Source organism: Massilia sp. S19_KUP03_FR1, assembly GCF_036688685.1.
Classification (GTDB): domain Bacteria; phylum Pseudomonadota; class Gammaproteobacteria; order Burkholderiales; family Burkholderiaceae_D; genus JALYUM01.
Genome location: NZ_JAQQPS010000001.1, coordinates 286809 through 368740 on the forward strand (window position 1 = coordinate 286809; position 81932 = coordinate 368740).

General features: G+C 62.2%; 75 protein-coding genes, 3 tRNA genes and 1 other RNA gene (1 of these 79 only partly in view). 37 read left to right on the forward strand and 42 right to left on the reverse strand.

From position 1 onward, the window contains the following. Both V6M87_RS01275 and V6M87_RS01280 read left to right on the forward strand, forming a co-directional pair. Positions 1 to 550, forward strand: the 3' portion of a protein-coding gene (locus V6M87_RS01275) for a hypothetical protein (RefSeq protein ID WP_332847903.1). Its footprint begins 440 nt before the window's first position; the window shows 550 of its 990 coding nt (coding positions 441–990); its start codon lies off the left edge, out of view; its stop codon occupies positions 548 to 550. A gap of 91 nt (positions 551 to 641) precedes the next feature. Continuing rightward, positions 642 to 1079 carry an FKBP-type peptidyl-prolyl cis-trans isomerase gene (locus V6M87_RS01280; protein ID WP_332847904.1) on the forward strand — a complete coding sequence of 146 codons (438 nt, stop codon included), beginning with the start codon at positions 642 to 644 and terminating at the stop codon, positions 1077 to 1079. Positions 1080 to 1131: 52 nt separating this feature from the next. On the opposite strand, the gene uvrB is transcribed toward V6M87_RS01280, so the two are convergent. Next, positions 1132 to 3222 (reverse strand): excinuclease ABC subunit UvrB, encoded by a 2091-nt coding sequence (gene uvrB / locus V6M87_RS01285; RefSeq protein ID WP_332847905.1) that lies wholly within the window; start codon positions 3220 to 3222, stop codon positions 1132 to 1134. A gap of 117 nt (positions 3223 to 3339) precedes the next feature. Between uvrB and V6M87_RS01290 the strand changes: the two genes are divergently transcribed. Together V6M87_RS01290 and V6M87_RS01295 are read left to right on the forward strand one after the other, a co-directional pair. Then, the gene (locus tag V6M87_RS01290; protein WP_332847906.1) at positions 3340 to 4551 is read left to right on the forward strand and encodes an amino acid aminotransferase; all 1212 of its coding nucleotides are present in this window, start codon (positions 3340 to 3342) and stop codon (positions 4549 to 4551) included. A 44-nt stretch (positions 4552 to 4595) separates the two neighbouring features. Continuing rightward, positions 4596 to 4671: transfer RNA gene (locus V6M87_RS01295), tRNA-Asn, on the forward strand. Positions 4672 to 4750: 79 nt separating this feature from the next. On the opposite strand, the gene V6M87_RS01300 is transcribed toward V6M87_RS01295, so the two are convergent. Next, positions 4751 to 8191: an ATP-binding protein gene (locus V6M87_RS01300; protein ID WP_332847907.1), complete on the reverse strand. Its 3441-nt coding sequence runs from the start codon at positions 8189 to 8191 to the stop codon at positions 4751 to 4753. Positions 8192 to 8434: 243 nt separating this feature from the next. Between V6M87_RS01300 and V6M87_RS01305 the strand changes: the two genes are divergently transcribed. Further along, a tRNA-Asn gene (locus V6M87_RS01305) sits at positions 8435 to 8510 on the forward strand. A 112-nt stretch (positions 8511 to 8622) separates the two neighbouring features. On the opposite strand, the gene V6M87_RS01310 is transcribed toward V6M87_RS01305, so the two are convergent. Then, positions 8623 to 10116, reverse strand: a complete 1494-nt coding sequence (locus V6M87_RS01310) for a leucyl aminopeptidase (RefSeq protein ID WP_332847908.1) — start codon at positions 10114 to 10116, stop codon at positions 8623 to 8625. A 57-nt stretch (positions 10117 to 10173) separates the two neighbouring features. Here V6M87_RS01310 and lptF point away from each other — a divergent pair, with 57 nt between their 5' ends. The 4 genes from lptF (at position 10174) to V6M87_RS01330 (ending at position 13435) form a co-directional block, all read left to right on the forward strand. Then, positions 10174 to 11319, forward strand: a complete 1146-nt coding sequence (gene lptF, locus V6M87_RS01315) for an LPS export ABC transporter permease LptF (RefSeq protein ID WP_332847909.1) — start codon at positions 10174 to 10176, stop codon at positions 11317 to 11319. A 10-nt stretch (positions 11320 to 11329) separates the two neighbouring features. Then, positions 11330 to 12514, forward strand: coding sequence for an LPS export ABC transporter permease LptG (lptG, locus tag V6M87_RS01320; protein ID WP_332847910.1), 1185 nt, complete (start codon positions 11330 to 11332; stop codon positions 12512 to 12514). Then, positions 12514 to 12900 (forward strand): sirohydrochlorin chelatase, encoded by a 387-nt coding sequence (locus V6M87_RS01325; protein WP_332847911.1) that lies wholly within the window; start codon positions 12514 to 12516, stop codon positions 12898 to 12900. Before lptG ends, V6M87_RS01325 begins: the two co-directional genes overlap by 1 nt. Positions 12901 to 13003: 103 nt before the next feature. After that, entirely contained in the window at positions 13004 to 13435 is a 432-nt protein-coding gene (locus V6M87_RS01330; RefSeq protein WP_332847912.1) for a hypothetical protein, read from the forward strand. A gap of 10 nt (positions 13436 to 13445) precedes the next feature. Here V6M87_RS01330 and cobA read toward each other — a convergent pair whose 3' ends face one another. The 6 genes from cobA to V6M87_RS01360 are packed head-to-tail and all read right to left on the reverse strand — an operon-like array spanning position 13446 to position 19484. Then, on the reverse strand, positions 13446 to 14198 hold the full coding sequence (gene cobA / locus V6M87_RS01335) for a uroporphyrinogen-III C-methyltransferase (protein WP_332847913.1): 753 nt from the start codon (positions 14196 to 14198) through the stop codon (positions 13446 to 13448). Positions 14199 to 14212: 14 nt separating this feature from the next. Beyond that, entirely contained in the window at positions 14213 to 15517 is a 1305-nt protein-coding gene (locus tag V6M87_RS01340) for a sulfate adenylyltransferase subunit 1 (RefSeq protein WP_332847914.1), read from the reverse strand. Continuing rightward, on the reverse strand, positions 15517 to 16455 hold the full coding sequence (gene cysD / locus V6M87_RS01345; RefSeq protein ID WP_332847915.1) for a sulfate adenylyltransferase subunit CysD: 939 nt from the start codon (positions 16453 to 16455) through the stop codon (positions 15517 to 15519). The genes V6M87_RS01340 and cysD overlap by 1 nt, the downstream gene beginning before the upstream one ends. A gap of 54 nt (positions 16456 to 16509) precedes the next feature. After that, the gene (locus V6M87_RS01350) at positions 16510 to 17253 is read right to left on the reverse strand and encodes a phosphoadenylyl-sulfate reductase (RefSeq protein ID WP_442920539.1); all 744 of its coding nucleotides are present in this window, start codon (positions 17251 to 17253) and stop codon (positions 16510 to 16512) included. Then, positions 17234 to 17803, reverse strand: a complete 570-nt coding sequence (locus V6M87_RS01355; RefSeq protein WP_332847916.1) for a DUF934 domain-containing protein — start codon at positions 17801 to 17803, stop codon at positions 17234 to 17236. Before V6M87_RS01355 ends, V6M87_RS01350 begins: the two co-directional genes overlap by 20 nt. Then, positions 17796 to 19484, reverse strand: a complete 1689-nt coding sequence (locus V6M87_RS01360; protein ID WP_332847917.1) for a nitrite/sulfite reductase — start codon at positions 19482 to 19484, stop codon at positions 17796 to 17798. The genes V6M87_RS01355 and V6M87_RS01360 overlap by 8 nt, the downstream gene beginning before the upstream one ends. A 176-nt stretch (positions 19485 to 19660) precedes the next feature. Here V6M87_RS01360 and V6M87_RS01365 point away from each other — a divergent pair, with 176 nt between their 5' ends. Both V6M87_RS01365 and V6M87_RS01370 read left to right on the forward strand, forming a co-directional pair. Continuing rightward, the gene (locus tag V6M87_RS01365) at positions 19661 to 20602 is read left to right on the forward strand and encodes a CysB family HTH-type transcriptional regulator (RefSeq protein WP_332847918.1); all 942 of its coding nucleotides are present in this window, start codon (positions 19661 to 19663) and stop codon (positions 20600 to 20602) included. Between the two features lie 8 nt (positions 20603 to 20610). Next, entirely contained in the window at positions 20611 to 21276 is a 666-nt protein-coding gene (locus V6M87_RS01370) for a class I SAM-dependent methyltransferase (protein WP_332847919.1), read from the forward strand. A gap of 74 nt (positions 21277 to 21350) precedes the next feature. Here the strand turns inward: V6M87_RS01370 and V6M87_RS01375 are convergent, their stop codons facing one another. The 6 genes from V6M87_RS01375 to V6M87_RS01400 all read right to left on the reverse strand — a co-directional run bounded on the left by V6M87_RS01375 (position 21351) and on the right by V6M87_RS01400 (position 28116). Next, positions 21351 to 22364, reverse strand: a complete 1014-nt coding sequence (locus tag V6M87_RS01375; RefSeq protein WP_332847920.1) for a porin — start codon at positions 22362 to 22364, stop codon at positions 21351 to 21353. A 112-nt stretch (positions 22365 to 22476) separates the two neighbouring features. Further along, positions 22477 to 23592, reverse strand: a complete 1116-nt coding sequence (locus tag V6M87_RS01380; protein WP_332847921.1) for a PAS domain-containing sensor histidine kinase — start codon at positions 23590 to 23592, stop codon at positions 22477 to 22479. 94 nt (positions 23593 to 23686) lie between these two features. Further along, entirely contained in the window at positions 23687 to 24463 is a 777-nt protein-coding gene (locus V6M87_RS01385) for a LytR/AlgR family response regulator transcription factor (RefSeq protein ID WP_332847922.1), read from the reverse strand. Positions 24464 to 24546: 83 nt separating this feature from the next. Beyond that, a complete protein-coding gene (locus V6M87_RS01390) occupies positions 24547 to 25983 on the reverse strand; it encodes a sensor histidine kinase (RefSeq protein WP_332847923.1) in 1437 nt (478 codons plus the stop codon). Between the two features lie 220 nt (positions 25984 to 26203). After that, complete coding sequence (locus V6M87_RS01395; RefSeq protein ID WP_332847924.1) at positions 26204 to 27469, reverse strand: nitronate monooxygenase; 1266 nt, start codon at positions 27467 to 27469, stop codon at positions 26204 to 26206. A gap of 161 nt (positions 27470 to 27630) precedes the next feature. Continuing rightward, positions 27631 to 28116: a YajQ family cyclic di-GMP-binding protein gene (locus V6M87_RS01400; protein ID WP_332847925.1), complete on the reverse strand. Its 486-nt coding sequence runs from the start codon at positions 28114 to 28116 to the stop codon at positions 27631 to 27633. A gap of 130 nt (positions 28117 to 28246) precedes the next feature. On the opposite strand from V6M87_RS01400, the gene murB reads away from it, so the two are divergent. Then, on the forward strand, positions 28247 to 29257 hold the full coding sequence (murB, locus tag V6M87_RS01405) for a UDP-N-acetylmuramate dehydrogenase (RefSeq protein ID WP_332847926.1): 1011 nt from the start codon (positions 28247 to 28249) through the stop codon (positions 29255 to 29257). An 11-nt stretch (positions 29258 to 29268) separates the two neighbouring features. Next, a complete protein-coding gene (locus V6M87_RS01410; protein ID WP_332847927.1) occupies positions 29269 to 29985 on the forward strand; it encodes an SDR family oxidoreductase in 717 nt (238 codons plus the stop codon). 123 nt (positions 29986 to 30108) lie between these two features. On the opposite strand, the gene V6M87_RS01415 is transcribed toward V6M87_RS01410, so the two are convergent. The 5 genes from V6M87_RS01415 to V6M87_RS01435 form a co-directional block, all read right to left on the reverse strand. After that, positions 30109 to 31341, reverse strand: a complete 1233-nt coding sequence (locus V6M87_RS01415; RefSeq protein ID WP_332847928.1) for an argininosuccinate synthase — start codon at positions 31339 to 31341, stop codon at positions 30109 to 30111. 88 nt (positions 31342 to 31429) lie between these two features. Beyond that, complete coding sequence (gene argF / locus V6M87_RS01420) at positions 31430 to 32353, reverse strand: ornithine carbamoyltransferase (protein WP_332847929.1); 924 nt, start codon at positions 32351 to 32353, stop codon at positions 31430 to 31432. Positions 32354 to 32422: 69 nt separating this feature from the next. Continuing rightward, entirely contained in the window at positions 32423 to 33316 is an 894-nt protein-coding gene (gene rsgA, locus V6M87_RS01425) for a ribosome small subunit-dependent GTPase A (protein WP_332847930.1), read from the reverse strand. After that, positions 33313 to 33648 carry a 4a-hydroxytetrahydrobiopterin dehydratase gene (locus V6M87_RS01430; RefSeq protein WP_332847931.1) on the reverse strand — a complete coding sequence of 112 codons (336 nt, stop codon included), beginning with the start codon at positions 33646 to 33648 and terminating at the stop codon, positions 33313 to 33315. The genes rsgA and V6M87_RS01430 overlap by 4 nt, the downstream gene beginning before the upstream one ends. Beyond that, positions 33645 to 34907 (reverse strand): M48 family metallopeptidase, encoded by a 1263-nt coding sequence (locus tag V6M87_RS01435; protein WP_332847932.1) that lies wholly within the window; start codon positions 34905 to 34907, stop codon positions 33645 to 33647. The genes V6M87_RS01430 and V6M87_RS01435 overlap by 4 nt, the downstream gene beginning before the upstream one ends. Positions 34908 to 34957: 50 nt before the next feature. Here V6M87_RS01435 and orn point away from each other — a divergent pair, with 50 nt between their 5' ends. Beyond that, entirely contained in the window at positions 34958 to 35542 is a 585-nt protein-coding gene (gene orn, locus V6M87_RS01440; protein ID WP_332847933.1) for an oligoribonuclease, read from the forward strand. Between the two features lie 51 nt (positions 35543 to 35593). Here the strand turns inward: orn and V6M87_RS01445 are convergent, their stop codons facing one another. Together V6M87_RS01445 and V6M87_RS01450 are read right to left on the reverse strand one after the other, a co-directional pair. Beyond that, positions 35594 to 36547 (reverse strand): MBL fold metallo-hydrolase, encoded by a 954-nt coding sequence (locus V6M87_RS01445; protein ID WP_332847934.1) that lies wholly within the window; start codon positions 36545 to 36547, stop codon positions 35594 to 35596. 126 nt (positions 36548 to 36673) lie between these two features. Further along, positions 36674 to 37369 carry a UPF0149 family protein gene (locus V6M87_RS01450; RefSeq protein WP_332847935.1) on the reverse strand — a complete coding sequence of 232 codons (696 nt, stop codon included), beginning with the start codon at positions 37367 to 37369 and terminating at the stop codon, positions 36674 to 36676. A 95-nt stretch (positions 37370 to 37464) separates the two neighbouring features. Between V6M87_RS01450 and V6M87_RS01455 the strand changes: the two genes are divergently transcribed. Together V6M87_RS01455 and V6M87_RS01460 are read left to right on the forward strand one after the other, a co-directional pair. Beyond that, a complete protein-coding gene (locus V6M87_RS01455; protein ID WP_332847936.1) occupies positions 37465 to 38466 on the forward strand; it encodes a serine/threonine protein kinase in 1002 nt (333 codons plus the stop codon). Between the two features lie 112 nt (positions 38467 to 38578). Further along, on the forward strand, positions 38579 to 40855 hold the full coding sequence (locus tag V6M87_RS01460; RefSeq protein ID WP_332847937.1) for a hypothetical protein: 2277 nt from the start codon (positions 38579 to 38581) through the stop codon (positions 40853 to 40855). A 64-nt stretch (positions 40856 to 40919) separates the two neighbouring features. Here V6M87_RS01460 and V6M87_RS01465 read toward each other — a convergent pair whose 3' ends face one another. The 3 genes from V6M87_RS01465 to V6M87_RS01475 form a co-directional block, all read right to left on the reverse strand. Next, positions 40920 to 41297 carry a hypothetical protein gene (locus V6M87_RS01465; RefSeq protein ID WP_332847938.1) on the reverse strand — a complete coding sequence of 126 codons (378 nt, stop codon included), beginning with the start codon at positions 41295 to 41297 and terminating at the stop codon, positions 40920 to 40922. Positions 41298 to 41373: 76 nt separating this feature from the next. Continuing rightward, positions 41374 to 41949: a TerD family protein gene (locus V6M87_RS01470; protein ID WP_332847939.1), complete on the reverse strand. Its 576-nt coding sequence runs from the start codon at positions 41947 to 41949 to the stop codon at positions 41374 to 41376. Between the two features lie 35 nt (positions 41950 to 41984). Next, entirely contained in the window at positions 41985 to 43043 is a 1059-nt protein-coding gene (locus V6M87_RS01475) for a DUF475 domain-containing protein (protein WP_332847940.1), read from the reverse strand. A 170-nt stretch (positions 43044 to 43213) separates the two neighbouring features. Between V6M87_RS01475 and V6M87_RS01480 the strand changes: the two genes are divergently transcribed. The 3 genes from V6M87_RS01480 (at position 43214) to V6M87_RS01490 (ending at position 48211) form a co-directional block, all read left to right on the forward strand. Then, positions 43214 to 43642 (forward strand): divergent PAP2 family protein, encoded by a 429-nt coding sequence (locus V6M87_RS01480; RefSeq protein ID WP_332847941.1) that lies wholly within the window; start codon positions 43214 to 43216, stop codon positions 43640 to 43642. Between the two features lie 180 nt (positions 43643 to 43822). Then, positions 43823 to 45007 (forward strand): efflux RND transporter periplasmic adaptor subunit, encoded by a 1185-nt coding sequence (locus tag V6M87_RS01485; protein WP_332847942.1) that lies wholly within the window; start codon positions 43823 to 43825, stop codon positions 45005 to 45007. Between the two features lie 3 nt (positions 45008 to 45010). After that, the gene (locus tag V6M87_RS01490) at positions 45011 to 48211 is read left to right on the forward strand and encodes an efflux RND transporter permease subunit (RefSeq protein ID WP_332847943.1); all 3201 of its coding nucleotides are present in this window, start codon (positions 45011 to 45013) and stop codon (positions 48209 to 48211) included. Between the two features lie 66 nt (positions 48212 to 48277). On the opposite strand, the gene V6M87_RS01495 is transcribed toward V6M87_RS01490, so the two are convergent. The 4 genes from V6M87_RS01495 to V6M87_RS01510 all read right to left on the reverse strand — a co-directional run bounded on the left by V6M87_RS01495 (position 48278) and on the right by V6M87_RS01510 (position 51971). Then, a complete protein-coding gene (locus tag V6M87_RS01495) occupies positions 48278 to 48646 on the reverse strand; it encodes a hypothetical protein (protein ID WP_332847944.1) in 369 nt (122 codons plus the stop codon). A gap of 152 nt (positions 48647 to 48798) precedes the next feature. Next, entirely contained in the window at positions 48799 to 49722 is a 924-nt protein-coding gene (locus tag V6M87_RS01500) for an NAD(P)H-hydrate dehydratase (RefSeq protein WP_332847945.1), read from the reverse strand. Between the two features lies 1 nt (position 49723). Further along, positions 49724 to 50485: a histidine phosphatase family protein gene (locus V6M87_RS01505; RefSeq protein ID WP_332847946.1), complete on the reverse strand. Its 762-nt coding sequence runs from the start codon at positions 50483 to 50485 to the stop codon at positions 49724 to 49726. An 85-nt stretch (positions 50486 to 50570) separates the two neighbouring features. Beyond that, positions 50571 to 51971, reverse strand: coding sequence for an L-cystine transporter (locus tag V6M87_RS01510; RefSeq protein ID WP_332847947.1), 1401 nt, complete (start codon positions 51969 to 51971; stop codon positions 50571 to 50573). Between the two features lie 267 nt (positions 51972 to 52238). On the opposite strand from V6M87_RS01510, the gene V6M87_RS01515 reads away from it, so the two are divergent. After that, entirely contained in the window at positions 52239 to 53420 is a 1182-nt protein-coding gene (locus tag V6M87_RS01515) for a DUF3466 family protein (RefSeq protein ID WP_332847948.1), read from the forward strand. Continuing rightward, entirely contained in the window at positions 53417 to 54589 is a 1173-nt protein-coding gene (locus V6M87_RS01520; RefSeq protein ID WP_332847949.1) for a hypothetical protein, read from the forward strand. The genes V6M87_RS01515 and V6M87_RS01520 overlap by 4 nt, the downstream gene beginning before the upstream one ends. A gap of 151 nt (positions 54590 to 54740) precedes the next feature. Here the strand turns inward: V6M87_RS01520 and V6M87_RS01525 are convergent, their stop codons facing one another. From V6M87_RS01525 to V6M87_RS01570, 10 genes are all read right to left on the reverse strand, one after another. After that, complete coding sequence (locus tag V6M87_RS01525; RefSeq protein ID WP_332847950.1) at positions 54741 to 55001, reverse strand: hypothetical protein; 261 nt, start codon at positions 54999 to 55001, stop codon at positions 54741 to 54743. A 225-nt stretch (positions 55002 to 55226) separates the two neighbouring features. Continuing rightward, positions 55227 to 55302: transfer RNA gene (locus V6M87_RS01530), tRNA-Lys, on the reverse strand. 83 nt (positions 55303 to 55385) lie between these two features. Beyond that, complete coding sequence (gene ybgF, locus V6M87_RS01535) at positions 55386 to 56147, reverse strand: tol-pal system protein YbgF (protein WP_332847951.1); 762 nt, start codon at positions 56145 to 56147, stop codon at positions 55386 to 55388. A 101-nt stretch (positions 56148 to 56248) separates the two neighbouring features. After that, complete coding sequence (gene pal, locus V6M87_RS01540; RefSeq protein ID WP_332847952.1) at positions 56249 to 56776, reverse strand: peptidoglycan-associated lipoprotein Pal; 528 nt, start codon at positions 56774 to 56776, stop codon at positions 56249 to 56251. Positions 56777 to 56804: 28 nt separating this feature from the next. Further along, a complete protein-coding gene (gene tolB, locus V6M87_RS01545; RefSeq protein WP_332847953.1) occupies positions 56805 to 58070 on the reverse strand; it encodes a Tol-Pal system beta propeller repeat protein TolB in 1266 nt (421 codons plus the stop codon). A 30-nt stretch (positions 58071 to 58100) separates the two neighbouring features. Beyond that, positions 58101 to 59114 (reverse strand): cell envelope integrity protein TolA, encoded by a 1014-nt coding sequence (gene tolA / locus V6M87_RS01550; protein WP_332847954.1) that lies wholly within the window; start codon positions 59112 to 59114, stop codon positions 58101 to 58103. Continuing rightward, positions 59111 to 59545, reverse strand: coding sequence for an ExbD/TolR family protein (locus V6M87_RS01555; protein ID WP_332847955.1), 435 nt, complete (start codon positions 59543 to 59545; stop codon positions 59111 to 59113). Before V6M87_RS01555 ends, tolA begins: the two co-directional genes overlap by 4 nt. Positions 59546 to 59557: 12 nt before the next feature. Further along, positions 59558 to 60241 (reverse strand): protein TolQ, encoded by a 684-nt coding sequence (gene tolQ, locus V6M87_RS01560; protein WP_332847956.1) that lies wholly within the window; start codon positions 60239 to 60241, stop codon positions 59558 to 59560. Positions 60242 to 60263: 22 nt separating this feature from the next. Continuing rightward, positions 60264 to 60668: a tol-pal system-associated acyl-CoA thioesterase gene (ybgC, locus tag V6M87_RS01565; protein WP_332847957.1), complete on the reverse strand. Its 405-nt coding sequence runs from the start codon at positions 60666 to 60668 to the stop codon at positions 60264 to 60266. A 178-nt stretch (positions 60669 to 60846) separates the two neighbouring features. Then, positions 60847 to 61596 (reverse strand): SDR family oxidoreductase, encoded by a 750-nt coding sequence (locus V6M87_RS01570; protein WP_332847958.1) that lies wholly within the window; start codon positions 61594 to 61596, stop codon positions 60847 to 60849. A gap of 278 nt (positions 61597 to 61874) precedes the next feature. Here V6M87_RS01570 and glyA point away from each other — a divergent pair, with 278 nt between their 5' ends. From glyA to V6M87_RS01615, 9 genes are all read left to right on the forward strand, one after another. Beyond that, positions 61875 to 63122 (forward strand): serine hydroxymethyltransferase, encoded by a 1248-nt coding sequence (gene glyA, locus V6M87_RS01575; protein WP_332847959.1) that lies wholly within the window; start codon positions 61875 to 61877, stop codon positions 63120 to 63122. A 79-nt stretch (positions 63123 to 63201) separates the two neighbouring features. After that, positions 63202 to 63666 (forward strand): transcriptional regulator NrdR, encoded by a 465-nt coding sequence (gene nrdR / locus V6M87_RS01580; RefSeq protein WP_332847960.1) that lies wholly within the window; start codon positions 63202 to 63204, stop codon positions 63664 to 63666. A 99-nt stretch (positions 63667 to 63765) separates the two neighbouring features. Then, positions 63766 to 64251 (forward strand): type IV pilus modification protein PilV, encoded by a 486-nt coding sequence (gene pilV / locus V6M87_RS01585; protein ID WP_332847961.1) that lies wholly within the window; start codon positions 63766 to 63768, stop codon positions 64249 to 64251. Further along, positions 64248 to 65159 carry a PilW family protein gene (locus V6M87_RS01590; RefSeq protein WP_332847962.1) on the forward strand — a complete coding sequence of 304 codons (912 nt, stop codon included), beginning with the start codon at positions 64248 to 64250 and terminating at the stop codon, positions 65157 to 65159. The genes pilV and V6M87_RS01590 overlap by 4 nt, the downstream gene beginning before the upstream one ends. A 14-nt stretch (positions 65160 to 65173) precedes the next feature. Then, entirely contained in the window at positions 65174 to 65842 is a 669-nt protein-coding gene (locus tag V6M87_RS01595) for a pilus assembly PilX family protein (protein WP_332847963.1), read from the forward strand. Between the two features lie 17 nt (positions 65843 to 65859). Continuing rightward, on the forward strand, positions 65860 to 66312 hold the full coding sequence (locus V6M87_RS01600) for a type IV pilin protein (RefSeq protein WP_332847964.1): 453 nt from the start codon (positions 65860 to 65862) through the stop codon (positions 66310 to 66312). Next, the gene (locus V6M87_RS01605) at positions 66309 to 66872 is read left to right on the forward strand and encodes a GspH/FimT family pseudopilin (RefSeq protein ID WP_332847965.1); all 564 of its coding nucleotides are present in this window, start codon (positions 66309 to 66311) and stop codon (positions 66870 to 66872) included. Before V6M87_RS01600 ends, V6M87_RS01605 begins: the two co-directional genes overlap by 4 nt. Before the next feature lie 18 nt (positions 66873 to 66890). Then, on the forward strand, positions 66891 to 68009 hold the full coding sequence (gene ribD, locus V6M87_RS01610) for a bifunctional diaminohydroxyphosphoribosylaminopyrimidine deaminase/5-amino-6-(5-phosphoribosylamino)uracil reductase RibD (protein ID WP_332847966.1): 1119 nt from the start codon (positions 66891 to 66893) through the stop codon (positions 68007 to 68009). An 11-nt stretch (positions 68010 to 68020) separates the two neighbouring features. Next, complete coding sequence (locus V6M87_RS01615; RefSeq protein WP_332847967.1) at positions 68021 to 68662, forward strand: riboflavin synthase; 642 nt, start codon at positions 68021 to 68023, stop codon at positions 68660 to 68662. 91 nt (positions 68663 to 68753) lie between these two features. Here the strand turns inward: V6M87_RS01615 and V6M87_RS01620 are convergent, their stop codons facing one another. Next, complete coding sequence (locus V6M87_RS01620; protein ID WP_332847968.1) at positions 68754 to 69839, reverse strand: patatin-like phospholipase family protein; 1086 nt, start codon at positions 69837 to 69839, stop codon at positions 68754 to 68756. A gap of 175 nt (positions 69840 to 70014) precedes the next feature. Here V6M87_RS01620 and V6M87_RS01625 point away from each other — a divergent pair, with 175 nt between their 5' ends. Continuing rightward, positions 70015 to 71982, forward strand: a complete 1968-nt coding sequence (locus V6M87_RS01625; protein WP_332847969.1) for a S9 family peptidase — start codon at positions 70015 to 70017, stop codon at positions 71980 to 71982. Positions 71983 to 72151: 169 nt separating this feature from the next. Here V6M87_RS01625 and V6M87_RS01630 read toward each other — a convergent pair whose 3' ends face one another. Continuing rightward, complete coding sequence (locus V6M87_RS01630) at positions 72152 to 75046, reverse strand: M16 family metallopeptidase (RefSeq protein ID WP_332847970.1); 2895 nt, start codon at positions 75044 to 75046, stop codon at positions 72152 to 72154. A gap of 245 nt (positions 75047 to 75291) precedes the next feature. On the opposite strand from V6M87_RS01630, the gene ribBA reads away from it, so the two are divergent. Genes ribBA through nusB form a run of 3 tightly spaced genes read left to right on the forward strand, consistent with a single transcriptional unit; the run spans position 75292 to position 77430 of the window. Continuing rightward, positions 75292 to 76407, forward strand: coding sequence for a bifunctional 3,4-dihydroxy-2-butanone-4-phosphate synthase/GTP cyclohydrolase II (ribBA, locus tag V6M87_RS01635; protein WP_332847971.1), 1116 nt, complete (start codon positions 75292 to 75294; stop codon positions 76405 to 76407). A gap of 55 nt (positions 76408 to 76462) precedes the next feature. Beyond that, positions 76463 to 76942: a 6,7-dimethyl-8-ribityllumazine synthase gene (gene ribH / locus V6M87_RS01640; protein WP_332847972.1), complete on the forward strand. Its 480-nt coding sequence runs from the start codon at positions 76463 to 76465 to the stop codon at positions 76940 to 76942. A gap of 14 nt (positions 76943 to 76956) precedes the next feature. Further along, positions 76957 to 77430 (forward strand): transcription antitermination factor NusB, encoded by a 474-nt coding sequence (gene nusB / locus V6M87_RS01645; RefSeq protein WP_332847973.1) that lies wholly within the window; start codon positions 76957 to 76959, stop codon positions 77428 to 77430. 112 nt (positions 77431 to 77542) lie between these two features. Here nusB and V6M87_RS01650 read toward each other — a convergent pair whose 3' ends face one another. Beyond that, positions 77543 to 78328: a lytic transglycosylase domain-containing protein gene (locus tag V6M87_RS01650; RefSeq protein ID WP_332847974.1), complete on the reverse strand. Its 786-nt coding sequence runs from the start codon at positions 78326 to 78328 to the stop codon at positions 77543 to 77545. Positions 78329 to 78920: 592 nt separating this feature from the next. Here V6M87_RS01650 and ubiD point away from each other — a divergent pair. The 3 genes from ubiD to dnaX form a co-directional block, all read left to right on the forward strand. Continuing rightward, positions 78921 to 80405, forward strand: a complete 1485-nt coding sequence (gene ubiD / locus V6M87_RS01655) for a 4-hydroxy-3-polyprenylbenzoate decarboxylase (protein WP_332847975.1) — start codon at positions 78921 to 78923, stop codon at positions 80403 to 80405. A 64-nt stretch (positions 80406 to 80469) separates the two neighbouring features. After that, positions 80470 to 80568, forward strand: an RNA gene (gene ffs / locus V6M87_RS01660) — signal recognition particle sRNA small type. 160 nt (positions 80569 to 80728) lie between these two features. Beyond that, a partial coding sequence (dnaX, locus tag V6M87_RS01665) for a DNA polymerase III subunit gamma/tau (RefSeq protein ID WP_332847976.1) occupies positions 80729 to 81932 on the forward strand: 1204 nt, incomplete at its 3' end.

Consider the following 81932-nt stretch of genomic DNA (forward strand, 5'->3'; position numbering starts at 1 on the left):
GTCGGTGGGCGACTATGCCCTGGCCAGCATCGCTGGCAACGGCGGCGCGAATGCCATGTGGGATACCGGGAAAACAGGGAAAGGCTGGGAGTCGAGCGTATCGTCCAATTCCGGCGGCATGCGCCAGGGCAGCCAGATCAAATTGACGCGCGCGGACCAACGCTTGCTTGATAGCCTGATCATCCGGGTCAGGCCCGATCTGACCACCGAATTGTTCGCCAGCGGGCGCGTGATTCTGACGATTCCCTACAGCGATCGCGGCGCGCAGTTCAATATCAGTTCGGCGGAGAATGCATCAGTGAGGCAATCCCTGGAAAAACAGTGGACGCAGGCACGTCTTGAGGACGAGACCGTGTATCTGCTGGCCCAGGATGGGATTGATTTCAGCCGTCACATTTCGGGCAATTTCGACGGTGTCGTGGGCGATATCCTGCTCGTGACTTATGCGATTGTCGGGAACAGCTTTGATGTCAAATTCATGGCTGGCCAGTGCTGCAGTGAAAGCGTATTCACCTTCAAACGCCAGCAACGGCCGCAACAAAACAAGTAGCGTCAGCACAGACGCTAGTTTGCCTTTCGCGCATCGGAAAGGCATACTCTCGCTATCCCGGCCATTGGCTGCTTACCTGAAAAGACCAACAATGAACTTTATCGCTACCGCAGTCATCCTCTCCGCTGCCTTGTTCGGCGGCGCCGCGTCGGCCGCCACCGCCGTCGCGCCACCAAAACCGCAAGTCGAGATGGGCCTGCAAAAAATCGACACCGTTGTCGGCAAGGGCAAAGTCGCCGCAGCCGGCCAGACCGTCACCGTCAACTACACCGGCTGGATCTACGCGCCAAAAGCGGCAAAGAAACACGGCATCCAGTTCGACAGCTCGATCGGCCGCGAGCCATTCTCGTTCCCGTTGGGTGGCGGCCAGGTCATTCAAGGCTGGGACCAAGGCGTGGCTGGCATGAAGGTGGGCGGCAAGCGCACCTTGATCATCCCGGCGGAACTGGCGTACGGCGCGCGTGGCGTCGGCCCGATTCCAGCCAATTCGAATCTGATCTTCGATGTTGAACTGCTGGACGTGAAGTAATGCAGTGAAATAAAAAAACGGCCGCGAGGCCGTTTTTTCATGGTGAAGCGAATTATTTTCCCAGCATCGACACCACGTTGTCCGTCCCCGGCGCACCGAAGGCTTGCTGCTTGAGAACGTGCAACTGGTCGCGCACCTGCGCCGCTTTTTCGAACTCCAGGTTTTTGGCGTGGTCGACCATGAGCTTTTCCAGGCGCTTGATCTCCTTGCCAATCTGCTTCTCGCTCATGGACTCGACTTTCGCCGTTTCCTTTGCTGTGCCATCGAGCATGTCGCGCTGTGCCTGCGGGCTGTAGACGCCGTCGATCAATTCCTTGATCGCCTTTTTTACGCCGCGCGCCGTGATGCCGTGCTCGAGGTTGAATGCGGTCTGCTTGGTGCGGCGGCGCTCGGTCTCGTCGATCGCACGGCGCATCGAATCGGTGATCTTGTCGCCATACAGAATCGCCACACCGTTCAGGTTGCGGGCCGCGCGGCCAATCGTCTGGATCAGGCTGCGTTCGGAGCGCAAAAAGCCTTCCTTGTCGGCGTCCAGCACCGCCACCAGCGACACTTCCGGCAAATCGAGACCCTCGCGCAACAGGTTGATGCCGACCAGCACATCGAAGGTCCCGAGGCGCAGATCGCGCAGGATTTCAACCCGTTCCACCGTTTCGATATCGCTGTGCAGGTAGCGCACCTTGATGCCGTGCTCCGACAAATATTCGGTCAATTGTTCGGCCATGCGCTTGGTTAGCGTGGTCACCAGCACGCGCTCGTCTTTCTTGACGCGGTCGGTAATCTCGCCCATCAGATCATCGACCTGGGAACGGGCAGGGCGCACGAAAATCAGCGGATCGACCAGGCCGGTCGGACGCACCACCTGTTCGACCACGTTATCGGAATGGGTCTTTTCGTAGTCTGCCGGGGTGGCCGAGACAAAAATCGTCTGGCGCATCTTGCCTTCGAATTCCTCGAATTTTAATGGGCGGTTATCCAGCGCAGACGGCAACCGGAAACCGTAATCAACCAGGTTGGTTTTGCGTGACCTGTCGCCGTTGTACATGGCGGACAACTGGCCGACCAGCACGTGCGACTCGTCAAGGAACATGAGCGCATCCTTGGGCAGGTAATCGACCAGCGTTGGCGGCGGTTCGCCCGGCATTGCGCCCGACAAATGGCGCGAATAGTTTTCGATGCCTTTCGTAAAACCGATTTCCGCCATCATTTCGAGGTCGAAGCGGGTGCGCTGTTCGAGGCGCTGTTCTTCGATCAGCTTGTTCTCCTTGCGGAAGAATTCGAGCCGGTCGCGCAATTCCAGTTTGATCGTTTCGATGGCGCGCAGCACGGTGGAGCGGGGCGTGACGTAATGCGAGCTCGGATACACCGTAAAGCGCGGGATTTTCTGGCGCACGCGGCCGGTCAATGGATCGAACAGTTGCAGCGACTCGATTTCATCGTCGAACATCTCGATGCGAATCGCCAGTTCGGCGTGCTCGGCCGGGAAAATGTCGATGGTGTCGCCGCGCACGCGGAAGGTGCCGCGGCCGAAATCGACTTCGTTTCTGGTGTACTGCATCTGGATCAGGCGCGCAATCACGTCGCGCTGGGCGACCTTGTCTTTCGCGCGCAAGGTGAGAATCATCTGGTGGTATTCGGTCGGGTTACCGATACCGTAAATGGCCGACACGGTGGCCACGATGATGACGTCGCGCCGCTCCATCAGCGACTTGGTGCACGACAGGCGCATCTGCTCGATGTGCTCGTTGATCGACGAGTCTTTTTCGATGAACAGGTCGCGCTGCGGCACGTAGGCTTCGGGCTGGTAGTAATCGTAGTAACTGACGAAATACTCGACCGCGTTTTGCGGGAAGAATTCGCGGAACTCCGAATACAGCTGGGCCGCCAGGGTTTTATTCGGCGCGAAGATGATCGCCGGCCGCCCGGCCTGTGCAATCACATTGGCCATGGTGTAGGTTTTGCCCGAGCCGGTGACACCCAGCAGGGTCTGGTAAAACAGGCCGTCGTTGATGCCTTCGATCAGGCCCGCGATAGCGGTCGGCTGGTCGCCGGCCGGCTCGAACGGCTGATGCAGCTTGAACGGCGAACCCGGGAAAGTAATGACGTTCGGTTCCGGCTCATTGGCGATGGATAAATCTGTCATACATTTCTACCTTTGCTAGAATGGGAGTCCGCCTGCGGCTCCTGCGCATTTGTAATTCCTGGGGCCGCTGTCTATACAACCGCAGCACCCCCGCCGACAATCGATTAGTTTAATCTCATGACTTCCACTGCACCTGCAAGCATTTTCGGCGCCATCGACATGGCCCCGCGCGACCCGATCCTGGGCATCACCGAAGCATTTGTTGCCGATACCAACCCAGGGAAAATCAACCTGGGCGTTGGCGTCTATTATGACGACAATGGCAAAGTGCCACTGCTCGCGTGCGTGCAGCAGGCCGAAGCGACGCTGATGGAAACGCAGACGCCGCGTACCTATCTGCCGATCGAGGGCCTGGCCGCGTATGACAAAGCGGTGCAAGAGCTGGTATTTGGGGCCGACAGCGCCATTATTCAAGAGAAACGCGCAATTACCGTGCAGGCCATCGGCGGCACCGGCGCGCTGAAAATCGGCGCCGATTTCCTCAAGCGCTTCGCGCCAGGGTCAAGCGTTTATATCAGCGACCCGAGCTGGGAAAACCACCGCGCGCTGTTCGAGTCGGCAGGTTTTACGGTCCACAATTACACCTATTACGATGCGGCCACGCACGGCGTCGATTTCGCCGGCATGCTGGCCTCGCTCAAGGCCATGCCAGCGGGCGCCATCGTGGTGCTGCACGCCTGCTGCCATAACCCGACCGGCGCCGACCTGACCGACGCGCAGTGGGACGACATTATCACCGTGGTGCGCGCCGGTGGCCTGGTGCCGTTCCTCGACATGGCTTACCAGGGCTTTGCCAAGGGCATCCTCGAGGACGGCGCCGTGGTGCGCCGCTTCGCCGCCACCCCGGGCGCGCTGCTGGTGTCGAACTCGTTCTCGAAGTCGTTCTCGCTGTACGGCGAGCGCGTGGGCGCCTTGTCGGTCGTGGCCGACAGCGCCGACGAAGCGGCGCGCCTGCTGTCGCAACTGAAACGCATCGTGCGCACCAACTATTCCAACCCGCCGATGCATGGTGGCAAAGTGGTGGCGACGGTGCTGTCCACGCCGGCCCTGCGCACGCTGTGGGAGCAAGAACTGGCCGGTATGCGCGTGCGCATCCGCGACATGCGCGAAGCCCTGGTCGCCAAACTGGCCGCCAAGGCGCCTGGCCGCAACTTCGATTTCGTGCGCCAGCAAGTGGGCATGTTCTCGTATTCCGGCCTGACCAAGGAGCAGGTCGGCCTGCTGCGCAGCGAGTCGATCTACGCGGTTGATACCGGTCGCATCTGCGTCGCTGCGCTGAATGCCAAAAATATTGATCGGGTCGTTGACGCCATCGCAAAAGTCCTCTAAAATCTTGCTTCTTCGTTGATGTGCAAGCGTCCTCGAAGATCAATTCCCTGATAGCTCAGTTGGTAGAGCGACGGACTGTTAATCCGCAGGTCCCTGGTTCGAGTCCAGGTCGGGGAGCCAGAATTTGTTGTACAAAAAAGCCCGCAGCGATGCGGGCTTTTTTGCGTTGAGGCCGGTCGCCGATGGGTATGGCATGCCGTTACACGGAAAAGTGATTTTCCCTGGCCACGGCGCGGGTATGGTGCTCGGCGCCGCGCCAGTCGAAGTCATCGATGCTGGCGTGGATCAGCGCCAGGGCCGCCGCGGAAAAATACGGCGCCAGTGCGGCCAGCACCCGTTTCGGCGGCTCGGGCTGGCAGGCTTTGCAGGCCTCGATCAGTTCGGCCAGCAGGGGTCCGGCGCGTTCGTCGCGCGCCGGCGCGGCGCTATCGGCGCCGGCCAACGGCGGCGCCAGCAGGTCAATTTCGGCCAGCGCGGCGGCTATCGCCGCGTCGAGCTGGGCCAGGGCGGCCGGATCGGGCGCGCTGGTGGCCAGCTGGCGTTCCAGTCCTTGCGCCAGCTCGGACAGCGGCATCAGCCGGACATTCGCGGCGGCGCCTGCCAGCTTGTGCAGTGCGGCGGCGGCGTCGCTGGCGCGCGCCTGCGCCAGCAGTGCGTGTACCGTCGCGGGCGTCGCGGCGAAGCTGGCGGCAAATTTGCGCAGGTAGTGGCGGTAGGTCTCCATCCCGCCCCAGATGTGCAGGCCGGCGGCGACATCGATGACCGGCCGCGCGCGCCGGGGGTGGTCGGCGCCAGCCTCGGTAAGGCGGCGGATCAGGTCGATTGTGCGGGGAATATCGAAGGGCTTGGCGATGAAATGGGTCATGCCGGCGCTGCGCGCGGCATCCTGGTGCGACTGGAAGGCGCCGGCGGTCAGCGCCACGATCGGCAAGTCGGCGAAGCGGGCCATGCCACGCAAAATGTGGGTCGCTTCGATGCCGTCCATGACCGGCATCTGGACATCCATCAATACCAGGTCGACCCCACCCGGGTCGTCCACCAGCCAGTCCACGGCGATGCGCCCGTTGTCGGCCAGGATCACCTCGGCGCCTTCCTCGGCCAGAATGCGGAACGCGACATCGCGGTTGATATCGCTGTCGTCGACCACCAGGATGCGCAGACCGGCCAGCTCGCAGCCGGCGCCGCTGGCAATCGATTCGCTGGCCTCGCCCAGCGCGCGTTTCTTGCTGGCGTCGAGGACGGCGTTGTACAGGGTGGAGGCGGTGATCGGTTTGGTGAGCACGGCGTCGATCAGGCCGAGCGTGCCATCGTCGTGCAATTCGACCGCCTGGTAGGTGCTGGTCAGGACGATGACCGGACACGCGTCGGCGGGCGCCGCGGCGCGGATCCGCCGGGCCGCCGCCAGCGTCGCCGCGCCGCCGTCGTGCCACGGCAGGATCACCGCGCGTGGCAGGCGCCCGGGCGCGGCGCCTGCCACCGCGGCGACCGTCGCTTCAATCGATGCCAGGGTGTCGACCTGCCAGCGCAGCTGGCGTGCGGTGGCGGTCACGATGGCGGCCTGTTCGCCGTCGCGCGCCATCAGCAGAGTCAGCCCCACCATCTCCGGCGACGAGAACAGTTCGCTGCCGGTACTGGCCTGCACCGGGACCGAGAACCAGAACGTGCTGCCGGTTCCGGGCGTGCTGCGCAGCCCGATGCGGCCTTCCATCATGTCGACGATGCGCTTGCAGATGGTGAGCCCCAGGCCGGTGCCGCCGAAGCGCCGGGTGGTGGAACTGTCGGCCTGCGTGAAGGGGGCAAACACGGCGTCTTGTTGTTCCGCTGCGATGCCAATGCCGGTATCGCGTACCTCGAACAGCAGGTCGACCTGGCCGTCGCCCCGCGCGTGCGCGGCAATCGCCAGTTCGACGCTGCCGTGTTCCGTGAATTTGATGGCGTTGCTGGCCAGGTTGACCAGCACTTGCTCGAGCCGCAGCGCGTCGCCCAGCACGTTCGCCACGGCCGCGGGCAGGGGATGGATGACCAGGTCGATATTCCGGGTGCCTACCGCCACGCCCATGGTGGCGACCACATTGTCGATGACTTCCTGCAGCGAGAACCAGCTGCGGTCGATGGTCATCGCACCCGCTTCGATTTTCGAGACGTCGAGTATGTCGTTGATGATGCCCAGCAGCGAACGGCCGGAAGCGCGGATCTTCTGCAGCATGGCGCGCGCGTCGCGGTTGCGGTTGGCGCGCTCGAGCAGGTAGGCCAGTCCGAGGATCGCATTGAGCGGGGTGCGGATTTCATGGCTCATATTGGCCAGGAATTCGGCCTTGCTGCGGTTTGCTGCCTGGGCCGCGTCGCGCGCTTCGAGCAGGCCGCTTTCGGCCAGTTTTTGCGCCGAGATATCCTGCACGAAGATCAGTGTCGCCGGCCCGTCGCTCAAATCGACGCGGGTGGTTGACTTGAAGACCGGCACGGCCGTGCCGTCCTTGCCCAGCCCGACTGCCTCGAAGCGCTGTTCGCGCGCCGAATCGCTGTCGATCAGCGCCTGCTCCTGCGGCAGCGTCGCCAGCGATGCGGTGGCGATCATGGCGTGCCATGGCAAGCCGTGCATGTCTTCGTTTGCGCTGTAGCCATGCAACAGGTTGTAGCGCCGGTTGGTGTAGATAAAATGGCCTTGCCTGAGCATGGCGACAGCGATCGGCGCCTCTTCGATCAGCGTGCGAAAGCGGGTTTCGCTGGCCGAGCGCGCCGCCGCTTCGGTGCGTTCGTAATGGCGCTCGTCTTCGATTTCGCGCAGGCGCCGGCGGCGCGACTGGCTCCATCGCAGCGTGGCAACGCTGGCGCAGAGCAGAATCAAATACAGCACCAAAAACGTGCGCACTTGCAGGTGCAGCGGCGCCAGGACGGTCGCCATCGGGCGTCGCAATTCCAGCGTCATCGTGCTGTCGGTGCGCACGCCGGGCGCGAGCACGCCGATGTGGCGCAGTTGTGGCGCTGCCGGGGCGCTGTCCGTGTCAACCAGGCCGGCGTCAATGAACACGCCGCCCGTGCTGTGCGCCAGGATGGCGCGCAAATCGGGCGCATACAGGGCCGAGCGCAGTTCATCGGCAAACGAGACCGGGTCGAGTACGGCCAGCACCACGCCCCCGAAATGTCCGGCACCGCTTTGCACCACGCGGGTGGCGGTGACGACCACATCGCCGCGGATCGACTTGAACGGCGCGGACAAGTACAGCACCGACGGGTCTCCCCCTTTCCTGGGCTCGGTGAAGTAGGGCCGCTGCGAAGAATTCATGCCGATCAGGTCGGCAGGTACGGAAGCGATAATCGTGCCCCCGTTGTCGACCACGATCATGCCGCGCACGCTGGGCATGGCTTCGACCATCGCCCGCAGACGCCGGTTCACATCGGGTGCGTTGACCGGGTCGTCAATGGACAGCCGGTCGCGGATGATCCCGGTGAGCGCGCGGTCGATGGCGCGCACATTGGTCGCGAGATCCTTGACCAGGATGCTGGACAAGGCGCGCAGGCGCCCGTTCTCGCTGTCGACCAGGCTGCGCTGCTCCAGCACGCGCCAGAGGCCCAGTCCGGCGCCGATCACGATGAGTGCAGCCAGCATGGCCAGCCACTCCCTTGCATGGCGCTGACGCATGGTGCTTGTTTTTCCCGGGGACATGCCCTACGGTAGTCTCAATGCACGAAGTTGTCGACAATAAATCTAACCTGATAATCACGGAAGCGTAAATACAACGCGAAATGCGCGGCCATCGTCGCACAATCTGGCGCAGCGCCGGCGCTTGCCGTCACCACTTTCGCGCCGCCAGGAGGCGGCAAGAAGAAATCTCCTGTTTTCCCTAGGCAAGTGCGAACTGGGCAGCTATAATATTGCCTCACTTCCCTGATAGCTCAGTTGGTAGAGCGACGGACTGTTAATCCGCAGGTCCCTGGTTCGAGTCCAGGTCGGGGAGCCAGAACAAGAAAAAAGCCACGCATTTGCGTGGCTTTTTTTGTTTCTGCAAGATTTTCATCCGTGCCTGTGCACGGCAGGGGCGCCCGCATGGCCGCCCCTGTACCGGCGAACCGTTATACGCGGTTCATCAGGAACGTCGTCAGCAAAGGCACCGGCCGGCCGGTTGCACCCTTGGCGCCGCCCGATTTCCACGCCGTACCGGCGATATCCAGGTGGGCCCAGGTGTACTTGCGCGTGAAGTTTTCCAGGAACGCCGCTGCCGTGCAGCTGGCGCCGCCCGGCGAACCGATATTCGCCAGATCGGCAAAGTTCGATTTCAATTGCTCGTTATACGCTTCCGAGATCGGCAGGCGCCAGGCCGTGTCGCCGGACTGCTTGCCGGCCGCGAGCAGGTCGTCGGCCAGTTGTTCGCAGGCGTCGTCCGCGCGCGTGAACAGACCCGAATTGTGGTGGCCCAGCGCGACCACGCAGGCGCCGGTCAGGGTCGCAATGTCGACCACGCAGGCCGGATTGAAGCGCTCGGCGTAGGTCAGGGCGTCGCACAGCACCAGGCGGCCTTCGGCGTCGGTATTGAGCACTTCGATGGTCAGGCCGTTCATCGAGCTGACGATGTCGCCCGGCTTGGTGGCGCGGCCGGACGGCATGTTTTCACACGCGGCCACGATGCCGATGACATTGAGTTTCAGACCCATTTCACCGATCGCGCGGAAGGTGCCCAGCACCGAACCGGCGCCGCACATATCGTATTTCATCTCGTCCATGCCAGGACCGGCTTTCAAGGAAATGCCGCCTGTGTCGAAGGTGATGCCCTTGCCCACCAGGACCACCGGTGCATCTTTCGCCTTGCCGCCCATGTGCTTGAGGACGATGAATTTCGGCGCTTCTTCGCTGCCGCGCGTAACCGACAGGAAGCTGCCCATTTTCAGCGCTTCGAGCTGTTTGCGCTCGAGCACTTCGATGTCGAAGCCGTAGTCCGCTGCCAGTTTTTTGGCGGTGTTGGCCAGGTAAGTCGGGGTGCAGATGTTGGCCGACAGGTTGCCCAGTTCCTTGGTCAGGCTGGCGCCGTTGGCCACCGCGATCGCTTGTGCAAGCAGGGTTTTGGTGGCGGCGCCACCATCGGCCGCGATAGTCAGCTTGCGCACGCCGGTGATGGCCGGGTCTTTCTTGAATTTCTGGCCGTCGGTGCGGAATTCCGCCTCGGTGGCAGTCATCACCACGCAGCGCATGCTCCACGCCAGGTCGCGCGCTTTCACATCGAGCATCGGTAGTGCGATAATGGCGTCCGTGCTGCCCAGTGCAGCGAAGGCTTTTAGCGCCGCGCTCACGCTCGAGGCAAAACTCTTTTCGCTGATGGCTTCGTCAGCGCCCACGCCAACGAGCAGCACGCGGGCTGCGGCCGCGCCGGAAACGCCGCGCAGCAGCAGGGTCGAACCCGGTTTGCCGGTGATGTCGCCCGACTTGAGTGCAGCGGTAATTTCACCGCCTTGATCGAGGGCTTTTGCTGCCTGCGACAGTTTTTTGTTTTCATACACCGCAACGGCGATGCAGCCTGATTTTGCCGCTGCCAGGGTGTTTTTTGTGTCGAATGCTTTTATGCTAAAGTCCATTTGATTCTCCGTTTGTTTAGTAATGCGCACTGCCTAACCTGTGATTATATCTTTCGAATGATTTTCCGACGCGCCCTCCAACGTGAATTAGCCAGTGCCGCCGGCGCCACCTTCACGGTGTTGTTTACAATCTTTGTCACCTTCACGCTGATCAAGATCCTGGGCAATGCGGCCGGCGGCAAGGTCGCATCGAGCGATGTGCTGGCGCTGATCGGTTTCACAGTCCTGAATTATCTGCCAACCATCCTGATCCTCACCAGCTTTATTTCGGTGCTGGCAGCGGTCACGCGCAGCTACCGCGACTCCGAAATGGTGGTGTGGTTTGCGTCCGGCCTGTCGCTGGCGCGCTGGATCCGGCCGGTGCTCACGTTTGGCTTGCCGGTGGTGGCGGTGGTCGCGGTCCTGAGCACGGTCGTGACGCCATGGGCCAAAATGAAAAGCAATGAATTCATCGAACGCTTTGAAAAGCGCGAGGATTTGAAGCGTGTCTCGCCCGGCCAGTTCCGCGAATCGACCGCAACCAACCGGGTGTTTTTTGTCGAAGGCAGCAGCGACGGTAGCACCGTGGTGCAAAACGTGTTCGTCAACAGCATTGAGAACGGCGTCAATTCCATCGTCGTCGCCAAGGAGGGCGTGGTGGAATCGGATGGCAAGGGCGGCCAGTTCCTGGTGCTCAAAAACGGCCGGCGCTATCAGGGCGTGCCGGGCCAGGCCGATTTCCAGTCGATGGAATTTCAGCGCTACAGCATGCGCGTGGCGACCAAGGTTGCGGTGCTGGGCACCGAGACGCAAACCGACGCCATGTCGACGCCCACGCTGCTGCTGTTAAATAACCAGTTCAGCAATGCCGAATTGTTGTTCCGCATTTCCGGTCCGATCATGTGCTTCATCCTGATGATGCTGGCCATTCCGCTGGGCTTTGTGAATCCGCGCGCCGGCAGTTCCGCCAACCTGATCCTGGCCGTGCTGATTTTCTTTACCTATTCGAATTTGACCAAGGTCGGCGAAAACAGCGTGAAACTGGGCAAAGCGTCATTCGGCATGTCCTGGTGGCCGCTGCACCTGGTGGTCATGCTGACGGTGATCGCCCTGTTTTTCTGGCGCCTGAATGTGAACCACCCTTATCATCCGCTGGTGCTGTGGAATGCGCGCAAGCGCCGTCGCCTGCTGGGGAAATGCGCCAGCCCGACGGCGCCGCAATGAAAGTCCGGAAATGAGAGTTTTACAGCGTTACTTCGCAATCAATATCATCCAGGCGGTCGCATTCGTGCTCGTTGCGCTGCTGGCCCTGTTCACCTTCATGGACCTCACCTCCGAATTACCGTCGGTAGGGAAGGGTGGCTATTTATTCCAGCATGCGGTGATCTATGTGGCCTTGCTCATTCCCGGTCATATCTACGAGCTGATGCCGATTGCGGCACTGGTCGGCACCATTTACGCGATGGCGCAATTTTCATCGAGTTCCGAATTCACCATCATGCGGGCGTCCTCGATGTCGACCCGGATGGCGGGCGGCATGTTGTTCAGGATTGGCATCCTGTTCGTCGCGATCACGTTTATTTTTGGCGAACTGGTGACGCCGCGCACGGCGCCGCTGGCAGAAAAATTGCGCCTGGCAGCCAAGGGCTCCACGATGACGCAAGCGTTCCGCTCGGGCATGTGGACCAAGGATATCGTGCATGCCGACGGCGTCACCGGGCCGGTGAACGGTTCGCGCTTTTTCAATGTGCGCCAGATCCGCACGGACGGCACACTGGTCGACGTCAAACTGTATGAGTTCGACGCCAACATGCGCATGCGCTCCCTGATCACGGCCGCAACGGCCACGTTCGGCGGCAACAATTTCTGGCGCCTGGCCGATGTCACGGAAACCCGGTTTACCAATTCCCGCACCTTGCCGGCGCCCGGCGCGCCGCTGCCACCGGGCACCACGATCCAGAGTGCCTACGGCCAGGAAACCGCTGGCGTGACGACCCGCAAGCTGGCGACCCTGGAAATTGCGTCCGAAATCACGCCGCGTATCCTGTCGGTGTCGGCCGCCGATCCGGCGCGCATGTCCGCCACTGAGCTGGCTGTGTACACGCGTCACCTGGCCGAAAACCGCCAGGAAACGGAGCGCTTTAAAATCGCGTTCTGGAAGAAATTGATCGATCCCCTGGCCATTTTCGTGCTGATGGCGATGGCCCTGCCGTTCGGTTACCTGCAGGCGCGCAGCGGCGGCGTCAGCCTGAAGATTTTTATCGGCATCATGCTTGGTGTCGGTTTCATGCTGCTCAACACGCTGTTTTCGCACCTCGGCGTGCTCAGCACCTGGCCCGCGTTCGTGACTGCGGTGGTGCCGAGCGTCCTGTTTTTAATCCTCGCATTGATTGCGATCTGGTGGGTGGAGCGACACTGATGACACTTATTGCCCCAAACCGCGCGTTGGTGCTGTTTGCCCACGGCGCCCGCGCGCCCGGCTGGGCCGCGCCATTCGAGCGCCTGCGCGACCAGGCGGCCATGCGCCTGCCCGGCGTTGCGGTCTCGCTGGCTTTTCTGGAATTGATGGAGCCGCGCCTGCCGGCCGAAGTGGCGGCCCTGGCTGCGGCGGGCGTGACGGACGTCACCATCGTGCCCGTGTTTCTCGGCGTCGGTGGTCACTTGCTGCGCGATCTGCCGGCGCTGGTGACCCAATTGCAGCTCGATCATCCCGCCATGCACGTCACTGTGGCCGGCGCAGTCGGCGAAGACCCTGGCGTGATTGCCGCCATGCTGGCGTACTGCATCGGTACCCTGGAGGCTTGACCCGGGTTTTTCCGTCACGCCCTTGTCGGGCATCATAGCCGTGCTTGTGATTGCCGAACACACTGCCCCCACGCCACTCTGGCGGACTCACGCGGGGCAGATCATGTTGACAACTATCATCAAAAGCTTGTTTTGCGGCGTGCTGCGTGTCGGCTTTCTCTTGCGCTTGCAGCGCTGGCCGGCGTCACTGCTGGTGCAATGGCGCTGCGCCAGGCGCATCGACGCGATGACGCACCGCTTGCTGTGCATGCGCGCCAAGATTCGGGCGCTGTCCGGGCATCTGATGTCGGGTGCGCTGCGCGGGGCGCTCGATCCGGATGGCACGCTGGCCCTGATGCTCGCGGACCTGAAAGAAGAGACGCGCACCTTGCGTTACCAGTTGGCGCAGTGGCATGTGAAGGAATGCAAGGGCAGGGCAGGGATGCGGCTGAAGGCGTCGATGCTGGTGCTCAATCGCATTGCCGCGGAGACGTATGCGGCGGCCGACCGGCTGGCGTGGGACATTCTCGAGCACGACGCGCGCCTGCCCGGTTGACGGCTACCTGTCAGGCCAGCCGTCTGCGCTCTTCCGGCATCGCATCGGCCAGCTGGTGCGTGCGCATCTCCAGCGCATTGCCGATCATAACCAGCACCGGCCCGTTGGGAGCCTCGAGTCCGCGCGCCAAATCCGCCAGTGTCAGGCGCAGCACGCGCTGGTCGGCGCGGCTGACGTTCTCGATCACCACCACCGGCGTGGTGCCAGCGCGTCCCTGCGCCAATAAACTGAGCGCGGTGGCGATGGCTTCGCGCCCGCCCATGTACTGCACCAGGGTGTCGGTGTTGGGCACGGTCACCAGGCCATCGAGTTCCGGCGCGGTGCTCGACGTAAAGAAGGCCACGCTGCGCGACACGCCGCGCTTGGTCAGGGGTTGGCGCGTAGCGGCGGCCGCGGCCAGTGCAGTGGTGATGCCAGGCACGACTTCGACGTCGATCCCGGCTTCTTCGAGTGCGCGCAATTCTTCATCGGCGCGGCCGAACAGCATCGGGTCGCCGCCTTTCAGGCGCACCACGATGGCGTGCTTGCGGGCATTGTCGACTAGTTGCTTGTTGATGAATTGCTGCGCTGTGGACAGCTGGCCGCAGCGTTTGCCGACCGCGATTTTTTCTGCTTGCGGGCACAGTTCCAGCATCTCGGGCGTGACCAGCGCGTCATGCAACACCACGTCGGCGCTTGCCAGCAGGCGCGCGCCGCGCAGGGTGATCAAATCCTGGGCGCCGGGGCCGGCGCCGATCAGGTAGACTTTTCCGAGAGTTGCCATTGCGTGATCCTTGTTTATCCTAAACGAATCATACCTGCCGCGACCGTCTGGTGGGTCACTTCATCGATCAGGATGAAGGCGCCGGTGGCCCGGATGTCGTCGTAGGCATCGGCTGCCAGCGGCTGCTGCACGGTCAAGGAGACGCGCGCGATATCGTTCAGCTTCAGGCCGCTCGCCGGGTGGCGCTGCTGGGTGTTGATGTCGAGCAGCGTATCGATGGCCGTGACCCTGGCCGCGGTCTGGCGCGTACCGTGCTTGAGCCAGTATTTGCGGCGCAGGTCGATTGGTTCGTCGGCCATCCAGCACAGGTCGGCGCTGACCTGCTTTAATAATGTCGCCGGTTGCGTGGCGCCAGCGAGCATGTCGCCGCGCGAGACGTCCAGGTATTCATTGAGCAGCAAGGTGATCGACTGGCCGGCGACCGCCGACGCGTGCGAGCCTTCCAGCGTCAAGATATCCTTCACGGTGGCGCTCTGGCCCGAGGGCTGCACCACCAGCGTATCGCCCACGGCTACCTTGCCCGATTCGATGCGTCCCATGTAGCCGCGGAAATCGTTGGCTTCGTGGCCATTGTGGCGCGCCACCAGTTGCACCGGGAAGCGGAACGGGGCGTCATGCGACGCGTCATACACCGACAACGATTCGAGCAGCGTGATCAGGGTCGGGCCCTGGTACCACGGCATGTTCACGGTGGGCTCGACGACATTGTCGCCAGTGAGCGCAGACAGCGGAATCGCGGTGATGTCCTTCAGCCCCAGCGAGACGGCAAATTCTTTATATGCCGCAACGATGCGGTCATAGATCGCCTGGTCATAATTGATCAGGTCCATCTTGTTGACTGCGACCACCACGTGCTGGATCTGCAGCAGGTGGGCAATGGTCGAATGGCGTTTGGTTTGAATCAGCAGATCCACGCCGCCGTCTTCGCGCAATTTTACTTTCGAGACGTCGACCAGGATGACCACGGCGTCGGCTGTGGAAGCACCCGTGACCATGTTCCGGGTGTACTGCTCGTGGCCGGGGGTGTCGGCAATGATGAACTTGCGTTTCGGCGTGGCAAAGTAACGGTAGGCCACATCGATGGTAATGCCTTGCTCGCGCTCGGCCTCCAGGCCGTCGGTCAGCAGCGACAGGTCGACCGCGTCGCCCACGGTGCGCTTGTGTTTCGAGCGCGACATGGCGTCTAACTGGTCGGCGAAGATGCCCTTGCTGTCGAACAGCAGGCGGCCAATCAGGGTGCTCTTGCCGTCATCGACGGAGCCGGCGGTAATGAAGCGCAGCAGGCCGGATTGATTGGTGTTATCGGTGAGTGCGTTCATCAGAAATAGCCTGCTTTCTTGCGTTTTTCCATCGAGGCTTCGGAGGTCTGGTCATCCATCCGGGTGGCGCCCCGTTCAGTAATTTGCGTCACGGCCGTTTCGGCAATGATGGCGTCGAGGGTGGTTGCATCGGAGGCCACCGGGCAGGTGCACGAAATATCGCCCACGGTACGGAAGCGCACCACCTGCGTTTCGACGGTTTCGCCTTCGCGCGCCGGGGTCAGGTCGGTCAGCGGCACCAGCAAGCCATTGCGCGGAATCACCTGGCGCTCGTGCGCGAAATAGATTGGCGGCAATTCCAGCTGTTCGCGGGCGATGTAGAGCCACACGTCGAGTTCGGTCCAGTTCGAGATCGGGAACACGCGCATGTTTTCACCCGGATGGACGCGGGTGTTATACAAATCCCACAGTTCGGGGCGCTGGGCTTTTGGATCCCACTGGCCGAATTCATCGCGGAACGAAAAGATGCGTTCCTTGGCGCGGGCCTTTTCTTCATCGCGGCGCGCGCCGCCGATGCAGGCGTCAAAGCCGTATTCGGCGATGGTTTCCAGCAAGGTCACGGCTTGCGCGGCGTTGCGCGAGTCGGTGGCCGGATTGCGCAGCCGCACCGTGCCCTTCTTGATGGAGTCTTCGACCGAACCGACGATCAGGCGCTCACCGAGTTCGGCGGCGCGCTTGTCGCGGAAGGTGATCACTTCCTGGAAATTGTGGCCCGTGTCGATGTGCACCAGCGGGAACGGGAATTTACCCGGCCGGAAGGCTTTTTCGGCCAGCCGCAGCAGCACCACCGAATCTTTGCCGCCCGAGAACAGCAGGGCAGGATTGGTGCATTCGGCCGCGACTTCGCGCAGGATGTGGATGGCTTCGGATTCAAGCACATCGAGGTGGCGGGCGTTGACATCGGTCAGTACGCCGGCTGCCAGGGTCTGGTTCGTCATGTGGAGCCTGTTCTTTGGATGCTGGGGATCAATCGGCCAAGGGTGTTGATTGATTCATGCCGATTTGATTCGGATAAGTTTGCCGTCGACCATGTGCAGGCCGCATTCCTTGGAGTCGGGGTTTTCCCACCACCAGCGGCCGGCACGCACGTCTTCGCCTGGTTGCACGGCGCGCGTGCACGGTGCGCAGCCAATCGACGGGAAGCCCTGGTCGTGCAGCGCGTTGTACGGGACGTTGTTGGAACGGATGTAGTTCCACACGTCCTCTTCGCGCCAGTCGGCCAGTGGATTGAACTTGGTCAGGCCGTGGGCCGTGTCGAGTTCTTGTACGGCCAGTTCGGCGCGTGTGCTCGATTGCGCGCGGCGCTGCCCGGTCACCCAGGCTTGCTTGCCGGCCAGGGCGCGGCCCAAGGGTTCGACCTTGCGGATGCGGCAGCATTCGCGTCGCATGTCCACGCTGTCGTAGAACGCATTCAAACCGTTTTGCGCGACGTACTGCTCGACCGCCGCCGGATTCGGGTGGAACAGGTCGATGGTGTAGCCATAATGCGCCTTGACCTTGGCCAGCACGTCGAGCGTCTCCGGGTTCAGGCGGCCCGTTTCCAGCGAGAAGATGCCGATTGGCAGCTTCGCCTTGAGAATCAGGTCGGTCAGGACCATGTCTTCGGCGGCCAGGCTGGAGGCGAACACGGCGGGTGAAAAATCGCGTGCGACGCGCGCCAGTGTGGCGCTGGTCATGGTCACCAGTTCATCGAGCGAGTGGCCGTGCGCAACCGGATTAAATTCCGTAGCCGACATCGCTGTCTCCCGGGGCATTGTCCGTCACTGCCGCGCGCGGGGCGCGGCGGAACAGCGGCTGTTTCTGGTCGACCGAGGCCTGGTAAACCTCCGAAAACACCGAAAAACCTTTCAAGGCGTCGTCGATGTTGCGGTCTGGGCGGGGCGCATACGCATCGAAGCCGACACGCTGCATCGAGAACAATTGATCGCGCAGCACGTCGCCGATGGCGCGCAATTCGCCTTGGTAATGCATGCGACGCCGCAGATTAAACGCGATCGACATGCCGCGGCCATCCGTAAACTTGGGGAAATTGACGGCGATGACGGCAAACCGGTCGAGGTCTGCCCGAATGTCTTCCGGCCGCTCGTCGGCGCCGAGCCAGACGCCGATCTCGGCGCGACTGGCCAATTGCTCGCGCTGGGCTTGCCACACCAGGAGCGGCACGATGATCTTGCCTTCCGGAATCACGACCGTGTCCGGGCTTTCGGTTTCATCCAGGCGCAGGACGCGCCAGTCGTCGGCGACGATGGCCTTGTTCTTGATGATCTGTGGGTGCAGTTCAAGCATAGTGGTCTTCTCCTACTGGCGCGCCAGCAACAATCGGCGTGGCGTAGACATGTTCCTTGAACGGGGCAATCCCCAGGCGCTGGGCGGTGTCGACGAAGCGCTCGCCTTCGAAGCGGGAGCGCACGTACACCTCCAGCAGGCGGGCGATGACTTCCGGCATTTGCAGCGCGGAGAACGACGGGCCAATGATCTTGCCGATGGCGGGATTGTTGCCCTGCGCACCGCCGATCGACACCTGGTACCACTCGCTGCCATCCTTGTCGACCCCCAGCACGCCAATCGAACCGACGTGGTGGTGGCCGCAGGCATTGATGCAACCGGAGATATTCAGTTCGATGTCGCCAATATCGTGCTGGAAATCGAGGTTATCGAAACGCTCGGCAATTGCGGCGGCAATCGGCAGCGACTTGGCATTGGCCAGCGAGCAGAAATCGCCGCCCGGGCAGCAGATGATGTCGGTGAGCAAACCGATATTCGGCGTGGCCAGGCCGCGCGCCTTGGCTTCTTGCCATAGCGCGAACAATTGATCCTGGCGTACGTCGGCCAGCACCAGGTTCTGCTCGTGGGTCGGGCGAATTTCGCCGAAGCTGTAGCGGTCGGCCAGATCGGCAATAAAGTCCATTTGCTCGGCGGTGGCGTCGCCCGGTGGCACGCCGGTTTTCTTCAGCGACAGCAGCACAGCCGCGTAGCCCGGCGCCTTGTGCGGCTTGACGTTGCGGTTCAGCCAATTGGCAAAGGCTTTGTTGTCCGCGTGCTCGCGCAGCGGATCGATGTTGGCCAGCGGCGCATACGCAGGCGGCGCAAAATATGCCGAGACGCGGTCCAGCTCTTCCTGCGTCAAGGTTTCCGGGCCATCTTTCAGATCAAGCCATTCGGCTTCGACCTGGCGCGTGAATTCTTCTACGCCCAGCGCCTTCAATAAAATCTTGATGCGGGCCTTGTATTTGTTGTCGCGGCGGCCGTACTGGTTGTACACGCGCATCACCGCTTCCGTGTAGGTCAGCAGGTGTTGCCACGGCAGGAAATCGCGGATCACGCTGCCGAGGATGGGCGTGCGGCCCATGCCGCCACCGGCCATGAAACGGAAGCCGATCTCGCCGGCGTCGTTGTAGACGACCGACAGGCCGATGTCGTGCACGGCAATGGCGGCGCGGTCTTCCAGGGCGCCGTTGATGGCGACCTTGAATTTGCGCGGCAGGGCAATGAATTCAGGGTGAAAAGTGCTCCACTGGCGCAGGATTTCCGCGAACGGGCGCGGATCGATGATTTCATCGGCCGCCACGCCGGCGTACTCGTCCGACGTGATGTTGCGGATACAGTTGCCGGAGGTCTGGATGGCGTGCATCTCGACCGAGGCCAGGTCGGCCAGAATGTCGGGTGTGTGCTCGAGCTCGATCCAGTTGTATTGAATGTTCTGGCGCGTCGTGAAGTGGCCATAGCCGCGGTCGTACTTGCGGGCGATATGGGCAAACATGCGCATTTGCGCGGACGACATCAGGCCGTACGGAACGGCCACGCGCAGCATATAGGCGTGGCGCTGCATGTACAGGCCGTTTTGCAGGCGCAGCGGCAGGAACTCCGATTCTTCGAGTTCGCCCGAAAGACGGCGCGCTACCTGGTCGCGGAACTGGGCAATGCGCTCGCGTACGATGAGGTGGTCATACTGGTCGTAAAGATACATGGTTCAATCCTGGTGATGGGCGCGGCGCCGCGCCAATAGTCTTCCCCTACACTAGCTAACATGATACGTTCCGGGTGCCTTATTCCAAAGGACCGAGAATTTATTTGCTTATATGCGCTGGAAGCATAAGCAATCTTATAAAATGATGGCTGCCGTACACATACGTAAAATAACCCATGAACCTCCATCAATTACGCTTCGTCCGTGAAGCGGTGCGCCAGAACTACAATCTGACCGATGCCGCCAAGGCGCTGTTCACGTCGCAGCCGGGCGTGTCGAAAGCCATCATCGAGCTGGAAGAAGAGCTGGGCGTCGATATTTTCGCGCGCCACGGCAAGCGCATCCGCGGCCTGACCGAACCAGGAAGGCTGGTGCTGGGTTCGGTTGAGCTGATCATGCAGGAAATCGACAGCCTGAAACGCATCGGCAAGGAATATGCGGCCCAGGACAGTGGCAGTTTTACCATTGCCACCACGCACACCCAGGCCCGCTACACCTTGCCGCGTGTGGTGCAGGCGTTCATGCAGAAATATCCCAAGGTACGCCTTTCCCTTCTGCAAGGCAATCCGCGTCAGATCGCCGACATGGTCAAGAGCGACCAGGCCGACCTCGCCATCGCCACCGAGTCGATTGCCGTGGTCGATGGCCTGATCACGCTGCCTTGTTATCAGTGGGAGCACGTGGTGGTGGTGCCGCACGACCATCCGCTGCTGCGCTCGCCTGCGGTATCGCTGGAAGAAATTGCCACGTACCCATTAATTACGTACGATGCGGCCTTTGCCGGGCGCAGCAAGATCGACCATGCGTTCAGCTTGCGCAGCCTGAAGCCGGATGTGTTGTTGGAAGCGATCGACGCCGATGTCATCAAGACCTACGTGGAGCTGGGCATGGGCATCGGCATCATCGCCGGCATGGCCTACGATCCGGAGCGCGACAAGAACCTGCGCGCCATTCCCGTCGGCCACCTGTTCGGCATGAATGTGTCGCGCGTGGCGATCAAGCAGGGGGCTTACCTGCGCAGTTATGTGTACACCTTTATCGAATTGCTGGCCCCCACGCTGAACCGCAAGATGGTGGAATCGGCCATGCGTGGCGACAGCGAAACTTACGACCTTTAAGACTGACTATGAATACCGTTACCACCCTCATTACCGGCCAGGTGGCCGCGTACTACGCCAAGATGGCAGAACAATACGACGCCGTCTACGACAAGCCCGAGCGTGAAGACGACCTCGATGAAATCTGCGACGAGGTTGCCGAAGCCGTGGCCGGGCACATCGTGCTGGAAATCGGCTGCGGCACTGGCTTCTGGACCGAAATCGCGTCCGAGTCGGCGTTGTCGATTGTCGCCACCGACATCAACCAGAATCTGATCGACCTGGCGCAGACGCGCGATCTGCCGGACGAAGTGTCGTTCCGCGTGGCCGATGCCTACAACTTGCCGGACGACCTGGGCGAGTTCACGGCGATCCTGGCAGGTGGGTGGTGGTCGCACGTCGCCCGCGCCGACCAGGAAAAACTGCTGGCGCACTGGCGTGACCGGTTTGGCAAGGATTTATTGGTGGTACTGGTCGACGATACCTATGTCGAAGGCAGCAGCGACACCGTGGCGCGCACCGATCTGGAAGGCAATACCTACCAGATCAAGACGGCGCCGGATGGCATGCGCTATGAAATCCCAATGAATTACCCATCGGATAGCGCCCTGCGCAAAAAACTGGCCAGTTCGGTACGCGAAATCAAGATCGTGCGACTGGAACACTTCTGGATGCTGCGTTGCCGCCTGAAATAATCGCGCCACCCAATGAAAAAACCGTCATCCCCGCAAGGGCATGACGGTTTTTTAACGCCCGCAGGCGTCAGGTATTAAAACGAGTGACGCAGACCCAGTGCCAGTGCTTTAGGATCGCCGCCCAGTGCCGTGGCAGCTGGTGCAATCGCAACGCTCGACGAGCTCAAGCCAAACACGGCCAGGTTGTTGTTGTCCATCGTGGCGTACGACGCGTACACATTGGTGCGCTTCGACAGCGAGTAGCTGTAGGCAACAGCGTAAGCCTTGCCTTTGGCGCCGGTTTCTACCTTGTTGTTCTGGTAGTTGAAGAAGAACTTGTTGGCCGCCAGGGTGTACGAAGCGCCCAGGTTGTACTGCTCGAACTTGTTGTTCGGGCCGACCTGGTCAGCCGACAGGTAGCCGCCCTTGAATTCGAAGGCGTCCAGTTTGTACGACGCGCCGAATGCCGATTCCTTGTCGTTGCCGGTGGCCAGACGTTTCAGGGTGTGGTAACCAGCCGACAGGCCCAGGTTGCCGAGCGTGTATTCCAGGGCGATGCCGTGCAGGTTGCCCGAAGGACCGGTTGCTGCTTCGCCAGCCGAGTAGGCCAGGTAAGCGCGCAGGCCATTCCATGCCGACGATTTGTAGTTGACCGAGTTCGACAGACGACGGGTCACGCGGCCCGAAGTGAACGCGCTCAAGTTACTACCGTAGAAACCCTGGCCGAAGATGTCGGACATGGCGCCGACGGCTGCGATCGGGCTGTATTCACGGCCAACCGTTACCAGACCGAAGGCACCTTCCAGACCAACCACCGAACGGCGGCCGAACAGGTTGGTGTCGGCAGCGCCGGTGTCGAGGGCGACGCCGGCTTCGATGTTGAACATGGCTTTCAGGCCGTCACCGAGGTCTTCGGTACCGCGGAAGCCCAGACGGCTGCTCGACTGGTTACCGGAGTTGACAACCCAGGTACCTTTTTGGCCAGGGGTGCCGGTGTCTTGGCGCGACACGGCCGCATCCATGATGCCGTACATCTGAACGTTGGTTTGTGCTTGCGCTGCGATTGGCAGGATGGCGAAAAGGGCGGCAGCCAGGATTTTGCGTTGCATGTGTTCTCCGTAAGATTCAATCAAGGGTCATTCGCTGAAGCACATCAAAGTGGCCTCAGAACGATCGAAATCTTATCGGGCCGATATTTCAAGAAGATGACATGTGGCAATTTCACAACAGATGCTGACGGATCGGCAACACGATATCGATGCGGGTGCCGGGCGCTTCGGCGGCCACGATGATTTCGCCCTGCATGCCCCAGACCCGCTCGCGCATGCCGATCAGCCCCAGCGAGCCGGTCTTTTCCAGGTCGGCCGGACTGATACCGCGCCCGTCGTCGCGGATGGTGACCAGCAGTTCGCCGTCGAGGCGGAAGACATTCAGCGTGACGTTGCTGGCCTCGGCATGGCGGGCGATGTTCGTCAGCGCTTCCTGGACAATGCGGAAGATGGCGGTGCTGGCGGTGTCGTCGAGCTGCAGTTCGTCCTCGTCCGCATACAGCTTGCAGGCAATGCCATAACGTCTGGAAAAGTCGTCGCGCAAGCCCTGCAGGGCGAAATACAGGCCACCGTCGTCGAGTGCGCGTGGGCGCAAATTGGTGGCAATCCGGCGCAGCGATGCAATCGCGGTGGCCAGGTTGTCCTGCATGCCGGCCATCAGCGCCAGGCTTGGCGCGCTGCTGCCATCGGCTTGCTGGAGCAGCGTCAGGTCCATGCGCAGCGACGCCAGCAATTGGCCCAGGTCGTCGTGCAGTTCGCGCGCGATATGGGTACGCTCCTGTTCGCGGATGGTTTGCAGCGCCGCCGACAGCTGGCGCAGCTCGTCGTGCGAACGCGCCAGGCGCGCCTGGACGCGCTGGCGCGCGCTGACGTCGCGCAGGATGATCGAGCGCACCGGGCGCCCGTCGCGCATGTCCTGCGACAGTGAACCGGTCAGCGCGATGCGGCGGCCGTCGGCATGCATACCTGTGACGGCGTAGTCGGTGAAGCGGCGGCCGGCGCGGGCCGGGGCGCCAGGCGCTGGTGTTTCGATGAGGAAGCGCGACAGCGCACGCCCTTGCATCTGCTCGACCGTTACGCCGAACAGCGCGGCGGCAGCGGCGTTCGCCAGCACGATGCGGTCGGCGTGGTCGGTGGCGATCAGGGCATCATTGACCAGGCTGGCGTGCTCGATGGCACCGGCGCGCTGCGCTGGTGCAGACAGACCCCGGCGCAGCAGTACCCTGGCGCCAACAAACCCCAGCAAAAAGGCGAGGGCGGCGCGCACGCGCATGGTTGGGATCGTCATGGATTCTCGCCGTCGGTGAGTGGCACGCGAAGGCGTACCCGGCGAAAGTGTAATGCGAGACTTGCCTCATCTTATTGTGATGAGGCAAGTTTTATTACATCTGTTTGAACAGGTGCAGGAAACTGCGGCTCACTTCCAGCTTGTCCGATTTGCCTTTGATCATGACCAGGTGGCGGCCCCGCAAATCGCGGGTGACGCCGTCGATGGCGTTCACATTCACCAGCGTGGCGCGGTGGATTTGCCAGAACAGGGCCGGGTCGAGTTCCTCGGCCAGGTCGCGCACCGGTTTGCGGATCAGCGCCTCGAATTTGTCGGTTTGCACGCAGGTGTATTTTTCGTCGGAGCGGAAGAACAGGATCTCTTCGACCGGAATCATGCGCAAATCCTGGCCGATGCTGGCCTGGATCCATTGCAGGTATTTCGGTTTTGGGGCCGCAATTTTCTCGGCCAGCTGCGACAGCATCAGGGTGACGCTGTCATTGACCGGCAGGCTGCCCGGCTGTTCGATGAGCGCTTTCAGGCGCGCCTTGAGCCGGTCCACGGTCAATTGCAAGCGTTCCGGCTCGGGCGGCTTGAGGACGTAATCGATGGCGCCGCGCTCAAAGGCTTCCACCGCGTACTGGTCGTAGGCGGTGACGAACACGATGGCGCTCTGGTCGCCGATGTCGCGCGCCGCTTCCATGCCGGTTTTGCCGGGCATGCGGATATCGAGGAAGGTCAAATCGGGTTTCAGCTCGGCCACCAGCTGCACGGCTTCATCGCCGTTCTTGGCTTCACCGATGATCTCCAGCTCGGGCCACACCTGGTTCAGGCGCAGGCGCAACTGGTCGCGCATCAATCTTTCGTCGTCAGCAATAATGGCAGTAGGCATGGGATTTGATTTATTGTTATCAATCTGTGGAATGATGATTATTCAACACATCGCCGGATCAGGCAAGCAGGGCAGATGGTCGGCTATTTCGATGTGGCGTATGGCACTTCGATGACCGCGATCACGCCATGCGGCACATTCGCGGTGATATGCAACTGGCCGGCCTCGCCATGGAGCAGCTTCAGGCGTTCGCGGATGGTCGGCAGGCCGAGACCGGTGCCGTCGCTCGGCATCACGCCAAAACCGACGCCATTGTCGGCCACGGTCACGCGCAGCTTGTTGTGCGAGACATTCGCGCTGATGCGCAGGGTGCCCCCTTCGGGCTTGCACTCGAGGCCGTGCTTGATCGCGTTTTCCACCATCGATTGCAGCATCATCGGCGGAAAGGCCGCGTTGCGCAGGTCGTCGGGGACGTGCAGCTCGACCGTCAAGCGCTCTTCCATGCGCATCTTGAGCAGGTGCAGGTAGGCGGTGACCATGTCGACTTCGCGGCCGAGGTTGGTCACCACGGCGTTTTCACGCATTTGCGGCAGCACCGCGCGCAGGTACTGGATCAGGCTGCGCTGCATGGCCGAGGCGCGCGGCGGGTTCGTTTCGATCAGGTATTCGACCGAGGCGAGGGTGTTGAACAGGAAGTGCGGCTCCACCTGTGCCTGCATCATCTGCATGCGCGCTTCGGATAGCTGGCGCTGCATCGATTCGCGCTCGGCGGCAGCGTTTGCGCTCTGGGTCAGCGCATCGGCGCGCTTCTTGCCGCCCACCAGCGCCTTGGTGGCGAACAGGGCCAGCACCAGCAGCAACACGAAGCTGCGGAACCAGGTCGAGGCCTGTTTGTGGTAGCGCGTGACCTTGGCTTCGGCGGCGTCGTCGACCGCCGCTTCGATCGCATCTGACAATTCTTCGCCAATTTGCGGCGGCAGGTCGATATGGACTTCGCCGTCGACGCCCGGGCGCACGATGCCGGCTTTGGCCTTGGCTGCCGCGGCCGCTCCCGCGGCGGCTGCCGCCATGGCGTGCGACTTGGCCGCTTCGATCCCCGCTTTGGCTGCTGCAGAACCAGCCGACTCGGCAGCAGCATGCGCAGCAGCGTCGATCTCGGCCTCAGCTGCCTTGCTGAGGGGCTCGGGCGGTGCCGGTGGTTCCGCTTGCTCGGGCGTTGAGGGCACCTCGGGCGTCTCCGGTACCTCGGGCGTCTCCGGTACTTCGGGCGCTTCCGGTACCTCGCCCGGTTTGCTCACCTTGTTTCTCGGATTGAAGTGAATCCCGCTGTCATCGAACACGATGCTCGGCTTGGGTTTGCGATCCTTGCTGCCCTTGTCGTTGCGTACAACGGTTTCTTCGTTCGGGCTGGAAAACAATTCGTCCTGCAAGATGTTGGCCGCAATCAGCGCCAGCGCCGCAAACAGGAAAAATTTCCACCACGACAGCTGCGTCACCCACGTCGCCACCGCGTCGAAGCCGCGGTACAGGGCCGTCAACAGGGTGGTCAATTGCTGCTGTCTGGAGGGTGTCAATGCCATGGGAGATGCAATCCGGTGTGCTGGAGAAAATGCGCGTCGTGCACTCTGGCAGCGACGAGCTTGGGATGCTGCAACTTTACCCCGTCCATCCCGCTCAGGCCAGCAGCGAGCGACAGGCTGCACAAACGGCATCCCAGAATGCACTGGGGATAAAGCAATTGCCCGAAAAAAAGGGCCGGCGCAAGCGCGCCGACCCTGGATGCCGCACTCAAGCCGGGCTTCAGGCTGTCACGGCTTCTTCCCTGACCGGCAGTGCAATCTCGTTGTTGATGCTGAACTGGTAATCTTCGAACACGTGCTGTGCCGACAGGATCTGGTAGCTGCCGTCTGCGCGCTTGTGGGTGGTGTCCTTCAGGCGCCAGGTCAACGCGCCGCAGGTCCAGCAATTGAAGTTGCGCATGTGCGTGCACAGGCAGGTCTTGTCCATCACCACGATGTTCTTGCTGCCCGGATTGGCCAGCACTTCGCGGTTGTAGGAATTGATGTAGGCGCAGTTACCGGTGGCGTCGAGCAGATAGCCATACGATTCGCAGCCCGGACGGATGCCGGAACCGATGGCCGGCGTGCTTTTCAGCATGCGCATCGGATAGCCGGTTGGCGAAACGCCGTTGACGATGATGTCGTCTTCGGTGGCGCGGATGTATTCCTGTTTCACGTCATCCGGCAAGCCGCATTCGTGGGTCATGGTGAAGCGGGTCGCCACCTGCACCCCGCCGGCGCCTTTTTCCAGGAAGCTCACCGCGTCCGAGCCGGTGAAAATGCCGCCCGCGGCAATCAGCGGAATCGACAGGTTTTCGGCGCGCATCCAGGCATGGATCTCGTCCATGATGGTGTGCAGGTCGTACTGCGCCCAGTCGGCACCAAAACCCAGGTGGCCGCCGGCCAGGGGACCTTCGACAATCACGTAATCGGGCAGGCGATTCAGTTTCGCGGCCTTGCGGATGAAAATTTGCAGCGCCCGCACCGACGAGACGATGATGCCGAGCTTGGCATCGCGGAAGCGCGCATGGTCCTTGATCAGGTCGAACGAACCGAGGTGCAAGCCGGCCGACATGGTAATGCCGTCGATGCCCGCGTCGAGTGCCGCCGACAGACGCGTGCGCAAGGTTTCCTTGGGCGCGTTCATGGTCAGCTTTTCCATGCAGTTGACGAACACCAGGCCGTCGCCGCGCTTCGCTTCCATGGTGGCGCCGACGTGCAATTTCGTCGCTTCGGCCAGGCGTTCGAGGTCGAACTGCACCACGGCCTTGTCCATATTGTTGATGTTGAACTTGTACAGCTTGGTCTTTTCCTTGACGAAGCTGGTGTCGAACTTGCGATCCGATACGTCTTGCACCATGGCGTCGGAAATGTGGCCGATACCGCCCAGGCGCGCCGTTTCCAGCGCCAGCTCGGACGTTGAAATGTCCACACCCATGCCGCCAACCATGATCGGCACATATTCCTTGTTGCCCAACTTCAGGCGGAAATCATCAACACGTTTCATTACTATCCTTAGACCAGTCACCGGGTCGCGTATTGTCGCGATCGGCGGCGTGTTTGCGCGGCCTCAATTCTACCCGAAGCAGAATCGTGGCTCACACGGGTGAGGCGGCGCGCACGGTGAACAGGCGGACAAAGCCTGTTCGGCGCCGGGGGATGCGTGGCTTAGTCGCGGAAGTTGTTAAATTCGAGCGGCATGTCGGGCACATCCTTGCGCAGCATGGCCATGGCGGCCTGCAGGTCGTCGCGCTTGGCGCCGGTAACGCGCACCGATTCGCCCTGGATGCTGCCTTGCACCTTCAGCTTGCTGTCCTTGATGGCGCGCGTGATTTTTTTCGCGTCTTCGGTTTCGATGCCGTTCTTGACCTTGATGACCTGTTTGACCTTGTCGCCGCCGATCTTCTCGACCTTGCCCTCGTCGAGGAAACGTACATCGACTTTGCGCTTCGCCATTTTCAGGACCAGCAGTTCGCGTACTTGCGACAACTGGAAATCGGCATCGCCGTAAATCGTGATCTCGGCTTCCTTCTGCTCGACCTTGGCCGAACTGCCTTTAAAATCGAAGCGCGTGATGATTTCCTTGTTCGATTGCTCGACCGCGTTTTTGACTTCGATCATGTCGGCTTCGGAGACGACGTCAAATGATGGCATGGTGGTTCCTTGTAGTTGTGTGCATGTGCTGCGATGGCGGTATTTTAACGGACAACCGGGCTGCACTCCCAGCCTGCAGGCGCTTTTGGTATCAATTTGCCCCTATAATCGTTCGAAAAAACGGGCTCCCATGCAATTCGATTACTCCCTCGAACACCTCAATACCTTCGGCATCGCCGCGCGTGCGCGCCGCTTCGTCGAGATTCACAGCGTCGACCAGCTGGCCGCCACGCTGGCCGACCCCGCACTGGCAAGCTTGCCGCGCCTGTTCCTGGGGGGCGGCAGCAACCTGCTGTTCACCCGCAACTTCGATGGCCTGGTCCTGCGCATGGCCAATCTGGGCAAGCATATCGTCGGAAAACAACACGGCGCCACGCTGGTGCGCGCCGCGGCCGGTGAGAATTGGCACGCGTTTGTCCAGTGGACCTTGCAGCAGGGTTTAGGGGGCATGGAAAACCTGTCGCTCATTCCCGGCACCGTGGGCGCTTCGCCGATCCAGAATATCGGTGCGTACGGCGCCGAAATCAAGGACAGCTTTCATTCGCTCACCGCGTTCGACCCGGCCAGCGGCACGACCCGCACGATGACGGCCGCCGACTGCCGCTTTGGCTACCGCGACAGCATTTTTAAACATCCTGACGGCGCCGGGCTGGTCATCGTCGACGTCACCTTTGCCCTGCCGGACGCCTGGCAGCCAAATACCCGCTACGCCGAACTGGCCAACGCACTGCTCGATGCCGGCCTGGCGCAGCCCACGCCGCAGCAGGTGAGCGACACGGTGGTCGCCATTCGCCGCCGCAAGCTGCCTGACCCGGCCGTCATCGGCAACGCCGGCAGCTTTTTCAAGAACCCGGTGGTCAGCGCGGCGCAATGCGCTGTGCTGCTGGAACAATTTCCCACGCTGGTACACCATGCTCAGCCGGACGGCACCGAAAAGCTGGCCGCCGGCTGGCTGATCGACCAGTGCGGCTGGAAAGGCCGCAATCTTGGCGCCGCCGGCGTGTATCCGAAACAGGCGCTGGTGCTGGTCAACAATGGTGGCGCCACCGGGGCCGAAGTCGTCGCCCTGGCCGCCGCCATCCGTGCCGATGTGATGCAGCGCTATGGCGTGTCGCTCGAGGCGGAACCCGTCTTCATTTAAAGGATCGAACGATGACCATCAAAGCCATTGTCACCGGCCACAGCAAGGGCCTGGGCGCCGGAATTGTCGCCGCACTGCTGGCGCAGGGCATTGCAGTGCTGGGCGTGTCGCGCGGATCGTCGAACGCGCCCCCGGCGTTGCTGGTCGAAGCGGAAGTGGATTTGTCGGATGGTGTCAGACTGTCGGCGTGGATCGCCGGGCCGACCTTGCGCGACTTCGTGCAAGGCGCCGATACGGTTCTGCTGGTAAATAATGCGGGGACGGTGCAGCCAGTTGGCCCGCTCGATGGCCAGGCGCCGGATGCTGTCCTGCGCGCGGTTACGCTGAACGTGGCTGCGCCGCTGGCATTGGCGGCGGCCGTGGTGCAAGTCCGGGGCGAGGCGCTGTGCAAGATACTGCATATTTCCAGTGGCGCCGGACGGTCGGCCTACCCGGGCTGGAGCGTGTACTGCGCCACCAAGGCGGCGCTGGACCGGCACGCCGAAGCCGTCGCGCTCGATGGCGACATGCGCGTGCGCTGTGTCAGCCTGGCGCCGGGCGTGATCGATACCGGGATGCAGGGTGAAATTCGTGGGTCGACCGAGGCGCAGTTTCCGATGCTGGCGCGGTTTATCGCGCTGAAGGAAGAGGGCGCGTTGCAGTCGGCGCAGGCGACCGGCGCCGATATTGTGAAGTTCCTCCTGGCCGATGGGTTTGGTAACGAAGCGGTTAAAGATATTCGCGGCTAGTTCAACGGTGAGCAATTGCTGTATCGGGTTATGGGGCCCGGCCTTCGCCGGGGTGACGGTTTTGCAGGTAGATGAACGAAAAAAAGCCGCCAAACGGCGGCTTTTCATTTAAAACGCTGACGCTTACTGTGCGCGTTTCGCCCGTGCCTTGGCCGCGATGCGCATGCGCAAGGCGTTCAGTTTGATAAAACCGCCGGCATCGGCCTGGTTGTAGGCGCCGCCATCTTCGTCGAAGGTCGCGATGTTCATGTCGAACAGCGAATCGGTTTTCGAATCGCGCGAGACCACGATCACATTGCCCTTGTACAGCTTCAGGCGCACCCAGCCGTTGACCGTGTGCTGCGTGTGGTCGATCAGCGTCTGGATTGCGACGCGTTCCGGCGCCCACCAGTAGCCGTTGTAGATCATCGATGCGTAACGCGGCATCAGGTCATCTTTCAAGTGGGCCACTTCGCGGTCCAGCGTGATCGATTCGATCGCGCGGTGGGCGCGCAACATGATGGTGCCGCCCGGGGTTTCGTAGCAGCCGCGCGACTTCATGCCGACGTAGCGGTTTTCCACCAGGTCCAGGCGGCCGATGCCGTGCTTGCCGCCCACGCGGTTCAGTTCGGTCAGGACGGTGGCCGGCGACATGCGCACGCCATTGATCGCGACGATGTCGCCGTGCTCGTATTCGAGGTCGATGTATTCGGCCGCGTCAGGCGCCGCTTCCGGGCTGACGGTCCAGCGCCACATCGATTCTTCGGCTTCGGCACTTGGATTTTCCAGGTGGCGACCCTCGAAGGAGATGTGCAGCAAGTTGGCGTCCATCGAGTACGGCGCGCCGCCGTTCTTGTGCTTCATGTCGACCGCGATGCCCGCGTCTTCCGCATACTTCAGCAGCTTTTCGCGCGACAGCAGGTCCCACTCGCGCCATGGGGCGATGATTTTCACGTCCGGCTTCAAGGCGTAGGCGCCGAGCTCGAAACGGACCTGGTCGTTACCCTTGCCGGTCGCACCGTGCGACACCGCATCGGCGCCGGTCAGGTTGGCGATCTCGATCAGGCGCTTGGCGATCAATGGCCGCGCAATCGACGTACCCAGCAGGTATTCGCCTTCATACACCGTGTTGGCGCGGAACATCGGGAACACGAAGTCGCGCACGAATTCTTCACGCACATCGTCGATATAGATGTTTTCCGGTTTGATGCCGAATTTGATGGCTTTGGCGCGTGCCGGCTCGAGTTCTTCGCCCTGGCCGAGGTCGGCCGTGAAGGTCACGATCTCGCAATGGTAATTGTCCTGCAGCCATTTCAGGATGACGGAGGTGTCGAGGCCGCCGGAGTAGGCGAGAACTACTTTTTTGATGTCGCTCATGGATGTTCCAGTAAGGGTAATGCGTGGAGAATGGTCAGCTGGCCCCGGAACACAGGGCCAACGATACAACAACAGCTAGTGGTAATTTTTATTCCGTGACACGTCCCAGCAGCAGGTATTCGATCAGCGCCTTCTGCACGTGCAGGCGGTTTTCGGCTTCGTCCCAGACCACCGATTGCGGACCGTCGATGACGTCGGCGGACACTTCTTCGCCGCGGTGGGCCGGCAGGCAATGCATGAACAGCGCTTCCGGTGCGGCACGCGCCATTTTAGCGCTGTCGACGATGTAGCCGTCGAACGCTTCCAGGCGCGCCGCGTTTTCTTTTTCGTAGCCCATGCTGGTCCAGACGTCAGTCGTGACCAGGTGCGCGCCAGCGCAGGCGTCGGATGGATTGCTGAAAATCGTGAAGCGGCCGGTTTCGACGCGGTCGTGCTCGATATCGTAGCCGGGCGGCGTCGCAATATTCAAGTGGAAGCCGAACACTTCGGCGGCCTGCAGCCACGAGTACAGCATGTTATTCGCGTCGCCGATCCAGGCGACGGTTTTCCCGGCGATGGCGCCGCGGTGCTCGACATAGGTAAAGATGTCGGCCAGCACCTGACACGGGTGGTGTTCATTGGTCAGGCCGTTGATGACCGGCACACGCGAGTTGGCGGCGAAGCGCTCGATGATGTCCTGGCCAAAGGTGCGCACCATGATGATGTCGCACATGCGGCTCATGACCTGGCCCGCGTCTTCCACAGGTTCGCCGCGGCCGAGCTGGCTGTCGCGCGTGTTCAGGTAGATCGCGGCGCCACCGAGCTGGTGCATGCCGGCTTCAAACGACAGGCGCGTGCGCGTCGAACTTTTCTCGAACACCATCACCAGCGTGCGGTCGACCAGCGGGTGGTACACCTCGTAGGCCTTGAACTTGCGCTTGATGACAGCGGCGCGTTGGAACACGTGTTCAAATTCGTCGAGCGAGAAATCGGAGAATTGCAGGAAGTGCTTGATCGGGTGTGTGCCGGGCATGGGGAAGTCGTCAGTCGAAGGGTTATCCCTTGAATTATAAGGGTTTTCTTGCCAGTGGTAAAAACGGCTTTAGTAGAGTGTTTGGGCCGACTCGTGCAGCAGTTGCCCGTATAGCGTGTGGCGGAATTTGGCGATCTTGCCCTCGGCCACGGCCGCCAGCACGGCGCACTGCGGTTCGATCAGGTGGCGGCAGTTGTAGAACTTGCAGCCGCCCAGATACGGCTTGAACTCGACGAACGCGCGCTCGAGCATGCCTTCGCTGAGGTGATACAGGCCGAATTCCTGGAAGCCGGGCGAATCGATGATCGAGCCGTTTTCCCCAATGTCATACAGGCGTGTAAAAGTGGTCGTGTGCTTGCCGGTATCGAGCGCAGCGGAAATTTCGCGCACGGCGATGTCGGCGTCCGGCACCAGCAGGTTGATCAGCGACGATTTGCCCATGCCCGACTGGCCGATGAAGATCGACGATTGGTCTTCCAGCAGCGGCATCAGGGTTGCCACCGCGTGTTCCGGGTCGGTACGGGCCGACACTTCGTGCAGCGGATAGCCCAGCGCGGTGTACACGCCGATCCGTTCGCGCGCCTTCGGCAGCAGGTCGGTGACGTCGGTTTTATTCAGGATCAGGTGGGCATCGATGCCCGCTGCTTCGGCTGCCACCAGCGAGCGCGAGACGAGGTCGTCCGCAAACCCGGGTTCGGTGGCCACGACGATGAACAGCCGTGTCAGGTTTGCCGCCAGCAGTTTCGATTTATATTGGTCGGAGCGGTACAGCAGCGTTTCGCGCTCGGCGATCGACTCGATGACGGCCTGGTCTTCCGACGTCATTTTGAGGTTGACCTTGTCGCCCACGGCCACATTGGTTTTCTTGCCGCGCGTGACGCATTGCAGCTTGCGTCCCTCGACATCGGCCAGGTAGTGGCGCCCGTGGGCGGCGATGATGGTACCGGTGAGCGGGGCGGTCATGCGCCAGCCTGCGTGGTGGCGTAAATGGCGTTTGCGCGCGCGGCGCTGATGAAGTCGTTGGTAGAAATGGTATTACCTGCTGAATGGGTGGTGTAGCTGACTTTGCAGTGCTTGAAGCTGACAGTCAAGACGGGGTGGTGGTCCTGCTCATGAATCATCGCGGCCAGGGCGTCGACAAACGCGATGGTCTCGTGGAAATTGCGAAATGAAAATACGCTGGCCAGGTGATGGCCTTCGACGCCCCAGCCCGGTACCTGGGCCAGGCTGGCGAGGATGTCTTCCGGCGTCATGGCCGGCGCGCCTTCGTGGCAGTGTTGTTCTGCTAACTTCATGCGCCCGCCTGGTGCAAATGTGCAATCCGTACCGAGGCCGGTGGATGCGAATCGAAGAACTTGGAATGCAGCGGGTCGGGCGTCAATGTCGACGCATTGTCTTCATACATTTTGACCAGCGCCGACACCAGGTCGCGCGCATCGCTGTGTTTGGCGGCGAAGGCATCGGCTTCGAATTCGTGCTTGCGCGAGCTGATCGAGGTCAGCGGCGAGAAGACAAACGTGAACACCGGCAGCACCAGCAAAAACAGCAGCAGCGCCATGGCATCGTTGGGCGCGCCCAGCAAGGGTGTCACGCCCAGGCCGGTATAAAACCAGGCTTGCCCTTTCAGGAAGCCGAGCAGCGCGAGGAAGGCCAGCGAGACGGCAAACATGACCACGATGCGTTTCACGATGTGTTTCAATTTGAAGTGCCCCAGTTCATGTGCCAGCACCGCTTCGATTTCCTGCGGCGCCAGGCGCGCCAGCAGGGTATCGAAAAACACGATGCGTTTATTTGCGCCGAAGCCGGAGAAATAAGCGTTGCCATGGGCGCTGCGCTTGCTGCCATCCATCACGAACAGGCCTTTCGAGGCAAAGCCGACGCGGCCCATCAAGCCTTCGATGCGTTCCTGCAGGCTCTGGTCGTCGAGCGCCGTGAACTTATTAAACAGGGGCGCCAACACGGTCGGGTACAACACCATCATCAACAGTTGAAAGCCGCTCCAGACCGCCCAGGCGTACAGCCACCACAGGTCGCCGGCCTTGCCCATCAGCGACAAAACGACCCACAGCAGCGGCAGGCCGATGGCCGCGCCGATCAGTGCGCCCTTTAGCATGTCGAACAGCCACAATGCGCGCGTCATCTTGTTAAAACCAAAACGCTGTTCCAGCACGAACTGGCGGTACCAGTCGAACGGCAAATCGAGCACGCCGGAAAGGATGGCGAACGCAGCGACCAGGGCCAGCTGGTAGACCATGCCGGTGCCGGTCAGCGGCATCAAGTTGTCCGATAGCCACTGCAAGCCGCCCAGCAAAGTAAAACCGATCAGGATCAGACTGTTGAAGAGCAGGGCAGCCAGGCCGAAACGGGTCTTGGCGACGGTGTAGTCGGCGGCTTTCTGGTGCGCATTGAGCGGAATTTTGGCGGCGAATTCAGCCGGCACGGCGCTGCGGTGGCGCATCACGTGGCGGATCTGGCGGTTGGCCAGATAAAAGCGCAGCGCTAGCGTGGCGACAAAGAAAGTCACGAACAAAATGGAAAAGCCGGAGGAATACATGCGGTGCCTGTGAGAAAATGCAGGATTGATGATTAGGCTGAAAGAGAATTATGTCACAAGCGACCGCCAACACTGCTCCAGCCCCGCTGGCAAAACCAAACGACATGAACCTGGTATGGGTCGACATGGAAATGACCGGCCTGGAGCCTGACACCGACCGCATCATTGAAGTGGCGGTCGTTGTGACCGACATGCACCTCAATATCCTGGCCGAAGGCCCGGTGTTTGCCATCCACCAGTCCGACGCCACGCTGGACAAAATGGATAACTGGAACAAGGGCACCCACGGCAAGTCGGGCCTGATCGACCGCGTGAAAGCCTCGACCGTCACCGAAGAAGAAGCGCAGGAGAAATTGATCGCCTGGCTGAAGCAGTACGTGCCAGCGAACAAATCGCCGATGTGCGGCAACACCATTTGCCAGGACCGCCGCTTCATGGTGCGCGGCATGCCGAAGCTGGAAGCGTTTTTCCACTACCGCAACCTGGACGTGTCGACGCTGAAGGAACTGTGCCGCCGCTGGAAGCCGGAACTGGCGTCCGGCTTCAAGAAGCACCAGAAGCACACGGCGCTGGCCGACATCATCGAATCGATCGAAGAGCTGAAGTACTACCGCGAGCACTTCATTAAGCTGTGATGCGCAAGCTGTGAGCAAAAAAAATCCGGCGCTGGCCGGATTTTTTTTCGATCAAGGCATGCGCGTGTAATTCACCGGAATCCAGCGGTAGCCCTTGCCCTGGACTTGCAGGTGTCCCATGCCCGGGAATGGCAGGTGGGCGCCGGCAATCAGGTAGCCGCCCTTGGCTGCTGCGTCGAATTGTTTCTTGCGTGACGCATACGCGGCGCGGCTGTCGTTGTCGAAACTGATGGTGATGGTGGGATTGTCCATCTGCACAGCCGCGACGTGGATCAGATCGCCCACCAGTTGCAGTTTCTGCTTGCCGCTTTCAACGAAATACGTGGTGTGCCCGGGCGTGTGGCCCTTGTCGGCGTGTGCGGTCACGCCCGGCACCAGTTCGATGTCGCCTTCAAAGGCCTTGTATTTGCCGGCTTGCACATACGGATTCAAGGAAGCCATTGCGCCCTGGAACATGCCTTTCTTGCTTGCGTCCGCCTTGCTCATATTGCTTTCGCTGAGCCAGTAATCGGATTCCATCCTGGCGGCACGCACGACCGCGTTGGGAAAGGTGCGCTGGCCGGACGTCATCAGGCCGCCCACGTGATCCGGGTGCATGTGCGTGATATAGATTTCGTCGACCTGCTCGGGCGTGTAACCGGACGCCTTCAGGTTGGCCAGCATCTTGCCCAAGGTTGGCCCGAACAGCACGCCGGCGCCCGTATCGACCAGCACCAGCTTGCTGCCGGTGTTGATCAGGTAGGTGTTGTCGGACGTTTCCAATGGGCTTTTCAGGAAGGATTTCGCCAGCGTCGCGTCGGTGTTTGCTTTCTTGTCCTGGAGCAGGGTGTCGACCGGCAAGTCCACCGTGCCGTCGCTCACCGCCGTCACTTCGATGTCACCGATCATGGTGCGAAAAAATCCCTGGCCCTGCGTTTTGGCAAACGGCGCTGCGGCAAAGGCAGGTGCGGCAAACAGGGCTGCGATGACGGCGGCGAGGGCCACCGTGCGTATTGGTCGGGTCATGTTCTTGTCCTTGAAGGGTGGGTTGACTGTTACTAATCGTACATGAACAGTGTCGGCGCTGCTGGCCGCCGCGCATCTATCCGGCAAGCATGAAAAAAGCCCGGCATCGGCCGGGCTTCGGGTTGCTTATTCTGCGGCGTCGGCGCCGCAGCATTTCTTGTATTTCTTCCCACTGCCGCAAGGGCAGTCGTCGTTGCGGCCGACTTTCGGTTCGTCGCGGCGCACGGTCTCGACGGCGGTCTTGCGCAGTGGCACCCAGAATTTATGAATCGCAGGCAAGTTCGCTTCGATGTCGAGTGCCAGCTTGTGGCCCAGGATCGGGCTGTCGACTTCCTTCAGCTCGGCTTCTTCAATCTCGTCGGCGCCCAGCAAATAAATCGGGCGCATCAGCGGGGCCAGGTCGGATTCCCAGATCGGGTTCCAGGAATCGGGACGCAATTCCATGCCTTCCCAGAAACCCCAGGTCCAGGCTTCGCCGTCGACCAGTGTCTCGCCGTTGTGTTCGGCTTCGCAGAACAGCGGCTCGAACTCTTTCGGCGCCACTTCGAACGTCACCAGCACTTCATTCATGAAGCGCATGATCAGGTTGACGATGTTTTCTTCTTCCTTGCTGTTCTTCCACTTCGGCGCGGCGTTGCCATCTTCGCCCCAGACGTGCGGCAGCCACTCGGCTGGCATGATGGTTTCCGGGCCGATGGCGATGGCCGTCAGGAATCCGTGCAGGGTGTCCATCGTCATCGTGTCTTCCGGCGTGCGGTCGGACAGGAGGAATTTGTCGAGGGTATTGAATTCTGCTTCGGAAAGGGGCTGGTCGAGTTGCATGGGGGCTTTTCAAGTAAATGGTGCGGAAGGCGCCAGTGTAACGCGTGGCAAGCAAGGTGGCCCACGAAATGTCGGTCTTGGTCTTACAATGGGGCATGAATACTGACACACCAGGCAATCCGCAACATCCTTTCGAGCGCCTCGATCCCGACTGCGTGCTCGACGCGGTTGACAGCGTCGGCCTGTTTGGCGATGGCCGCCTGCTGGCGCTGAACAGCTACGAAAACCGGGTTTATCAGGTCGGACGCGAAGAGGGCGACCCGGTCGTGGTGAAATTTTACCGGCCGCAGCGCTGGAGCGACGCCGCCATCCTGGAAGAGCACGCCTTTGTCGCGCAGCTCGCCGAGGCCGAGCTGCCGGTGGTCGCGCCCAGCGTCCTGAACGGCGCGACGCTGCACACCTTCAAGGATTTTCGGTTCACCGTGTTCCCGCGCCGCGGCGGGCGCGCGCCCGAGCTGGGCGACCCTGCCACGCTCGAATGGATGGGGCGTTTCATCGGCCGCATTCACGCGATCGGCGCTTTGAGCCCGTATGCCGAGCGCCCTGCGCTGAACCCGGACACCTTCGGCCACGTACCGCGCGCCTTCGTGCTCGATAACGGTTTTATTCCTGACGAACTGGTGGCCGCCTACGCGAGCGTGAGCGCGCAGGCACTCGAAGGTGTGGCGCGTTGCTACGCCCGGGCCGGCAATGTCGAGCTGATCCGCCTGCACGGCGATTGCCATGGTGGCAATGTGTTGTGGACCGACGACGGCCCCCACTTTGTCGATTTCGATGACAGCCGCATGGGCCCGGCGGCGCAGGACATCTGGATGCTGCTCTCGGGTGAACGCCACGAGATGGTGGGACAACTGGCCAGCGTGCTGGCCGGTTACGAGGATTTTTGCGATTTCGACCCGCGCCAGTTATATTTGTTCGAAGCGCTGCGCACGCTGCGCCTGATCCACTATTCGGCGTGGCTGGCGATGCGCTGGGACGACCCGGCCTTTCCCCGGGCCTTCCCGTGGTTTAACACCCAGCGCTACTGGCAAGACCGTATCCTGGAGTTGCGTGAACAGGTGGCCCTGATGGACGAGCCGCCGCTGTGGCCGGTTTGATCGCTGGAATTGGCAGGGTTTGTCCGCGCTGATCGGCGCGCCGCTGCGCGAGCGGCCGCGCGATAATCGACGCACGATGGTATTTGAACGTCATACACGCTGAGAGAACACGATGGAACCGGACCTGCCACCAGACGACGACACCAACTTCACCATCAGCCTGCCTTCCCAGCGCGGGCCGATGGATGTGAACGCGATCAAGGAAGCGATCGCCAGGGTCGAGGCGGAAGCCAAGGCGTCGTTTGCGGCGGAGAACCGGGTCCACGCCGAGGCGCGCGCGCGCACCATGGCCGAGGAACGGGCCGCAATGGATGCCCAGGCCGCGGCGGCCGCGCTGGCCAGCGCCCAGGCCTCGGAAGACGCCATCGAAGCCAATCGCGACCGCCTGGAAACCTTGCGCGCCGCCGCCGTCGCCAGTGCCGAGCGCCTCGAAGCGGTGCGCCAGGAAACCGCCGACCTGCGCGCCCGCGTCGAAGCCGACACCCACGTGCGCCTCGCCGCCGAAGCGCGCGGCCGGCTCGAAGAAGAAGCGCGAAAACGCGCGGCCGAACTGGCTGAGTCCGACGCCATACTGGCGGCGCAAGCCGCGCACGCCACCAATGAATTGATGGCCGAAACCGAGCAGGCCCGCCTGCAGGCCGCCGAACGCGTCGCGGCCGTCCACGCCGCCCGCGAAGAGGTGCTGCACGGCGCCAGCGCCGATGCGCGCGTCGCCATTCTGGCGCGCGAGCGCGAACGCCAGGCCAAGGGCGCACGCCAGACCTCAGAAATGCTGGCCCAGGCCGAAGCCGGGGCGCTCGAACTGACGGTCCAGCGCGAACGTGCCGACCAGGTGGCGCTGTCGGCCGCATTTGCCCGCGCCGCCGCCGAAGCCCATGCACTGGAAGAAGCGCGCGCCCTGGCGCACCTGGAGCAGGAACGCGAAGCCATCGCGCTGGCCCAGGCTGAATCAGAACGCGCCGCCGCCAAGTCGCTGCACCTGCGTCTGGAAACCGAGAAAGAATTGCGCGACGCCGCGCTCCACCGCCAGCGCCTCGAACAGACGGCGGCAGCCGGCGCCGAAGCGCGCCGCGCGGCCGAAGTGCACATCCTGGCCGCCACCGAAGCGCGCATCGGCGCCGACAAGCGGCTGCGTGAAGTGGCCGTGGTGCGCGCCGCAGCAGAGGAAGACGCCGCCGCTCAGGTCAATCTGCGCCTCGCTGCTGAACAAGTGGCCACCGAACAGGCGCGCCAGCGTGCCGAAGCCGATGCCGCCGCCATCACTGCTGCCGCGCTGGAGGAGCAGGAACACCAGCGCGCCCGCAGTCTGGCCGACGAGCGCGCTGCACTGGCCAAGGCCGCTGCGGCTGCCCTGGCCGAACAGAACGATGCCGAGCAGGCCGTCGTGGCCACACTGGCGGCGCAAGTGGCCGAACAGCAAGCAGTTGCCAGCCTGGCCTGCGAGCGGGCTGCCGCAGCCAGTGTGCTGCTGGAGGCCGAACAGGCGCGCCTGGCCGCGGAACACGCCGCGGTCGAGCAATTGACGGAAAAACTGGCGGCTGAACAAGCATTGACGGCGGCCGCAAGCGCGCGCATGCAGGCCGATGCCGAGCATGCCGATCTGCTGCGCCGCCAGGCCGTTGCCGAGCAGGCGCTGGCGGATGCGCAGGCGGGCGCCATCGACGCGGCGCGCGCTGCCGCCTTGCATGCCGAACAGGAAGCCGAACACCAGGAGTCCAGCACCATCGCGCTGATGGCGCAGCAGGACGCCGCCGCCGAACTGGCGCGCGTGCAAGCCGAGCGCGCCGCCGTTGAGGATCAAAAGCTGGCGCTGGCCGAAGAAGAACTGGCGGCCGCCTGCGCAGGTGCCGACGCCGAAAAAGCGGCGCTGCGACTGATTGCCGAAAAACTGGCCCAGCAGCGCGAAAAAAACAGTGCCGACCTGCGCGCCAACCAGTCGATCGCCGAGCGCCTGGCGGCCGAAAAGGCCAGCGCCGCCGCCGCCGTACAGCGCGCGGCCATGGAGCAGGAAGGGCGCGACCTGGCCCAGCAGCGCGAAGCGGTCGAGCAGGCAGCGGCGCAGTCGGCGCTGGATAAACGCAATGCCCAGCGCACCTTGCTGGAAACCGCCCAGGCGCATGCCGAGCTGCAGGAGAAGGCAGCGGCAACCACCCAGGCCATGGCCGATGCGCGCGCCAGGCTGCTGGCGTTGGAGTCGGCCAACCACGAACAGCAGGTGGCGGCCCTGGCTGCCGCGCAGCAAGCAATCGGTGTGCGTTCTGAAGAAGCGCAATACCGCGCCGTGTCCGAAGACTTGACACGCAAGGTGTTGGGAAAATTCACCCAGTCATCGGCCGGGCAAGCCGTCGTGCGCCTGAACGATATCCTGCAAGACGACCGCACCAAATAGGGCAGCGCCCGGCAGACGTAAAAAAGCCGTCATGCAGATGACGGCTTTTTGTTGGGCGCTTGCTTTATTGCAGCACGGATACCTTTGACGCGAAATAATCGGTCTCGCCAAAGCACTGGGTTGGCACGCCGCGGTGCTCTTCATACCCCAGTTGCACTCGCTTGCCCATGGCCGCCTGCATCTGCGTTGCCACAGCCGGATCGCGCACCGAAAAGCTGAAGCGTTCCGGAATCGCGCCGGGCATGCTCGACAGCAGAATTTCACCTTCCCAGGTTTTACACAGCCAACCCTTGCGCGAAAACTTTTGCAGGTAGCCGGCGCGCTCGCCTTCGGAATACGCGAACGACAGGCTGATCCAGGTGTACAGCAGGAACAGAGCCACTGCTGCCACGAGCACGGCAATCATGATGGCAATACCACGTTTTGGAATGGAGGTCGGCATGGGTAACGGGTCAGCTTTCAGTGGCAGTGGGGGAAGTAAAGACGGCGTATTCTGCCACGTATGGCTGACTTGTCAATTAAGCGTTGACGCCGTACGAACGTGCCAGTGGACCCAGGCCGCCTTTATAGCCCTGGCCGACGGCGCGGAATTTCCATTCGCTGCCGGCGCGGTACAGTTCGCCGAAAATCATCGCGGTTTCGACCGAGCCGTCTTCCGACAGGTCGTAGCGGGCGATTTCCTTTTCGCCGTCGGCGTTCAGGCAACGGATGTAGGCGCGCGAGACCATGCCGAAGTTCTGGTTGCGCTGCTCGGCTTCGTGGATGGTGACGGACACGGCCAGGCGGTCGATTTCTGCCGGGACCTGCGACAGGTCGACGACCACGCGCTCGTCGTCGCCTTCGCCTTCGCCACTGCGGTTGTCGCCGGTGTGGGTGACCGAGCCATCGGTCGATTTCAGGTTGTTATAGAAAATGAAGTCGCTGTCGCCACGCACTTTGCCGTCGGCTTTGAGCAGGAAGGCGCTGCCATCGAGGTCAAATTCCTTGCCGTCCGTGGCACGCGGATCCCAGCCCAGGCCAATGATGACTTTGGTCAGGCCCGGAGCTTCTTTGGAGAGGTTGACGTTGCCGCCTTTTTGCAAGCTGATTGCCATGGTAGTTCCTTTATTGTCAGGGTGAATAAAACTGCTTAAACGGTTTCTGCCTTGCTGTCGGGTTCCAGCAGCGCTTGCTGCTTCTTGTAGCGGATCGATGACCACAGCGACACCAGGATGAACGCGACGCCGGACAGGCCTGTGATCCATTCGGCAATCTCATACTGCACGCTTGCAAACATGATCAGTGCCAGGATGCCGATTGCATAATGCGCGCCGTGTTCCAGGTAGACGAATTCTTCCAGCGTGCCCTTGTTCACCAGAAACACCGTCAGCGAGCGCACGAACATCGCGCCGATCGCCAGGCCGAGCATGATGATGACGACGTCGTTGGTGATCGCAAACGCGCCGATTACGCCGTCGAAACTGAAGGACGCGTCCAGCACTTCCAGGTAGAGGAAGCCGCCGATACTGCCCTGCGACACCACTTTACCCAGACCCGGCTCGGATTCGCCCGACTCCAGCAAGCCGCTGATCCAGTCGACACCGACATACACCAGCACGCCCACCACGCCGGCCACCAGCACCGCGCGCTGGCGCGCTTCCGGCATCAGGCCCATGGCCAGCAGGACCGCACCCAGCGTCAGCAGGATGGCCAGGCCCTGGCTGCCGAACTGGCCCACTTTTTCTTCGATCCAGCCCAGCCAGTGGAGTTCCTTTTCGTCGTCAAACAAAAAGTTGAGGAATACCAGCAGCAGGAAGGCGCCGCCAAAGGCTGCCACTTCCGCATGCTTTTCGGTCAGGTGGCGCGAGTATTCGACCGGCGTGTTGATGGCCATGTGCCAGACGTCGATGAGGCCCAGACCCGTCGCGGCCGAGACGATCACCAATGGAAACAGCAAGCGCATGCCGAACACGGCCACCAGGATGCCGACCGTCAGGAACAGCTTGCGCCAGAATGCATTCCAGTGGCGCAGCACCGACGCGTTGACGACGGCATTGTCGAACGACAGCGAGACTTCCAGAATGCCGAGCACGGCGGTGATCCAGAGCGCCTGCAGCAGGCCGCTGGTGCCGCCGTGGGTATAACCCCAGTAGCCGGCCATGGCCATAAGGACCGCGGTGACGATGAATGAAAGCCTGAAGTGCTGCATGTTGTCGATCCTTAAGCTTGGCGAATTCGCCACAATGTCAAATATTACCCGTTTCTGGCCCGGCGGCGGGGTACCGTTGGTACTTTTCAGAACGACCTTCTGCGATAATTCCACACGGTATTTGGCCTGGCTGCATGCCAGGACGCAACTTTTTATCATTGGAACCCCGCATGGACTTGTCTTATCTCCTTACTCCCTTGCTGACCTGGCTGGTCGTCGGCCCCATCAAATTCACCATCACCAGCGTGCGCCAGCGCCGCCTGGCGTTCAACCTGGTCGGAAATGGCGGGTTTCCCAGCAACCATAGCGCAGTGGTAAGCAGTATGGCAACGTTAATTGCACTGCGCGAAGGCATAGGCCATCCGGCCTTTGGCGTCGCCGTGACGCTGGCCTTTATTGTGATGATCGATGCCAACAGCTTGCGCCAGCACGTGGGGCGCCATGCCGCTGCCATCAATCGCCTGGCCGCAGAGACGGCCTCGGGCGCGCACCAGCACCTGCGTGAACGCATGGGCCATACGCTGGTCGAAATCGGTGGCGGCATCGTCACCGGCATCCTGATGGGCCACGCAATTTACTGGTTGCTTGTGCCGAAATAATCCCGCAGGCTGGTATCGTTGACGCCGGCCAAATGCAGTTCGTCGCGCCAGTATGCATTTCAGGCATCGAATTCCGCAGCGTGCGTTCTCGACAATTGACTAAGAGTAACGACACCAACATACTGCCCGCTGGTTACGATCGCCCATTACTCAGTTTCAGTGCCTATTCCGGAGAACACCATGCTGCGCAAATCCCTACTCGTCCTCGCCATTGCTGCCGCGCTTGCCGCCTGCGGCAATCAAGCCAAGGAGTCCGCCAAGCCGGCCAGTGCGAGTGCGAGCGCCAGCGCCGTGGCCAAGCTCGACAAAGATGGCAAGCCGGTGGCGGCGCCGGTCAAGTTGCTGGTGGCACCGGAGGATTTGTTGACGGTCGCGTCGAGCGCCCTGGCGTCCGGCCCGGTTGTGACCGGTTCGGTCCAGCCCGAACGCAAGGCCGATTTGCGCGCCGAGGTTTCCGCCATCGTGTTGCAGGTGCTCAAGGAAAATGGCGAAGTAGTGAAACGGGGCGACGTTCTGTTGCGCCTGGACGACACTTCGATCCGCGACAGCCTGGCATCTGCCGAACAAGCTGTGGTGTCGGCGGCCCAGGCCCTGGACCAGTCAAATCGCCAGCTAGAACGCCTGAAGACCCTGCGCGCTTCCGGCATGACGTCGGCCTCGGCCTTTGACGACGCCGAAGTGCGCCGCAACACCGCCCAGAGCGAAGTGTCGGCCGCGCGCGCGCGCGCCGTGCAGGCGCGCCAGCAACTCTCGCGCACGACCATCCGGGCGCCGTTCGACGGCGTGGTCAGCGACCGCAAGGTGTCGAACGGCGACACCGCCGCGATCGGCAAGGAATTATTAAAAGTCATCGACCCGACCAGCATGCGCTTTGAAGGCCATGTGTCCGCCGACACCATCAGCGCCGTGAAGATCGGCCAGACCGTCAATTTCCGCATCAACGGCTATGGCGACCAGCAATTTGCCGGCATCGTGCGCCGCATCGATCCGGCCGCCAACGCCGTCACGCGCCAGGTCGAAGTGCTGGTGGGTTTCGCCAACGCGGTGCAGCCGAAAGTGTCCGGCCTGTACGCGGAAGGGCGCATCGACGCCGATACATCGGCCGCGCTGATGCTGCCGGAAGGCGCACTGGTGCGCGCCGGCGACCAGACCTATGCCTGGCAGGTCAAAGGCAACAAGCTGGTCAAGGCCGACCTGGGCCTGGGCCTGCGCGACGCCCGCAGCGGCAAATACGTGGTGCGCACCGGCCTGGCCGCCGGCGACCAGGTGATGCGCAATCCAAACTCGGCCATGAAAGATGGCCAGGCAATTGAACTGGCTGCACCGAAGGTCGCCAGCACCGCCGCTCTGACGCAAGGGAAATAAGCCATGTTCCTGTCCAATTTCAGTATCAAGCGGCCCATCGCGACGATCGTCCTGATCCTGGCGATGATGTGCCTGGGCCTCATGGCGCTCAAGAAGTTGCGCGTCAACCAGAACCCGGACGTTGAAGTGCCGTTCATCCTGGTCTCGATTCCGTATCCGGGCGCCTCGCCGGAAACGGTCGAGCGGGAAATCGTCAACCGGCTCGAGAAATCGATGCAGAGCATCACCGGTGTGACCAGCGTGAACTCGAGCGCCGACGAAGGGTCGGCCACGATCTTCATGGAATTTAATTTCAAGCGCAACCTGATCGAAGCGTCCGACGACGTGCGCAACGCGATCGCGGCCGTGCGCTACAAATTGCCGGTCGAGATGCGCGAGCCGATCCTGCGCCGCATCGATCCGGCCGCCCAGCCGATCATGAACCTGGCGTTCTCGTCGACCAGCCAGAGCCACGCGGAAATTTCGCGCTATGCCGAAGACGTTCTGGCCGACCGCTTCCGCGCCATCGATGGCGTCTCGACCGTGACGGTGAATGGTTCGCTCAAGCGAGAACTGTCGGTCCTGCTGCGTGCCGAGAAACTGCGTGAATACAATGTGTCCGCTGGCGACGTGGTGAATGCCCTGCGTAACCAGAACACCAATGCGCCGGTCGGCAAGGTACGCGGTACGCTCGACGAAAAAAGCATCCGCCTGGTCGGCCGCATCGAGCGTCCGGAAGACTTCCAGGAAGTGGTCGTCAAGCGCAGCGGCGACCAGATCGTGCGGCTGGCGCAGGTGGCCGAGATCCGCGATGGTTTCGCCGATATCAACGGCCTGTCGATCCGCAGCGGCCGGCCCAACGTCGGCATCCAGATTGCCCGCTCGCGCGACGCTTCGACCGTGTCCGTGGCCAACGGCGTGCGCGAACTGGTCAAGGAAATCAACAAGGAATTGCCGGCCGGCTCCAAGCTGGAAGTGACGCGCGACGGCGGCATCGATTCGCAGCGCAGCCTGAACAATGTGATCGAGACGCTGATATTTGGCGCCGTACTGACCATTTTCGTGGTGTACGCCTTCCTCAACTCGTGGCGCTCGACCCTGATCACCGCGCTGTCCTTGCCGACCTCCGTGCTGGCCGCTTTCATCGCGGTGTGGCTGTGCGGCTTCACGCTGAACTTCATGACCTTGCTGGGCCTGTCGCTGGCCATCGGTGTGCTGATCGATGACGCCATCGTGGTGCGGGAAAACATCGTGCGCCACATGCAGAAGGGCTCGGATCGCCGCACCGCTGCGCTGGAAGGCACGGCCGAGATTGGCATGGCGGTGGCGTCGACCACGTTCTCCATCATGGCCGTGTTCGTTCCGGTGGCCTTCATGCCGGGTATTTCCGGCGAATGGTTCCGCCCGTTCGCGCTGACCGTGACCTGCTCGGTGATCGTCTCGCTGTTCATTTCGTTCACGCTCGATCCGATGCTGTCGGCCTACTGGGGCGATCCACCGGATTTCCACAGCGCGCCGAAAAAAGGTATCTCGAAGGTCTTGCAGCGTTTCAATGCATGGTTCGACCGCAAGGCCGACAGTTACGGCAATGTGATTGCCTGGGCGTTGCACCATCGTCGCTGGATGGCGATCATCGCGTTTGGCACACTGGTTGCCGCCGTTGGCTTGCATATGAAGTTTGGCGGCTCAAGCTTCCTGCCTAAAGCCGATTCCAGCAACCTCGCCATCGATGTGCGGATGCCTGCTTCGTCGAGCATCGAATTTGCGCGCCTCAAAATGGAGCGGGCAGCGGCGATTGCGCGTACGTTGCCGGAAACCAAAGAAACGAATAGTTCGATCAGCCCGAGTGGCGGACGGATTTATGTCGATATCGGCAAGCGCAGCACACGCAAACGCAAGACTGCCGAAGTGGCAGTGGAATTGCGCGAGAAAATCAGTCACCTGGTCGGCGCCGAGTACACGGTGCTGGACGATTTGAATGGCGGCGGCGGCAAGCCGGTGCAGATCGAATTCACGGGTCCCGATTCGCGCAAATTGCTGGAAATTACTGGCCAGTACATGGATAAGTTGCGTCTGATGCCAGGTGCGGTGGATGTCGGCCTGTCACAACAGGATCCGAAAGATGAACTGCAAATCGAAATGGATCGCGGCCTGGCCAATTCGATGGGTATTTCCGTCGGGGATGCGGCGCAAGCATTGCGCGTGGCATTTGCCGGTATCGAAGTGGGCGACTGGGTCGATCCGACCGGCGAAACCCGCGACGTGGCCGTGCGCCTGCATCCGGAAGACCGGGTCAATGCCAGCAATATCGAGCGCCTGCCGATTGCCGTGACCGGCAGCCAGATGATGGTGCCACTGGACCAGATCGCCAAAATCACGATGGGCAAAGGGCCATCGGGCATCGAGCACAAGGACGGCAAGCGCACGATTACCGTGTCCGCCAATGCCCAGGGACGCTCGAACGGCGAAGTCACCGACGACGCCATGAAACTGGCCAAGTCGATTGATTTCCCGCCAGGTTACGGCCTGAAGCTGGGCGGCGCAGGCAAGGATCAGGCCGAACTGTTCACGGAAATGCTGCTGGCGCTGGTATCCGGCATCGGCTTGATGTACCTGATTCTGGTGATGCAGTTCGGCTCCTTCACTGCGCCGCTGGCGGTCATGATGTCGCTGCCCTTGTCGCTGATCGGCGTCGTGCTGGCCTTGTTGCTGACCGGCGGCACGCTGAACCTGATGAGTTTTATCGGCATCATCATGCTGATGGGGCTGGTCGCCAAGAACGCCATTTTGCTGCTCGACGCCGCCCGCGAACTCGAAGCGGAAGGCTACGACCGTGAAGCCGCGCTGATGCAGGCCGGGCGCATGCGCCTGCGCCCGATCCTGATGACGACCTTCGCGCTCATCGCCGGCATGTTTCCGCTGGCGCTGGCGCTCGGCGACGATGGTCAGTTCTATCAGCCGCTGGCCATTGCGATCATCGGTGGCACGATCACGTCGACCTTGCTGACCTTGCTGGTGGTGCCGACCTTCTACGACAGCATCGAGATTTCGCGTGACCGCATGGTGGCCAAGTTCCAGCGTCGTGCTGCCCGCATCACGCCGCTGCCGGCTTTCCTGCAGACCATGATCGAAGCCTTGCTGACCTTGTTGCTGGTGCGTTTCGTGTACCGCATGATCATCAGGCTGGGCCAGGTCGCGACGGGGCGCAAGACGGCGCCGGTCTGACCGTCACCGCGAAACAGCCAGTCAAGCAAAGGGGCCCGCGCAATGCGGGCCCTTTTACATCGTCACTTAGTTACGCGGCGGCGTGGTGCTCGCGCCATTGGTGCCAGTGGTTCCACTGCCGGACATGTCGCTGCTGCCACTGGTGCCCGAGGTGCCGGACGAGCCCGCTGGCGGGGTGGTGGTGGTGGTGGTGGTGGTGCCGGTGGCGCCCGTGGTCCCCGTGGTGTCCGTCTGCGTGGCCGGGGCCGCCGTTGTGCCGGTAGTACCACTGGTGCCTGTCGCCGTGCTTGGCGCTGTGGCCGTGCTTGGCGTGGTGGTGTCAGGCGTGGTGGCGGTAGTGGTGGCGGTGGTGTCGTCCTTGCGGCAGCCGCCCAGCAGGGCAGTCAGTACGGCGGCGGTCAACAACAGTTTTGGGATGGGGTAGCTCGGTTTCATGGCATTTCTCCTGGTTCATGTGTAAAAATTGGACCGCAGGCGGCCCGGCTAGTTCGTCAAGTTCGTTTAAAAGTTGATTTGATAATAATGTTGCCGATTGCGTTTGATATAGATCAATCCAGCGCACATTCCTTGAGCAAGACTGCCGAAGTTCAGGGGTCGCTGCCCTGCCTGCCTGCAATCATTTCCAGCAAAAAAGGAATTTCCGCGGGGATCTCGCGCGCAAGGTAACCCAGCTGGCCAAACTGTCGGGCAAGCCGGGTGCCGGCCTGTGCGTGCAGCGCGACGCCCCAGCACGTAGCTTGGGCAAGGGTCGCGCCACGTGCGGCCAGTCCGGCCAGAATGCCCGCCAGCGTGTCGCCCGAGCCGGAGGTTGCCAGCCCGACATTGCCGCCTGCATGCTGCCAGCTGACGCCATCCGGGGCAGCAATCACGGTGCGCGCGCCCTTCAACGCGACGATGGCATTCCAGCGTGCAGCCGCGTCGAGGGCATGGTGGTCCGCATCGGCCACGATGGCATCCTTGGCGGCGCCGCTCAGATGGGCCATCTCGCCAGCATGCGGCGTCAGCACAACTGGTTGCAGAAAGCGGAACGGCGCCACGCCGTCCGGCGGGAACAGGATGGCGCCCATCGCGCAGGCATCCAGGACCACGCTGGTGTCGCTGCCCGCCAGGCGCGGCAGCAAGGCGTGCACCAACACGGCAGTGGCCCGTTCATCCTGCATGCCCGGCCCGATGAGGATGGCGCTGACCTTGTCGGCCAGCGGATCGAGCGTCGCGACGGCGTCGCGGGTAAAACCGCCGGTATCGGTCTCGGCCAGGCCAATCACGCGCGCTTCGGGCAGGGCCAGGGCGACCAGCTGGGCCACGCTGCGGCCCGTGGCAATGGTCAGCTTGCCGGCGCCGGCGCGCAGGGCCGCGGTGGCCGCCAGGATGACGGCGCCCGGCATCTCGCGCGAGCCGCCCAGCACCAGCACGTGGCCGCGGCCTTCCTTGTCGCTGTCCGGGTCCGGCATGGGCAGTTGCCAGGCCCGCAGCAAGGTCTGGTCGACAGCCATCGGCGCGCAGCTTGGCATCTCAGGCTTTCGGTGCGGCCGGGATGTCTTTCTCGGCCGTGACGGGCGTGGCAGACGCTTCCAGTGGCGCGACGAAGTTGAGCAGGCGTGCGGCCAGCTTGCCGCGCTTGCCCAGGGTGGGATCGAACGCATACGAGGTGACGGAGCAGTTCGGTACGTCGCCGGCGCGGTCTGCTTCCAGGATGCGCGCTTCGTCCATCCGCTCCAGCAAATAGCGGAAGCAGTTGACGGTGACCTGGTGGCCGACGATCAGCACGCGCTCGCGCGCGTACTCGCGCGTGATGGTGTCGAGCACGCTGCGCAGGCGCAGGATGACGTCGCACCAGCTCTCGCCGCCGGGCGGGCGAAAATAGAATTTGCCGACGTGCTGGCGCTGTGCGTACAGTTCGGGATATTTTTGCGAGATGCCGTGCGTGGTGAGGCGGTCGAGCACGCCGAATTCCTTTTCGCGCAGGCGCTCGTCGACTTGCACGGCGAGGTCGGCGCCAGGCATGCCCGCGATGATCAGGCGCGCAGTTTCCGCTGCGCGCACGTAGGGCGAATGCAGGACGATGTTGGGGCGGCCGTCCTCGGGCAGGCTGCCGAACCAGTCGCCCAGGGCCTGTGACTGGCGCTCGCCCAGGGGGGACAAGGGTACATCGACGTCACGCTCGGCGATGTCGATCAGCAAGCCGGCGGCGGCTTCCGCCGCATCGCGCGCGACGTTTCCGGCGCTTTGCCCGTGCCGTACCAACCAGATTTCCTGCGGCCATTTTTGCTCCATGCCTGATCCCGCCATCATATTGATATGGCAAGATCATAGCGGGATAGCCCTGCTGATCAGCGCACGTTACTGCGCAGACAGCCTGTCAGGCGACTTGCTCGTCGCCGTCGAGGTTGACGACGGCATCGCTATTGAAGACGGCGAGGTCGGTTTCGCCCAGCACGCGGCTGGCGACCGTCCCGGCGGTGATCGAACCGCTGACGTTGAGTGCGGTGCGGCCCATGTCGATCAGTGGTTCGATCGAAATCAGCAGGCCCGCCAGCGCCACCGGCAGGTTCATCGCCGACAGCACGATCAGGGCGGCAAAGGTGGCACCGCCGCCAACGCCGGCCACGCCGACCGAGCCGATGGTAATGATGCCCACCAGCGGCAGCAGGAACTGCATGGTGAACGGGTCGATGCCGACGGTCGGGGCGATCATCACGGCCAGCATGGCGGGATAAATGCCGGCGCAGCCGTTCTGGCCGATGGTCGAACCGAACGAGGCGGCGAAGTTGGCGATGCCTTCCGGCGTGCCCAGGCGCGACGTCTGCGTCTGCACGCTCATTGGAATGGCGCCGGCGCTGGTGCGGGAGGTGAAGGCAAAGGCCAGCACCGGAAAGATCTTGCGCACGTAACGCAAGGGATTCAGGCCAATCGCTGTGATGAGCAGCAGGTGCACGCAGAACATCAGGAACAGTGCGCTGTACGATGCCAGCACGAAATCGATCAGTTTATAAATGCTGTCCAGGCTCGAACCAGCCACGACTTGCGTCATCAGCGCAAACACGCCGAACGGGGTCAGGCGCAGCACCAGCGTCACCATGCGCATCACGATCACGTGCGCCACGTTGATGAACTGGTTGAACGAGGTGAACACTTCTGGCTTCTTGCCGGCGATGCCGGTGGCCGAGATGCCGATAAAAATCGAAAACAGCACTACCGCGATGGTCGACGTTTTGCGCGCGCCGGTCATGTCGAGGAAGGGATTGGTCGGCAAGAACGACAGGATCGTGGACGGCAGCGAAATTTGCTGCGCGGTGGCCAGCTTGGTATCCATGTAGTGACCGCGCGCCACTTCCGCAGCGCTGGCGGTCAGGCCGACCGCCGTCAGGCTGAACAGCTTGGCCATCAGGATGCCAATGCAGGCTGCCACGACTGTGGTGAGCAACAAGGTTGCGATGGTAATCGCGCTGATTTTGCCCAGCGACGAAGCGTTGCGCAGCTTGAGGATGGCCTGGATGATCGACACCATGATCAAGGGCATGATGATCATCTGCAGCAATTGCACATAGCCGGAACCGATGATGTCGAGCCAGGCGTCGGTCTGCGTCACCACCGCCGAGGTCGCGCCATACACGGCCTGGAAGACCGCACCAAGCAGGACACCCAGGCCCATGCCTGTAAATACGCGCTTGGTAAACGAGGCGTGCGCCGTCTGCATTTTGTAAAGCAGGGCGCAGACCACCAGCGCGATGGCCAGGTTCAGAAACAGGGGAAGGTTCATACAGGTCCTAGAAAATATGTCGCGGCATGGCGCGATGTCATCATTGCATTTTATAGCGGTTCGTGCCCGACTGCATCGAACTGATTGTTCTATACGTATATGAATTTTTGGTAGTTAGCCAAACGCCGTTTAGTTCCAGCGCGCGATTGATGCGCAACAGTCGGCTGCATGGCCGCCTTGCCTAAGCTGGGTATTCCGGTCGGCGGCGCAAGCGCCGGGGCGCAGCATCCGCCCGCCGTGCATCCCAATCAAGGAAAGGACCCCATCATGACCAGGACCATTGCCAGGCTCGTCGCCGCATTGCCACGGCTGTTGTTGTCGGCGGCGCTAAATGCGCTGCCCGCGCTCCTGCTGGCGCCGGCAGCACAGGCAGCGCCCACCTACACCGTGACAGTGCTGGGTGGCGCCGGCAGCGAAGCGCGCGACATCAACGAAGCAGGGCAGGTAGTCGGTTACATCACCAGCGGTGACAGCTTTCACGCGTTTTTCCACGACGGCGGCGCGCTGCACGACCTGGGCACGCTGGGGTATGAGCGCAGCTTCGCCCAGGGTCTGAACGACGACGGCACGGTGGTCGGCACTGCCTATTCGGCTGGCGCACGCCAGGCCTTCGTCTACGCCAGCGGCGTCGTGTCGGCGTTGCCGTTCGACGGCTTGAGCGACGCCAGCGATATCAACAACGCCGGCCTGATCGTCGGGGGCAAGTCATTTCCCGATGGCCAGGGCGGCACCTATATTCACGCTTACAAATACGTCGGTGGCGTGGCCACCGACCTGGGCACGGTTCCCGACGGCTACAACAGTTTCTCGGAAGGCGTGAACGAGGCAGGGTATGTTACGGGTACCGTTGAGGTGGGCGGCGCCCCGAATTACCCTTCCCATCCCTTCCTCTACACGACCGGTCCGCTCCAGGACCTGGGTGACTTCGGCGGCGTATTCGGCCATGGCTACGCGATCAACAACCATGACCAGGTGGTCGGCACCGCCGGCCGGTTCAGTTCAGACGACCTCCCGGGCGACATTTATCCGCGCCGCGCGTTCCTGTACCAAAACGGCGTCTTGCAGGACCTGGGGTCCCTGCTCACCAACGGCAGCAGCATTGCCAACGATATCAACGATGCCGGGCTCATCGTTGGCGTTACCGCGACGGTGGACGAGACGGTTGATTCCGCGTTTCTGTACATTGATGGCCAAATGGTCCTGCTCGACAGCCTGATCGATCCGGATTCCGGCTGGACCATTCAAAATGCGGAGGGCATCAACGAGCTGGGGCAAATCGCCGGCACGGCCTGCCAGGCTGGTCTGTGCTACGCCGTGCGGCTCGACCTGGCGCCCGCCGTGCCGGAACCGGCGACGCCATGGATGCTCGGCTCAGGTCTCGTCGGCCTCGGCCTGGCGCGCCGCGCACGTTCGCGCATTGCTACCGACGACGCGAGGAGCGGCACATGAAGCACCGTGTAAGCCATCTGGCGATGTTGTTGTGTGCACTGCTGGCGGCGGCGGTGCCGTTGTCTGGCCGGACCGAGCCGCTGTATCGGGTGACCATAGTTGGTCCCGCCAATAGTTCGGCCGTCGATATCAACCGGTCCGGCCAAATGGTGGGCAATTTGCAGGATGGAAGCGCGTCCTCGCGTGCATTTTTCTATGATGGCAATACGGTCCAGGATCTCGGTACGCTCCCGGGATCCGGCTACAGCATTGCAGGGGGAGTGAACGATAGCGGCACGGTGGTGGGCACCGCCGGTCCATCCGGCACATTCCAGTTACGCCAGGGCTTCTTGTATGCCAACGGGGTACTTGCGAATATCTCCCCCTCACCGGAAAGCATGGCCACCGATATCAATAATGTCGGGACCGCTGTGGGGATGGCGTTAATCACCAATAACTACGATCCTGAGGGGTCGCTGGCGAACCATGCAGTCACTTTCTTCAACGGCTGGTCAGGCGACCTGACGAACGCAATCGGCTTCCCGAACATGGTAAGCGAGGCGAACGATATCAATGAAGACGGCCATGCGGTGGGAACCATACACGACGCTTACAATTTTGGCGTGCCCGTCGCGTTCATGTATCGCGATGGTGTCACGCTCTACCTCGGGATGGGCGAGAATTGGTACGGCGTTGCCTCCGCCATCAACAAGCACGATCAGGTGGCCGGTCATTCATATGGCATGTTGGAGGATGGCGGCGCCGACATCACGCGGATGCATGCCGCAATGTACGACGACGGCGCGGCCAAGGACCTCGGTGCGATGCGCGAAGGCGGGAACAGCGCGGCATGGGATATCAACGATGCCGGACACGTGGTGGGCTGGACCGATACGATTGCAGGTGTCGGTGCATTTCTTTATCTGAATGGTGAAATGGTCTTGCTGGATTCCTTGATTGATCCTGCTTCAGGCTGGACCATCCAGGATGCTCAGGCCATTAATGATGATGACCAGATTGCTGCGACCGCCTGCATGGCCGGTATTTGCCAAGCGGTGCGGCTCGACCCGCTCACCGCAGTGCCGGAGCCATCGCAATGGGGTATGTGGGGTGCTGGCGCGTTGCTTCTGTTGTGCCGGCGCGCACAGAGGGCGGGGCGGGACCGGGTTGTGTGTTCACGATGCGGTTAAGCCTGAAGGGTTTGGCAGGCGGCCGCCCTGCAGGTCGCACCGGCGGGTGAGTGTATCTGTCAAAAAAATTCCCGCACAGGGCGGGAACCATTGCTTACTAGCTTGCTTGACGAATCGCCTGCAGGTGCGCGTCACCAGTTCAGCGCGCCGCTCAGTGCGATTCAGTCGGGCATCGCGCACCAGGGTTATCGGCGGCATTCGTGCCATCCGCCGCCATATTGGTGGCGCAATTGACCGGCGCGGCGCCACGCGCGGTAATGCTCTCGTCTCCTTTGGCCGGGTCGCCTGCGGCGGTCATGCCAGTGCCACTGCTACCCATTGCACCGTCGCTGTTCATGGGGGTGGTATTGCAGGCAGCCAGCGTCAACGCCATCATGCCGCCAAGGATCATGCCGGGGATCGTCGTTTTCATCATTGCTCCAGAAGTGGTGTAGATGCATTGATCATCGATCCAAATACCGGAATGACCAATAGGCGCAGGTCGTTTGTCCATGTAGGAGAAAATACGACAATCTTTCTAAGATTAAATAGTCTGTAACGAATTTTTAATTTAAAACGACGCGCCACGATCGCTGCTGCCAAAACAAAAAAGCAGTAACGATTTCTCGTTACTGCTTTTTTGTTTACTGCATATTCGTGGTAGGCCGTGCGGGATTCGAACCTGCGACCAACGGATTAAAAGTCCGCTGCTCTACCAGCTGAGCTAACGACCCGAAGAAGCAAGATTATAGGGGGTTGACCCAATTCTGTCAAATGCTCACACCCACAAACTTGCCGCTAAGTGCATTCGAGCCGTTTATTTCAGGACGGTCAGGCGATCCTTGGCAGTAGCGGCGGAAGCCGACTCAGGATATTTCTTGATCAGTGCCTGCAAGGTCTTCTTTGCGCTGACCTTGTCCTTCTGTTCGATGTAGCAGCTGGCGATATTGAGCATGGCGTCCGGCGCCTTGGCGCTGGTCGGGTAGGTGTTCACCACGACTTGCTGGGCCGCGATGGCACTCTTGCAGTCGCGCTGCGTGTAATAGGCGTTGCCCAGCCAGTACTGGGCGTTCGACGCATAGGCCGACTCCGGATAGCGGCGCACGAATTGCTGCAGCGAGGTAACGGCCGCCTCGTATTGGCCGGATGTGAATTGTCCGTAGGCAGCGTCATACGCCTGCTTTTCGTTTGGCAAAACTTCGGCGGCCTGGCCATCGATGGTTTCCTGGCGCGGCTCGAGTTTCTTGATGCGCGCATCAAGGTCTGTGTAGTAGTCGCGCTGGCGCTTTTGCGCGGTGGCGATATCGTTGGCCAGCACTTCCAGCTGGCCGCGCAGGCGCGCGATTTCCTGGTTGGTTTGCTCGTTGACGGCGAGCATGTCGAGTGCGGCGGTTTTGTCGGACTTGGTGTCGATGCGCGCATTCAGGTCGCGCGACAGATTATCGACTTTGGCGCGCAGGTCGAGGATCGCCTTGCGTGCCTCATCGTCATCCAGCAGGCCGGCATTCGCGTGCAGCGGCAGCCAGGCAGTCATGGCCAACAAGGCGCAGGCAAGGCGGGAAGGGGACAATTTGATCATGGGAACTCTCTCGATGGCGGAAAGGAAAACGGGGCGTCAGCAGTCTGCACTGCTGAACACCCCGCTGTCAATCAGGCGCGCCGTGGCGCGCCAGGAATCGCTTACTGGTACACGATGTCAGCGCGGCGGTTCTCGGCCCATGCTGCTTCGTCGCTGCCAGTTGCTTTTGGCTTTTCTTCACCCAGCGACACGGCTTCCATTTGTGCATCCGACACGCCCAGCGAGTTCATCGACTTGCGTACGGCTTCGGCACGCTTCTGGCCCAGGGCCAGGTTGTACTCGGTGCCGCCGCGTTCGTCGGTGTTGCCCTGGATCAGGATCTTGCGCGACGTGTTTTTGGTCAGGTAGCTGGAATGGTTCTCAACCACTGGCTTGCCATCGGCGCGCACGGTGTAGCTGTCGAAATCGAAGTACACGCTGCGGTTGGCCAACACGCCTTTTGGATCGTTCAGCGGATCGGTCGCGCCGGTGTCGACTGGACGGATATCGCGGTCGTTGGCAGGCTGCGACACGGTTGCTGGCACGCTACGGTCGGCTACTGGCGTGTCATTGAGTTTGACTGGGGTCTTGCAAGCTGCCAGCAGGGCTGCGCTCGTGATGATGAACGCTAAGCTTTTGAAATGTTGCATGGTTTTTTTCTCCTGGTCGATGTGAAGTTTACTTCATGAAAGGACCCCAGTTGGGCTCCCGAATATTGCCTGCATTCGTGCTCAGGCGTTGTTTGATGCGGCCGTCGGTCGATACCACGGCCAGACCAGTGCGTCCGCCGCCCTTGGTGGCGTACATGATGTACTTGCCGTTCGGCGAAAAACTCGGTTCCGTGGCGCCATCGGCGAGACGCAACTCCTGGCCACTGGCCAGGTCCATCGCGAACAGCGAATAGCCGCCGTCGCGCTGCGAGATCCAGGCCAGCGTTTTGCCGTCCGAGGCCACCCGCGGGCTGATATTGTAACTACCATTGAACGTTACCCGCGTCGCATTGCCGCCACTGGCCGGCATTTTATACACTTGCGGACCGCCGCTGCGGTCGCTGGTGAAATAAATTGACTGGCCGTCGCTTGAGAATTGCGGTTCGGTGTCGATGCCATTGCTGTTCGACAGGCGGCGCAGGCCGCTGCCGTCGGCATTCACCGAATACACCTGGTAATGGCCGTCCTTCGAAAGAGCGATGGCCAGCTTGCTGCCGTCGGGCGACCATGATGGCGCCGAGTTGCTGCCTTTCTGGTTCGACACCACGGTGCGCTGGCCGGTCACGAGGTTTTGCACGTAGATGACGGGTTTGCGCAGCTCGAACGAAACGTAGGCCACTTTGCCGCCATCCGGCGACCAGGCCGGCGAGATGATCGGTTCATTCGAGCGCACCGCCACTTGCATGCCCTCGCCATCGGCGTCGGCGACAACCAGGCGGTAATCCCTGGCCGCGCGGTTTTCATTGACGTAAGCGATGCGCGTGGCGAAGGCGCCGCGCGTGCCAGTCATTTTTTGGTAGATATCGTCGGCAATCTTATGGGCCGACAAGCGCGTGTATTTCTCCGTCACGCCCTGCGACAACGTAGACAGCTGGCTGCCCTTGACCGTATCGAGCAGCTTATAGCGCACTTCGAATTTGCCATCGGCCAATTTTTGTACGCTACCGACGACCAGCGCATCGGCGCCGCGGCCTTTCCAGGCGCCATAGTCGACACTGGCGGTCTCGGAAATGACGGTGCCGGCATCGATGACCTTGAACACGCCGCTGCGCTCGAGGTCGGCTTTGATAATGGCGGACACTTGTGCCGGTGCCACGGATTCATCGGCGAAACCGGCGACGGCGATCGGGATCTGGTTGCTGCCGACACCGGCAATTTCAACGCGTAACTGTGCCTGCGCCGTGGCGCTTGCCAGCAGTGCCGCACTGATCAGGAATGGGGAAATTTTTTTCATCTGTCTCTCTGCAAAAGGGGCGCGGTGCGCTCAGTTCAAGTCCTTCATCGAGAATCCAACCTCGAGGGATCGTTCTACCGTACCATCTTTCTTCTTGGGCAGTGGTGACGATTTGTTAATGGCATTTTCCACGGCCCGGTCGAATTCGGGAATGCCGCTGCTTTTCGTTTTACGCACCGAGATGATTTCACCGGTCGGCAATTGCTCGACATGGAACACCACTTTCGGATTGCCCGGCACCTCGGTATCGCCGGCATATGACGAGCGGCTCTTGATCGCGCTGGTAATACTGGCGACATAACCCGAGTCGCTGCGTGGCGCCGTCGATTTGGCTGCTGTGCCGTTGGTGCCATTGCCGGCCTGGCCGGTCATCCTGCGCAGTTCAGCCTCACGCATCGCCGCGATGGTTTTATTTTCAGCCGCGTCTTTCGCTTTCGCCAGCTTTTCCGCCGCTTTCTTTTTCTCGGCAGCGAGCTTTTCCAGATCTTTTTTATCTGCCAGCTTGTCGGCCAATTCTTTCGCCTTTTTGTCTGCCAACGCCTGCGCCTTTTTATCCGCCAGCTCCTGCGCCTTTTTCTCGGCCAGTTTCTCTGCTTTTTCGCGTGCTTTTTTGTCGGCCAGGTCCTGGCGCTTCTGTTCTTCGCGTTCGGCCAGTTCGCGTTCTTTACGTTCTTCTTCGCGCTGCAGTTTGCGCTGCTTCTCTCGCTCCAGCGCAATATCCGGCGGCTTCGGCGGGTCCTTGACTTCGACCGGCGGCGCTGGTGGCGGCGCCACTTTCGGCGCCGGCAACGGTTCCGGCTCAGGCGGCGGCGCGACCTGTTCGACTGGCGTTGGCGTTGGTTCCGGCGGTGCTGCCGCCTGTGTTTTCATGTCCCACACTTCCGCTTCGACCGACACCGGCTCGGTACTTTGCCAGCTCACGCCGATCCACAAAAACGCCAGCAACGCGGCATGCACCGCCGCCGCCATGCCGATCGACGGCCAGCGGTTCGGTTCCGGCGGCACCTGGTACGGTGCGCCTGGCTTGGGCAGGGCCGCGCTCACTTGGTGGCCAGCCCGACTCGGTTGATACCCATCTTTTTCGCTTCCGAAATCAGCTGGATCACGTCGTCATATTTACTTTCGCGGTCGCCCGCGATCAGCACTGGATAGTCGGGATGCTCTTCATGCAGGCTGCGCAGGCGCTTCAACAAGGCCGGGCGATTTGGCAGATTTTCCGCCGTGCTGGAATTTTTGCCATTCACGCCGATTGCCAGCGTCGTATCGGGTTTCAGCACGACCTGGATGTAATCGTCCGGTGGTAACGCCGATTTCTCCGCGTTCGGCAAATTGATCACGCTCGGACTGTTCGCCGGCGGAATCACCATGAAAATAATCAGCAGGACCAGCATCACGTCGATGTACGGCACCACGTTGATTTCGGATTTGTATTTGCGTTTGCGTCCGCTGCGCAGGCTGCTGGAAAAAGCTGACATGGCCGGCTCCGCTTAGTGCGACTGGCGCTGCAAGATATTCGAGAACTCTTCGACGAAACTCTCGAAGCGAATAGCCAGACGGTCGATATCGTGACTGAAGCGGTTATATGCCACCACCGCAGGAATCGCTGCGAACAGGCCGATGGCTGTCGCGATCAGCGCTTCGGCAATGCCGGGCGCCACCGCGGCCAGCGTCGCTTGCTGGACATTGGCCAGGCCGCGGAATGCATTCATGATGCCCCACACGGTGCCGAGCAAGCCGATGTACGGCGAAACGGAACCGACCGACGCCAGGAAGTTCAGGTGCACGTCGAGCGCGTCGAGTTCGCGTTGAAACGCGGCGCGCATGGCGCGACGGGCGCCATCGAGGACCGCGCCCATGTCGAGCGCATCGCGCGAGGCTTGCTTGCCCTTGATGAATTCGCCCATGCCCGACTCGAAAATGCGCGCCAGAGCGCCATTCTGGTCGCGCTGGCTGGTGGCGCTCTGGTGCAGCGTGTTCAAGTTGCCGCCCGCCCAAAAGCTGCGCTCGAACTGTTCGGTCTGGCGACGCGCGGCACGGATCGCGAACATCTTGCGGAAGATATACGTCCAGCTGGTCAGCGAGACGATCAACAGCAGGGCCATGATCAATTGCACAATCAAGTGCGCATTGCTAATCAGGGCAAGGAAAGAAAGGTCTTGGGCTACATTCATCGGGAGGCGATCAGAAGGTTGTTCAAGTTGCACGCATTTTAGCAGCGGCATCGTCAGGAATGGCGCGCGCCCGGAGGGACGTCAAATCGACGCAGCCGACTTTTACGTGGGCCGACGCCAGTAATTGTTCGCCGCGCAGGGCTTGCTGGGAAAACAGCACGGATGCGCGACCGAGTTTGGCAATGGCGAGCGTCAGCGTGAGCTCGTCGTCGAGGCGCGCCGATGCGTGGTAATCGATCTGCACGCTGCGCACCACGAAGCCGGCGCCATGCTCATCGATCAATGCCTGCTGCCCAACGTCCAGCGCGCGCAGCCACTCGGTACGCGCGCGTTCAAAGAATTTCAGGTAATTCGCGTAGTACACGATGCCACCGGCGTCGGTATCTTCGTAATAGACCCGGACCGGCCAGGTGAACAGGGAGGGCATGAGACGTGCCAATAAATGAATACGGGAAACATTTTACGCCAGCGAGCTTATGTTCGCCAGCGTACATTCAAGTTACAACTGAATAAGGCTACCTTCATGTGACAATGCAGCAAAGAACTGTAACATTTACTAACAGCTGGGGCCGCACCTGATACTTGCGTCCCCGCCATCGGCAGCGTCAAGCCTGGCGCTTGATGTTAAAAGGCGCGAAACCCTGGCACGTCGGCATCATTTCGATGAAGTTGACGTTGATGTGCGGCGGCAGGGTGGCCAGCCAGTAGGCGGTGGCTGCGATGTCTTCGGCCGTCAGCGGCGTGGTGCCCTCATAGACTTTGGCGGCCTTTTCGTCATCGCCCTTGAAGCGGACATTTGAAAACTCGGTGCCGCCGCACATGCCCGGCGCCAGATTGGTCGCGCGCACGCCCGTGCCCACCAGGTCGGCGCGCAAATTGAGCGTGAACTGGTCGACGAAGGCCTTGGTCGCGCCATACACATTGCCGCCCGGGTAAGGGAAGCGCCCGGCCACGGAACCCAGGTTGATGATCAGGCCGGTGCCCCGTTCCACCATGGCCGGCAGGACGGCGTGCGTCATTGTCACCAGGCCGGAACAATTGGTGGCGATCATGGTTTCCCAGTTCTCCAGCGGGGCTTCCTGCGCCGGCTCGGTGCCGAGGGCCAGGCCGGCATTATTGATCAGCACGTCGATCTGGCGCCACGATTGCGGCAGCAGCGCCATCGCTTCCTCGATCGACGCCTTGCTGGTTACATCGAGTTCGACCGGCAGCGCCGAGTCGCCCAGTTCGGCGGCCAGGGCGGTCAGGCGGTCCATCCGGCGCGCGCCCAAGACTACCTGGTGGCCATTCTTGACGAAAATACGCGCCATCGCGGCGCCGAAGCCGGCTGAAGCGCCAGTGATGAAAACGATCATGGGGGTTATCCTTGGCTGGGTTGAAGCGTGCGATTGTAGCCGAAATGGCAGCCTTGCCGCGGCGCGCAGGGCGTCGCCCGGCTGGGCATTTCCTTGCCCTCGGGGGGGATCTCCCTTACAATCGCGGCTCCATTTGCGCCTCAAGCGACTGGCGGCACGGGTGCCTGCCAGCTGCCCTACAGACCGGCCGTGACTGTCCCGGCGGTCCTGCATTGCCCACGCATTGCCCAGATTTGCGCTGCACCATGCGCCCGCATTCTTATCGATTGGAGTTGTTCATGTTTGCAAAAGATCACACGCTGGCCAAGGTTGACCCGGAACTGTTCGCGGCCATCCAGAAGGAAAACACGCGCCAGCAGGACCACATCGAGCTGATCGCGTCGGAAAACTACACCTCGCCGGCCGTCATGGAAGCGCAAGGCTCGCAGCTGACCAATAAGTATGCGGAAGGCTATCCGGGCAAGCGTTACTACGGTGGCTGCGAATACGTCGACATCGCCGAGCAACTGGCGATCGACCGCGTCAAGGAACTGTTTGGCGCCGAAGCGGCCAACGTCCAGCCGAACTCTGGTTCGCAAGCCAACCAGGGCGTGTTCTTTGCCATGCTCAAACCGGGCGACACCATCATGGGCATGTCGCTGGCCGAAGGCGGCCACCTGACCCACGGCATGGCGCTGAACATGTCGGGCAAGTGGTTCAATGTCGTCTCCTACGGCCTGACGCCGGAAGAAGACATCGACTACGACGCCATGGAACGCCTGGCGCACGAACACAAGCCAAAGCTGATCATCGCCGGCGCCTCGGCCTTCGCCCTGAAAATTGACTTTGAACGTTTCGCCAAAGTCGCCAAGGACGTGGGCGCGTACTTCCTGGTCGACATGGCCCACTACGCCGGGCTGATCGCCGCCGGCGAATACCCGAACCCGGTGCCGCACGCCGACTTCGTCACCTCGACCACGCACAAATCGCTGCGCGGTCCGCGCGGCGGCATCATCCTGATGAAAGCCGAATTCGAAAAGCAGATCAACTCGGCGATTTTCCCTGGCATCCAGGGCGGCCCGCTGATGCACGTGATCGCCGGCAAAGCCGTCGCCTTCAAGGAAGCATTGACGCCGGAATTCAAGGCTTACCAGAAGCAGGTCGTCAAGAATGCCGACGCGCTGGCCAAGGCGCTGATCGAACGCGGCCTGCGTATCGTGTCGGGCCGCACCGAGTCGCACGTCATGCTGGTCGACCTGCGTTCGAAAAACCTGACGGGCAAGGAAGCCGAAGCGATTCTGGGCCGCGCCCACATGACCTGCAATAAAAATGGCATCCCGAACGATCCGCAAAAGCCGTTCGTGACGTCCGGCATCCGCCTGGGCAGCCCGGCCTTCACGACGCGCGGTTTCGTCGAAGCCGACGCCACCAAGGTGGGGCATTTGATCGCCGACGTGCTGGACAACCCGAACGATGAAGCCGTCATCGAGCGCGTGAAAGCCGAAGTCAAAGTGTTGACCGACAAGTATCCGGTCTACGCGAAGTAATCCGCGCATTCAGCCCATGTAATATCAGTGCGGCCGGGGTGACCCGGCCGCTGTCCCAGCAAGCAGTATCGTGGCTCATATGAAATGTCCGTTCTGCCAGCATGACGATTCCCAGGTCCTCGATACGCGCGTATCGGAGGATGGCGCCATTCGGCGCCGGCGCCGTTGCGCCAGTTGCGACAAGCGTTTTACCACCTACGAACGGATCGAATTGACGATGCCGATCCTGGTCAAGAAAAACGGCAGCCGCACCGAATTCGTTTCCGCCAAACTGCGTTCCAGCCTGATGCTGGCGCTGCGCAAGCGGCCGGTGCCCGCCGACGCCATCGACAAGGCCCTGGCCGCCATCGAAGAAACCCTGCTCACCAGCGGCCGGCGTGAAGTCGAGACCGGCTTTGTGGGCGAACTGGTGATGCAGGAACTCAAGCGCCTCGACAAGATCGCCTACATCCGTTTCGCGTCCGTGTATAAAAATTTTGAAGACCTGGCCGAGTTCCAGGATGCCATTGCCGAAGTCGGGCAAGAGCGCAAACCCCGTCCTTAGTTTTAGTTCCCCGATTCGCTTGAGCCACCCCACGGGTGGCTTTTTTTCGCCTGCTAAGGTCTGAAGTCTGCACCGGTTGGTGAACGACAGGAGAGGGCGATGCGACGTTTTCGCGCAGGCGGTTTCACACTGCTTGAAGTGCTGGTGGCGCTGTTCGTGTTGGCTGTCGGCGTCATTGGCGCGGCCGCAGCACAGAACAAGGCCGCGCAGACGCGCCTGGCGTCAGCCCAGTTGTCGGCGGCGGTGGCGTTGGCGCATGCGCTGGCCGAAGGCATGGCCGCCAATCCGGCACAGCTGGCGTTGCCCGATACCGATAACGTTTATTTGCAGGATGCAGGCCCGCCCTGGCACTGCGCGGACGCCTGCACGCCGGCGCAACTGGCGGCCACCGAACGCGATGACGCCGCGGCGCGGGCCGCGCGCAGTTTCCCCGGCGGGCAGGTGCGCGTTTGCCGCGACACCCTCCCGGCGCCGCTGGCATGGGACTGCGCGGGCGGCCTTGACGCGCCACTGGTCGTCAAAATCGGCTGGCGCGCACCCGACTTCGTGCCGATGACCGCCGTGCCGGTGCCGGAGGCGCCATGAAACGCCATCGCACCAGACAGCGCGGCCTGACCATTCCCGAGCTGCTGATCGCGCTGACCATCGGTGCGCTGATCACGCTGGCCGGCGCCAGCCTGCTCGGCATTGCCAACACCAGTTATGCGACCCAGCTGGATGCGGCGGCGGTCGACGACGGCGGCCGCTACGCCCTCGACCTGGTCGCGCGTGCGGTGCGCCAGGCCGGCCTGCGCGACTGGGATGGCTTCGATCCCGCCGCTGGCATCGACCCCTTGGCGCCGCCGCGCATCCTGGGCCTCGATGCGCGCTCGATCGCGAAAACCGGCTACGGCATTGACAATCCACTGCCGGATGCCGCCAACGGCAGCGACGTGCTGGCGCTGCGCTATCAGGGCGCCGGCCCTGCACCCGATGGCGATGGCAGCGCGCTCAACTGCGCCGGGTTTCCGGTGCACGCAAACGAAGACGGCTGGAGCATTTTCTATGTGGCGAACAATGCGCAGGGCGAAGCGGAACTGCGCTGCAAATACCGTGGCGCCAGCAGCTGGGCGGCGGACGCGGTGGTGGCCGGCGTCGATACCTTCCAGGTGCTGTACGCAGTCGATACCGACACGCCCGCCGACGGCGTCGCCAACGTCTACCTGAACGCCAGCGGCGTCAGCGCGCTCGACGCCGTCTATGCGCCTGGTCCCGCGTTGCAGGAACACACGCACTGGAAACGCGTGCTGGCCGTGCGTATCGCGCTGTTACTGCACGGAGCGCGGCCGTCATACCTCAGCAGGGAGACACAGGTGTTCGACTTGTTCGGGGCGCCCTACAGCGACGCGCGCGCCGGGATGGATGCGGGCACGCGCTTGCCGGAGGACCAGCTGGCGCCCGGTTTGCGCCTGCGTGAACGGCACCAGTTCGTCACCACGGTGAGGTTGCGCTGATGGGCGCGCGGGCGATGCGACAGCGCGGTGCCGCACTGGTATCGGCCTTGGTCCTGATGGTGGCGGTGCTGATCATCGCCTTTTCTTCGGTGCATGCCGCGCTCAGTGACGCGCACTCGGCCCGCCATGAACGCGACCGCCAGGTGGCACTGCGCGCGGCGGAGGCGGCGCTGCTGGACGCCGAGCGCGACGTGGCCGACACGCCTGCCACGGCGCCGCGCTTCGCCGCGCTGGCCGGCCCCGGCTTCATCGACGGCTGCGGCAAGGCGGGATCCGACAATCACGGCCTGTGCACGCGCGCGGCGCCACCATCGTGGCAGGTCATCGACCTGGCGGGCGATGACGCCGCGCTGGTCGCTTACGGCACCTTCACCATGCGCGACCTGCCCGGCGTCGCGCAGCAGCCGCGCTACCTCATCGAGATGATTCCACTGAGCCCGGTGTACGGGCGCTTCTACCGCATCACGGCGCTCGGGTTCGGTCAGAGAACCAGCACGCGCGTGGTGTTGCAATCGTTTTACCGCAAGGCGCCTGTCGCCGGCGTGCCGGCCGCAGGCGCCCCGGCCACACCCCCGCCGGCCACACCCCCGCCGGCCGCCGGTCCCCCGACCACGCTCCCGGCCGGACGCATCGGCTGGCGCGAAGTGGCCAACTGGCCGGCGCTGCACGCCGCCGTCAAATAAACTGTCCTGGAGGCTAGATGCGTAACCAAGGCGGATTCACGCTGCTCGAAGTGATGGTCGTGCTGGTCATCCTGATGATCCTGACGACGCTCGCTTACCCCAGCTACGCGCGTTACATGACCATGGCACGCCGCATCGAGGGCCAGGTGGCGCTGCTCGATGCGCTGCAGCAGCAGGAGCGCTACTTCATGCGCAATAACACGTATATCGCCTTCAGTGCCGCGTCCACCGACCCGCGCGAGCGCCAGTTCCATGCGTGGTCCGGCGCTTCTGCCGCAAAAAGCGCCTATGAGATCGAGGGCCGCGCCTGTCCCGGCCAGGCGCTTGCCGACTGCATCGAAGTGCGCGCCACCCCCGGCACCGCCAACGTCGACGGCCACTTCAGCGACCCCGAATGCGGCGTGCTGACGCAGGACAGCGTGGGCCGGCGCAGCGCCAGCGGCACGGCAGGCCCGGCGTGCTGGCCATGAGGCGCAGGCGCCAGCACCAGCGCGTGCGTGGTTTCAGCCTGGCCGAGTTAATGACCGTGCTGGCCATTGCCGCCATCCTGTCCGCGCTGGCGCTACCGAACATGGGTGCGCTGTTGCGGGCGCAGCGCCTGAAAGTGGCGGTCAATGACCTGTTCGGCGCAATCGGCGCCACCCGCGCGCAGGCGCTGGCGCGCAACACCCGGGTGCTAATGGCGCCGCGCGACCCGCTTGGCACCGACTGGACGCGCGGCTGGACCGTGTTCGTCGACCACGACGGCGACGGTGCACCCGGCACCGGCGACGAGATTTTGTCCGAGCACGCGCCCCTCGGCCATGGGATCGCCATCCGTTTTGCCATGACGTCTGCTGCAGCGCCGTTTTATATCGCCTACAATGGCGCGGGACGCAGCACCAGCAAGCAGAGCGACGCCGCCCGTTTCGGCACGATCTCCCTGTTCCAGGACGCCGCGATCCGCCGTATCAAAATTAATATGCTGGGCCGCGCGCGCATTTGCGACCCGGCGCGCGACGCCACCTGCGAAGGGGCCGCCGCGCCGTAACCATCGGGCTCTAACCACGTGCAGACAACGCAGCGCATCGACAACGACCAGGACGCCATGGCGCTGGCCCTGGACTGGGCCGCCAAAGGCATGTTCATCACCGCGCCCAATCCGCGCATCGGCTGCGTCATCGTCAGGGACGGCCTCGTCATCGGCGCCGGCCACACCCAGCCGGCCGGCCAGGCCCACGCCGAAATCCAGGCCCTGCGCGACGCGGCGGCGCGCGGTAATGACGTGCGCGGCGCCACCGCTTACGTCACGCTGGAGCCGTGCAGCCACCATGGCCGCACGCCGCCGTGTTCGGATGCACTGGTGGCCGCCGGCCTGGGGCGCGTCGTCGCCGCGATGGTCGACCCGAACCCGCTGGTGGCCGGGCGCGGACTGGCGCAACTGGCGGCGGCCGGCATTGCCGTGGCGTCCGGCCTGATGGCGCAGCAGGCGCAGGAACTGAACATCGGCTTCTTCTCGCGCATGCAGCGCGGCCTGCCGTGGGTGCGCCTGAAAACCGCGGCCAGCCTGGACGGCACCACGGCGCTCGACAACGGCGCCAGCCAGTGGATCACCGGTCCCGACGCGCGCGCGGACGGCCACGCGTGGCGCGCGCGCGCGAGCGCCATCCTGACCGGCATCGGCACCGTCAAGGCGGACGACCCGCAACTGACCGTGCGCGGCGTCGACATACTGAAACAGCCGCGCCGCGTGATTGTCGACAGCCGCCTCGACATCGACCTCGAGGCGCGCATCCTGCAGGGCGAGCCGTGCTGGCTTGTCGCCGCCGCCCCCGATCAGGCCAAGCTGGCGGCGTTGACGGCGGCCGGCCACGAGGTCATCCTGCTGCCCAATGCCGCCGGCAAAGTCGATCTGCCCGCACTGATGCGCGAACTGGGCCGGCGCGAAGTGAATGAACTGCACGTCGAAGCCGGATCGAAGCTGAACGCCTCGCTGGTGCGCGAAGGCTGCGTCGACGAGTTGCTGGTGTACCTGGCTCCCAGCCTGATCGGGCCGGGGCAGGGCATGTTCGCGCTGCCGGCGCTGACGCAACTCGACCAGAAGCAGCAACTGATATTTCACGCGGTCAGCCAGGTCGGCCCCGACCTGCGCATCCTGGCCCGCTTTACCCCATCCGAACCTGTTTGAAAGAGAATCTTATGTTTACTGGAATCGTCGCCGCTGTCGGCACCATCCGCTCCGTGACCCCGCTCGCCGGCGGCTTTGATGCCGGCGTCCACCTCGAGATCGACGCGGGCGGCTTGCCGCTGGCTGACGTCGGCCTGGGCGACTCGATCTCGATCAACGGCGCCTGCATGACCGTGGTCGCAAAAACCGACGCTGCCTTCTCGGTCGACGTCTCGCGCGAAAGCCTCAATTGCACCGTCGGCCTCGACGCGCCTGGCGAAGTCAACCTGGAAAAAGCGCTGACGCTGGCCGAGCGCCTGGGCGGGCACCTGGTGTCGGGCCACGTCGATGGCCTGGGTCAGGTGCACAGGTTTGCCGAAGTGGGCGAATCGTGGGAACTGGTCATCGACGCACCGCGCGACCTGGCCAAGTTTTTGGCGTTCAAGGGTTCGGTCGTGGTTAACGGCGTGTCGCTGACCGTCAACCGGGTCGAGGATATTGGCGCGGCCGATGGGGCGGCCGCATGCTGCCGGTTCTCGATCAACCTGATCCCGCACACGATTGCGGTGACCACCCTGAAGCACCTGGCGGCCGGCAAGAAGGTGAACCTGGAAATCGATTTGATCGCGCGCTATGTGGAGCGCATGCTGGCGGCAACCAAGCTGGTCGGCTGATCGATCCCGGCGTCATGCATCGACTGCCCGCAAGGACAGTGCCGGTGCGGCCATCCGGACCATACCTGGTCCGTCGCACCGGCACCGCCGTTCACGCCGCTGCCGGCGTCGCGCCATGTACCGCGTGCAACTGCGGCGGCTGGATGCTGCCTGGCCGGAACGTGGCCGCAGCCGCGCGGCCCGCTTCATAGGCCATGCGCACGCCGTAGGCCGAAAAATCATTGCCACTACCGGCTGCCGCTGGCGCGCCTTCGATGATCTGGATATTTTTCAGCGCCCGCAGCCGCCGCAGCCATGCGTAGGCGCGGTTCTTGCGAACTGCGCTGTCGCTTGGTAGCGCCTCGTCGAGCTGGACCAGCATGTCGAGGAAGCCCGCGAGCTGCGCCTCGCCCCCGTAGGCTGCCCAGAAGCGGTTTTCGTACTGGAGTGCCAGCGCCCGGGTTTGCACGTCGATCAGGTTTTGCGGCGCCGCCAAGCCGTCGGTGCGGAACAGGTCGACCGTAAAAATCGGCAGGTTTTCGATTTCGTGCGGCTCGAGCAGGTTCAGCAGTGCATCAATCGGTGTATTGCTGAACAGGCCGCCATCCCAATAGGCGCAGTCGTCGATCCGCACCGCCGGGAACCCTGGCGGCAGCGCGCCGCTGGCCAGGATGTGCGCCGGCGTGATGATGTCTTGTAGCGCCTGGTGGCCATCGGTTTGCTCGTGGGCGTCGTCGGCCAGGTAATTCGAAAACGTCGTTGGTCCACCCGTGCGCAGGCTGGTTGCAGTCACGGCCATGCGCATGTGATTGCTGTCGTTCAATTGGCTAAAGTCGAGACTTGACAGCAGGGTATCCACCATGGGCGCCGTGCTGCACAGGCTGTCCCAGCTCGCCATTTGCAGGTAGTCGGTGCGCGAACGCCAGAAGTTCGGATTCCCCAGCAGGGACAGGTTGCCTTGCATCGATGCCGGCAGCCACGGCAGCGTTTCCAGCGTGATCGCTTTCCATACCCGGTCCAGGCTGGCGCCAATGTCGCCATTTTTCGCGCCCGCAATGGCTGCCGCATTCACCGCACCGATCGACACGCCAGTGACCGCGACCGGTTTCCAGCCCATCTCGACCAGTTTGCAGACCACGCCATATTCGTAGGCGCCGAGTGCGCCGCCACCCTGTAACACCAATGCCATCTCGTTCATACATGCTCCTTGCGTGATTGATCGGGTTGATGCGCGGCGTTCAAGTCAACCGGGCAGAACAACGTTAGCGTCGTTTGCCCAAGCGGCTTTGATGAATATCAAACTGCACATCGGCCGTGACGCTGGCACGGTTTCGCGTAGACTTCTGGCACATTCATTCTCAAGCGGAACTTTCATGACTGATTTGCAGGCGCTGCGCGCCATGACTTTGTTGACTGCATTGACCGCGCCAGGCTTCGCCGCCGCCGCGCCGCAGGCGATGCATACCTACCGTGGCCTGGCCTTGAATGCGGACGGCACCCGCCTGGCTGCCATCGAAAGCGCGGACGCACCCGGCAACGCCAAAAAAAATCCGCCCACGCTGGTGCTGCGCGACGCTGCATCGGGCAAGGTGCTGGCGTCATACGGCGCCTTCCCCGGCTGCGCCGAGTGCCAGCTCGATGCGCCGAGCTGGTCGCCTGACCAGCAAGCGCTCGCGTTCATCGGCGCCGACCGCAAGGCCGGCAGCGCCACCGTGTTCGTGCTCAGGGACGGCAAAGTCACGGCGCTCACCACCCTCAAGGGCGTGGCAAATACGGCGCGCTGGTCGCGCGACGGGCGCCAGCTGGCGCTGCTGGCCACGGTTGGTGCGAAGAAGCTGACCGGCGCCGTCGAAGCGGGCGCCGCGCAGGTAGGCGAGATCGGCATCGAGGACGACGAGCAGCGCATCGGCATCGTGCCGGCGCAGGGCGGGGCAATGCGGCTCGTCTCGCCTGCCGACACCTTCGTGTATGAATACGACTGGACGCCGGACGGCAAGGGTTTTGTGGTCACCAGCGCCAAGGGCAATGGCGACAACAACTGGTGGGTGGCCACGCTCGGCCACGTCGACGCGGCCAGTGGCCAGTTGCGCATCCTGGCTGCGCCGAAGATGCAAATGAACCGGCCGCACGTCTCGCCCGACGGCGCAACCGTCGCCTTCATTGGCGGCCTGATGAGCGACTTCGGTTCGGTAGGCGGCGATATCTACACGGTGCCGCTGACGGGCGCTGGTTCCAATGCGACGCCAGTCGACGTCACGCCCGGCTACCAAGGCTCGTTCAACGGCATCGCCTGGCGTGGTCAGGCGATTCTCGCATCGGTACTGGCCGGCAGCGACGCGGCGGTGGTGGCGCTCGATCCACGCGCGCGCACGGCGCGTACCGTCTGGAGCGGGCCGGTGACGGCATCCGGGTCGGGCGAGGGCCGCTTCGTGTTCAGCGCCGATGGGACGATTGCCGCGTCGGTGCACGAAGATTTCATCACCGCCCCGCGCATCGTCGCGGGCCGCCTGCCGGCATTGAAACCCATCACGACGGACAACGACGGCTTCACCGCGCAAGTGAGCGCGCGCAGCGTCAGCTGGACCAATGAAGGCCATACGGTGCAGGGCTGGCTGGTCGGCCCGCGCAAAGTGGATGCTGCCAAAAAATACCCGATGATCGTGCAGGTGCACGGCGGCCCGGCCGCAGCGGCCACGCCCCGTTTCGTGCCACTTGACGCGGCCGCCTCGACGATGCGCGAGCTGACCATGAACGGTTACTTCGTCTTCCTGCCCAACCCGCGCGGCAGCTTCGGCCAGGGTGCGGCGTTCGGCAGTGCGAACAAGCGCGATTTCGGCGGCGGCGACTGGCGCGACATCCTCGCTGGCGTCGACCAGGTGCTGAAGGTGGCGCCGGTCGATGGCGAGCGTCTCGGCCTGTTCGGGCATTCCTACGGCGGCTACATGACGATGTGGGGCGTGACCCACAGCCAGCGTTTCAAGGCTGCCGTCGCGGGCGCAGGCATCGCCAACTGGATCAGCTATTACGGCCAGAACGGCATCGACCAGTGGATGGTGCCGTTTTTTGGGGCGACCATGTACGACGACCCGGCCATTTACCGGGCGGCCTCGCCGATCGAGTCGATCAAGAACGCCAAGACACCGACCTTCATCTATGTGGGCGAGCGTGACGTGGAGTGTCCGCCGGCGCAGTCAGTGGAGTTCTGGCACGGGTTGAAAGCGATGGGCACGCCGGTGTCGCTGGTGATTTATGACGGGGAGGGGCATGCGCTACGCAAGCCGGAGCATCAGAACGATTTGAGGAAGCGGACGATGGGGTGGTTTGATAAATATTTGAAGTAGGCTGCGTGCTGGTCGATGATTCGACCACGGTAGAGGGTTATGGGTCCCGGCCTGCGCCGGGACGACGGTCTTAAGGCCAGCAAATTAAAAACCGTCATGCTCGCCACTGGCGAACCTGACTCCCGGCGCAGGCGTCGTGGCTGCGCCACGACTCCATACGACGCCACCTTTAATCCCGTCCGCCCGCCTTACTTTCAGCCGGCACTTCATCCGCCGCATCCGCCACAGTCTTCTCCGGATTAAGCACCACCTGCACATAATTCCCGGCATTGAAATAGCGCCCGGCGGCCGTCTTCACATCGGCCGCACTCAGCTTCGCAATCTCCTGCTCGAACGTCAATATCGACGCCGGATCGGTGCCATCGGTCAGCGTGGCTTGCAGCCGTCCCAGCCAGTATCCATTCTCGCGCATCGATTTTTTATAGCCCTGCAGCCAGTTGCGCTTGACCTTGTCGAGATCGGCCTGCTCCGGCCCCACCGTCTTGATGCGGTCGATCTCGGCAAACAGCGCCGCGATCACCTTGTCGACGTTGTCCGGCCCGGTCGGCAGCGACACCCCGATCGCGTAGTGTGGATACGGAATGCGCGCCAGCGTGCCGCTCATGCCGCCGCCGTAGATGAGCGTCATTTTCTCGCGCAGGATGTCGATGATGCGGATGTTCATCACCTCGATCAGCGCCTGCATGCGCACTTGCTCCATTTCCGAATAGTCGGCAGTGCCGGTGAAGGTCAGCGACACGGTGCTTTTCGCTTCGGTCCCGCGCCGCACTTCTTTCTTGACCACGCCCAGCACCGGGCGCACGCCGACGTCGCGGAAGGCGATCGCCAGTTCCGGCGTCGGCAGGCTGGCGAGATAGGTCGCGATCAGCGGCTTGATGGCCTTCACGTCGAAGCTGCCGACCAGAATAAAAGTCAGGCCGCGCGCGCTGGAGAAACGTTCGCGGTAGATGGCGATGCTGCGGTCCAGACTGACCTGCCTGAAATCTTCCGGGCGCACGGCGCGCGGCGCACGCGGGCTGTTGTTGTACAGCGTGGCGGCAATGGTGTCGCCGAACAGCTCGGACGGTTCGGTGAGGCGGTTGCGCGCCGCTTCCACCTGCTTGCCGATGAACGAGGTATACAAATCCTCGTCGCGGCGCACGCCGTTGAACTTCAGCCACAGCATCTGGAACATGGTCTCGATGTCGGACGCGCCGGACGCGCCGCTGACCACATCGTGGTAGCCGGACAGGCCCACATTCACCGAGGCGGCCTTGCCCGCCAACACCTTCTGCACTTCCAGCGGCGAATAGGCGCCCATGCCCATGGTTGCGACGATGGAATTGGCGTAGCGCGCGTTGAAAATATCCTTGTCGTCGAACAGGGCCTGGCCGCCGTAGCGCGAGGCGCTCAGCATGACCTGGTCGTTGCGGAAGTCGGTTGGTTTCAGAATGACTTTCACGCCATTCGACAGCGTCAGGCGGGTCAGTCCCAGTGTCGGATCGATGCTCTCGGCGACGATCGTGCCGGCCACGGGCGCTTCGGCCAGCAGCTTCGACCCGAGCGCCTTTTCTTCGCGCGGGGCGATGTCGGCCTTCTTGGCCGCATCGACGTAGGCCAGTAACTGGGGACCGGTCGGCACCGGCGCGTCGGTCTTGTTCGAGCCGGTGTAGATCACCAGTTTGCCCGAGTCGGCCGGAATCGTGCGGCGTGCGTAGGCATTCATTTCCTGCAAGCTCAAGCCGGGCACCAGGTCGGCGACGTACTGATATTCGGCGGCGATGCCGGGAATCGATTCGCCCTGCAGGAAGTTGCGCGTGTATTCGGCCACGTAGACGCCCGAGTCGGTTTTCTCGCGCTCGTTCCAGGCGCGCTCGTAGAGGCGCAGCAGGTTTTTCTTGGCGCGATCGAGTTCGGCGGCGGAAAAGCCGAAGCGGCGCGCGCGTTCGTTTTCCATCACCATCGCCGCCAGGGCCGGCTCGGCTCCCGCGGCACCCACGGTGGCCGACGCGCTATACGCCTTGTAGCGCGGGGTAAGTTTGCCCAGCGTGCTGCCGGCGCCCATGAAAGGGGGATTGGGCAACTGCGCCAGTTCCTGCAAGCGCGCGTTGAGCATGTTCGAGAACAGGATGTCGACCAACTGGTTGCGGTAATCGCGCAGCGTGCCTTTTTCCAGCACCGGCGTGACCGGGTAACGGATCAATACGCCATTCCCGCCCGCTTCACGGTCCAGCACGACCAGGGCTTCGGTATCGAGTCGCGGCGGGATCGGGGCATATTCGCGCACGCGCTCCCTGGCCGGATTTTTCAGGCCGCTGAAATGCTTCCTGACCAGGCGTTCTGCTTCCACCGGGTCAAGGTCCCCCACCACCATGACCGCCATCAGGTCGGGCCGGTACCAGTCGCGGTAAAAACGGCGCAGCGCCTCCGGCTTGAAATGCCGGATCACGTCTTCCTGGCCGATCGGCAGGCGCTGGGCATAGCGCGAGCCGTTGAAAATCTTAGGCATCAAGACCTTGTTCATGCGGTCGCCCGCGCCTTTGCCCAGGCGCAGTTCTTCGAGGACGATGTCGCGTTCCTTGTCGATGTCGGCGTCCACCATCGACAAGCCGCCGGCCCAGTCCTGCAGTACCAGAAAACCCTTGTCGACGTCTTCCTTCCGGCTGGTCGGAATCGGCAGCGTGTAGACCGTTTCATCGAAGCTGGTGTAGGCATTCAGGTCGGCGCCGAACTTCACGCCGATCGACTGCAGCCACGACACCAGTTCGTGTTTCCTGAAATTGGTCGAGCCATTGAACGCCATGTGTTCGGTGAAATGGGCCAGGCCTTGCTGGTCTTCGTCCTCCAGGATCGAACCGGCCTTGACCACCAGGCGCAGTTCCAGCTTCTGTGCCGGCTTGACGTTCTTCTGGATATAGTAGGTCAGGCCGTTGGCCAGTTTGCCAACCTTGACCTGGGGGCCGGGTGGCAGTGGCATGTCGAGTCTGAGCGGCGCGGCAGTGGGGCTGAGCGCCATCGCAGGCGGCGCCGCGAGCAGCGTCAAGGTGGTGAGCAGGAGCGCGGCGCGGAGAAAAACAGTTGGCATCAGGCAGCGGCGCAGTGGCCGGTAGGGGAGTTATCCGGCCATTTTAACCGGACTGCAGCGCTCCAACGCTGCTTCCAAGTTCATTGAATTAGTGAAATTATTGGGCTAAATCAAATTTAGTTGCGGTGGCGTGTGCGCAGCCTTGGTGTTCGTGCGTGGGAAGCGGTCATCGGCCCGGTTAAAACCCCATAAATCCTTTAAAATAGCGGATTAAGCATTTCTCCCCAGCATTTACGGAACTCCCTATGTCCATCTCCAGCACCCAGGAAATCGTTGCAGAATTACGCGCAGGCCGGATGGTCGTTTTGGTCGATGACGAAGACCGCGAAAACGAAGGCGACCTGATGCTTGCATCGGATTTCGTGACGCCGGAAGCGATCAACTTCATGGCCCGCTACGCGCGCGGCCTGGTGTGCCTGACCCTCACGGCCGAGCGTTGCGAGCAGCTCGAGCTGACCATGATGACGGCCAAGAATGGCACCTCGTTCGGCACCAATTTCACCGTCTCGATCGAAGCGGCCGAAGGCGTCACCACCGGCATCTCCGCGGCCGACCGCGCCCGCACCATCGCCGTTGCCGTCGACAAGCACACCAAAGCTGCCGATATCGTCCAACCGGGCCATATCTTCCCGGTACGCGCTGAAAATGGCGGCGTGCTGATGCGCGCGGGACACACCGAAGCCGGTTGCGACCTGACCGCCATGGCCGGTTTGACGCCGTCGTCGGTCATCTGCGAGATCATGAACGACGACGGCACCATGGCGCGCCTGCCGGACCTGATGGTGTTTGCCAAAGAACACAATCTGAAAATCGGCACCATTGCCGACCTGATCCACTACCGCAGCCAGAACGAAAACATGGTCGAGCGCGTGGCCGAGCGCCAGATGAGCACCGCGTACGGCGAGTTCCGCCTGATCGCGTTCCGCGACAAGCCGAGCGGTTCGGCCCACCTCGCGCTGGTCCATGGCGACATTGCGCGCGATACCGAAACGCTGGTGCGTGTGCACCAGCCGGTGTCGATCCTCGACCTGCTCGAGTCGCGCGCCACCACCCACTCATGGACGCTCGATGCGGCGCTGGCCGCCATCAAGGCGACGGAGCGCGGCGTGGCCGTGCTGCTCAATTGCGGCGAGACAGCCAGCGAACTTTTTGCCCAGTTCGCCGCGCTCGACGCCTGCGGCACCCGCCCGACCGGGCGCGCAGCGAGCATGGACTTGCGCACCTATGGCATTGGCGCGCAGATTTTGAAGGACCTGGGCGTCGGCAAGATGCAATTGCTGGCCAGCCCGCGCAAGATGCCGTCGATGATCGGTTTCGACCTGGAAGTCACAGGTTATCGCGCCAGTCCCGCGTTGGCGTAACGTCGCCCTACATATATATACACACACGAAATAATCTTGAAGAAAGAAGGCAGTCATGACAGTAGGAACTTATGAGAGCAATTTTGCCGGCGCCGGCCTGCGTATCGGCATCGTCCAGGCGCGTTTCAACGCGGACGTGGGCCACGGCTTGCTGTCGTCCTGCCTCGCAGAGCTGAAAAACCTGGGCGTGGCCGATGAAGACATCCTGCACGTGACCGTGCCGGGTGCGCTGGAAATCCCGGTGACGCTGCAAAAAATGGCTGAAACCGAGCAGTTCGACGCGCTGATCGCCTTGGGCGCCGTGATTCGCGGTGAAACCTACCACTTCGAACTGGTGTCGAACGAATCGGGTGCCGGCATCACGCGCATCGGCCTCGACTATGGCATGCCAATCGCCAACGCCATTCTCACCACCGAGAACGACGAGCAGGCTGAAGCACGCATGCTGGAAAAGGGCGCCGATGCGGCGCGCGTGGCCGTGGAAATGGCCAATTTGCTGATCGCGCTCGACGAGCTGCAAGCCGACGAAGAATAAGAGAAATTGAAGATATGAGCGATAACATTACCCACGCTAACCCCAGCAAGAACCGCACGCCGCGTCACCGCGCGCGTGAATTCGCGCTGCAGGGCCTGTATCAGTGGCTGCTGAACAATGAAGATGCCACCACGGTCGTCAACAACATCCGCGCCGCGCACGGTTTCGACAAGGCCGACGGCGAGCATTTCGCTGCGCTGCTGTACGGCAGCATCCGCGACTGCGTGGCCCTGCGCGAGTCGTTCGCCCCGCTGATCGACCGCACGGTTGCCGAACTGTCGCCGATCGAGCACGGCGTGCTGCTGATCGGCGCGTTCGAGCTGAAAAACAACCTGGATATTCCCTACCGCGTCGTGATCAACGAAGCGGTGGAACTGACCAAGTCGTTTGGCGGGATCGACGGGCACAAGTATGTTAACGGCGTGCTCGACAAGCTGGCGACGCGGCTGCGTCCCGATGAAGTAGCGGGCGACAAGCGCCGTTCGTAAGCGCGCTACATATATATAGAGGGCCACCGGAAACGGTGGCTTTTTTTTCGCCTTGACGTAAAAAAGCCGCCCTTCGCTTATCGCGCGGGCGGCTTCACTTACTTAACTGGTATTACAGACCTGCGATCGCTTCGTCACTCGCGGTGCTTGGTGGTGCCATCACTGGTGCAACTTCCTGGCGCGGCGCAGCTTTCTGGACGACTGCTGGCGCTGCAGGGCGATTGAAGGTCGGCACGTTCTTGCCGCTGGCAACCATTTTGAGCTTTTGAAACTCGGCCAGCACGCGCGAGCCGTAGCCCGCGTCGTTGTCGAAGGCGCCGGCGCCGACATAGGTTTTGAGGCCAGCTTCGACCGATCCGCCACGCGCCACATATTCCTTGAGAATCTGCGAGCCGACACGGATGTTGGCCGCCGGATTCAAGGCCATCTGCGGACCGCCCATTGCCTGAAACTTGGCATGGTGGACACTGGCCATGACTTGCATCAGGCCCTTGGCGCCGACCGGGCTTTCGGCGAACGGGTTCAGGCCCGATTCGATCGCCATCACGGCCAGGATCAGCAGCGGGTCGAGCTTGATGTCTTTTGCCGTCACGTAGGCGGTCGATACGAGCATGTTGGCGGCATCGCCGGCAACACGGTAGCGTTTCGACAGCCACGACGTCACCGCCTGCTGCTGGCGGTGGCTGTCCGGCTTGGCCACGGGTGCTGGAACAGCCTGTGGCGCGGCAGCGGCGACTTGCACCGGTGCGCTAACGGTTTGCGCGGTTTGCACCAGCGGCGTGCTGGCAACCGGGCTGTCGACCCCTGGACGCGCATACAGCAGCGCCACCAGGGCAATCGAGGAAACACCCAGAAGCGTCAGACGTTGCTGCGTGGCGTTTCTGGTCGTACTGTTCATGCTTCGTGCCGAAGTACCGACGGTATTGCGCAAAAGCGCCCGTGCGGCAGGCTGGCTAGCCTTGATGAGGCCGGACGTTGCGTCCGAGCCGATGGAACGATTTGACATCGTTGTCCCCTTTGTCGCGGCGAAAGCGGTCTCAACGCGGCGCAAAAAGCGTCGCGGATCGTTCTCCTGCCGTGCATCAGAAATATCGCCGGTCACCGCCGTGCGGTGGACCTGCGCCGTCATTGCTTGCTACAGCGCGCTGTGTTCCCGGTTGCGGGTCAAGCGTGTGGCATTGCAACTGTCTCGGGGAGGTAAGGCAGACGCCTTGGGAAACACTCCTTAAAATGTCATGTGGGGCCCCGACCCCGTGAATGTATGAGACCGGCTAAAATCGACAACGTAGGGTCGATACAAGTTTGCCGGCTCATCAAGTAGAACGGATTCTAGTAGGTGATATATACCGAGTCAATACTAACACGATTGATTGTTATTACTTTTATGTCTAACGAACCTTGCTGCAGCGCAGCAAACCCTTAATAAATCAAGCACTTGGCGTAGCTAGTTAAACAACTGGACGGGTGCGAAAAAAACGAATAAAAAACCGATGAACTATTCAGATTTACGTGATTTCATGTCAAAGTTGCAAGAAATGGGCGAATTGAAGCGCATTTCGGTGCCCGTTTCACCCCATTTGGAGATGACGGAGATCTGCGACCGCACTTTACGGGCCGCCGGACCGGCACTTTTGTTTGAACATCCGACCGGTCACACGATCCCGGTGTTGGGCAATCTGTTCGGCACGCCGCGCCGCGTGGCGCTCGGCATGGGCGCCAACGACGTCAGCGAACTGCGCAAGATCGGCCACGTACTGGCGCGCCTGAAAGAGCCGGAGCCGCCGAAAGGTTTCAAGGACATGATGGACATGGGCTCGCTCGTCAAGGCCGTGTGGGACATGTCGCCGAAGGAAATCAAGGGTGCGCCGTGCCAGGAGATCGTCTGGGAGGGCGCCGACGTCGACCTGGCCAGGCTGCCGATCCAGCATTGCTGGCCGGGCGACGTTGCGCCGCTCATTACCTGGGGCCTGGTCATTACCAAGGGGCCGAACAAGAAGCGCCAGAACCTGGGCGTGTACCGCCAGCAGGTGCTGGGGCCAAATAAAGTCATCATGCGCTGGCTGGCACACCGCGGCGGCGCGCTCGACTTCCGCGAACACGCGATTGCTACCAAGGGCAAACCGTATCCGATCGCCGTGGCCCTGGGTACCGACCCGGCCACCATCCTGGGCGCAGTGACGCCGGTGCCGGACAGCCTGTCCGAATACCAGTTCGCCGGCTTGCTGCGCGGTCAGCGTACCGTATTAACCAAAGCCATCGGCAGTGAATTGCGGGTGCCGGCGTCCAGCGAGATCGTGCTGGAAGGCCATATCTATGCGGACCCGAATCACCCGAGCGGCTACGAGCACGCGCTCGAGGGTCCGTATGGCGACCACACCGGTTACTACAATGAACAGGACAGTTTTCCGGTGTTCACCATCGACCGCATCACCATGCGGCGCAACCCGATTTACCACTCGACTTATACGGGCAAACCGCCGGACGAGCCGGCCGTGCTGGGCGTGGCGCTCAATGAAGTCTTCATTCCGCTGCTGCAAAAGCAGTTCAGCGAAATCACCGATTTCTATTTGCCGCCGGAAGGGTGTAGTTACCGCATGGCCGTGGTGCAGATGAAGAAGCAGTACGCCGGCCACGCCAAGCGCGTCATGTTCGGGGTGTGGAGTTTCCTGCGCCAGTTCATGTATACGAAGTTCATCGTGGTGGTCGACGAAGACGTCAATATCCGCGACTGGAAAGAGGTGATCTGGGCCCTGACGACGCGCGTCGATCCGCTGCGCGACACGGTCATGGTGGAGAACACGCCGATCGACTATCTCGACTTTGCATCGCCGGTCAGTGGGCTCGGTAGCAAAATGGGGATCGACGCCACCAACAAGTGGCCTGGTGAAACCAATCGGGAGTGGGGCACGACGATCGCGATGTCACCGGAAGTGAAACAGAAGGTCGATGCGATGTGGCAGGAACTCGGCATCTAAGGCCTGGCGGGTGTGGGAATGGCAAACTTCCCACACCGCCCCGTGGTCGGTTATAATGCGATCTGGCGGGCCCCTGCGCATTGTGGCATGGCTAACCTGGTCAGGTCGGGAACGAAGCAGCCACGGCCGTTCACCGCAAGTGCCGCAGATCAGGCTCGCCTCTTTGATCTACCGTTCAGTTCTCTCGTTTTACATCCCCCCATTGTGATGACATCCGCCCGCCCGGCGGCTCGTGGTGCGCGCGCGCTTTGTGCACGCGTGCTTCTCACCCGGCGCGACCGCTGATTGTCCTCAGCTGTGCCCATCTGCGGTAAAATCGCAGCATGTCCTATCAAGTCCTCGCCCGCAAATATCGTCCCAAGAACTTCGACACCCTGGTTGGTCAGGAGCACGTCGTGCGCGCGCTCACGCATGCGCTGACCACCGGCCGCCTGCACCACGCCTACCTGTTCACGGGCACGCGCGGGGTGGGCAAGACCACGCTGTCGCGCATCCTGGCCAAGTCGCTCAATTGCATCGGCCCGGACGGCAACGGCGGCATCACCGCCACCCCGTGCGGCGTCTGCGAAGCTTGCACTGCCATCGATGCCGGTCGCTTCGTCGACTACATCGAGATGGATGCGGCATCGAACCGCGGCGTCGACGAAATGGCGCAGTTGCTGGAGCAGGCGGTGTACGCGCCGAGCAATGCACGCTTCAAGGTCTACATGATCGATGAGGTGCACATGCTCACCAACCACGCGTTCAACTCGATGCTGAAAACGCTGGAAGAGCCGCCGGAACACGTCAAATTCATTCTGGCCACCACCGACCCGCAAAAAATTCCGGTCACGGTGCTGTCGCGCTGCCTGCAGTTCAACCTGAAGCAGATGCCGCCCGGTCACATCATCGGCCACCTCGAAAACATCCTTGGGCAGGAAGAGGTCGCATTCGAGGTGCCGGCGCTGCGCCTGCTGGCCCAGGGTGCGCACGGTTCGATGCGCGACGCACTGTCGCTGACCGACCAGGCCATCGCTTACGCCGCCGGCGCGGTCACCCTTGACGCGGTGCAGGGCATGCTGGGCGCGCTCGACCAGACCTATCTGGTGCGCCTGCTCGACGCGCTGGCGCAACAGGATGGCGCCGACCTGATGGCGGTGGCCGACGAAATGGCCAGCCGCAGCCTGTCGTACAACGGCGCGCTGCAGGACCTCGGTACCTTGCTGCACCGGGTTGCGCTGGCGCAGACGGTGCCGGCCGCCGTGCCGCAGGACTTGCCCGAACTGGCCGACATCCTGCGCCTGGCGCAGGCCTTCGACGCCCAGGAAGTGCAGCTGTATTACCAGATTGCCGTGCATGGCCGCAATGAAATGGGCCTGGCGCCGGACGAGTACGCAGGTTTTACGATGACCTTGCTGCGCATGCTGGCGTTCCGTCCGGGGCAGGGCGGGGCGGAACCGGCGCAGGTCGCCGCGCCGCTTGCGGTTCGGCCGGCGCCAGTCGCGGCGACGCGTCCCGCTGCGGCGTCCGCGTCCGCAGCTGCCACAC

What these genes read in the sequence shown, in the direction of transcription:
- pilV (WP_332847961.1), top strand. Translation starts at nt 63,766, where the DNA reads ATGCGACGTTTTCGCGCAGGCGGTTTCACACTGCTTGAAGTGCTGGTG.
- V6M87_RS01515 (WP_332847948.1), top strand. Translation starts at nt 52,239, where the DNA reads ATGACCAGGACCATTGCCAGGCTCGTCGCCGCATTGCCACGGCTGTTG.
- lptG (WP_332847910.1), top strand. Translation starts at nt 11,330, where the DNA reads ATGAGAGTTTTACAGCGTTACTTCGCAATCAATATCATCCAGGCGGTC.
- V6M87_RS01430 (WP_332847931.1), bottom strand. Translation starts at nt 33,648, where the DNA reads ATGAAGTTAGCAGAACAACACTGCCACGAAGGCGCGCCGGCCATGACG.
- V6M87_RS01325 (WP_332847911.1), top strand. Translation starts at nt 12,514, where the DNA reads ATGACACTTATTGCCCCAAACCGCGCGTTGGTGCTGTTTGCCCACGGC.
- V6M87_RS01310 (WP_332847908.1), bottom strand. Translation starts at nt 10,116, where the DNA reads ATGGACTTTAGCATAAAAGCATTCGACACAAAAAACACCCTGGCAGCG.
- ybgF (WP_332847951.1), bottom strand. Translation starts at nt 56,147, where the DNA reads ATGATCAAATTGTCCCCTTCCCGCCTTGCCTGCGCCTTGTTGGCCATG.
- V6M87_RS01475 (WP_332847940.1), bottom strand. Translation starts at nt 43,043, where the DNA reads ATGCAGCACTTCAGGCTTTCATTCATCGTCACCGCGGTCCTTATGGCC.
- ribBA (WP_332847971.1), top strand. Translation starts at nt 75,292, where the DNA reads ATGTCCATCTCCAGCACCCAGGAAATCGTTGCAGAATTACGCGCAGGC.
- V6M87_RS01385 (WP_332847922.1), bottom strand. Translation starts at nt 24,463, where the DNA reads ATGCCTACTGCCATTATTGCTGACGACGAAAGATTGATGCGCGACCAG.
- uvrB (WP_332847905.1), bottom strand. Translation starts at nt 3,222, where the DNA reads ATGACAGATTTATCCATCGCCAATGAGCCGGAACCGAACGTCATTACT.
- V6M87_RS01450 (WP_332847935.1), bottom strand. Translation starts at nt 37,369, where the DNA reads ATGCAACTCGACCAGCCCCTTTCCGAAGCAGAATTCAATACCCTCGAC.
- glyA (WP_332847959.1), top strand. Translation starts at nt 61,875, where the DNA reads ATGTTTGCAAAAGATCACACGCTGGCCAAGGTTGACCCGGAACTGTTC.
- V6M87_RS01590 (WP_332847962.1), top strand. Translation starts at nt 64,248, where the DNA reads ATGAAACGCCATCGCACCAGACAGCGCGGCCTGACCATTCCCGAGCTG.
- V6M87_RS01455 (WP_332847936.1), top strand. Translation starts at nt 37,465, where the DNA reads ATGAATACTGACACACCAGGCAATCCGCAACATCCTTTCGAGCGCCTC.
- V6M87_RS01620 (WP_332847968.1), bottom strand. Translation starts at nt 69,839, where the DNA reads ATGAACGAGATGGCATTGGTGTTACAGGGTGGCGGCGCACTCGGCGCC.
- V6M87_RS01465 (WP_332847938.1), bottom strand. Translation starts at nt 41,297, where the DNA reads ATGCCGACCTCCATTCCAAAACGTGGTATTGCCATCATGATTGCCGTG.
- V6M87_RS01505 (WP_332847946.1), bottom strand. Translation starts at nt 50,485, where the DNA reads ATGGAGCAAAAATGGCCGCAGGAAATCTGGTTGGTACGGCACGGGCAA.
- V6M87_RS01360 (WP_332847917.1), bottom strand. Translation starts at nt 19,484, where the DNA reads ATGTATCTTTACGACCAGTATGACCACCTCATCGTACGCGAGCGCATT.
- V6M87_RS01485 (WP_332847942.1), top strand. Translation starts at nt 43,823, where the DNA reads ATGCTGCGCAAATCCCTACTCGTCCTCGCCATTGCTGCCGCGCTTGCC.
- V6M87_RS01605 (WP_332847965.1), top strand. Translation starts at nt 66,309, where the DNA reads ATGAGGCGCAGGCGCCAGCACCAGCGCGTGCGTGGTTTCAGCCTGGCC.
- V6M87_RS01340 (WP_332847914.1), bottom strand. Translation starts at nt 15,517, where the DNA reads ATGAACGCACTCACCGATAACACCAATCAATCCGGCCTGCTGCGCTTC.
- V6M87_RS01410 (WP_332847927.1), top strand. Translation starts at nt 29,269, where the DNA reads ATGACCATCAAAGCCATTGTCACCGGCCACAGCAAGGGCCTGGGCGCC.
- V6M87_RS01490 (WP_332847943.1), top strand. Translation starts at nt 45,011, where the DNA reads ATGTTCCTGTCCAATTTCAGTATCAAGCGGCCCATCGCGACGATCGTC.
- V6M87_RS01615 (WP_332847967.1), top strand. Translation starts at nt 68,021, where the DNA reads ATGTTTACTGGAATCGTCGCCGCTGTCGGCACCATCCGCTCCGTGACC.
- V6M87_RS01495 (WP_332847944.1), bottom strand. Translation starts at nt 48,646, where the DNA reads ATGAAACCGAGCTACCCCATCCCAAAACTGTTGTTGACCGCCGCCGTA.
- V6M87_RS01365 (WP_332847918.1), top strand. Translation starts at nt 19,661, where the DNA reads ATGAACCTCCATCAATTACGCTTCGTCCGTGAAGCGGTGCGCCAGAAC.
- ribH (WP_332847972.1), top strand. Translation starts at nt 76,463, where the DNA reads ATGACAGTAGGAACTTATGAGAGCAATTTTGCCGGCGCCGGCCTGCGT.
- V6M87_RS01650 (WP_332847974.1), bottom strand. Translation starts at nt 78,328, where the DNA reads ATGAACAGTACGACCAGAAACGCCACGCAGCAACGTCTGACGCTTCTG.
- V6M87_RS01470 (WP_332847939.1), bottom strand. Translation starts at nt 41,949, where the DNA reads ATGGCAATCAGCTTGCAAAAAGGCGGCAACGTCAACCTCTCCAAAGAA.
- V6M87_RS01355 (WP_332847916.1), bottom strand. Translation starts at nt 17,803, where the DNA reads ATGCTTGAACTGCACCCACAGATCATCAAGAACAAGGCCATCGTCGCC.
- V6M87_RS01300 (WP_332847907.1), bottom strand. Translation starts at nt 8,191, where the DNA reads ATGCGTCAGCGCCATGCAAGGGAGTGGCTGGCCATGCTGGCTGCACTC.
- V6M87_RS01280 (WP_332847904.1), top strand. Translation starts at nt 642, where the DNA reads ATGAACTTTATCGCTACCGCAGTCATCCTCTCCGCTGCCTTGTTCGGC.
- V6M87_RS01435 (WP_332847932.1), bottom strand. Translation starts at nt 34,907, where the DNA reads ATGTATTCCTCCGGCTTTTCCATTTTGTTCGTGACTTTCTTTGTCGCC.
- tolQ (WP_332847956.1), bottom strand. Translation starts at nt 60,241, where the DNA reads ATGAATGTAGCCCAAGACCTTTCTTTCCTTGCCCTGATTAGCAATGCG.
- ubiD (WP_332847975.1), top strand. Translation starts at nt 78,921, where the DNA reads ATGAACTATTCAGATTTACGTGATTTCATGTCAAAGTTGCAAGAAATG.
- argF (WP_332847929.1), bottom strand. Translation starts at nt 32,353, where the DNA reads ATGCCCGGCACACACCCGATCAAGCACTTCCTGCAATTCTCCGATTTC.
- V6M87_RS01630 (WP_332847970.1), bottom strand. Translation starts at nt 75,046, where the DNA reads ATGCCAACTGTTTTTCTCCGCGCCGCGCTCCTGCTCACCACCTTGACG.
- V6M87_RS01390 (WP_332847923.1), bottom strand. Translation starts at nt 25,983, where the DNA reads ATGGCATTGACACCCTCCAGACAGCAGCAATTGACCACCCTGTTGACG.
- V6M87_RS01520 (WP_332847949.1), top strand. Translation starts at nt 53,417, where the DNA reads ATGAAGCACCGTGTAAGCCATCTGGCGATGTTGTTGTGTGCACTGCTG.
- V6M87_RS01445 (WP_332847934.1), bottom strand. Translation starts at nt 36,547, where the DNA reads ATGACCCGACCAATACGCACGGTGGCCCTCGCCGCCGTCATCGCAGCC.
- orn (WP_332847933.1), top strand. Translation starts at nt 34,958, where the DNA reads ATGTCACAAGCGACCGCCAACACTGCTCCAGCCCCGCTGGCAAAACCA.
- cobA (WP_332847913.1), bottom strand. Translation starts at nt 14,198, where the DNA reads ATGGCAACTCTCGGAAAAGTCTACCTGATCGGCGCCGGCCCCGGCGCC.
- V6M87_RS01460 (WP_332847937.1), top strand. Translation starts at nt 38,579, where the DNA reads ATGGAACCGGACCTGCCACCAGACGACGACACCAACTTCACCATCAGC.
- V6M87_RS01510 (WP_332847947.1), bottom strand. Translation starts at nt 51,971, where the DNA reads ATGAACCTTCCCCTGTTTCTGAACCTGGCCATCGCGCTGGTGGTCTGC.
- nusB (WP_332847973.1), top strand. Translation starts at nt 76,957, where the DNA reads ATGAGCGATAACATTACCCACGCTAACCCCAGCAAGAACCGCACGCCG.
- V6M87_RS01400 (WP_332847925.1), bottom strand. Translation starts at nt 28,116, where the DNA reads ATGCCATCATTTGACGTCGTCTCCGAAGCCGACATGATCGAAGTCAAA.
- ybgC (WP_332847957.1), bottom strand. Translation starts at nt 60,668, where the DNA reads ATGCCCTCCCTGTTCACCTGGCCGGTCCGGGTCTATTACGAAGATACC.
- cysD (WP_332847915.1), bottom strand. Translation starts at nt 16,455, where the DNA reads ATGACGAACCAGACCCTGGCAGCCGGCGTACTGACCGATGTCAACGCC.
- V6M87_RS01525 (WP_332847950.1), bottom strand. Translation starts at nt 55,001, where the DNA reads ATGAAAACGACGATCCCCGGCATGATCCTTGGCGGCATGATGGCGTTG.
- nrdR (WP_332847960.1), top strand. Translation starts at nt 63,202, where the DNA reads ATGAAATGTCCGTTCTGCCAGCATGACGATTCCCAGGTCCTCGATACG.
- V6M87_RS01500 (WP_332847945.1), bottom strand. Translation starts at nt 49,722, where the DNA reads ATGCCAAGCTGCGCGCCGATGGCTGTCGACCAGACCTTGCTGCGGGCC.
- V6M87_RS01625 (WP_332847969.1), top strand. Translation starts at nt 70,015, where the DNA reads ATGACTGATTTGCAGGCGCTGCGCGCCATGACTTTGTTGACTGCATTG.
- V6M87_RS01595 (WP_332847963.1), top strand. Translation starts at nt 65,174, where the DNA reads ATGCGACAGCGCGGTGCCGCACTGGTATCGGCCTTGGTCCTGATGGTG.
- lptF (WP_332847909.1), top strand. Translation starts at nt 10,174, where the DNA reads ATGATTTTCCGACGCGCCCTCCAACGTGAATTAGCCAGTGCCGCCGGC.
- V6M87_RS01570 (WP_332847958.1), bottom strand. Translation starts at nt 61,596, where the DNA reads ATGATCGTTTTCATCACTGGCGCTTCAGCCGGCTTCGGCGCCGCGATG.
- V6M87_RS01395 (WP_332847924.1), bottom strand. Translation starts at nt 27,469, where the DNA reads ATGAAACGTGTTGATGATTTCCGCCTGAAGTTGGGCAACAAGGAATAT.
- V6M87_RS01600 (WP_332847964.1), top strand. Translation starts at nt 65,860, where the DNA reads ATGCGTAACCAAGGCGGATTCACGCTGCTCGAAGTGATGGTCGTGCTG.
- V6M87_RS01480 (WP_332847941.1), top strand. Translation starts at nt 43,214, where the DNA reads ATGGACTTGTCTTATCTCCTTACTCCCTTGCTGACCTGGCTGGTCGTC.
- V6M87_RS01290 (WP_332847906.1), top strand. Translation starts at nt 3,340, where the DNA reads ATGACTTCCACTGCACCTGCAAGCATTTTCGGCGCCATCGACATGGCC.
- V6M87_RS01380 (WP_332847921.1), bottom strand. Translation starts at nt 23,592, where the DNA reads ATGACGATCCCAACCATGCGCGTGCGCGCCGCCCTCGCCTTTTTGCTG.
- V6M87_RS01415 (WP_332847928.1), bottom strand. Translation starts at nt 31,341, where the DNA reads ATGAGCGACATCAAAAAAGTAGTTCTCGCCTACTCCGGCGGCCTCGAC.
- V6M87_RS01350 (WP_442920539.1), bottom strand. Translation starts at nt 17,253, where the DNA reads ATGTCGGCTACGGAATTTAATCCGGTTGCGCACGGCCACTCGCTCGAT.
- V6M87_RS01330 (WP_332847912.1), top strand. Translation starts at nt 13,004, where the DNA reads ATGTTGACAACTATCATCAAAAGCTTGTTTTGCGGCGTGCTGCGTGTC.
- pal (WP_332847952.1), bottom strand. Translation starts at nt 56,776, where the DNA reads ATGCAACATTTCAAAAGCTTAGCGTTCATCATCACGAGCGCAGCCCTG.
- murB (WP_332847926.1), top strand. Translation starts at nt 28,247, where the DNA reads ATGCAATTCGATTACTCCCTCGAACACCTCAATACCTTCGGCATCGCC.
- rsgA (WP_332847930.1), bottom strand. Translation starts at nt 33,316, where the DNA reads ATGACCGCCCCGCTCACCGGTACCATCATCGCCGCCCACGGGCGCCAC.
- tolB (WP_332847953.1), bottom strand. Translation starts at nt 58,070, where the DNA reads ATGAAAAAAATTTCCCCATTCCTGATCAGTGCGGCACTGCTGGCAAGC.
- V6M87_RS01375 (WP_332847920.1), bottom strand. Translation starts at nt 22,364, where the DNA reads ATGCAACGCAAAATCCTGGCTGCCGCCCTTTTCGCCATCCTGCCAATC.
- V6M87_RS01370 (WP_332847919.1), top strand. Translation starts at nt 20,611, where the DNA reads ATGAATACCGTTACCACCCTCATTACCGGCCAGGTGGCCGCGTACTAC.
- V6M87_RS01555 (WP_332847955.1), bottom strand. Translation starts at nt 59,545, where the DNA reads ATGTCAGCTTTTTCCAGCAGCCTGCGCAGCGGACGCAAACGCAAATAC.